Origin of the sequence: Mycolicibacter kumamotonensis (assembly GCF_002086285.1) — a bacterium.
GTDB lineage: Bacteria > Actinomycetota > Actinomycetes > Mycobacteriales > Mycobacteriaceae > Mycobacterium > Mycobacterium kumamotonense.
On the sequence record NZ_MVHU01000012.1, the window covers coordinates 1 to 115,343 of the forward strand.

Consider the following 115,343-nt stretch of genomic DNA (forward strand, 5'->3'; position numbering starts at 1 on the left):
GCCCAGGCCCGCCCCCACCGCCGGTGTCGTGGCCGCCGACAGCACACCGCGTGGTCCCAGCCCCTCAAACGTCAATGCGCCCCCGACGCCGCCGCGGACGTACAGCAGCCGCCCCCAGCCGGCACCGTTGCTCACCACGGTGTACATGCTGGAGTCGAAGCTGATCCCGCTGGCCGCGACGCTGGTGTAGGGCGTCAGCGGGTTGATCAGGTCGGCCAGCGACGCCGGCGCCGTATCCGACGAGCCGGCCGGTGGGAACAGTTGTTGCAGCACCGCCTGTATCGCGGCATTCAGCTGGGTCTGGCCGCCGGTGCCGGCCGCGTGTGACGCCGCAGCGGACTGGGCGCTGAGCCCGGCCGGGTTGGTGGTCTGCGGTGGCTCGTCGAACGGCGGCAGTGTGCTGGCGGGTGCCGCGGTAACTGCGTAGCCGTACATCGCCATGGCGTCTTGCGCCCACATCTCGACGTAGTGCGCTTCGGTTGCGGCGATGGCCGGGGTGTTCTGCCCGAAGAAATTGGTGGCGACCAGTGTCGCGAGCAACGTCCGATTGGCGGCCACCACCGCCGGCGGCACCGTCGCTGCGAACGCGGTCTCATACGCTGCGGCAACCGTTTTGGCCTGGATCGCGGTCTCTTCGGCCTTGGTGCTGCTCTGCTGCAGCCACGCGATGTAGGGCGCCGCGGCCTTGGCCATCGCCGCCGACGCCGGGCCGGACCATTCGTGGCCGATCAGGCTCGAAACCACCTCGGAGTAGCCGACGGCCGCCGTCTCCAGGTCGGCGGCCAGGGCGTCCCAGGCCGCCGCCGCCGCGAGCATCGGTGCTGCCCCCGGGCCGGTGTACATCCTTCCGGAGTTGACCTCGGGAGGAAGTAACGCAAAATCCATGTCGGTTTCGGATCAGCCTGCTGCCGGTGGGCGCGGCACCACCGTGCGACGGTTCGAAGCGGCTCGGGCGGTCGCGGCTCCGAGGCCGCGACCGGCCAGGGTGCCGAGCAGGGTCTCGCCGAATGCCGTGCCCGGCACGCCGCCGGAGACGGCCGGAGCCATCGGCGCGCCGGACGCCGGGGCAGCCAGGCCCGCCGGGGTGACATTGGAGGCCAGGGTGGCCGGCATCGCCCAGCCGTGCGGCACCGACAGTCCACCGATCTTGAGGGCGTTGCCCGCGCTCGCCGACAAGCCGGCGCCGCCCAGACCGGCACTCCCCAGGCCCCCGCCCGGGTTCAGCCCGCCCGGGCCCAGGCCGGCCGGGCCGAGAAACGGCGGGTTGAGGATCTCGCCCAGGCCGCCCGGGTTTTCGGCGTTGAAGGCCGTCAGACCAATGCCGTTGTTGAGGTTGCTGAGGAAGTTCGCCGTGCCGGACCAGCCCGTCATCGTGGCGCTCATCCCCTGCGTCGCCAGCCCGGTGAACGGCGACACCTGACCGATTATCGAGGTCAGCGACGACAGCGCCGTGGTCGTGTTGCCGGCGACCGCGGTGGACCCGGCCTGGGTGACCGCGGCGGACTGCGCGAGCTGGCCGGCCGCGTTCGTGGTCTGCGGCGGTTGACTGAAGGCGGTCAGCGCCGACGCTGCGGCCGAGGAACCGGCGTAGCGGTACATGGCGGCGGCGTCCTGGGCCCACATCTCGGCGTACTGACGCTCGGCCTCACCGATCGCCGGCGAGTTCTGCCCGAAGAAGTTCGTGGCGACCAGCTGCGTGAGCATGGTGCGGTTGGCGGTGATCACCGCCGGGGGGACCACGGCCGCCAGCGCGGTCGCATAGGCTTCCGCGGCGGCCAGCGCCTGCCGGGCGGTCTGTTCGGCCTGGGCGCCGGTACCGCGCAGCCACGTCACGTACGGTTGCGCGGCGGCTGCCATCGCCGTCGCCGCCGGGCCGGTCCAGGGGCCGGTGGCCAATCCGGAAGTCACCGAGTCGTAGGCGGCCGCGGCGGCGTGCACCTCGGCGGCCAGCTTCTCCCACTCGGCGGCGGCGGTCATCATCGATCCGGAGCCGGGGCCGGTGTACAAGCGTCCGGAGTTGATCTCCGGAGGCAGTACCCCGTAGTCCAGGTACACGGCGTCTCCTCGCTCAGCTCCTGTGGTCTTCGGCGGTCTTGCGCGAGGTTCCACGTAACGCGCGCCAGGTGAACCGGAGGTTACGACGAGGTGGTCAACACGGTGGCGTGCCGATGAATTGTTGAGCGCGCGGCCCCTATGTGACGGCACGTCGCGCACCAGACGGATGGTGTTCACCTGGCATTCATTTTGACGCTGCAATCGGTTAATTCGGGGCAGCGATGCTCATTGCATTGTGAAGTACGCACGATGGATGGTGACAGCGGTCGGAGCCGCCGCATTGGTCGGCCTGGCCGCACCCGCACACGCCGAGAACGACCCTGACGCAGTGTTTCTCGCCGCGGTCGATCAGGCGGGCATCGAGTACACCGATCCCCAGGAGGCCGTCGCGGTCGGCAGGCAGGTCTGCGACTATCTGCAGTCCGGGCATGGACCGGACGCCGCCGCGCGTGCCCTGAAGATCTCCAACCGCAGCCTCTCGGTGAAGAACGCCGCCCGGTTCGTGGCGTTTTCGCGAAGCGCGTTCTGCCCCAGCTGAAACCCACGGAGGATGTCATGAAGGTCCGCAAACCCGTGTTGGCCGCAGTCACAGCGGCCGGTCTGCTCGGCCTGGCCGCACCGGCGGCCGCCGAGCCCTCCGACAGCGGGTTCCTCGGCGCACTAGACCAGGTGGGGATCTCCTACCCGAACCCCGTCGACGCGGTGGCCGGCGGCCACACGGTGTGCGAGTATCTCGCCTCCGGCCACAGCACCAACCAGGCCGCCAAAGGCGTGAAGAACGCCAACCCCAGCCTGACCCTGACCAAGGCGCACCAGTTCGTCAGCATCGCCCGTTCGACGTACTGCGCCGAGGCCTGACGACCGCTGTTGCGCCCTACTGCGCGATGGCCATGACCGCGCCGGGGCGCAGCCACTGAATGATCTGCACCAGCTTGGCGTCGTCGATGGCCACGCAGCCCGCGGTCGGGCCGCCGTCGGTGGTGTGAAAGAAGAAGGCCGCGCCGTCGCCCGGGGTGCGGGCGGTGTTGACACCCATCACCACCGCGTGCTTGTACTGCGGGATCTGAAGGTTCTCACTCTCGTTGGTATCGAACGGGCACTGCGCCTTCTTGCAGACCTGCATGGTGTTGAAGGTCGGGCTGTGGTCGTCGCCGTCCCACCAGTGGTCCGGACCCACCTGGACATACTGCAGTCCCCCACCGGGATTCGGTGCGGTACCGAACGCGTACGGCAGCGTGAAGACACCCATCGGCGTCGCCGGATAGCCGCTCTTGGCCTTCGGCGCCATTCCGGCCGAGCCGACATGGGTGGGGATTCCCGCGGCGACCGGCTGCCAGCCCGTCACACCGCGTTGGTAGACGTCCATCTTGGCGTCCGAACCACCCACCCCGACAACGGAAATCACTTGGCTCGCATTGCCGACGGACTGGGCGAACCACGGGTTGACATCGGCCCGGGCGCTCGGCGATGCGACCGGCGTCAAACCGGCTGTGCACAGCGCAGCGCAGAACAGGCTCAGCAGTCGGCGCATTGGCTCATCATCGGTTCCCGCCGGGGGCAGGTCAAACACCGGGCCCGGCGCGCCGGGCTGTTACGGTTCCGCGCGACGCTCGAGATCTTCGACCGGGACCTCTGATTTGAGCAGCCCGCGCGAGGACAGGTAGCCGCGGAAGTACTCCCGGTGTTCGGGGCAGGTCAGCCAGACTTTGCGCCGCTGCGGGGTGTGCAGCTTCGGGTTGTTCCACAGCATGCCGACGGTCGCTTCGGCGCTGCAGCCCTTGCGGGAGCAGACGAGCGCCCCGACCGGGTCGGGCTCACAGCTGGTCATCAAGATCATCTTGCGGTGCGGGCCCCGGCCGGTCAACCCGCCACGGCCTGAGCAGCACCGCCCAGATCACCAGGTACGCCCAGCCCATGGCCCAGCCGGCCAGCACGTCGGACGGATGGTGCACATTGAGCGCCACCCGGGCAACACCGACCGCGGCCACCACCAGCACGCCGGCGCAGACCGCGGCCACCCGGGCCCCGCGCCGCAGCATCGGCAGCGTCAGCGCCAGCAGTGCGCCCACCCCCACCGTCACCCCCAGGGCGTGCCCGGACGGAAACGACGACGACGTTGCCGCGGCCAACGCGGTCACCGGCCGGGGCCGATCGACCGAACCCTTGGCCAGCACGGTGAGCAACCCGCTCATCTCGACCGCCACCAGCAGGAACAGCGCCGAGCGCAACCGGCGCCGCACCACCTCGGCCACGACCGCGGCCATGGCCACCAGCCGGAACACCGCCGGTTCGAAGACCGTGGACACTCCGTCCCAGAACCGCACCCAGACCGGATGCTTGATGCCGATGTCGTGGCTCGCGTCCAGCGCGGCGGAGTCGACGGCGGCGAGCCAGCCCCAGCCCTGCCGGTAGCCCAGCAGCATCAGGACATACACCGCCGCGGCGGCGGCCACCGACACCAGAACCGTCGTGCGCGCCGCCGAACGCGTCATACATCGCCTTCGCGGCGAACGACGGCGGCCCGCAGGTCCGGCCACGGTGGGCGGCGCAGCACCGCCAGTGAGGCGATCACCGCAGACACCAGGCCGGTGAGCACCCCCAGCAGCGCGATTCGGTCCGCGTTGACCGCGGCCACCCACCTGGCCCGGTCACCGCGGATCACCACAACGCCCACCGGCGTGGCGGTCACCGCGGCCCCGTCGGGTCCGGGGGCCTGGATCCGGGTGGCGGTGATGACGGTGGTGCCGTCGGGGGTGTGGTGCGGTTCGCCGTAGACCAGGCTCCCGGCATCGCCGGTGGGCAGCTGGCCGAGCAGTTCCAGACGTTTCATCGCGGGTGTCCCTTCGTGTGGCTCCTACCATGATCGCGTGGCCGATCCTTCCTTCAGCGCACCGGAGCGCCAAGCCGTCTACCGGGTGATCGCCGAACGACGCGACATGCGCCGGTTCATACCCGACAGCACGGTCGATCCGCACGTGCTGGCGCGCCTGCTGGCGGCGGCGCACGCCGCACCGAGTGTGGGGCTCATGCAGCCGTGGCGTTTCGTCCGGATCACCGACGACACCCTGCGGCGTGCCATCCACGCCCTGGTCGACGAGGAGCGCCACCGCACCGCGCGTGCGCTCGGGCAGCGGGAACAGGAATTCCTGGCGCTGAAGGTGGAGGGTATCCGCGACTGCGCCGAGCTGTTGGTGGTGGCGTTGCGCGAGGGCAGGCAGGCCCACATCTTCGGGCGCCGGACGTTGCCGCAGATGGATCTGGCGTCGGTGTCGTGCGCCATCCAGAACCTGTGGCTGGCCGCCCGTGCCGAGGGCCTGGGCATGGGGTGGGTGTCGCTGTTCGAACCGCAGCCGCTCGCGCAGCTGTTGGGCATGCCCGCCGACGCCGAGCCGGTGGCGATCCTGTGTCTGGGCCCGGTCCCGGAGTTCCCCGACCGCCCGGCCCTTGAGCTCGACGACTGGGCGTACCGGAAACCGCTGAACGAGTTCGTCTCCGAGAACAGCTGGGAGCAGTCGTGACACACGACGATGAAGCCACCACGGTGCGACGGATCTGGGGCGGGCTCGGATTGCCCGGGATCATCGATGTGCACACACATTTCATGCCGAAATCGGTGATGGACAAGGTGTGGAACTACTTCGACTCGGCAGGCCCGATGGTGGGCCGCAGCTGGGCCATCACCTACCGCACCGATGAGGCCGCCCGCGTCGAAGCACTGCGGGCGTTCGGGGTGCGCCGATTCACCTCGCTGGTCTATCCGCACAAACCGCAGATGGCCGAATGGCTCAATCAGTGGTCGGCTGAATTCGCCCGTGAGACACCGGATTGTCTTGCCACCGCGACGTTCTATCCGGAGCCGGGCGCGGCCGAGTACGTCGCTTCGGCGATCCGTTCGGGTACCCGCGTGTTCAAGGCACATATCCAGGTCGGCGACTACGACCCGAATGACCCCCTGCTCGACGAGGTTTGGGGCGTGATCGAGGATTCCGGCATTCCGGTCGTCATCCACTGCGGTTCGGGGCCACAGCCCGGACGGTTCACCGGCCCGGAACCGATTCGGCGGCTACTGCGACGCCATCCGCGGCTGACCCTCATCATCGCGCACATGGGCATGCCGGAATACCGTGATTTCCTCGATATCTGCCTGGATTCGGTCGCCGTACACCTGGACACCACGATGGCGTTCACCGCGTTCGTCGACGAACTCATGCCGTTTCCGGCCGGCGAACAGGCGCGGGTCCGCGCCGCGGGCGACCGGATCGTGTTCGGCAGCGATTTCCCGAACATCCCGTACGGCTATCTCGAGGCGCTGACCGCGATCACCGCGGTTCCCGGCATCGACGATGCCTGGCTGCGTGGGGTTCTCCACGACAATGCCGCGCACCTGTTCGGGGTCGCGCTACCATCCGGTTGACGGTGCCCCGCGCCTCCACGGGGGCGACCGCACCCGAGAAAGGCCGGCGACCGTGACCCCTGACGCCACCCCCCTCACTCCGCCCATCCCGATCCCCGACATCGCGGGCGAGGACGCCGGCGCGCACGGTCTGCCGGACCGCAGCGAGTTGTCGTTGCGCGACAAGCTGATCGTCGACGCCTCGGCGGTGTCCGATATCGGGTTGCGCACCGCGGTCGCCTCGATGGTCGCCGCGGCGATGATCCCGTCGATACTGACCACCGCTTTCGGGCGCGAGGAGTCGCGGCGGGAGCGGGACCGGCTGGCGTTCTACGCCGAGTTGGCCGCCGAACACGACCCGGCCCGCTCGTTTGCGGCCCCGGCATCGCTGCCCCGGATCTCGTCTCGACGGGCCAATCCGCTCGCCGAACGGGTGGCGCGCGGGGTGGTGGAGAACGTGGCCTTCCACAGCGGTTTCGAGGCGGTCAACCCGGCCATGCGCGACTCCTGGAGTGCCCTGTCCCAGAACAACCTCGCCCGATTTCAGCATTGGCGCCACGACGACGGGCCACGGCCGACACTGTGCGTCATCCACGGGTTCATGGGGTCGGCGTATTTGTTCAACGGCCTGTTCTTCTCGCTGCCCTGGTTCTACCGATCCGGTTATGACGTCGTGTTGTTCACCCTGCCTTTCCACGGGCGGCGTGCCGAAAAGTACTCCCCCTTCAGCGGATACGGCATCTTCTCGCACGGCATGTCCGGCTTCGCCGAGGCGATGGCCCAAGCCGTTTTCGACTTCCGTTCGGTGGTGGACTATCTCGAATTCACCGGTGTCGACCGCATCGCGTTGACCGGGCTGTCATTGGGCGGCTACACCAGTGCGCTGCTGGCCGCCGTCGAACCTCGACTGCAGGCGGTGATTCCGAATGTGCCGGTGGTCTCGGTCGACTCGGAGATCCGGGACTGGTTTCCGGCCAACATGCTGGTACATGCCGGTCAACGGCTGGGCAGCGTCCCCCACAAGGATTTCACCGCCGCCACCGCCTACCACTCCCCGCTGAACTACTCCCCGTTGGTGGCCAAGGACCGGCGGCTGATCATCACCGGCCTGGGCGACCGGCTCGCGCCACCGGAACAGTCCGAAATGCTGTGGCGGCACTGGGATCACTGCGCACTGCACTGGTTCCCCGGCAACCACATACTGCACGTCAGCCAGCCCGCCTACCTGCGCCGGATGACGGCATTCCTGCGGGGCTACATGTTCTAGCGGGCGGCCACACCGGCTGCCGCGACGGGCCAGCTCAGCCCGGCGAGTTCGCCCTCCGACAGCCCCAGGTGGCCGTCGAGGCGACTCCCGGACAGCGGATGCAGACCCATCAGCGCCGCGCGGTGATTGCCCTGCTCGGGCACCAGACCGGCCAGGGGGGCAGCGCCGTCGGGTGCCGAACCGGTGCGCAGGGCGCACGCCGCGGCGACGGTGAGTTGACCCGCCTCGTCGGCGAATTCCAGCGTGGTCCAGGTTTCCTCGGCGTTCGACGCCCGGATCCGGCTCAGCGTGTCGGTCAGCGCCGCATCGATCGCGACCTGATATGCGGCGACGTGACCGCCGGAGCCGTCGACAACCGACCGCCACGTTTCCCGCGCCCCCGCGCCAATCAGCGAGGGGATTTCGTCGCCGTCGACAAGTGCGGTATCCCAACCGATCTCACGGAGATGGTCGGCCAGCCGCCGGGCCGCGATCTCAGCGGTCCGCTGCAGCGGGATCTTGGGCGAACGGGCCTGCAGCGCCGGCAGATTCGGTGCGGCCGAATAGGTGAGGCCGATCCAGGTGTCCGAGCCGGCCGCGTCGCCCTCCGGCGACGAACCGCGGCTGGCGATGCGTACCGCGTCGGCCCGCAGGCCGTAGCGGTTCAGGTAGCCGGCGATCAGCGAGAGCGGCAGCGTGCCTCCGGCCGCCGAGGCCGTGATCCGCAGCGCCGCGGTGGCCCGTGCGCCGGAGTGTGCGCGCCGGTCGGTGTGCGCGCCGCTGCGGGAGCGCAACATGGCGAGCCGGCGGCGCACGATGGTGGTGAGATGCAGTCCCTGCCACCAGCTCAGCAGGACAAGCGCCACGGCGACACCCACACCGAGCACCCAGCGGTCCCGGGTGGTGGGCCAGGGGTAGGCCAGCACCGCCGGCACGACGGCCAGCAGCACCAGGGTGATTCGCGCCGGCCCGGGCCGGGGAATGGTGGAACGGTGCGGGCTCACAGCTGGTTTTCCTTTCGTCGGCGGGCGGCTGCTGCGGCACCGACGGCGACCGCGGCGACCAGCCCGGCCAGCAGCGCGGTGCCAGCGAAGGCCACGATCCGCGGCGCCGGGTCCTCGGGTTGCGGAGCCGGCGGTGGGGAGAGCTTCTTCGACGGCGAGTCGGCCGGATCGGCAACCGGCGGCAGTTCCCAGGTCAGAGCGGCGACCGCATCGACGGTGCCGGCCCCCACCAAGCCCGAGGGGGCGCGAGCGCCGTTGTGGGCGGTGGAGACGATCCGGTGCACCACCTGCATGGCATTCAGCTCGGGGTAGCGGCTGCGGACCAGCGCGGCCACCCCGGCGACATACCCGGCGGCATACCCGGTGCCGGACAGCGGCACCAGCCTGCCCTGGTTGCCGGGAAGCCCGTTGGCCAGAGAACCGTCGTCGCGGTTGCTCACCGAGACGATGTCCTCGCCCGGGGCGGCGACGCCCACCCAGGGCCCCGCCATGGTGAACGCCGACGGGTGCCCCGCCGGGGACAGCGACGCGACCGACAGCACGTACGGGTGCCACCATGACGGCACCGACAGCGAGGTGACGCCCGTCCAGTTTCGCGGGTCATGCGGCCGGCTGAGGTCGGTGAGCGGGTTGGACTCGCAGGCCTCGCCGCCGCCGCCGACCGATCCGGTCTGCCCACTGTCGCCGGCCGCCGCCACGATCAGCGCGTCCTTCTCCACCGCCGCGTAGCGCAGCGCAGCACCCAGCTCGGTCTGGTCGATGTTGCGGTCGGCCGGCAGGCAGGTCGTGGTGGAGATGGTGATGACCCGTGCGCCGAGGTCGGCGGCGTGCACGATGGCCCGCGACAAGGCGGTGATGTCGACGACGACGCGGGTCGTGCGGGGGTCGTCCCCGGCCAACCTCGGCGAGATGGTCGCCGAGGCGGTTCGCAGCGACAACAGCCGCGCCGCCGGGGCCACGCCGGTGAAACCGTCCTGCCCGTCCGGCGCGGGCTGACCGGCGATGATCCCGGCGACCAGCGTCCCATGCCCGTCGCAGTCGGTCAGGCCGTCGGTAGTGCCGATGTAGTCGCCACCCGGCTCCACCGCCGGGAGCCGCGGGCCCGGCCGCACACCGGTGTCGATGACCGCCACCGTCTGGCCTTCGCCGCGGGTGAACTGCCACGCCGCGGGAAGGTCGAGCATCCGCTGTCCGGCGGGTGCGGTGCTGACGTCGCTGCCGGGCAGCAGGCCCGAACTCGCGCAGTCGGCGCGCTGCTCCATCGCCGCGACGGGGCCGGGTGCCCCACTGGGCGGCGGCACCGTCGGATCGACCTTCGGCGGGGTGATCGCCGACGCCGGCGGACCGGCCAGCAGCAGCGTCAATGCCACTGCCGCGCCGGCCATTCCGGCCTTGGTGGTGGATCTTGTCATCGAGACAGAACCCAGGCGAAGATGCCCACCAGGTAGGCCATGACCGGGATCAGGGTGGCGTCGACACCGGAGGACAAAAAACCCACCAGTCGCCGCACCGGTAGCGAGTAGCTGTCCGGCGATGCGACGGTCGGGCTCAGCGCGACCACCGTCCACACCGCCACCAGGGCGGCCAGTACCAGCACCGCACCGAAGGCGGCCGCATACCGCCCGGTCGCGGCGTAGCAGATCAGCAGCACGACGGCGGTCAGGTGCGGCTGGGCCAGCAGCCATGCCTTGCACCACGCGGAATCCCACACCCGGGCGCGCAGCACCGAGGCCACCGCGATGCCGGCCACCACATACCAGGCCCAGCCCGAAAGTCCTTCGGGCTCAAAGGCGATAGCCACCGAACCGAGTACGGCCAGCAGCACGGCGCCGGCGATGAAGCCGGTCTGGTGGGCCTCGGTGACCCGAACGCGGCGCGGCAGGTCCGCGAGCACGCTCTGCGGCAGCGCCGACGGGGTCGGGTCGCCCGGAGCCGGGATCACCGGCAGCGGCAGTCGCGCCCACAACGCCGAAACCTGCGGAGCGGCAACGGTGAGCAGCAGCGAGGCGGTGATCAGCCCGCAGCCGAGGCTGAGAGGCGGAAGCTCCCAGAAGGATTTCACGGCCGCCGCGCCCAGCACGCCGAGGCCGGCGACCACGGCGGCGGTGAAGAAGGCGATCCCACGTTCACCGCGGCCGTCCAGCGAGCCGGGGTCTGTCGTGCCTGCGGGCGCGATCAGGTAGATCAACGACCACGCGCTGACCGCGGCGGCGCCCAGCACCAGGTGGGCCGGGCCGAACAGGCCCGGTACCGCCAGCGTGCCTGCGGCGGCGACCGGAACCAACGCCGCGATCGACAGCGGCAGCGTAGCTTCCGCCGAACGCGCCCGGGCGGCCAGCGCTGCCAGGACGGTGACCACCGCGATGGCGATCACCGCGAACAGGCCCGCCGGTTCGCCGGTGAGCGCGCGATGGGCGGTGGCCAGCCCGGTGGCCGCGAAGATCAGCCCGGCCCCGGCGGCCAGGGCGGCGCGCTGAATGTGGCTGGCCCCCCAGGGCTTACGCCGGGACGCCGAGAAGATGACGGCGGCGTCGGCGATGTCCTCGACGATGCCGGGCGCAGCCGGGCCGACCGGCACCGGGCGAAGCGCCAGCAGGTCGCCGTCCACCACCCCGACCGTGTCCAGGCTGGCGTCCAGGCTGAACGGTGCGCCGCCGACCGGCGCCAGGCTCAGACGTGCGGTCGCACCGTCGGCGGGTTCGCTGTCATCGGTGTCGGGAGCCACCAGGCGTTGCACCGCGGGCAGGATTTCGCGCAGCGGCAACTCCGCGGGTACGGCCATCTCGGTCAGCCGGCTGTCGGACAGCACCGCGATGCGGACGATCGGCATGACGGCGCTGGTCAGCGCCGGGGCGTCGGTCATTGATGTTCCCTACTCTTTATCTCTGTTTAGGTCAGCTGGGTGGTGAAATCTCGGGACAGTCGCTGACCGGGGAACCACTGCCCGTCGGGCAGCGTGGCGGTCAGTTGTTCGATCGCGATAGCCGTCGCGAAGTCGGTTCCGGGCCGGAAGGTCGACACCCACTCGCCGTCGAAGGCCTGCGAGGGAGTGACCAGGATGCGGCCTTCGTCGGCGTCGACCAGGCTCATGCCCACCTCGGTGGTGGTGTGCCGGCCGTTGTGGGCGCAGCCCGCGACAACCTCTACATAGCTGCGCGGACCGGAGAACACCGATTCCACGACCGGTCGCGCCGAGGCCGGAATGCCCAGGTAGTCAAGGACTTCGGCGAGGGGGGCCCCGGCGCGCAACCGCTCGTCGGCGCGCACACCGACCCGGGCGGGCAAGGTGAACTCGTCGAACTTCGCCGGCGGGCGCTGCCGCAACCCGGCCCCGAGCACCGGTACCAGCAGCCGCGGGTCGTCGATGTCCATCGCGGTGAAGGTGACCAGTTGAGCGTTGCGCAGCGCCACCACCGTCCGGGTGGGCTTACCGCTGCCCTGGTCGCGGCGCGCCACGATGCCGCGCAGCATCTCGGTGGTCCCGCTGGACGGTGAACCCACGTAACGCAGGTCCAGCCACCGGTCCGGGAAGCACACCACCCGGATCCAGTCGGCCACGCTCTTATTGACCGTGCCGTCCGGCGAGACAACTCCCATCCGGGTGAGTTCATCGCGCTGGCGCGCCATGAATGCACCGCGTTCCCTGGCGTCGGTGTAGGGCATGGTGATCGCCAATACCCACGGGAAAGACCCGGCGCCAATGGTTTCCGCGATGTACCAGGCCTGCTCGACGGTCAGTTCAGCGGCGTTGGGCTCAGCACCCCTGTTCATGGGGAGCAGTGTTCCTTCGTCGAGCGGATCACCTGGCTCAGCCCCACTTGGCGGCTTCGGCGGTGTCGCGGGCGTTCATCATCAAGGTGTTGGTCTCATGCGTGGTCGCCATCGCGTGATAGGCCCGCACCAACTCCTCCATCGCCTGATTCCACTGCGCCTGCCACGCCTGATACGTCATCCCCGTATCGCCCTGCCACGCCGCCGACAACGCCGCCTGCTCACTGGCGATATCCGCACCGACGGCCTGCAACGTGCCCGCATACCCATTCATCTCAGCCGCATGGGCCAACATCGCCGGGTAGTTATACATAATCTGCGACATCAGACTGCTCCTCCCTAAACCCCGGTGTAACCCGACGCCGCCGCCGCATCAGCAGCCACATAGGTGCTACCGGCATCCGCCAGATTCGCCTGCGCCATATCCAGCAACGCATTCACCCGCGCCGCCATCGCCACAAACCGCGCATGCGACCCCTGAAACGCCGCCGCCGCCTCACCCACGTGAAACGCCTGCGCCGACAACGCCGCCTGCTCAGCCTGCGCCATCGTCGACCGCATCAACGCCGCCTTGGCCCCAAACGCCGACTCCGACGCCACCAACTGCGGAATATGGGCATCCAACATACTCATCGCCGCACTCCCTTCTCTTCCTTCGATACTTCTACTGGCGATTCCGATTCCGGACCGCCACGATCGTTCTCACTCCAGGTGTCGGGCAACATCGGCACGCTCGGGCCCCCACCGAAGCCATCGTCGGCCAGGGTGGCCAGGCCCGACGCGGTCGAGGTGCTGCGCTTGCCCACCGTTCCGGCGAAGCCCAGCGCCCCGGCCCCGCGATCCGAGCCGGAAGCGGCCGGCTGCTCCACCGGACCGGCCGGACCCGAATCCATGTCCATGTACTCGTCGGCGTGGTCGTGCAGCACCGCACGCCGGCGCCGTCGCGCCCGGGCCTTGTCGCGCGCCGAGGCGGTCACCCCCACCGCGGCCGCCGGCACCCGAGAGGCCGGTGCCTGCGCCTTGTTGCGGTCGGTGAGGGTCGGCCCCAGCCCGGTGCCCGGGTCGGTGCCGCCCATCAGGTACCCGAAACCCAGCACTCCGGTCGCCGGTGGCGGGGGCGCCACCGCCGGCGCGGCCGGTGCCCCGGACACTACGGGCGCGCCCGGCGTGGCGATACCGGAGGCGAAACCGGTCACCACCGCGATCGGCCGCTCAGAGGGGGCGACGGAAACCGGCGTCATCGGCTCGTCCGTGTCGTCCACACCGGGCTCACCCATGGTAGGCAGCTGGCTCAGGGCCGCGCCCAGGATGATCGGCAAGAATGCCGGGGCGGACAGCACCACGCCCCAGAAGGTGAAACCGAACGGGATGAAGAACGCCTCGTAGGCGATGAAGAACAGCAGCGGGAACCACGTCGTCAAGGCGGCGGGGCCGCCGCCCAGGATCTCCCGGATCACCCCGGCCGGATCCTGCAGCAACTGACCGAGCTGGTTGAACAGCTGGGTGAAGAAGTCCGAGCCGACCGGGGTGTCCGCCGCGGGCTGCGCCGAGTCGGCTTTGACCACCGGAGGTGCTTGCACCGGGCGCGGCGCCGACGCCAGCGCGGCACCGGACACCGCCTGGTAGGTGCTCATGGTGGTGGCCGCCTGGATCCACATCCGGACGTAGTCGGCTTCGTTGAGCGCAATCGGGATCGTGTTGATACCGAAGAAATTGGTGGCGACCAACACCCCGTGCGTCATGTGGTTGGCGGCCAGTTCGGCCAGTGTCGGCATCGACGCCAGCGCGGTGGTGTAGGCCGAGGCCGCCACCTCATGCTGGGCGGCCACCCCGGCACTGTCGGCGCTGGCCTTGCCCAGCCACGCCAGGTAGGGCACGTGGGCCGCCAGGTACTGCTCGGCGCTGGGGCCCTGCCAGGCGCCGCCCTGCACCGCACCGAGCAACGCGGTCAATTCGTCTGCGACCGTGGCGTACTCGATGCTCAGGGCATTCCACACCCCGGCAGCGCTCAGCAGCGGACCCGGTCCGGGACCGCTGCTCAGCAATGCTGAATGCACCTCCGGAGGGGAGGCGATCCAGACCGGGGCGGACATCATCAGACGCTGCCGCCGCCATAGGTCGCAGCGGCCGCACCATCACTCACGGCGTAGTTGACGCCGGACTCACCGACACCGATACCGGCGCGGCCGAGTTCGGTGGCGCCCTGAGCGGCCACCGCGGCGTGTTCGCTGCCCTGCGCACTGAATCCGGCGGCGGTCTGCAGCGAGACCGGGTCGGCCGCCGGCGGCACCACCGCGGTGATCAGCGGAGCGGCACTGGCCTGTGCGGCCGCCAGACGAGCGGTCAGGGCCTCCACCGCTGCACTGGCGGCGGCGAGACCTTCCGGAACCACATTGAGCGTCATGACTGTTCCTCCTCCTTCTTTATCGCTATCGCTTCACTTCGCTGCGCATCAGCGCGTCAGACTCTGGGTGAACAACGGGTTGACGAGTTGCAGGTACGTGGGTTCGTCGCTGTCGCCCAGCAGCATCGCCCGGCCCGCGGGTAGCCGGCCGAAGCGTTGGCCGCGGATCTTGCCGCTGTCGGCGGGATTGCCCGAGAGCATCAACGTGGTGGCTTGCAGGTCGTTGAGGCGGCGCAGCAGCGGGTTGGTCATCAGCGCGTGTGCCGAGCCGGTGGCGCGTGCGGTGACAACAACTCGCAGTCCCAGATCGCCTGCTTGAGACAGCAACTCGATCAGGGTGGTCCACGGCCGCTGCCCCGCATACGGTCCGGTGAGGGCCGGGGTGTCGGGGATGGCATCGACATCGTCGATGATCAGGTAGTGGGTGTGGCCTTCATAGCTCCACCCCGCCAGATCCGCTGCCGACAAACCGGCCGGTGGCCGCCGCGAGCCGATCAGCGCCGACAGGCCCAGCATCGCCGGGATCACCCGGTCGATGTTGGCGGTGTACTCGTTGTCGGCGAACAGGGGTTCGTCGACCAGATGCAGGCGCCGATCCAGCACGGTGAACGCCACCTGCTCGGCGGTGCTGTTGTCCCGCACGGTGCGGATGATGTGGCGCAGCAGGGTGGTCTTGCCGGATTTGGCATCGCCGAGCACCAGCACCAGCGGGTTGGCGGTGAAGTCCACCGCCACCGGTGCCAGGTCTTCTTCGCGGACCCCGATCACCACAGTTTCGGCAGCCGGGTAGAGCGTCCCGGCCTCTTCGGGGGCCAGGTTGGTCGGCAGCAGCCGCACCGGCGGGGCCGCCAGGCCGGGGTGGCGGGCATTGATCTCGGCGATCTGGCCCAGATCGGGTTGGGCGATCAGGAAGTGCTCGGCGGCCATGGTCAGGCCGCGGCCGGGCTGATTGGCCGGCACCGCCTCGGCCGGGCGGGTCAAGGCCCCGGCCACCCGCACGTTGGAGTCACGCGGGTCATGCAGTTTCAGTTCCAGGCGCAGCCCGAGCCCGTCGCGCATCGCCAACGGCACCTCGAGCCAGCTCGGGGTGGTGACGACCACGTGGATGCCATAGGCCAGGCCGACGTTGACGAGCTCGGTCACCTTGGCCAGCAACGGGTTCCGGGTGTTGAACTGGTCGGTGTTGTCCCGGCTGAAGGCGTACAGGTTGTCGATGACCAAGAACACTTCACCGTAGCCGTCGTTGAGCGACCCGATACCGCCGTCGCGGAACGCTCCGCGCTGCTGACGGGCGGTCAACAACTGTTCGAGTTCGCCGAAGGTGCGCCGGATCCGTTCGGGTTCCAAACCCGATGCGACACTGCCGACATGGGCCAGGTCCTGCATCGCCCGCAACTGTCCGCCGCCGTAGTCCAGGCAGTAGAAAGTCACCTCGCGCGGGGAGTGCAGCTGCGCCGCCGAGAGCATGAACGTCTGCAACGCCGTCGTCTTACCCGACTTCGGGCCACCGTGGATGAGCAGGTTGCCGCTAGCCGAGCGGGCATCGAAGACCAGCGGGTCACGGCGCATGTCGAACGGTTTGTCGATCTCACCCAACGGCCAGCGCAGCTGCCGCTCGCCGATTCCGGTCCGGGCCAACGTCGTTGCCAGCGGGATCGGCTCATCCAGCGGCGGCAACCACAATGCCGGGGCCTGCGGCCCGTAGTTGGCCAACTGCTCACCGATGGTGGCGATCAGCTTGCGCGGCGGACCCAACGTCTCATCCTCGGCCTCAACGATCGTCGTCTCCTGCCCGGCATCCACCGCACCCGCGGTGAACAGTTTCGGTTCGGGCAGGGCGTGCATCACCACGGCACGTGATTGGCGCGGCGGGTCGTAGATCCCATCGACGTAGGTGGAGCGGAACTTGATCGGCGCCGCCCCGGGTGCGGGCACCAAGAAGCCCTCGCCTTTGTGTTCTTTGCCCGATTCGATGTGGTAGGCATCCTCGACCCCGATGATCTGCCGCGACACGCTCGGCGAGGCCACCTTCAACCCGATCCGGTACGAGGTGTTCTTGTCGATGTCTTTGATCCTGCCGACATCCAAGGTCTGCGACGCGAACAGAATGTGGATCCGGAACGAACGGCCCTTGCGCGCCACGTAATCGAACAACTCGGCGTATTCGGGGTGATCGGCCAGCATCAATGTGAACTCATCGGCGACGACGAACAACGTCGGGATCGGCGCCAGATCATGCCCCGCGGCGATCGCCGCCTCATACTCGGTCACCGAGTTGAAGGCGCTGCCCTGAACACGGCGGCCGGCCTCGCGCAGCAACAACTCGCGGCGCGCCACCTCACCGCGCAACGTGTCGGCGAACCGATCCGCCAGGGACTTCTTCTCGGCCATGTTCGAGATGACGGCCACGACCTGCGGGAAGTGCCGGAAGATGTCCGCGCCGGCCTCCCCCTTGAAGTCGGCGTAGATCACGATCAGCCGATCCGCCGAATGTGTGGTCAACAGCGACAACAGAATCGCCATCAACGTCTGCGACTTACCGGAGCCGGTCATGCCGATCATCAACCCGTGCGGGCCCATGCCGCCCTCGGCCTCGTCCTTGAGGTCGAAGATCAGGGGCTCCCCGGTCGCGGTCACCCCGATCGGCACCCGCAACTCCTCCTCACGGGGCCGCGGCGCCCACAATGCGGGCACATCCAACCGCGAGGCGTCGGCGATACCCAGCAGCGTGGTGAACGTCGCCCCCCGGGTGCCCGCCGAACGCAGCCCGGCATGCGTCGGGTTGGAATCCCACCGCGACAGCCGCCGCGCCACATGCGCCGCCTCTTCGGCGCCGAGACGGTCGGCGTCGTCGACGTAGCGCTGCCAGCCACCGCTCTGCCAGCGGTCGATCGAGGTCCCGCCGACGCTGATCCGCAGGATCGGGCGCTCGGGGTCGGAGTACTGCTCCCGGTTGGGTGCCACCGCACCGCGCTGCACGATGGTGACCCCGGCGCGAGCGGCGCCCAACGACGAGGCCGCCACATCGAAGTCCGGGTCATCGATGATCACCAGCAGATGCCGGCCCGACTCGGCGGGCCCACCGGTGAACGCCGGCCGCTCGGCCAGCACCGGCGCCAACAGCACCGCCAGTTCCTCGGCGCTGCCGGCCAGGTACCGAGCCGGGCCGACACCGTCGACCTGACCCGCGATATCCACATGCGGCAACCACTTCAACCACGACCACGCCGGCGACTCCAACTCCGGCGAAGCCAACGCCACCCCCAACACCGTCGGGTCGTGCCAGGTGACGGCCTGGGCCACCCAGGCCCGCACCGCCGCGCGCACCTCATCCGCGGCGTCCTCGCCCTCCCCGAGCACCGTGATCCGGGAGACCTGCGTCAGATCCACCCCGACCGGCACATCACGCACCGTGCGCTGGGTGTCGAGCAGACTGCGTAATGCGCTGTGCGACACCGGCTCCAGGTCGATCTCGTCGGCCGTGTCGGCTACCCGCACGGCGCTGGCCAGCGGCACCGAATGCCGACCGGTGCGCACCACCAGGAAATCTTCGTCGTGCGGGTCACGCTCCCACTGCCGGCGTGAACCCGGCACCACGGCCAGCTCCGACGGATCCGGGTGCGACCACTCCGCCGCCGCCCGCTGCTTGGCCGCCGAACCCCGAATGTTGTCACGGACCACCGACAAATACCGCAGATAATCGGCGCGCTCGGCGTCGACCTCGACCGTGCGGGCCTTCTTGTCCCCGCCCCGATAGATACCCGCCGCCGCGACCAGCAACGCGAACGGGAAGAACAACATCACCGGTGAGATCAACCGCATACCCGTGGCGACCATCGCGATCACCATGCCGACGATCAAAATCACGATCACCACCGGCAACGCCCGCTGCAAGAACGACGCCGGCACCACCCGCGGCAACTCCGGCGGCGGCTCGATGGTGATGGTGCCCTTGTCGGTCGGCGGCGCCGGCAGCCGACGACGCGCCTCGAAAATCAAACGACTCATCGGGTCTCTCCCCCGTTAGTGGCGCCCAGGTCGGCCGTAGCGCGGCGGACGGGCCGTTGATCCGGCGCCAACCCGTCGTGGGCGAGCAGCGCGTCGGAGCGCGACAAGGTCGGTCCAAGGGCGAACTGCGACAGCACCGACCACGGAATGGGCAGCGCGGGCTGGCTCAACCCGAGCGCAGCCACGGTGTCGCCGCTGGAATTTTCCGGGCCGCCGCCTTCGGTGCTGACCCCGTAGCGCACCCCGGTGTCGGAGATCCAGAACAGTGGCCCCGCAGTGGGTTCGGCGGTCGGGTCGCCGCTGACACTCTGGGTGAAGTAGCCGGTGCCCGGGGTCAGTGCGACCCGCGCGGCGGTGCCGCCGACTCCGGCGCCGACCAGATCCAGGGTGCGCACCCCGTCGCGCAGCGGCAGCGAGGAGCCGGACAGCAGCGTCAGCGCACTGGTGCTGGCGCCGGCGGGTTTACTCCAATGCGCGCACGTGAGTGGTTCCTGCACGGGATCGGTGAGACTGACCGGCTTTTCGGGGAAGCGGGAGGTGTCCAACGCGTGGGAGACCGGCAGCCGCGCGATGTCGTCGGCGCCGAGCAGCGGCGGCTTTTCCAGCCCGTGCGAGTCGGTGTTGCGCAGCACCGCGGCGAGCACTCCGGGGATCGGCTGCAGACCGTCCGGCAGCACCGCGTAGTAGCGCACGGTCGCGTCGGAGCCGCCCTCGAGGGTGTGCGCGGCCACGACCGCGCCGACCGGGGCGGCCGCGGGGAGGTCGAACGACGGCTTGTCACCGGCGCCGGGGATCAGCGGCGCGGTCAGTGCGGGCGCCTCCGGGATCACGTTGAACAGGCCGGTGGAGATCGAACGCGGCGCGGGGACGACCGAGCCGCGCTCGCCGATCCCGAGCGCACCGGTGATGGCGCGGTCGGACAGGTCGATCCGGCTGCGTTTGCCCTCCCACAACAGCCAGGCGCCGGAACCGTTGTCGGCCAGCACCGCGCGCTGGGCATCCAGCGCCCCGGCCCGGGAGCCGCCGTCGCCCAGCGGCCCGGCGATCACCGTCACCCCGGCGTTCGTTCCGGCGACCGAGTCGCACACCGTCCAGTCCGCGTCGCGGCTGGCGTTCTGCACCATCCGCTCCGGGGCGCCCGGTATGCCGATCAGGTTGCCGCGCGGAATCTTGTCCAGCCCAGTGCTTTTCACCGCGGTCGGGTTGACCGGACGCCCGACGATCAGCCGTGCGGAGGTCAGGTTCAGCACCGGGTGCAGCTGGTCGCCGACACGCACGTACAGCGCCGACGTCGACTTGTCCGCCAGCACCGGATCGTTGGCGGCCGCACTGTTGGGCCAGATCAGGGTGAACACGAAGCAGCCGCCCGCGACGGTGGCCAGCACCAGCAGGCCCATCAGAACCGCACGCGCCTGCGAGCGCAGCGGCTCCACGAGCATCCGGGTGTCGTGCAGGGCTACGCCGGATGCGATCCGCCGCATCACGAACCGCCAGCCACTGACCTGGTGCTTGGTGACGAAACCGCGCCGGTACTCGACCCGGTCGGGGTTCTCGTTGACCGGGGTGCGGGAGGCGAACGAACGCCGCTCTCCGTCCATCAAATCGGTCCGGTCTTGCTGAGCGGCGCTCACGCGTTCGCCTCCAGGCCCAGCCCGCGCAGCAACGGCGTCACCGAGTTACGGACGTCTTCGGTCGTGATGGTCATGAGCTCCTCATCGGTGAACACACCGGTCCCGGACTGTTCGGAGTGGTCGAGCCGGAACTCGCGCTCCTCCTCGGAGCGTTCCACGAGGTTCCGGACGAACCGGCCGTTGCCGGCGATGTCGAGGCTGCGCCGGGCGATCCCGTTGGCGTCGGGATGCGACGCCTCGGCCAGCTGGCCGAAGAGCGCCTGCATCTCCTCGAGGGCGGACTGCTCGAAGCGGCTGTCGCGCTGCTCGGCCATCTTGTAGGCGATCTCGACCAGCTCCGGCGGTTGGTACGACGGGAAGTCGATGCTGCGGGTGAACCGCGACCGCAGGCCTTCGTTGGTGTCCAGGAACCGGTCCAGGTCAGCCCGGTAGCCGGCGACGATCACCACCAGCCGGTCGCGGTCGTTCTCCATCCGCGCCAGCAGGGTGTCGATGGCGACCAGGCCGAAGTCGTTCTTGGCGCCGGTGGCCACCAACGCGTAGGCCTCGTCGAGGAACAGCACGCCGTCGAGCGCACTGTCGATGATCGCGTTGGTCTTGGCCTCGGTCTCACCGATGTGCTGACCGATCAGGTCGGCACGGTGCACCTCTTTGATGTTCTCTTTCTTCAACAGCCCGAGGCCGCAGTAGATCTTCGCCACCACGCGGGCGATGGTGGTCTTACCGGTCCCGGGAGGGCCGGCGAACACCAGGTGGTGGGTGCGCTGGCCGATGGCCAGGCCGTGCTGCTTGCGCACCACTTCCATGGCCACCGAGCTCTTGAGCCGCTGCACCTGGTTCTTGACCTCGGACAGCCCGATGAACTCACCGAGTTCGCGCTCGGCCTCGGCCAGCAGTTCGGCCTTGCGTTCGTGGGCGGCCGGGTCGATGAAGTCCTCGGCGCTCGGCTCGGTCTCGGGGTCCCAGGGGTCGGTTCGCGCCTCGATCCGGGCCGCGGTGGTCGTGACGATCCCGAAGCTGTGGTCGAGCAGGGCCTGCTCCACCTGCTCGTTCTCCGGGTTGGCGGCGTAGAGGTCCTGCAGCACCTCCTCGGCCGTCTCGTCGTCACCCTGCGCCCGCAGGATCAGCCCCTTGGCCAGCGCTCCGTCGGTGGCGGCGACCGCGATCGGACCGTCGGGCTCCTCCAGGTAGGACAGCGCCGGGGCGTACATGCCCAGCCGGGCCAGGGCGATGCCCAAGGCGATCTTGGCGGCGTGGGTGAACAGCTCGTCGCGGTCGGGGTCGTTGACGATCGGGGTCAGCAGTTTGACCATGTCCGACCAGCGCCCGGCATGGTGGTTCACCGCGATCGCCAGCCAGCGCGCGTCGTTCCAGTCCGGACGCCGCTGGGTGATCTCGGCGACCACCGCGTTCGCCTCGGCGCACCGGCCGGCCATCGCCAGTTGTGCGGCGTGGGCCAGGTGGAAGTCGTCGGCTTCGGTGGCGCGCAGCTTCAGGTACAGCCCGGTGTCGTAGTGGAAGCCCAAAGCCCCCGCCGGCAGGTCCAGGCGCCGCTGCAGCGCCCCGGCGGTGGCGGCGGTCTGGGAGACGGCGGCCAGCACCCGAGGCGATTGGTCACCGGCGGCGGCCAGGCCGGTCCAGGCGTCGCACTGCTCGTGCGCGATCCGGGTCAGCGCGGCGAATCCGGCGCGGGCGGCGGCCAGGTCGGCCGGCCGTTGCCGCTGGTACACCGGGATGCCCAGGGCACGGCAGCAGGTGGCGAAGCGGCTCAGGGTTTCCTCGTCCACGCGGGGTTGCGGTGTCAATAGAGCCGCGTCACCGTTGTTCATGCGTGGCCCGCCCCTTCACGAGTGTTGCCTAAGCTAACTCGGCTGAAGTTAGCATTGCATAAGCTAACTGTCGAGGTGGGTCCAGACGATCGTCGAGTGGCTTCCATCACCGCGCTTCGCGCTTCGGCGGCAGGTAGACCCGGCACAAACGCGCCGAAATCGTTCCAACCCATTCCTCGCTCCTTATTGAAAATCATTTTCGATTGCAGTGGCACGTTACCGCACCCGGGCCTCGTTGGCGACGGCGGTCGGCATTCCCGGCGGTCGCTACCCTTTGACGGCCCGGACCAGCGAGTTGCGCGCGATCATCAGACCCGCCTCGGTGTCCGGATCCGGAACCGGACGGCCCAGCTCGCGCAGGTAGTCCGCCAGCGGCGTCGCGACCGCGGTCCAGCCCCGTGCGCCGAACCACTCATCGGCGGGGGCGCAGCGCTCGTTGTAGACCAGTCGATGGAAGATGCGGCTGTCGTCGCCAGCCGCGACTTCTGCCTCCACCGCGGCCTGGAACGCCTCCGCCGGCAAGGGGGCGCCGTCCTCGACGGCGACGTGGCTGCCGGGCGCGGCGAGGTTGTCGATGCCGGTGAATAACTGGGCCTGCGCCTCGGCCGGAAGATAGATCAGTAATCCCTCGGCGATCCACGCCGAGGGCTGCTCGGGGTCGAAGCCACTGTCGCGGAGCGCCTGCGGCCAATCTTCACGCAGGTCGACGGCGACCTCCCGGCGCTGCGCCCCCGGCCTGATGCCGCGCTGCGAGAGCACGTAGCTCTTGTACGCGAGCACCTGGGGCTGGTCCAGCTCGAAGATCGTCGTCCCGTCCGGCCAAGACAACCGGTAGGCGCGGGAGTCCAGCCCCGCCGCCAGGATGACCACCTGGCGCACCCCGGCCTCGACGGCGCGGCGGAAGTAGTCGTCGAAGTAGCGCGTGCGCGCGCCCTGGAAATTGACGAAGTGCTCCCCGAAATCACTGGTCAACAATTGATGACCCGGCAGGTTGCCCTCGATCACGGCCGCCCAGTCCCCGCCGGCCGCCCGGCAGAACAACTCGGCATAGGGATCGACCGCCAACGGTTCGGGTTTACGGGCCTCCAGGGCCCTGGCGGTGGCCACGAACAAGGCGGTCGAACCGACGCTGGTGTTGATGTCCCAGCTATCACCTTCACTACGCATTACAGGCATTCCAGTGACCCTACGCCGCCGTAACCAGCGTGGAATCCCCCGAGGAACCGCGCTCCCCGCCCGCTCAGCCCCACTTGGCGGCTTCGGCGGTGTCGCGGGCGTTCATCATCAAGGTGTTGGTCTCATGCGTGGTCGCCATCGCGTGATAGGCCCGCACCAACTCCTCCATCGCCTGATTCCACTGCGCCTGCCACGCCTGATACGTCATCCCCGTATCGCCCTGCCACGCCGCCGACAACGCCGCCTGCTCACTGGCGATATCCGCACCCACCGCCTGCAACGTGCCCGCATACCCATTCATCTCAGCCGCATGGGCCAACATCGCCGGGTAGTTATACATAATCTGCGACATCAGACTGCTCCTCCCTAAACCCCGGTGTAACCCGACGCAGCAGCCGCATCAGCAGCCACATAGGTGCTACCGGCATCCGCCAGATTCGCCTGCGCCATATCCAGCAACGCATTCACCCGCGCCGCCATCGCCACAAACCGCGCATGCGACCCCTGAAACGCCGCCGCCGCCTCACCCACGTGAAACGCCTGCGCCGACAACGCCGCCTGCTCAGCCTGCGCCATCGTCGACCGCATCAACGCCGCCTTGGCCCCAAACGCCGACTCCGACGCCACCAACTGCGGAATATGGGCATCCAACATACTCATCACCGCACTCCCTTCTCTCCTACCGGTTAGTCGTGAACCGTGCCGGTCCGGTTCCCGGGCCGCGACCCGTCGCGGCCGCGTCGTCGCAGCGCCACTGCGGCACTCCACGACGGTACGCCCGGGCAAGGAGGTTCGGTCAATAACAGAGGACGAATTGTCCGGAATGTAACAGGATCTGCGAATAATTCACCGGCGATATACCCGCGATTGCGGATTTGTCAGCCGACGATGCGGTCGGACCGGCTATAGACGTTCATCGAAGCGCCCCGCAGAAACGCCACCAGGGTCAATCCCGATTCGACGGCCAAGTCCACCGCCAGCGACGACGGGGCCGACAGCGCGGCCAGCACCGGAACCCCGGCCATCACCGCCTTCTGGGTCAGCTCGAACGAGGCGCGGCCACTGACCAGCAGCACGCTGCCGGCCAGCGGCACGTGGCCGTGTTCGAGTGCCCACCCGATCACCTTGTCGACGGCGTTGTGCCGGCCGACGTCCTCGCGAACCGCCCGCATGGTGCCGCCGTCGGCGAAGTCAAACAGCGCCGCGGCATGCAGGCCACCGGTGGTGGCGAAGACGTCCTGGGCGGCCCGCAACTGGTCGGGCATCGCCGTCAGTGCCGCCGCGGTAAGGCGAACCGGGTCGTCCCCCGGGGCGTAGCGGCTGGCAAGCCGCACCGCTTCCAATGAGGCTTTGCCGCAGATGCCGCAGGACGAGGTGGTGTAGAAGTTTCGGGTGACGTCGACCGCGGGCGGCGGTACGTTCGGGGCCAGGGTCACGTCCAGCACGTTGTAGGTGTTGGTTCCGTCCGGCTGGGCGCAGTATCGCGCGGTGAGCACGTCATCGCGCCCGGTGATGATGCCCTCGGTGAGCAGAAAACCCTGCGCCAGCTCGATATCCGATCCGGGCGTGCGCATGGTGACCGTCAACGGAACACCGCCCAACCGGATTTCCAGCGGCTCCTCGACCGCCAGCGTCTCGGACCGCTGCGTCGCATCCCCTGCGGCAAGGTGGCTGACCCGCCGACGCTGCGTTATCCGACTCATCGCTCCATCATCGCGGGTCGGGTTCTGCGCCGCGCCCGGTTGCCGCGCAACAGCGCCTCGCATCGGGGCCACGGGACTACGCTGCAGGGATGGTTCAGCGAAAATTCCTGGAGTGGCCGGTAATCCGGCAACTGCGCACCGGCGACGTGTTCGGCCGCGGCCCGGCGGTCACCTCCGACCAGACCCGTGGCATCGCTCCGCGCACCGCGACCGCCGACCGGGTGGTGAGCAGCGTCTGCCCGTATTGCGCGGTCGGCTGCGGCCAGCGCGTCTACGTCAAGGACGAGAAGGTGGTGCAGATCGAGGGCGACCCGGACTCGCCGATCTCCCGCGGACGGCTGTGCCCCAAGGGTGCGGCCAGCGAACAGTTGGTCAACTCACCGGGCCGCCAGATCACCGTGCTCTACCGGGCGCCCCGGGCCACCCGGTGGCAGCCGCTGGAGCTGGATACCGCGATCGACATGGTGGCAGACCGGTTCATCGCGTCACGCCGGAACAAGTGGCAGGACACCGACGACGACGGCCGGCCGCTGCGGCGCACCATGGGGATCGCCTCGCTGGGCGGCGCCACGCTGGACAACGAAGAGAACTACATCATCAAGAAGCTCTTCACCGCTGCCGGCGCGATACAGATCGACAACCAAGCTCGTATTTGACACTCCGCCACGGTTCCCGGTCTGGGAGCCTCCTTCGGTCGCGGTGGCGCGACGCAAACCCTGCAAGACATGGCGAATGCCGACTGCATCGTCATCCAGGGCTCCAACATGGCCGAGTGCCATCCGGTGGGTTTCCAGTGGGTCGAAGAAGCCAGGAGCCTGGGCGCCACCGTGATCCACGTCGATCCGCGGTTCACCCGCACCTCGGCGGTGTGCGACAAGCACATTCCGATCCGGGCCGGCTCCGACGTGGTGCTGCTGGGTGCGCTGATCAACCACGTGCTCACCCACGACCTGTGGTTCCGTGAGTACGTGCTGGCCTACACCAATGCCGCAACGCTGATCAGTGAGGACTTCCGCGACACCGAGGACCTGGGTGGGCTGTTCTCCGGGTTCGATCCGCAGACCGGGCACTACGACCCGTCGAGTTGGGCCTACCAGAGTGCGGACGCCGACGGGGACGACATCGGCTCGCCCGGCGGGGGACACGAACACGGCGTCAGCGCATCGGGGCGCTCAGCCGGTGAGACACTCGGTGCCGCCGGAGCGCCGCTCGAGCACGCCCGGGTGCAGCGCGACGAAACCCTGACCCACCCGCGCACGGTGTTCCAGATCCTCAAACGGCACTACGCGCGCTACACACCGGAGATGGTTCGCGACGTCTGCGGTATCGACACCGCGATGTTCGACTACCTGGCCCGCGCGGTCACCGAGAACTCGGGACGCGAACGCACCACCTGTTTCGCATACGCGGTGGGCTGGACGCAGCACACCCTGGGCGCGCAGTACATCCGCACCGCGGCGATCCTGCAGCTGCTGCTGGGCAATGTGGGCCGGCCCGGCGGCGGCGTCATGGCGCTGCGGGGGCATGCCAGCATTCAGGGCTCCACCGATATCCCGACGCTCTACGACTTGCTGCCCGGCTACCTGCCGATGCCCAAGGCCGGGCGCGACGACACCTTGGAGCAGTACCTGGACCGCGTCGGCTCCAAGAGCCAGAAGGGGTTTTGGGCCAATGCCGACGCGTATCTGGTCAGCCTGCTCAAGGCGTGGTGGGGTGACTCGGCGACCGCCGACAACGACTGGGCTTATCACTACCTGCCGAAGCTGACCGGCCCACACGGCACCTATCAGGCCGTGACCGGAATGCTGGCCGACGAGGTGGAGGGCTATTTCCTGCTCGGCCAGAACCCGGCGGTCGGTTCGGCCAACGGCCGTCAGCAACGGTTGGGCATGTCGCACCTGAAGTGGTTGGTGGTGCGGGACCTGAACCTGATCGAGTCCGCGACCTGGTGGAAGGACGGGCCCGAGATCGCCTCCGGCGAGCTTCGCACCGAAGACATCGAGACCGAGGTGTTCTTCCTGCCCGCGGCCAGCCATGTCGAGAAGGCCGGGACGTTCACCCAGACCCAGCGGCTGCTGCAATGGCGGCATCAGGCCGTCGCCCCACCGGGAGACTGCATCAGCGAACTGCAATTCTTCATCACGCTCGGCAACCGCATCCGCGCCAAGCTCGCCGGCTCCACCGATCCGCGGGACCGCCCGCTGTTGGACCTGGTCTGGGATTACCCGGTCGATGAGCACGGGGACCCCGACCCGGAGTTCGTGCTGGCCGAGATCAACGGCCATCAGCTCACCGGCGACGACGCGGGCGCGCCGCTGTCGTCCTTCACCGAGCTGCGCGCCGACGGATCCACCGCCGGCGGCTGCTGGATCTATTGCGGGGTGTACGCCGACGGCGTCAACCAGGCCGCCCGCCGGGTGCCGCGCGGCGGGCCGAGCCCGAACCAGTCCGAATGGGGCTGGGCCTGGCCGGCCGACAGGCGGATCCTCTACAACCGTGCGTCGGCCGACCCGGACGGAGTGCCGTGGAGCGAACGCAAACGCTACGTCTGGTGGGATGCGCAGGCCGGCCGCTGGACCGGCCATGATGTGCCCGACTTCGTGATCGACCGCGCGCCGGGTGCTCGACCGGATCCGGCCTCGGGAGGTCCGGATGCGTTGGCCGGCGACGACCCGTTCATCATGCAGCCCGACGGCAAGGGCTGGCTGTTCGCCCCGAAAGGGCTGGTGGACGGCCCGCTGCCCACCCACTACGAGCCGCAGGAGTCGCCGATCGCCAACGCGGTCTATCGCCAGCAGCGCAACCCAGCCCGAATCACGTTCCCCCGCAAGGACAATCTTTCGGCTCCGAGCGCCGGGGAGCCGGGCGCCGATGTCTACCCGTACGTGTTCACCACCTACCGGCTCACCGAGCACCACACCGCCGGCGGGATGAGCCGCTGGCTGCCGTATCTGGCCGAGCTGCAACCGGAGATGTTCTGCGAGGTCTCGCCGGCCCTGGCCGCCGAACGGGGTCTGGAGAACTACGGCTGGGCCACCATCATCTCGCCGCGGGCGGCGATCGAGGCGCGGGTGCTGGTGACCGACCGGATGACACCGCTGATCGTGGGCGGGCACACCGTGCACCAGATCGGGTTGCCCTACCACTGGGGAGTCGGCGGCGACGCCGTGGTCAGCGGGGACGCCGCCAACGACCTGCTCGGGGTGACCCTTGACCCCAACGTGCAGATCCAGGAATCCAAGGCCGGGTCATGCGACATCCGGCCCGGCCGGCGCCCGCACGGCGAGGAACTGCTGCGCCTGATCGCCGAGTACCAAAGCCGTTCCGGCACAACACCGGAGACCGGCAACACCGCTATCGACCCGGAAAGGCGGGACTGATGGGCCAACTGTCCGGACCGACCGACCCCACTGCCGACGCCCGGTGGCCGTCGCCACACCCGCGCAAGGGTTTCCTCACCGACACCTCGATCTGCATCGGCTGCAAGGCCTGCGAGGTGGCCTGCAAGGAATGGAATCACAACCCGGCCGACGGCGAGCTGGAGCTGCTCGGGTCGTCCTACGACAACACCGGTGCGCTGGGCGCCAACACCTGGCGACACGTCGCGTTCATCGAGCAGGGCCGCGACGCGATCGAGGAGGCTCGTGAGTCGGGCCGGCAGCTGATCAGCCTGGGCATGCCGAAAATGCCTGGCAGCGAAGAAGATACCGCACCTCCGGACACCGATCAGTTCCGCTGGCTGATGTCCTCGGACGTGTGCAAGCACTGCACGCACGCCGGGTGTCTGGATGTCTGCCCGACGGGCGCGCTTTTTCGCACCGAGTTCGGCACGGTCGTGGTGCAAGACGACGTCTGCAACGGCTGCGGCAACTGCGTGCCGGCGTGCCCGTTCGGGGTGATCGAGCGCCGCACCGACGGCACCGCGGCACCGAAGACCGCCCGCGGCCAAGCCCCCGGGGTGCGCAACTCCGGCATAGCCCAGAAGTGCACCATGTGCTACGACCGGCTGGTCGACGGCGAGATCCCGGCGTGCGCCAAGACCTGCCCGACCGAATCGATCAAGTTCGGCGACCACGACGAGCTCGTCGCCGACGCCCGCCGGCGGGTGGCCCGGCTGCACGCGCAGGGCCGCACCGAAGCCCGGCTCTACGGCGCCAATGAACACGACGGGGTCGGCGGCACCGGGTCGATTTTCCTGCTGCTCGACGAGCCGGAGGTCTACGGCCTGCCACCGGACCCGCGGGTGGGCACCGCGGACCTGCCGACGATGTTCAAGCGGTCGGCGCTGGCCGCGGCCGGAATGCTGGCCGCCGCCGCGCTCGCGTTCTTGGGACGCCCGTGAGCACCGTGCCGGATGGTCCGCGGCGCGGCGGCAGACGCCGGCGCCGCGGCGGTGGGGACGGTGGCCGAGAGATGCCGATGGTGCCCGACGTGCAGTTCACCTCCTACTACGGGCGCCCGGTGGTCAAGCCCGCGCCGTGGTCGCACGAGATCGCCGCGTACCTGTTCCTCGGCGGACTGGCGGGCGGCTCGGGCCTGCTGGCCGCCGGCGCCCAGCTCACCGGCCGGAACGTGTTGCGGCGCAATTCGCGGCTGGCGGCGCTGGTGGCGATCGTGTTGAGCGCGGCGGCCCTGATCAGCGACCTCGGTCGCCCGGAACGCTTCGTCAACATGCTGCGCACCATCAAGCTGACCTCACCGATGAGCCTGGGCTCCTGGATCCTGTCGGGGTTCGGTGCGGGCACCGCGGTGGCCGCCGCGGCGGAGCTGGATCGGATGACCGGCCGGCGGTTACCGCTGGGCCCGCTGCGCGGCGTGCTGCGGGCCGCGGAGGCTCCGGCCGGCTTGGAGGCCGCCGTGTTCGCGGCACCACTGGCCGTCTACACCGCGGTGTTGCTGGGCGACACCGCCACCCCGACCTGGCACGGCGCGCACCGCGACCTGCCGTTCGTGTTCGTCAGTTCGGCGAGCCTGGCCTCCGGGGGGCTGGCGATCCTGACCACGCCGGTGGACGAGGCCGGACCGGCGCGACGGCTGGCGGTGCTCGGGGTGCTCGGCGATGTGATCGCGACCCGCGCCATGGCGCACCGGATGGACCCGATCGCCGCCGAACCGCTGCATCGGGGCCGCGCCGGGGCGATGCTGTGGGCCAGCGAACGGCTGGCTGTGGCCGGCGGAATCGGGACGCTGCTGGGCGGGCGGAACCGGGCGGTGGCGGCCGTGTCGGGGCTGGCGCTGCTGGCAGCGTCCGCGCTGACCCGCTTCGGGGTATTCGAGGCCGGCATCGAGTCGGCGAAGGACCCGCGCTACACGATCGAGCCGCAGAAACGCCGCCTGGCGGCACGACGGGCGGCGGGCATCACCGGCGATTCGATCACCACGGCGGGCTAATCCTTCAGCTTCTCCAGCGCCGACCCCTTGTGCATGGCGATGTGATCGGTCTTGTCGCTTTTGATCTCGTACTGCGGGTCCTCCGGCGTGCAGTGCCGGCGGTGCCCCTTGTAGTCGGTGTCTTTGGTGTGGACCTTGGTGATCCGCCCGCTGACATGTCCGGCTTCGGAATTCCACCGCACGTGGTCGCCGACCTTGAACGGGCTCATCGCACCTCGATTCCGCTGCCCGCCACGGTATGCCCGATCACCGGGTACCCGGGAAGTTCGCCGACTATCAAGAGACCGCCGGAGGTCTGCGCGTCGGCCAGCAGCAGCAGGTCGTCCTCGCTGATCCCGGGCCCGGGACGCAGGCTCGGGCGTACCCAGTCCAGGTTGCGCCGGGTGCCTCCGGAGACGAACCCGTCGCGCAGTGCCTCGGCCGCACCGTCGATCAGCGGCACCGCGCCACGGTCGATCACCGCGCCCACCCCCGAGGCCCGGCACATCTTGTAGAGGTGGCCGAGCAGCCCGAAGCCGGTGACGTCGGTGGCTGCCCGGATCCCGGCCGTCACGGCGGCCTGCGCGGCGGCCCGGTTGAGCCCGATCATCACCGACACCGCCTCGGCGCACACCTCGCCGGTGCGCTTGTGCCGGTTGTTGAGCAGCCCGACGCCGATCGGTTTGGTCAGCGTCAGCGGCAGTCCCGGCGAGGCGGCATCGTTGCGCAGCAGCTTTTTCGGATCGGCCACCCCGGTGACGGCCATGCCGTACTTGGGTTCGGGGTCGTCGATGGAGTGTCCGCCGATCACCGGGCAGCCCGCCTGCTCGGCCACCGCCAGCCCGCCGCGCAGCACCTCGGTCATCAACTCCATGGGAAGGGTCTCCCGCGGCCAGCCGACCAGGTTGATCGCCACCACAGGTGTCCCGCCCATCGCGTAGATGTCCGAGAGCGCGTTGGCGGCGGCGATCCGGCCCCAGTCGTAGGCGTCATCGACGACGGGGGTGAAGAAGTCCGCGGTGGACAGCACCGCGAGGTCGTCGCGCACCAGCACCGCGGCCGCGTCGTCGCCGTCGTCGAGCCCGACCACCACGTTGTCGCGCGCCTGACCGGTCAGGCCGCGCACCGCATCCTCCAGTTCGCCCGGTGGGATCTTGCAGGCGCAGCCGCCGCCACGCGCGTAGCCGGTGAGCCGGACGGTCTCTGGGGTCATCGGTCCAGGCTAATCACACCGCCTCCTCAACGGGCTCGTCCCTCGCCCGCATCGTCGCCGGCTGGTCCCGATCGCCCGCCTCCTCAACGGGCTCGTCCCTCGCCCGCATCGTCGCCGGCTGGTCCCGATCGCCCGCCTCCTCAACGGGCTCGTCCCTCGCCCGCATCGTCGCCGGCTGGTCCCGATCGCCCGCCTCCTCAACGGGCTCGTCCCTCGCCCGCATCGTCGCCGGCTGGTCCCGATCGCCCGCCTCCTCAACGGGCTCGTCCCTCGCCCGCATCGTCGCCGGCTGGTCCCGATCGCCCGCCTCCTCAACGGGCTCGTCCCTCGCCCGCATCGTCGCCGGGCTAGGTTGATCCGCGGAGGCGTTTGGGTCCTGGTGGGCTCCCCGGTCTTCAAAACCGGTGAGGCCGAGCAGCTCGGCCTGGCGGGTTCGATTCCCGTCCGCCTCCGCCATCCGACAGGAGGCGCAGTGAGCCTGACCGATCCGCGGCGCGGCATTCCGCGCACCGACGCCCTGCTGGCACTGCCCGCTGTGCTCGCGGCGCGCACCCGGCTGGGTGATCACGTCGTCCGCGCCCTGGTGCGTGACGCCCAGGACCGGGCGCGGCGCGGTGAGCTGAGCCCTGAGCTGGTGGAATCCACTGTGTTGGAGGGTATCTCGGATGGTTGCGGGACCACGCTGCGGCCGGTGCTCAATGCCACCGGGGTGGTGGTCCACACCAACCTCGGTCGAGCACCCCTGTCGGGTGCGGCGGTCGCGGCGCTGGTGGCGGCCAGCGGTTACGTGGACGTCGAACTGGACCTGGCCACCGGCGCCCGGTCCAAACGTGGTGTCGCCGCCCGGGCGGCACTGCTGGCCGCCTGCCCGGCCGCCGAGGACGCACTGGTGGTCAACAACGGCGCGGCCGCTTTGGTGCTGGCCACCACCGCGCTGGCGGCCGGCCGGGAGGTGGTGGTCAGCCGGGGCGAGCTGATCGAGATCGGTGCCGGCTTCCGGCTGCCGGATCTGATCGCATCCACCGGTGCGACGCTGCGTGAGGTGGGCACCACCAACCGCACCCACCTGCACGACTACGCCGACGCCCTCGGACCGCAGACCGGCTGCATCCTCAAGGTGCATCCCAGCAACTTCGCCGTCCACGGCTTCACCGCCGCCGTCGACTTGGCTGAATTGCGGCCGCTGGCAAGCGAACACGACGTGCCGCTGGTGGCCGATCTGGGCAGTGGCCTGTTGGCTCCCGACCCGCTGCTGCCCGGCGAACCCGATGCCGCCACCGCGCTCGCCGACGGCGCCGACGTGGTCACCGGCAGCGGCGACAAGCTGCTCGGCGGGCCGCAGGCCGGGCTGGCGCTGGGCCGCACCGAGGTCATCACCCGCCTGGCCCGTCACCCGTTGGCCCGCGCCGTACGCGCGGACAAACTGACGCTGGCCGCGCTCGAGGCCACGGTGGCCGGCCCCGCTCCCCCGGTGACACAGGCGCTGCACGCCGACCCCGACCGATTGCGCGCCCGCACCGAACGGTTGGCGGCCGCGGTCGGGGCCGGAGTCATCGCCCACGACGGTCGGGTCGGTGGCGGAGGTGCCCCCGGAGTGCCGCTGGCGGGCTGGGCGGTCCGGCTGCCCGAGGCGGCCGCGGCCCGGTTGCGCGCCGGGGATCCCGCGGTGCTGCCCCGGTTGCACGACGGCGCCTGCCTGCTCGATCTGCGCTGTGTGCCCGAAGCCGACGATGAGCGGTTGCTGGCCGCGGTGCGCGCCGCCCTCGACCGGATCGACTGAGCGTGTTCGTCGTCGCCACCGCCGGCCATGTCGACCACGGCAAGTCCACCCTGGTCCACGCACTCACCGGCATGGAACCCGACCGGTGGGCCGAGGAGCGCCGGCGCGGGCTCACCATCGATTTGGGCTTCGCCTGGACCAGGCTGACATCGGGCCGGCAGGTGGCCTTCGTCGACGTGCCGGGCCACGAACGGTTTCTGCCCAACACGCTGGCCGGACTCGGTCCCGCACCGGTGGTGTGCTTCGTGGTCGCCGCCGACGAAGGCTGGCGGGCGCAATCCGACGATCACCGCGATGCCGTTGCCGCCCTGGGCATCTCCCACGGTCTGGTCGTTGTGACCCGGATCGACCGGGCCGCCGATCGCCGGATCGCCGACGTGTCGGATCAAGCCCGGAGCGAACTGGCCCGGACCGGCCTGCGTGATGCCCCGATCGTCGCCGTGTCCGCGGTCGACGGCACCGGCCTGCCGGAGCTGCGAACCGTCCTCGACGACGTACTGGCCGGCATCCCGTCGCCCCGAGCCGGCGACCGAGTGCGGCTGTGGGTGGACCGGGCGTTCCCGATCAGCGGCGCCGGGACGGTGGTGACCGGCACGCTGACCGCCGGCACGCTGGCGCGCGGCGACCATCTGGACCTGCTCGGCGGGAACCGCCCGGTGCCGGTGGTGATCCGCGGCCTGCAGTGCTGTGGGGAGCCGCTGTCGACGGTGGGGCCGGTGGCCCGGGTCGCGGTAAACCTGCGCGGTGTCGCCGTCGACGAGGTGCATCGCGGTGCCACGCTGACAACGCCGGACAGGTGGCGCAGCACCGGCGTGATCGACGTGCGGCGACGCAGCGGGGCGGCGCTGGGTGCGGTCCCGGAACGGGTCATGGCGCATATCGGGACGGCGGCGATCCCCGTGCGACTGCGGCGATTCGACGACGATCACGCCCGGCTCACGCTGGAGCACCCGCTGCCGCTGGTCACCGGGGACCGGCTGGTGCTGCGCCATCCCGGCAACCGCAGGGTGCTGGGCGGGGTGCTGGTGCTCGACGCCGACCCGCCTGCCCTGCGACGGCGCGGCGACGCGGCCCGGCGAACCGCCGCCCTGGCCGATCTCGATCCCGACGACGACGTCGCCCGGGCGCGCGCCGAGGTGGCGCGCCGCGGTGCGGTGACCCAACAGGGACTGCGCATGCTGGGCTGCGAATGCCCAACGGTGCCCGCCGGGGTCCGGGTGGTCGGCGACTGGTGGGTGCACGCCCCGGCCCACGAGGCCTGGCGGGAACGGCTGCAAGCCGCGCTGCAGGAACTGAAAAGGCGAGATCCGTTGGCCGCCGGGCTATCCCGGGGCGCGGCCGTCGACCTGCTGGAGCTTCCCGATCCCGTCCTGCTCGATGATGTGGTGCGCAGCGCGGGGCTGGAGCAGCACAACGGGCTGATCCAGCTGCCAGGCCGACGCACCGATCTCGGCCCGGCTGAAGCCGCGGTCGCCGAGCTGGAATCGCGCCTGGCCGCCGATCCGTTCCGCGCGCCGGACGCCGACGACCTCGCCGCCCTGCAGCTGCGCACCCGCGAGCTGGCTGCGGCCGAACGAGCCGGGCGGCTGCTGCGTCTGCGTGACGGGCTGGTGCTGTTGCCCAGTGCACCCGCGCTGGCGATGCGCGAGCTGGCCCGACTGGATCAGCCGTTCACGGCCAGCCAGGCCCGCCAGGCGTTGGCCACCACCCGCCGCGTGATGATCCCGCTGCTGGAGTATCTCGACGCCCGCGGCTGGACCCGGCGAATCGATTCCGTCCAGCGAGAAGTGGTGCGGTGAGGCATCCGACCAACACGAAATGCCCCGGCGAACCGGGGCATTCGTGCGTGCTGTTGTGGTCGGTTACGCGTCCGGCGTGGGCAGGCCGAGGTCGAGCGCGCTGTACAGACCGGCGGCTGCCAGGTCGGCGTCGGGCGTGATCACGTCGACGTCGGAGTAGTCGGCCGGCGCGAACCACGACGCCGCCCACGACATATCGAAGTTGCCGAACGGCGTCTTGAGGAAGTCGACGGCGGCAGTGTCGTCACCGGCGGCGTTGTAGTAGAGGTTGGTGAAGCCGAAGCCCAGCTGGTTCTGGGCGTAGACGTCTCCATCGTCGGTGACGAACACGTCGTTGATCCCGGCGCCGAACAGCGACTCCGTGAGGTAGTTGGTGCCCACCAGCGTGTCGCCCTCACTGGGAACGAAGGTGGCATTCAGCTTCCAGGTCTGCGAGAACGGGTCCTGGTCGACGAGCAACTGCGCGTCATCGGCGCCGTACACCGGAGTCCAGGTCAGGTTCTCCGGAAGGTCCTCGCCATACGCCAGGTTCAGCGCGCTGTACAGCCCGGCGCTCTCCAGCGCATTCTCCGGCGAGACCTCGATCAGCGTCGACACGTCGGCAGGGGCGAACAACGACGCCATCGAGGACATGTCGATGTTGCCGAACGGCGTCTTCAGGATGTCGACGACGTCCTTGCCGTCACCGGCGGCGTCGTAATACAGGTTGGTGAATCCCAGACCCAACTGATTCTGGTTGTAGACGTCCTTGGTGGCCTCGTCGATGAACAGGGTGTTGAGCCCACCCGTCGACGGCGTGAGGTACGTGGTTCCTACCAGCGTGGTGTCGGCGTTGACGAAGGTGGACCCGACGGCCCACGTGTTGATGAACGAGTTCGCCTGCTGGAGGACCTCCGCGGTGTCGATCTGGTAGACCGGCGTCCACGTCGGCGCCGGCGTTTCGGCCGTATCGGCGTTGGCAGTCCCGGCCGCCAGGAACGCCGCTGCCGCAGCGCCACCTACCGCCACACCCAGTGCACGGAACTTCATGAAAATTCTCCCTTGTTTGAAACCGTCATTCTTTTTCTATTGACGGTAGCGTAACTGTAGGTCTGCCCCGACCTGGCGTCAAGTTTCCTCACAGGTTCTGTTTGGGAACGAACCGATTCTCTTGATCCCGCCGCTGCGGTCGAGTACGTTGAACGAGTTTGATGGGACCGCACGTCTCGGTAAATCTCGAAGACCTCCAGATAGGGAATCTGCCTTGTCCAACCGCCGCTCCACCTGGATGAACGATGACCTCGACGCGCTGCGCGAGTTGGCCCGCGCCTTCTGCGAGAAGGAAATCGCACCCAACCGAGAAGTTCATCGGCCAGCACCAAGTCGATCGCGACCTGTGGAACAAAGCCGGCGAGCTGGGGTTGCTGTGCCTGTCCATCCCGGAGGAATACGGCGGGGGCGGCGGCAGCTTCGCCCACGAAGCGGTGCTGATCGAGGAGCAGGCGCGTGCCTGCGACACCTCATGGGGCGTGAGCGTGCACAGCACGATCGTCGCCCACTACCTGCTGGCCTACGGCACCGAGGAACAGAAGAAGTCCTGGCTGCCGAGGATGGCCAGCGGCGAGGTCGTCGGCGCCATCGCGATGACCGAGCCGGGCACCGGATCGGACCTGCAGAACGTCAAGGCCCGCGCGATCCGTGACGGCGACGAATACGTGGTCAACGGATCGAAGACCTTCATCACCAATGGCCAGCAGGCGGATCTGATCATCACGGTGGTCAAGACCGATACCAATGAAGGCGCCGGCGGCATCTCCCTGGTGCTGGTCGAGGCCGATCGCCCCGGCTTCCGGCGCGGCAGGTCGCTGGACAAGATCGGGCAGCGCGGCCAGGACACCTCCGAGCTGTTCTTCGACGACGTGCGCGTCCCGGTGTCGAACCTGCTCGGCACCGTCGAAGGCCAGGGGTTCATCCAGCTCATGCAGCAGCTGCCGCAGGAACGACTGATCATCGCGGTCGGTTCGGTGGCCGGCATGGAGACCGCACTCGAGCACACGTTGCGCTACACCAAGGAACGTCAGGCCTTCGGCCGGCCCATCTTCGGTTTCCAGAACACCAAGTTCAAGCTGGCCGAGGTCGCCACCGAGGCCAAGATCGCCCGGGTGTTCATCGACGAGTGCATCGAACAGCACATCCGCGGCGAACTCGACATTCCCACCGTGGCGATGGCCAAGTGGTGGACCACCGACCGGGCGATGGCCGTCGCGGACGAGTGCCTGCAGCTGTTCGGCGGCTACGGATACATGACCGAATACCCGATCTCGCGGATGTGGACCGACCAGCGCGTTCAGAAGATCTACGCCGGCACCAACGAGATCATGAAGGAAATCATCGCGCGCGCCCTGTGAAAAACGCTGTCCCCCAGGAGTTGACGATGACCTCTACCGACTACACCCAAGCCTTGCAGGTCCTCTCCGAGGGATCGGTCCGCCGGCACTTCGACCCGTTCACCGACGTCGGGTGGGACGCCCCGGAGATGGCGATCGATCCGCACGATCCCCGCTGGGTGCTTTCACCCCGGGCCGATTCACTCGGCGCGACCCGGTGGTATCAGGCTCAGCCGCTGGAGCGGCAGATCGAGATCGGCCGCTGGCGCATGGCCAACTCGATCAAGGTGGGCGCGGCCTTCGAAAGCATTCTGATCCGCGGGCTGATGGCCTACATCATGAAGCTGCCCAATGGCTCACCGGAATTCCGCTACCGCCTGCACGAGATGACCGAGGAGTGCAACCACATCCAGATGTTCCAGGAGCTGGTGAACCGGATCGGTGTCGATGTGCCGGGCATGAAGCGCCGATTCCGCCGCTTCTCCCCCTATATCGGGCTGGTCGGCGGCCGCTACCCGATCATCTTCGTCATCGGCATCCTGGCCGGCGAGGAACCGATCGACCACTTCCAGAAGGCGCTGATCCGCGAGGGCGCCGGCCTGCCGCCGGCCGTGCTGCGGACCATGCAGATTCATATCGCGGAAGAGGCACGCCACATCTCGTTCGCCAACGAGTTCCTCAAGGTCCATGTGCCGACGATGACACCCCGGCGACGACGGATCATCAGCGTGCTGTTTCCGCTGGCGATGCGCTGGCTGGCCGGGGAGATCATGGCACCGCCGAAGTCATTCGCCGAGCAGTTCGGGATTCCGCCGGAGGTGATGCGCGCGGCGTTCTGGCGGGGGCCGGCGTCTCGCCGGATCCTGGCCGGCTACTTCGGTGAAATGCGGGCCCTCTCCGACGAATTGGGACTGAACAACCGGGCCAGCCGGCTGGCCTGGCGGTTGCTGCGCATCGACGGCCCGCGCGCCCGCTACCGCGGTGAGCCCGACCGGGCCCACGCCGCCTGAGGGAGCTGCGTCAGGGCCGTCTCAGGGCCTCGACAACCGCCGTGAGCTCCTCGTCCGGATCCAGCACCAGCCCGATCGAGCGAGCCGCGCCGTCGAGGATGTACCAGATGATGTCGGCCAGCGTTTCAGCCATCTGGGAACGGGATCGGGTCGGCGGGGACTCCGATAACCAGCTGGCCAACGTCGCGTCCACCATGGTGACGACCACGAACGGCACGGACTCGAAAACCTCGCCGCCCACCCCGATCGCCTCGGCGACCGAGGAGATGATGTCGGCCCCGCGCAGCGCGATGCGACGCTTGAGTTCCTCGGTGGCGTCCCGTGAGCCCTCCAAAGTCGGTCCACGGCGGGCGAATTCGTTCAGCCGCTGATGGTCGACCATCCAGTCCGCGACCGCCAGCACCGAGCGGTTGAGGATCTCCCTCAGCGAACCGGTGGACACGTCGAGCTTGGCATCGAGTACCGCGGCGAAGTCGTCGACCAGATAGGAGCGGATCCGGCGCTCCAATTCGTCCTTGCCGCTGAACTGCCGGTAGATGACCGACTTGGCGACACCGGCGCGTTTGGCGATGGCCTGCACCGAGATATCGGCGCCGGGCGGACTGTCCTCGATCACCTGCACCGCCGCGCGCAGGATCTGGGTGCGACGTTCGGCGTTGTGCTGCTGCCATCGCGCCTCATAGCCGCTCAGTGCGGCGGGTGTCGTGGCCGATGACATGGCGTTGAGCCTACCGGCGGGCAGTCCGGCGGCCGCCGGATTATCGCCGGGTGAATTGACGCTGGCGGGGCCGGCTGCCAGAGTTGTCGATGACTGACCTGAAAGGGGTTGGGAGTGTTTGTCGATCCGGCGATGCTGCGTTCGGGCGCGACGGATACCCATGGCGCCAGCGCGCATGCTCAGGCCGGGGCGGCGCGGTTGGGCCAGACCTTCGTGGCGGCGGGCATTTTCGGCAGCTTCGGCGCCGCCGATGTCTTCCACGGCGCGTTATCCACGGCCCACGCCGAGCACATCACCGCCCTCACAGACCACCGCCGCACCCTGGCCGAGGTCGGCGACAAGGCGCACCGTGCCGCGCGCGAGTTCACCGGCATGGATCAGCACAACGCGGCCCAGCTTCGTGCGGTGCGGTGCACCTCCAACACATAAACCTGGCGCTGCTGATCGACGCCGCCGGCGGCGACCCGTGGCAGGTCAACAACACCCTGCAAAGCGGCAACCCGGCCGTCGTCGACGAGCTGGCGCGGGCATTCCACGACGCCGGATTATGCACCGCCGAATCCAGTGCGGCCTTCGCCCAAGCCCGCCAACGCTTTCACGCGGCCTGGAACCGGGAGAACGGTGAGCATCCGATCAACGACTCCGCCGAAGTCCAGCGCGCCACCGAGCGATTGCACCTTCAGCAATCCCAACTCACCACCATCGGTACCGATCTGGAAAACATCGCCGCCGCCCTGGCCGAGGCCCAGAAAGCGGCAGCCGCGAAGATCAACGCCCTGCAGATCCAGCTCCAAGACATCGACAACCGCATCGGGATGTACCAGTCCGCGCAGATCGACACCGCCGGGTTGGAGCAGGTCGCCATCGACGACACCGCCGGTATCCTGCATCAGCTCGAAAAGCTCCGCGACGACTACGCAGCGGTCTTGCAAGACGCCACCAGCAAACTGCTCTCCGACGGCTACGACCCGGCGCCCTTGCACGGCTACGACGGCGACGGCCAACCGAACCAAGGCCAGCAGACCGATCACGCCGCCGACGCCTACGGCGTCACCCAGCGTGAACACGACCAAGCGCTGGTGGATCGCCCCGGACAGATGACCCCGGAGAAGGCCGCCGCCGCCGCGCGGCTGCGGGACTACGCCACCGCCACCGATCCGGCCGCCGATCCCGAGGCCCGGCACCTGGCCGGCGAACGCCTCGACGACTACCGCATGGCCACCTTCATCGGACCGCTGCCGATAGACCCGGTGCTGGGCGGTGACGCGCGGAGCAATGCCGCCAACCGGGTGGACCTGCAACGCCGCCTGGAATCCGGATCGCTAATCCCTGACCTTTCGCCAATGACCGCAGACCAGGCCACCCGGGCCCTCGACGACGCCGAAGCGGCCGCCCGCGCGTTCGCGCTCAACGGCTTCGCCGACCGTCTCCGCAGTAGCGGCGTCTCCGCCGCAGGTGTCCAGCAGGCCATCACCGCCATCGAGAACGGGATGCCGCCCAGGGAGTTCTTCAACCAACTGTCCAATGCATCCGGCAGCGTCGGCAAAGGATTGGAGACACACGGCGTGGCGGTCTCCCCCGTGCGTCACAGCGTCGACCCAAACGCCTTCGCTAAAGCGGACGCCGAAGCGCTGACGAAGTTCGGTAAGAGTCTCGGGCGCGCGGCCACCGCGCTCGATGGCGCACTCACCGTGATGGATGTGGTTAGCGGAAAGGTCTCGCTCACGCAGGGCGCAGCGGAGTTCGGCGGCCGTTGGGCAGGCGGTGCGACCGGAGCATGGACCGCCGGATTACTGGTGTCCTTCTTGGTCGCGCCCGAAATTGCCGTACCCTTCGCGGTCGCCGGTGGAATGATCGGCGGCTCAATACTGGGCCAAGGAGCAGTAGATAAGGTGTTGGGGTATTAGCGTGGGTAACGGTTTCGTCATCGGTGTGGTTGCGTGTATCGCTGCCCAAATCGTTGTGGGATTTCTGACGATACCTCTGCCACCGAAGCGTCAGATCTATTGGTCGCTCGCAGTTCTGTCCGCGGTGCTGGCATTCCTAGCTGCCTATCCGAAAATCAAGCTGGGGTTGGGTGTCGCTGCGTTCATGTTAGGCGTAATGGTGTGGTCCGCGTTCTACTACACGCCCTACATCCGGATTCGGGGCAAAATTTACGCGTTTACCTCTTCCGATACGAATGCCGACGTGGACGGGGCGCGGGTTTCGCCAGGGGTCAATCGTCGGCGACTCGGCCTCGAAGACTGGCTCGCGACCGCACGTGGGCTGTGGTGGTTTATTGCCGGACTATGGTTGGTCTTTGACGCTTCCATCACGGGTTCACTGCTCCACGGTCACGCCTTATTGAACGACGGACACGATCGAATAGTTTTCGCATCCATTTTCATACTCCTCGGTTTATTCGGCGTCGCACTGGGATTCATTGAATCGGTAAACGAATACCCTCTAGCGCAACGACAAACCGTGCAGTTCGTCATCGCGACGATCTCCTCAGCCGGCCTGTTCGCCGCTTTCTATCTGATGTCCTACTACCTGACGGCGCTGACCAGGGGCCGAAGCAGCGACGAGTGAACGGCCCTCAGACCAGCGGCCGGCCGGTCCGCATCCGCCACCGCATATCGGCCATCAGGGCATTGAACGGGAAGCGTCGCAGCGGGCCCGGGGTCAGATTGTTGGCCATCCGCAGCAGCGCGATCAGGGAGTCGAACTGGCGTTGCTTGTTGGCATCCCACGGCAGCCGCATCTCGTCGCGGAACCGTTGCGGCAGAAAGCCGGTGGTGATGAACAACATCGGCCCCTCCACCAGCTTGTGCAGCGGGCCCGGCAGCGTCACCCCGCGCATCCGGACCGCGGCGATGCGGTAGAGGTAGTCACGCACCGTGTCGTCGATGTGGATGTTGGTGTCCAGTTGCTCCTGCCAGTACCTGTCGAACGCCGCGCGATCGGCCGGCCACATCTCCTCGTTCATCTGCAACGCGGTACCGAAGATCTTGGCCTCTTGGTAGTGCTGTTCGGCCTCCTCCTCGTCCATCTCGCCGTAGAACATCCGGTAGAGGTCGACCGAGCCCTTGTACAAGCACGCCGCCACCCACAACTGCAGTTGCGGGTCGAAGGCGTTGTACTTGACCGGGCTGCCCGCGGTGGAGCGGACCTGACGATGGGCACTGTCCACCGCCTTCTTGAACGCCTGCCGTTCGGCTTCGGTACCCAGGGCCACCACCGCCAGGTAGCCGATCGTGGTGCGGGCCCGCTTGATCGGGTGCAGATCCGCGCGGCCACTGTCGACCTTGCTCTCCACCACCCCGTAGCCCACGCCCGGGCGCGCCAACTGCATGATCACGTTGGCCGAGCCGGCCATCAACGACAGGCCGAACATGCCGTCGGAGATGTCCAGGCCCTTGTGCTGTTTGGGGGCACGGCGACGATTCGGGTCCGGCGGTGCGCTGACCGGACGCTCCACCTGCTGTAGCAACGCGCTTGCTGTCATAGCCACCCACCCCAATTCTGAGAACGTGTGTTTCCTGATATTGCTCCGGGTTCGGCCTCGGTGTCAAGATGATGGGCATGGTCTCCGCCAACGTCTCGGGTACGCGTCCGTACGGCGGTGTCGACGCCGCCGACCGGCGCGCGTCGCGCCGCGCCCGACTCCTTGAGGCCGGCCTGGATCTACTCGGAGCCGAGGTGCCGCAGGTCCCCGAGTTGACCGTGCGTGGTGTCTGCCGGCAGGCGGGTCTGACCGCCCGCTACTTCTACGAAAGCTTCGCCGACAAGGACGAATTCGTCAGCGCGGTCTTCGACTCCGTCATCGCGGACCTGGCCGCCAAGACCCAGTCCATCGTGAAGTCGGCACCGCCCGACCAACAGACCCGCGCCGGTATGGCCAACATCGTGCGCACGATCGCCGGCGACGCGCGGATCGGGCGGTTGTTGTTCGGCGTGCACCTGAGCAACGCAGTCGTCGTCCGCAAGCGGGTGGAATCCAGTGCGCTGCTCGCGATGTTGTCCGGTCAGCACGCCGGCAGTGTCCTGCGTCTGCCGGAGAACGACCGGATCAAGGCGGCCGGGCACTTCGTTGTCGGCGGGGTGGCCCAGACGATCAGCGCCTGGCTCGCCGGTGAAGTGCGGTTCCAGCCGGAACGGTTGATCGAGCAGTTGGCCGCATTGCTGGACAAGCTCGGGGACCCGGCGCTGTATCGGGATTAGGTTGCTGCCGCAACCCGCCGGTCGGCTTCGGTCTTCGGCGTGACATGTTCCTCGTTGCCGGTGAATTCTTTTGTCCAGCAGGCGAATTCCAAGGTAATCCCGTCCGGGTCAAGGAAGTAGAACGACCGCACGTAGACGCCGGGGTGCAGCGTCGCACTGACCTGGTAGTCGGACATGTCGTGGTTGAGAACGGGGCCGACACGGACACCCTTGTCCTTGAGGCGCTGCCGGTAGGCATCGAACTTGTCGGCGGGCACGTGGAACGCGAGGTGATTCATGGTGCTCACCGCGCTGGTGATCTCACCGACGCCGGGGATGGCGGCCGGCGAGGAGATGCCCGGCACCCGGTCGGGAGCATCGGCGAACCAGAAGAAGGCGACGCAGTCCCCGTTGCCGGCATCGAAGAAGAAGTGCTGCCCCATCCCGCCGGGCAGGTCGAGTGACTTCACCAGCGGCATGCCGAGCACATTGCTGTAGAAGTCGACCGTTCGCGCCATGTCGGCGCAGACCAGCGCGACGTGGTTGATCCCACTGATCTCGAACTCGGTGTTGACACCGTGCGGTTTGATCATGGCGACTCCTCTGGTCAAGTCCCGAATCTGAACCTAACATCAGATTCAGCTCTTATCCAGACCCCGCAGCGACAGGATTCGGTGATTCGGTGGCGACCCTTTCCGAGCAGCCCGCTCCCCGCGCCCCGTTGCCCACCCATCGGGGCCGGCGCACCCAGGCCGCGATCGATTCCGCCGCCCGTGCGGTGATCGCCCGCAAGGGTGTCCTGGCCACCACGATCGCCGACATCGCGGCCGAGGCCGGCCGGTCGGCGGCGTCGTTCTACAACTACTACGACTCGAAAGAGGCCATGGTCCGCGAGTGGGCACTGCGGTTCCGTGACGAGGCCGGCGAGCGGGCATCCAGCGCGGTGCGCCACGGCCTGTCCAACCGAGAGCGCATCGAGCAGGCCGCCGCCGCGCACTGGCACACCTACCGCAACCGGCTTGCCGAGATGGTCGGGGTTTCCCAGCTGGCGATGGTCAACGACGACTTCGCTCGGTATTGGGCGGAGATCTGCGCGGAGCCAACGTCTTTCATCACCGAAATGGTGAAACGTGCCCAAGCCGAAGGCCACTGCACCGACGACGACCCGGAACTGCTCGCGGTGGCGATCGTGTCAATGCTCAACCAGTTCTGCTACGTCCAACTGGCCGCCCCGCGCCCGGCGGGCACCCCGCCCGCCGACCCCGATGACGAGGCCTGCATCCGCACCCTGGCCAACGTGTTCTATCGGGCCATCTACACCGAGGAAGGTTCCTGACCATGCCGGAGATCGCCCGGGAATTCATCGGCCTGCCGTCCCCCACCGCGGAGCGGGCCGGGGCCGGTGGATACCCCTGTCAGGGTCTGTACCACCGTGCCGCAGGCCATAATCCGAAGGTGGCGATGATCGCCACCCACTACCAGATCGATTTCAGCGAGCACTACCTCGCCGATTTCATGGCTGCCCGCGGCATCGGCTTTTTGGGCTGGAACACCCGCTTTCGCGGGTTCGAAAGCAGCTTCCTGCTCGACCACGCATTGGTGGACATTGGGGTCGGCGTCCGGTGGCTGCGCGAGGTCGCCGGCGTGAAGACGGTGGTGCTGCTGGGCAACTCCGGTGGCGGGTCGTTGATGGCGGCCTACCAGTCGCAGGCGCATGAACCCAACGTCACGCCGCTGCCAGGAATGCGACCCGCGGCCGGGCTCACCGACTTGCTGCCCGCCGACGGCTATGTCGCCAGCGCCGCCCACCCGGGGCGTCCCGAAGTGCTGACCGCCTGGATGGACGGCGCCGTCGTCGACGAGAACGACCCCGTGCCCTCCGACCCCGACCTGGACCTGTTCGCTGAGCACAACGGTCCGCCCTACCCACCGGAGTTCATCGCCCGCTACCGGGCCGCGCAGGTCGCCCGCAACCACGCCATCACCGACTGGGCCGAAACCGAACTGAAACGCATTGGCGCCGCAGGGTTCTCCGACCGGCCGTTCAGCGTGATGCGCACCTGGGCCGACCCCCGCATGGTCGATCCCACCCTGGAACCCACCACCCGCCAAGCCAACATGTGCTACGCGGGGGTGCCGGTCAAAGCCAACCGGTCCGCGCGCGGGATCGCCGCGGCAACCACGCTGCGCAACTGGCTCGGGATGTGGAGCCTGCGGACCGCCCAGACCAGCGCCGAACCGCACCTGGCGCGCATCCACGAACCAGGGCTGGTGATCAACGCCCACGCCGACACCGGGGTGTTCCCCTCGGACGCAGAGCTCATCTACTCGTGTCTGGCCGGCACCGACAAGACCCTGCGCAGCATCGACACCGACCACTACTTCACCACCCCGGGCGCCCGTGACGCCCAGGCCGACATCATCGCCGAGTGGATCGGCCAACGGTGGGGCTGAGGGTCCTGGCGCACTTCGTTCCCGGCCCCAAGGTCAGCGATTTCGTTGCGCCCGAGTCAGATTGGCTGGACATCCGGTGGTGCGCCGCCGATGACGACGCCACCTTCCGGCGCGAACTGACTGAGGCCCAGGTGATCTGGCATGTGCTGCGGCCGCTGACCGGGGAAGAGCTGCGCAGCGGCCCCCGACTACGGCTGGTCCACAAGTTCGGCGTCGGGATCAACACCATCGATGTCGACACCGCCACCGACTGCGGTATCGCGGTGGCCAACATGCCCGGCGCCAACGCCGCCTCGGTGGCCGAAGGCACCGTCTTGTTGATGCTGGCGGTACTGCGCCGGCTGCTGCCCCTGGATCGCTCGACCCGCGCCGGGCGCGGCTGGCCCACCGATCCCGACCTGGGCGAGCGCTGCCGCGACATCGGCGGCTGCACCGTCGGCCTGGTCGGCTACGGCAGCATCGCCCAGCGGGTGGCCGCGATGGTGGCCGCCATGGGTGCCGGCGTACTGCACACCAGCACCCGCGACGACGGTCGGCCGGGGTGGCGGCCACTGCCGGAGCTGCTGACCCAAGCCGACGTCGTGTCGCTGCACGTGCCGCTCACCGAGGCGACCGAAGGCCTGATCGACCGCACCGGGCTGCAGCGGATGAAACCGGACGCGGTTCTGATCAACACCTCACGAGGCGGAGTCGTCGACGAGCCCGCCCTGGTCGAGGCGCTGTCGACCGGGCGGCTGGCCGGGGCGGGACTCGACGTGTTCGCCGTCGAACCGGTCGGCGCGGACAATCCCCTGCTCGTTCTGGACAACGTGGTGCTGACGCCGCATGTCAGCTGGTACACCGCCGACACCATGCGGCGCTATCTGACCGCGGCCGTCGACAACTGCCGTCGGCTGCGAGATGGCCAACCCCTGACCCACGTGGTCAACCAACCGACTGGTTGTTAGTTTGACCACTACGTCCCCACCGAAAGGCGCATCATGCCGATAGCGATCACCTCTGAACATCAGGACCTGGCCGATTCCGTGCGGTCCCTGCTGGCCCGGGCGGTGCCGTCCGAGCTGCTGCACGCGGCGATGGACACCCCGATCCAGAATCCACCGCCGTACTGGCGGGCCGCCGCCGAGCAGGGCCTGGCGGGAGTGCACCTGTCCGAGCAGGTCGGCGGGCAGGGTTTCGGCATCCTGGAGCTGGCGGTGGTGCTGGCCGAGTTCGGCTACGGCGCGGTGCCCGGCCCGTTCGTGCCGTCGGCGATCGCCAGCGCCCTGATCGCCGCCCACGACCCGACCGCCGCCGAGCTGGCCGGACTGGCCACCGGCGAGACCATCGCCACCTACACGCTCAGCCCGGGATTGACCGCCACCGCCCACGGCGACGGGTTGGTGATCCGCGGTGAGGCCCGCGCCGTCGCGGCGGCCGCCGAGGCGTCGTTGCTGGTGCTGCCCGTGGCGATCGACAGTGGTGCGGCGTGGGTGGTGCTGGCCGCCGACCAACTCGAGATCGAGCCGGTGACCAGCGTGGACCCGCTGCGTCCGATCGCCCACGTGCGGGCCAACGGCGTCGAGGTCGCCGACACGGCCGTCTTGAGCAACCTCAGCCAGGCGCGGGCACAGGCGTTGATCTCCACACTGCTGTCCGCGGAGGCGGTCGGGGTGGCCCGGTGGGCCACCGACACCGCGGCCGAATACGCCAAGATCCGCGAACAATTCGGCCGGCCGATCGGCCAGTTCCAGGCCATCAAGCACAAATGCGCCGAGATGATCGCCACCACCGAGCGGGCCACTGCCGCGGTGTGGGATGCCGCCCGGGCGATCGACGAGGCCGACAGCAACGGCTGGGACGCCGCGGGGTCGACGGTGCAGTTCGCCACGGCCGTCGCGGCCACCCTGGCTCCGGAGGCCGCGCAGCACTGCACCCAGGACTGCATCCAGGTGCATGGCGGGATCGGCTTCACCTGGGAACACGACGCGGGCGTCTACTATCGCCGAGCGCTGATCCTGGCCGCCTCATTCGGCCGCCGCGCCGAGTACCCGCAACAGGTCCTCGACACCGCCACCGCCGGCGGCATGCGCAAGATCGACATCGACCTCGATCCCGAAACCGAGAAGCTGCGCGCTGAGATCGCCGCCGAGGTGGCCGCGCTCAAGGCCCTGCCGCGCGAGGAGCGCACCGTCGCGATCGCCGAGGGCGGCTGGGTGCTGCCCTACCTGCCCAAGCCGTGGGGGCGGGCCGCCGAACCCATCGAGCAGATCATCATCGAGCAGGAGTTCGCCGCCGGGCGGGTGCGCCGGCAGGCGATGGGCATCGCGGCGTGGCTCATCCCGTCGATCGTGGCGTTCGGCACCGACGAGCAGAAGCAGCGCTTCCTGCCGCCCACGTTCCGCGGGGAAATGGTGTGGTGCCAACTGTTTTCCGAGCCCGGCGCGGGTTCGGACCTGGCCAGCCTGACCACCAAGGCCACCAAGGTCGACGGGGGTTGGCGGATCAGCGGTCAGAAGATCTGGACGTCGGCCGCGCAGTTCTCCGCCTGGGGCGCCCTGCTGGCACGGACCGATTCCTCGGTTCCCAAACACGACGGGATCACCTACTTCCTGCTGGACATGAAAAGCGAAGGGGTGACGGTCAGTCCGCTGCGTGAGTTGACCGGCGGGGCGATGTTCAACACGGTGTTCATCGATGACGTGTTCGTCCCGGACGAGTTGGTGCTCGGCGAGCCGAACCGGGGCTGGGAGGTCAGCCGCAACACGCTGACGGCCGAACGGGTTTCGATCGGCGGCTCCGAGATGCCGTTCCTGGCCAGTCTCGACGGGTTCGTGGAGTTCATGCGCGACGGCCAGTTCGATCAGGGCGAGCACCGCCGGGCCGGCGAGTTGATCGCCGAGGGGCACGCCGCCAAGCTGCTCAATCTGCGCTCGACCCTGCTGACGCTGGCGGGTCGCGACCCGATGCCGGCGGCCGCGGTGTCCAAGCTGTTGTCGATGCGCACCACGCAGGGCTACGCCGAGTTCGCGGTGGGGACGTTCGGCGGGGACGCCGCGATCGGCGATCGCGAGCAGCTGCCGGGCCGGTGGGCCGAGTATCTGCTGATGAGCCGTGCCACAACGATTTACGGCGGCACCTCGGAGGTCCAGCTGAACATCATCGCCGAGCGGCTGTTGGGCCTACCCCGCGATCCGTAGGGGTCGCTTTTTTGCCGCGAGCAGACACAGAATCGCACTCCCGGGAGCTTCCGCGTGCGATTCTGTGTCTGCTCGGCGATGACAGCGTGCTCGGTCAACTCGCCAGCCGGGAGCGGGCCAACTGGCGGTTGATCCGATCAGCCAACCGGGCGGGATGACGCCGGACATCGTCGACGACAATGGGAATCGACGTCCAGCCGACGTCCTGGATGCCGCCGTTGCGGATCTTGTCCCGCAGCATGGCGGGGCCGCCGGCATGCCAGTCGATGCTCTCGTATTCCGCGGCCACCATCACTTCCGGCCAAGCGAAATCGGCTAGCCAGATTTCACCGTTCCGCCCATAGATCGGGTACTGAAGCTCGGGGGTTGGGACGCCGTAATCGATCATCACCAGCCGCGCTTCACTTTCCATTGCCGAGCCAGCGCGCCCGTCGACATAGGGCAGCAGGTCACGCACCGCAACGATGCCTTTCCGGCCGCGCTGCTCAAGTACCGCCAGCTCAAGCTCGCGCGGCGAACACCGGCCCGCATGCACTGCGGCGTCGAGCGTTGCGAGCGCGCGGGGCCGCCGCAATTCGCGCGCCACCTCAACGGCGGTCCACGCCGGAGCCGTGGCAAGCCGACCTGCAATCGGGCGCAATGGGGCTCCGATCCGCTGATGCACCATCAGCCCTCTGGTCGGTCGCATCCGCACCCCGGGATCCAGGACATGAATCGCGGTCGTGTTCTCGGTGTCAAAGCCATAGAGCCGAGCTGCGGTTCCCAGGCAGGCCACCGCGGGCTGCCGCATAAGTAGATCGAGCGCGCGCAGACGCCCAACCAGGTCGGGTTCCGCCGCGGCGTACACGCCGTACCAGACCCGGACCAGTCCGCCCTTGCGCACCTGGACGTCGAGTTGCTGGCGGGTCATCATCGTCAACAGCTGTCGCGTCGTCGCAAACCCGCCGGCTTCGTGAAGTAGGGCCAGGGCCTCCGCATACATCCCCGCAGTCTGCGGAGGCCCCGAAGCAACCGCCACTCACCGCTGTGGATAGCCCGCGAGCAGACGCAGAATCGCATTCGCGGGGCATCCCGCGTGCGATTCTGCGTCTGCTCGCGCCAGAAACCCGCCCTACAGGTCGCGGAGTTCGCGCTTGAGGATCTTGCCGGTGGGGTTGCGCGGCAGCTCGTCGAGGAACACCACCTCGCGCGGAACCTTGTAACGCGCCAGGTGCTCCTTGACGTAGACCTTGATGGCGTCCTCGTCGACGGTGGAGCCTTCCTTTTTCACCACGAAAGCGCGCAGCCGCGCACCCCACTCCTTGTCCTCGACGCCCAACGCAGTCGCCTCGATCACGTCGGGATGCCCGCTGATCAGGTCCTCGACCTCGGCCGGGAAGACGTTCTCGCCGCCGGAGACGATCATCTCGTCGTCGCGGCCGCTGACGTAGAGCAGACCGCGCTCGTCGAAGTAGCCCACGTCGCCCGAGGACAGCAGCCCGTCGATGATCTGCTTGCCACCGCCGCCGGTATAGCCCTCGAACGGGAAGAAGTTGCCGACGAAGATCCGCCCCACCTCGCCCTGCGGCAGATCGTGACCGTTGTCGTCGAGGATTCTGACCTTGACGCCCTTGACCACCCGTCCCACCGTCGCCGGGTTGTATTGCAGGTCGTCCGGATCGGCGATGGTGGCGAACGCGACCTCGGTGGAGCCGTACATGTTGTAGATCACCGGCCCCAGGTCCTTCATCGCCCGGGTCGCCAACTCGGCCCCCAGCTGCGACCCCGAGACGAACACGATCCGCAGGTGCGACAGGTCCGGTTTGGGGCTGGTCTTCTCCAGCTGGTCGAGGATCCGCGACAGCATGACCGGGACGACGACGATCCCCGTCACCTTGTGCTTTTCCAGGTCCTCCAGCACGGTGGCCGGCTTGAAGCGCCGGCGCAGCACCAACGTCGAGCCGAAGAACATCGCCAGGGTTCCGTGCAGGTAGCCCAGCGCATGGAACATCGGCGAGGGCAACGACGTCACCTCACCGGCACGGAACGGGACGTGCGACAGGATTCCGCCGATCGGCGCCAGCGTGGGCGGGGTACTGCGGTTGGCGCCCTTGGGGGTGCCGGTGGTACCCGAGGTCAAGATGATGATCGACGCGTGCTTGGTGACCTTCGGCGCCGGCGCCTTGCTGCTGCGCGCGATCAGCTGGGCCAACGTCTCGTCGGTGCTGCCCGACGGTTCCTCCGAATCCGGGTTGACGCCCAGCGCCCGCAGTTTGCCCAGCGGTGGGTCGGCCTTCGCGACCGCAGCGGTGTACTCGTCGTCGTAGATGATCAGTTTGGCGCCCTCGCGCTCGGAGACGTCCTTGATCTGCGGGCCGGAGAATTCGCTGTTCAGCAGGATCAGCCGGGCCCCGACCCGGGCGCAGCCGTAGTTGGCGATCAGAAACCAGCGGTGGTTGCGGGCCAGGATCGCCACCCCGTCGCCGCCCCGCACGCCCATCGCCAGCAGGCCGTTGGCTACCGCGTTGGCGGCCGCGTCGAGTTCTTTGAAGGTGATGCTGCCGTCGTCGTCGATGACGGCGAGGCCATTGGGGTTACGGCGGGCATTGAGGGCCGGAATCATTCCCAGCTCGCCCCACCGGGCCCCGTCGACGAGTGCGTTCGCAATGATTCGCGGTGACTCGATCTTCAGAGCACCGGATTCGATGACCTTGCGCAGATAGTGCAGCTCGGCGTTGCCGCGTTCGAGGTAGCGGCCGAGCGTGGTTACGGCCTGACCGGGCAGGTCGGTGAGCTTTGCCATGGAGCAACCTTATGTGACTCAGGTCGCTGCCGGGCAGCGGATTCGACCTCATCATTAGCATTGCGATCATGGCCGGCGGGTTGTCGCTGGACGTGGCGGGACACCGGGTGGCGGTTACCCACCCGGACAAGGTGGTGTTCCCGGCCCGTGACGGCACCGCCCCGCACACCAAACTGGACCTGATTCACTACTACCTGTCGGTGGCCGACGCCGCATTGCGCGGAGTGGCCGGGCGGCCGATGATCCTAAAACGCTTCGTCGACGGCATCGACGCCGAAGCCGTCTTCCAGAAGCGGGCACCGGCCAAACGCCCGGACTGGGTGTCGGTCGCCGAACTGCGCTACGCCTCGGGTCGATCGGCCGAGGAGGTCGTGATCGACGATGCGGCCGGGCTGGCTTGGGTGATCAACCTGGGCTGCGTGGATCTCAACCCGCATCCCGTGCTCGCCGCCGACCTGGACCATCCCGATGAGCTGAGGGTCGACCTGGACCCGATGCCCGGCGTCGGCTGGCCGCAGATCGTCGAGGTGGCACTGCTGGCCCGGGAGGTGCTGGCCGATCATGGGCTGACCGCCTGGCCCAAGACGTCCGGTTCGCGGGGCATGCACATCTACGCGCGCCTCGCACCCCGCTGGCAGTTTCCGCAGGTCCGGCTGGCCGCGCAGGCGGTGGCCCGGGAGATCGCGCGGCGCGCGCCAGAGTCGGCGACCAGCCGATGGTGGAAAGAAGAGCGGGGCGCCCGGGTCTTCGTCGACTTCAACCAGAACGCCAAGGACCGCACCGTCGCCTCGGCCTACTCGGTGCGCGCCACCGCCGACGCCCGGGTCTCCACGCCACTGTTCTGGGAGGAGGTTCCCGAGTCCGATCCGGCGGCGTTCACCATTGCCACGGTGCCCGAGCGGGTCGCGGCGATCGGTGACCCGTGGGCCGGCATGGATGACACCGTCGGCGACCTGGAGTCGCTGCTGGAGCTGGCCGAAGCGCAGGGCCCGGCGGAGAAGGCGCCGCGCGGCGCACGAAAGAACGTCGACGGCCGGCGCACCTCACCGCTGCCGTTGATCGAGATCGCCCGCACCAAGACCCGCGACGAGGCGATGGCCGCCCTCGACGTCTGGCGGGAGCGGCACGCCCCGGCGGCCGAACGGCTGGCGCCCGAGGACGTGCTGGTCGACGGCATGCGCGGGCCGAGCTCGATCTGGTACCGGATCCGGATCAACCTGCAGCACGTTCCGGCCGGGCAGCGCCCGCCGCAGGAGGAGCTGATCGCCGACTACAGCCCCTGGGAGGACCGGAAGGGCTAGCAGCGGGGCACGGAGATATAACTCTGCCGCCCGTGGGCCGCGAATTCGGCGTCCAGGGTCTGCTTGTCGTCGTCGGTCATCCGGGCGTAGACCGGCCCACCTCGGCCCACCCAGCGGTACACCGGGTCGTCGGTGTGCCAACGTTGTTCCTGCAGTTCGCGTTTGAGCACCTTGTTCGAACCGGTGACGGGCAGGCCGGTCGAGATCCGCAGGAACCGGGGCGTGCCCTTGCTGCCCAGGTCGGGTTGGTCCGCCAGAAACGCGGCGAACTGCGCAACGTCGAAGCCGCCGGGGTCGGCGACCTCAACGGCACCCATCACCTGGTCACCGGAGCGGGGGTCGGGCACCGCGTACACCCCGGCGGTGATCACCAGCGGATGCCGCCGCAGCACCCGTTCGATGGTCAGCGCCGAGGTGTTCTCACCGTCGACCCGGATCCAGTCGCCGCGCCGGCCCGCGAAGTATAAGAAGCCGGCCTCGTCGCGGTAGCCGAGATCGCCGGTCCAATACCAGCCGCCGCGAACCTTCTCGGCGTCCGCGTCCTCGTTCTTGTAGTAGCCCTCGAAGTCACGGGCTCCGGTCTTGTCGACGATCTCGCCGACCGCGTCGTCGGCGTTGACCACCCGGCCGTGCTCGTCCAGGACGGCCAGTACGCACTCGATACGGGTCTGTGGGTCGACCACGGCGATGCCGGAGTGCGCGGGGCGGCCCAACGCGCCGGGCGGCGCCGCCGGGTCGGGCAGCGCGGCGTTGCCGCCCTCACTGGATCCGTACCCCTCGTGCAGCACGGCGCCGAACCGGCGGAGGAACTCCGCCTGATCCTGCGGTGACGCCTCGGTGCCGAAGCCACGGACCAGGGTGTTGTCCGAGTCGTCGGGGCGTTCCTCGGTGGCCAGCAGATAGCCCAGGGCCTTGCCCACATAAGTGAAGTACGTCGCCCCGAAATAGCGCACGTCGGGCAGGAACTGCGACGCGGAGAACTTCGGCGTCAGGCAGACCGTGGCCCCGTTGGCCAGCGCCGGCGCCCACAGCGCCATGATCGCGTTGCCGTGGAACAGCGGCATGCAGCAATAGTCGACATCCGAGCGCACGTGGCCGAATTTGTTGGTGGCGGTTTCGGCGATCCGGGTCAGCCGGCCCTGGCTGCACTTGACCGCCTTGGAGGCGCCGGTGGTGCCGGAGGTGAACAACAGCAGCATCAGCGTTTCGGGGCCGACGCCGGCCGCCGCGGCGGGCTCCCCCCGGTGCGCGTCGACCAGCGCGGGATAGTCCGGATCGTCGATGACCAGCAAGCGCTCGGGGTCCAGGCCGTGGTCCAGGCCGCGCAGCCGACCGGATCCGCTCGCGTCGGTGACGATCAGCTGGCAGTCGGCGTGGCGGATCTCGGCGGCCATCTCGGCATCCCCGCGGGTCGGGTTGATCCCGACGATGACCGCGCCCGACAGCGCGCCCGCGCCGAGCCAGAACACGAAGTCGGGGGTGTTGTCCAGAAGGACGCCGATGTGGAACGGCCCGTCTCGTCGCAACGCCGATGCCAACGCGGCGCGCGCAGCGGACTCGCGCACCACCTCGTCCCAGGTCCAATCCCGCTGCCGGGTACGCAGTCCCGGATGCTGATCGCCGAGGCGCGCCAGCAGCATGCCGGCGATGTCGTCAGGCATTCGGACCCGGTTCGGAAATGCAGACCCCGTCGACGCCCATCAGCAAAGGCTACCGGGGTCGTCACGACCTCAGTTGATCGTGACCCCGCCGTCGACGACGACGGTCTGCCCGGTGACGTACCCGCCGGCATCCGAGGCCAGCCATACGACCGTGGCCGCGAGTTCGTCGGGATCTCCCATCCGGCCCAGCACGATGCGGTGCGAGACGCTTTCCAGGTAGCCCGGACGGTACTGGTCGGTCATCTCCGATGCGAAGAAGCCGGGGGCGATCGCGTTGACCCGGATTCCCTTGCGGCTCCCCCACTGCTGAGCCAGGTCGCGGGTCAGTCCGATCAGCCCGGCCTTGCTGGCGGCGTACGCCGCTTGCGGCAGCCCCGCCGTGGTCAGCCCCAAGATGCTGGAGATGTTGACGATCGCCGAGCCCGGACCCATCACCCGTCCGCAGGCCTGCGCGGCCCAGTAGGCGCCGTTGAGATTGATGTCGATCACCTCGCGGAACTGCTCCGGTGTTTCCCGGGTGGCGGGGTGCGCGGTTCCGATACCGGCGTTGTTGATCAGCACGTCGACTCGGCCGAAGCGCTCCATCGCGGCCTCGACCATACGGGTGGCCGCCGCCGGGTCGGCGACATCGGTCGCCACCGGCAGGGCCGCACGTCCCGTCGCGGCGACCAACTCGGCTGCGTCGGTGAGCTTTTCCACCCGCCGCGCCGCCAGCACGACATCAGCGCCGGCCTCGGCAAGGGCCCGGGCGAAGTACACGCCGAGACCCGAAGATGCCCCGGTCACCACTGCGACCCGGCCGTCCATCCGGAATTTGTCCAATACGCCCACCCGTCTCACCTTTCTCGATCCATCAGCAGTTCAATTCCTTTCGCGCCGCAGCGATGAACTCCGGTGCGGCTTGCGCGGCCTCATCGGCGTGTAGCACGTTTCCAGCGCCATGCTGGGCCCGGTGGGTGATTCCCTCGGCGATGACCCCGATCTTGAAGTTCGCCAACGCCAGATAGAAGTTCCACTCCCCCAGGTCGCGTCCGGAAAGCTGCGCGTACTGCTCGGCGAGGGTATCGGCGGACGGCAGTCGGCTACTGGTCCAGGCGGCGGGGTGGCCGAAGACGAGGTCGAACGCCGGTGAGCGGTAGACGCACATCAGGGCGATATCGGTGAGCGGATCCCCCAGAGTGGAGAGCTCCCAGTCCACCACCGCCCGGATCGTGCCGGCCTGTTCGGGATCGCAGATGGTGTTATCGATCCGGAAGTCGCCGTGCACGACCGAGGGCTCGGCGCCGCGCGGGATGGCGTCGGCGAGTGCGGTGGCCAGCTTCGCCACATCGCGGCTGACCGGATCGTCGCTCTCGCGGGTCCGGACCAGGTCCCACTGGCGGGCCCACAGCCGCACCTGGCGTTGCAGGTAACCCTCAGGCCTGCCGAATGATTCGAGCCCCACCGCCCGGTAGTCCACCGCGTGCAGGTCGACGAGGATCTGGACCAGCGCCGCGGCGTTGGCGGCCAGTTCGGCATCTGAGAGCACGCCGAGATCATCGGTGTGCCGGAATACCCGGCCGGTCACGAACTCGGTCACGGTTAACGGCGCACCGCACACCGTGCCGTCGGCATCGAACGCGACGGGCCGGGCGATGGGCACGGCGGTGCCGAACAGACCTCGGGTGACAATGTATTCGCGGCCCACATCATGCGCCGACGGCGTCAGGCCGCCGAGCGGAGGCCTGCGGACAACCCAGGCCGACAGCTCGTCGCTGACCTTGAAAGTGAGGTTGGAACGGCCACCGGCGATCAGTTCGACGTCGAGGTCGCCCCGAACCGGGACTCCGCCGTCAATCAGATACTGCCGCAGGGCGCCCGGATCCACGCCTTCGACCGTCACTGCTGGGTCGCCTTGAGCGCCCGCCGGGCCGCGCCGATCCGGCGTTTGGCGATCGCCCAGCGATGCACCTCCGACGGCCCGTCATAGACCCGGAACGGACGGACTTCCCTGGACAGCCGCGCAGGCGGCAGGTCCTCGGTGACACCGCGCGCCCCACACATCTGCACGCTGCGGTCGACGATGCGGAAGATGGCCTCGGCGGCGAAGGTCTTCGCGATCGACGTCGCATCGCTAGCGCTGCCGCCCTGATCCAATTCCCAGCAGGCCCGCACCAGCAGAGCCCGGGTCGCGGCGATGTCGATTTCGTTGTCGGCCACCATGTTCTGGATCATGCCCAGATCGCCGAGCGCCGACCCGAACGCCTGGCGCTGCACGACATGGGCGAGCGCGGTGTCGTGACCGCGGCGTGCCGCGCCCAGCCACCGCATCACGTGCGTCATGCGCGCGGGACCAAGGCGGACCTGGGCGTACTCGAAGCCGCGATCGACCTCGCCGAGCACCGCTTCCTCGGGGACCCGAACATCGTCGAAGTGCACCTCGCAGTGACCGCCCACCATGGCGCGGTCGAGGGTGGGCAGGTGCCGGCCGACCGTCAGGCCGGGGCTGTCGGCGGGGACCAGGAACATGGTGGCGCCACCGCGCTGCCCGGCCTCCCCGGAGGTCCGCGCCATCACGATGAAGAACGCCGCCCCCTCCGCACCGGTGATGTACCACTTGCGGCCGGTGATGTACCAATCACCCGAGCGGCGTTGCGCCGTGGTCGTCAGCGCGGCCGGATCCGACCCCGCGCCCGGCGCCGGCTCGGTCATCGCGAAGGCGGACCGGACTTCCCCGGCCGCCAACGGGGCCAGGTAGCGAGCCTTCTGATCGGCGCTGGCCACCTCCGCCAGCAGATGGACGTTGCCTTCGTCCGGCGCTGCGATATTGACCGCGGCCGGACCGAACAGCGAATATCCGGCGGCCTCGAACACCGGCGCACGATCGGACATGTTCAAACCCAGGCCGCCGTATTCGACGGGGGCGTGCGGCGCGAAAACCCCGGCTTCCCGGGCCGCGGCATGCAACTCCTTGATCACCGTGTCGCCGCCCGCGGCCGTGATGTCCCCGCCGAATCGGTCCTCGACCGGAATCACGACGTCGTCGATGAACGCCCGGGTGCGTTCGACGAGGGCCGTCACCTCTGGCGAGTAGTTCAACTCGATTGCCATGTCACTCCATCCCCGCCGGCAATTCACCGACCGATCACTCGGCCCGAACAGTACGGACTGTGACATAAAGGGCTGTGCCAGTCAAAAGACTGCGTTGGCGGTGGATCTCCGGCCGGATATAGTTCAGAATTCTTGAACATGGGTGGTATGGCCGAACCTGCCGGGTGCGGCAGCGCGATCCGTGCGGCACGTCGGGCCCGGGGCCTGACCCTCCGGGAGCTGGCGCAGCGCCTGGGCGTGAGTGCGGCGACGGTGAGTGCGGTCGAGAACGGCAAGACCGGGATCTCGGTGGCGCGTCTGCAGGAGTGCGCACGGGCGCTGGGGCTGACCCCGGCCCAGATCCTGGAGGGCGCCGTCGCAGCACCGGCACCGCGCCCGGACCAGACGGCAAGCGTGCAGCACCCCGGGTCGGGGGTTGGCGACTGGCGGACGTTCCCGCCGCTGGCACTGGACGGTGTCCTGAGCGCGGCGATCGATGCCTTCGTCGACACCGGCTATCACGGCAGCACGATGCGCGATCTGGCAGCACGCGCGGGCATGAGCGTTCCGGGCATCTACCACCACTACCCCGACAAGCAGACGCTGCTGGTCGCGATCCTGGATCTGACCATGACCGAGCTGCACTGGCGCGTCGAGGCCGCCCGCGCCGGGGCGCCGACGGGCATCGCAGAGGTGCGGCGCATCGTCGAAGCCTTGGCGCTGTTCCACACTCATCGCCAGAAGCTGGCTTTCATCGGAGCCAGCGAGATGCGCAGCCTGACCCCGGCGAATCGGCAGCGCATTGCAGAATCACGAAACAGAGTGCAGCACATACTCGATGCTGCGATCGACCGCGCAGCCGCAGAGGGCGGCGGCGGGCCGGTCACGGTCCTCGGCGACGTCGGGGACCGCCGGATCGCCGGCCGCGCCATCGCGACGATGTGCACTTCGCTACCCCAGTGGTTCAACGCCGCCGGACCCGCGACACCGGAGGAGACCGCGCGCGCCTACGCCGAGTTCGCGGTCGCCCTGCTGGGCCGACCCGGACCGGTGTCCGCGCCCTGGTCCGACGGTGGTTGGGCACAATAGGAGACGTGTCGACGACGTGGCAGTTCTGGATCGACCGGGGCGGCACCTTCACCGATATCGTGGCCCGACGGCCCGATGGGCGACTGGTCACCCACAAGCTGCTCTCGGAGAACCCGGCCCAGTACCGCGACGCCGCGGTCGCCGGAATCCGCGCCCTGCTGCAGATCCCCGACGAGGCGCCCATTCCGGCCGGCATCATCGACGCGGTCCGGATGGGCACGACGGTGGCCACCAATGCCCTGCTGGAACGCGCCGGCGAACGCACGCTGCTGGTCATCACCCGCGGCTTCGGTGACGCGCTGCGGATCGCCTACCAGAACCGGCCCCGCATCTTCGATCGGCACATCGTGCTGCCCGAGCAGCTCTATGAACGCACCGTCGAAGTCGACGAGCGTATCGGCGCCGACGGCAGCGTCCTGCGCGCACCTGACCTGGAGACTTTGGGCGAGGCGTTGCGTGCGGCCCACGACGACGGGATTCGTGCGCTGGCGGTGGTATGCCTGCACAGCTATCGCAACCCCGCGCATGAACGCGCCATCGGCGCCCTGGCCGACCAACTCGGCTTCACCCAGATCTCCCTGTCGTGTGATGTCAGCCCCTTGCCGAAACTGATTCCGCGCGGCGACACCGCGGTCGTCGACGCCTACCTGTCCCCGGTGCTGCGCCGCTACGTCGCGCAGGTGGCCGACCAGTTGCGCGGCGTGCGCCTCGAGTTCATGCAGTCCAACGGCGGCCTGGCCGCCGCGGACCACTTCCGGGGCAAGGACGCGATCCTGTCCGGGCCGGCCGGCGGAATCGTCGGGATGGTGCGGATGTCGGCGCTGGCCGGCTTCGGCTCGGTGATCGGGTTCGACATGGGCGGAACCTCCACCGACGTCTCGCATTACCGGGCCGACTCCGGCGGTTACGAGCGGGTGTTCACCACCGAGGTCGCCGGGGTGCGGCTGCGGGCTCCGATGCTGCACATCCACACCGTCGCCGCCGGCGGTGGATCGATCCTGTACTTCGACGGCAGCCGGTTTCGGGTCGGGCCGCAGTCCGCGGGCGCCGATCCGGGACCCGCCTGCTACCGGCGCGGCGGACCGCTGACGGTCACCGACGCCAACGTGATGCTCGGACGCATCCAGCCGGCCCACTTTCCCGCGGTGTTCGGACCGGCCGGCGATCAGCCGCTGGATACCGCTGCGGTGCGACGGAAATTCTCCGAGCTGGCCGGCGAGATCCTCATCGCCACCGGCGATGACCGCACCCCCGAGCAGGTCGCCGACGGGTTCCTGCGCATCGCGGTGGCGAATATGGCCAACGCGGTCAAGAAGATCTCGGTGCAGAAGGGCCATGACATCACCCGCTACGCCCTGACCACATTCGGTGGCGCCGGCGGACAGCACGCGTGCGCGGTCGCCGACGAACTGGGTATCCGCACGGTGCTGGTACCGCCGATGGCCGGGGTGTTGTCCGCGCTGGGCATCGGGCTGGCCGACACCACCGTGATACGGGAACAATCTGTCGAGGCCCGGCTGGACGCCGCCCTCGACTTGAGCTCGGTCGCCGACGAACTGGAACAGCAGGCTCGCGCCGCCCTTGCCGCGCAGGACATTCCGGCCGACCGGATTCAGGTGATCCGCCGGGTCCACCTGCGCTACCAGGGCACCGACACCTCGATTCCGGTGGAGCTCGGCGACCTGACGCAGATGACGGCGGTATTCGAAGGCGTCCACCGCGGGGTGTACTCGTTTTTGATGGACCGCCCGCTGATCGCCGAAGCCGTGGCGGTCGAGGCGACCGGCCTGACCGAACAACCCGACCTGGTCCTGCAAGCACGTTCCGGCACCGGCCGGCCTACCACCGAAGTCGTCCGGCTCTACACCGCGGGCGACTGGCGCGAGGCACCGCTGTACCGCCGGGAGGCGCTCACCCCGGCCGACGTCGTGACCGGGCCGGCCATCATCGCCGAGGACAACGCCACCACCGTGGTCGACGACGGCTGGCAGGCCGGCCTGAGCCCCGACGGACAACTGATCCTGCGGCGCACCGCCCCGGTAGCACCGGACGATGCCGGAACGGAAGCTGATCCGGTGCTGCTGGAGATCTTCAACAACCTGTTCATGGCGATCGCCGAGCAGATGGGCACCCGGCTGGAGGCCACCGCGCAATCGGTGAACATTCGTGAACGGCTGGACTTTTCGTGTGCGCTGTTCGACGCGCAGGGCAACCTGGTCGCCAACGCACCGCACATTCCGGTGCACCTGGGGTCGATGGGAGCGACCGTCAAGGAGGTGCTCGCCCGGCGGGCCGGACAGATGCGACCCGGACAGGTCTACGCGGTCAACGATCCGTACCACGGCGGAACCCACCTGCCGGACATCACCGTGGTCACCCCGGTCTACGCCGAATCCGCGAAAGCCGGCGACCCGGTGCTGTTCTTCGTGGCCTCCCGCGGTCACCACGCCGAGATCGGCGGTACCACTCCGGGTTCCATGCCCGCCGACAGCCGGACGCTGGAGGAGGAGGGCGTCCTGTTCGACAACTGGCTGCTGGTCGAGGACGGGCACTTCCGCGAGGCACAGACCCGGGCGCTGCTCACCGCGGGTCGATTCCCCTCGCGCAGCCCGGACACCAACCTCGCCGACCTGCGCGCCCAGATCGCGGCCAATCAGAAGGGCATCGACGAGATCCATGCCATGATCGCCCATTTCGGACTGGATGTCGTGCAGGCCTACATGCGCCACGTTCAGGACAACGCCGAGGAGGCGGTGCGCCGGGTCATCGACTCTCTCGACGACGGCCAGTACCGCTACGTGATGGATTCCGGCGCGACCATCGCGGTGCGGGTGAGTGTCGACCGCGTCAATCGCAGCGCCACCATCGATTTCACCGGAACGTCGGCACAGTTGGCCACGAACTTCAACGCGCCGTCGTCGGTGGCCACCGCCGCGGTGCTCTATGTGTTCCGCACCCTGGTGGTCGACGACATCCCGATCAACGACGGCTGCCTGCGTCCGCTGCACATCACGATCCCGGAGGCGACGATGCTGGCGCCCCGATACCCGGCCGCGGTGGTGGCCGGCAACGTCGAGACCTCCCAAGCGATCACGGGAGCACTGCTGGCCGCGCTGGGAGTGCAGGCGGAGGGGTCCGGGACGATGAACAACGTCACGTTCGGCAATGCCGGCCACCAGTATTACGAGACACTCGGTTCCGGTTCCGGTGCCGGCGACGGGTTCGACGGCGCCTGCGTGGTACAGACCCATATGACCAACTCCCGGCTCACCGATCCCGAGGTGCTCGAGATGCGATTCCCGGTGCTGTTGCGCGAGTTCGCCATCCGGCACGGCGGCGGCGGGGCCGGCCGCTGGCGCGGCGGCGACGGCGCGGTGCGGCGGATCGAGTTCCGCGAGCCGATGACCGTCAGCGTGCTGTCCGGACACCGGTCCGTCGCCCCGTACGGGATGGCCGGCGGATCGCCCGGGGCACTCGGGCACAACCGGATCGAGCGCGCCGACGGCGCCGTGACCGAACTGGCCGGCTGTGACTCCACCGACGTGGCGCCCGGCGACACCCTGGTGATCGAAACTCCCGGCGGCGGCGGGTATGGCGAACCCGGCTGAACGGCGTTAATCTCGCGCCATGCGCGATCAGTGGAGCCGGCGCGGCTTCTTCGGCCTCTGCAGTACGGCCGGAGCCGCAACGTTGTTGGCGGCCTGCGCATCCGAACGCCATGATGACCGCGGCGCCCCGGGACCGGTGACCATAACTCACCTCTTCGGCGAGACGACCGTCCCGGAACCGCCCAAGCGGGTGGTCAGCGCCGGCTACACCGGTCAGGACGACCTGCTCGCGCTGGGAGTGGTACCCATCGCGGTCACCGCCTGGTTCGGCGACCAGCCGTTCGCGGTATGGCCCTGGGCGCGACAGCGCCTCGGCGCGGCCAGACCCGTGGTGTTGGACTTGGACAACGGGATTGCGGTCGACCAGATCGCCGACCTCAAGCCGGATCTCATCATCGCGACCAACGCCGGGGTAGACGCCGAGACCTACCAGAAGCTGTCGGCGATCGCGCCGACCGTGCCGCAATCCGGCGGCGAAGCGTTCTTCGAGCCGTGGAAGACCCAGGCCACCGCCATCGGCGCAGCGGTACACCAGCCTCAGCAGATGCGGTCGCTCATCGACGGCGTCGACGCCCAGTTCGCCGAGGTCGCCGCGGCGCATCCCGGCTTCGCCGGCAAGAAGGCCCTGCTGCTGGCGGGCCGTCTCGAGAGCGGCCCCGACAGCGACTCCGGGCACGGATTCGTCACCGCCGGCACGGGTTGGCGCACCGAGTTCCTCGCCCAGATGGGATTGACCGTCGCCGATGCGCCGGCGGTCATCGGCCGCGACCGGGTCGGTGCCACCCTCGGCGGCGCCGACGTGCTGATCTGGACCACCGAGAGCGACGACGAACGCCGGGCGCTGTTGGACGATCCCGACATCGCCGCCTACGAGTCGCGCAGCGTCTTCACCACCAAGGACCAGGCGGGGGCGATCGCCTTCGCCTCCCCGCTGAGCTACCCGCTGGTGGCCCAGCAGTTGCCGGGGCCGATCGCCGAAATCGTCGGGTAGCAATCCCGACTCTGCGCGTTTGGTAAGGCCCCTCTGGCATAGCCCGCAGAACTGTGGCCTAGATCACTTCGCGCGGCTACGGTCGGGGTATGAGCGCGACATTGGCCTCCCGGGCGACCGACACAATCCTCGACTACGGCGACTGCGCACTGCTGTTGCAGTTCGACCGCACCGCCGAGGTACTGGCATGGACCGCGGCCCTGAGCGCCGCGGCGCTGCCCGGGGTGATCGACATCGTGCCGGCGTCACGCACCGTGTTGGTGAAGCTGGACGGCCCCGACTACCAGACCGGTGTCCGACGCCGGCTGGCCAAGCTGAGCGTGGAAGCGGAGGAGATCGCGACCACCCCGGCCGATGCCGCGGTCGACGTGGTGATCGACGTGGTCTACGACGGCCCGGACCTCGCCGAGGTGGCCGAGCGCACCGGATTGACCGTCGCCCAGGTGATCAACGCGCACACCGAGACGCCCTGGCGGGTCGGATTCGGCGGTTCGACCCCGGGTTTCGCCTACCTGATCGGCGGCGACCCGCGACTGCAGGTGCCGCGCCGCGCCGAGTTGCGGGACGCCGTTCCGGCCGGGTCGGTGGCGCTCGCCGGCCAGTTCAGCGGCATCTACCCGCGCCAGTGGCCGGGCGGTTGGCAGTTGATCGGCCGCACCGACGCGGTGCTGTGGGATCTGGCACGGCCCAGCCCGGCGCTGCTCACACCGGGGCGCACGGTGCAGTTCCGGGCCGCGTGACACCGGGAGGATGACATGACCACGTTGGAGGTATTGCGGACCGGACCGCTGGCCTTGGTCGAGGACCTCGGCCGGGCCGGGTTGGGCCATCTGGGCGTCACCCGGTCCGGGGCCGCCGACCGCCGGTCCCACAAGCTGGCCAACCGTTTGCTGGCCAATCCCGACGACCGGGCCACCATCGAGGTGGCGTTCGGCGGCTTTGCGGCTCGGGTCCGCGGCGGCGACATCGACATCGCCGTCACGGGCGCCGATACCGACCCCGAGGTGAGCGGAATCTCGTTCGGCACCAACAGTATCCAGCGCGTCCACGATGGCCAGGTGATCTCACTGGGCACACCGCGGTCGGGTCTCCGGACCTATCTGGCGGTACGCGGGGGCATCGAGGTCACGCCGGTGCTGGGCTCGCGCAGCTACGACGTGATGGCCGCGATCGGGCCGGCGCCGTTGCGCGACGGCGACGTGCTGCAGATCGGCGAACGGGTCGGCGACTATCCCGAGATCGACCAGGCGCCGGTGGCGACGATCCCCGACGACGTCGTCGAACTGCGGGTGACGCCCGGGCCGCGCGACGACTGGTTCGTCGATCCGGACATCATGGTGCGCACCAACTGGCTGGTCAGCAACCACAGCGACCGGGTCGGGATGCGGCTGGTCGGGATGCCGCTGGAATACCGGTGGCCGGAGCGGCAGTTGCCCGCCGAAGGCGCCGACCGCGGCGCGATCCAGATCCTGCCGAACGGGTTCCCGATCATCCTCGGCCCGGACCACCCGGTGACCGGCGCCTATCCCGTGGTCGGGGTGGTGACCGAGGAAGACATCGACATGCTGGCGCAGGTCCGGCCCGGGCAGACCGTACGGATGCACTGGTCGCGACCGCGCCGCCACCCGTCCGACCAGTCGACCTGGTAGGCCGGAGGGTGCTTCGCAAGGTCCGCACCGCCCGCCTCATCCACACCTCCGACCTGGACGACGAGACCCGCCGCGGCGCCCATCAGCTGGTCATCGAGGCCTATGGCGACCGGTACTCCGACGCCGAGTGGCAGCACGCGCTCGGCGGGATGCACGCCCTGATCTGGCACCGCGGAGCCCTGATCGCGCACGGCTCGGTGATCCGGCGCCAGCTGCTCTACCGGGGCCGATCCCTGCGCTGCGGCTACGTCGAGGCCGTCGCCGTCCGGGAGGACCACCGGGGACGGGGGCTGGCCACCGCGGTGCTGGACGCCTGCGAACAGGTGATCCGGGGCGCCTTCGAGCTCGGCTCGCTCAGTTCGGCCGATATCAGCCGCCGGCTTTACACCGCGCGGGGCTGGCTACCGTGGCGCGGGCCGACGTCGGTGCTGTCGCCGACCGGGCCGGTCCGCACCCCCGAGGCAGACGGCACGGTGTTCGTCATGCCGGTTGACCTGGACTTTGACACCTCTGCCGAACTGGCCTGCGACTGGCGCGACGGCAACGTCTGGTAGGCCGGGGGTTTCCCCTGGTCGCCGCGCTCACAGCAAATACGCAACCGAAACAGCAGGCTGTAGGCAGGCAGGCGACGTAGTCTGTCCCGCTGGACATCGACCCGGGAGACCCCCATGCTCTTTGAGTTCTGGCACAACTTCACCCACAACCTCTTCAAGCCACTGCTCCTCTTTTTCTACATGGGTTTCCTGATTCCCCTCCTGAAAGTTCAGTTCGAATTCCCTTATGTGCTGTATCAGGGCTTGACGCTGTATCTGCTGCTGGCGATCGGCTGGCGTGGCGGTGAGGAGCTCGCCAGCATCGACGCATCGAGCATCGGCGGGGTCCTCGGCTTCATCGTGCTGGGGTTCTTCACCAACCTGACCATCGGATTCATCGCCTACGGGATGTTGTCCCGGATGACCGGGATGAGACGTATCGACCGAGCCACCGTGGCCGGTTATTACGGGTCGGATTCCGCCGGCACGTTCGCCACCTGCCTAGGCGTCCTGGCGGCATTGGACATCGCGTTCGACGCCTACATGCCGGTGATGCTGGCCATCATGGAGATCCCGGGTTGCATCGTGGCGCTGCTCCTGGTGGCGCGGTTACGCGAGCGCGGTATGGACCCGCTGGGCAACATGCCCGACGAGCCGGGCTACAACCCCAAGGCGCGCCTGGAGTTGGTCACCGCCGCCCAGCTGAGCGCACAGCATCCCCAGACCCGGCGTCAGGCGGAGATCGAAGATGAGCTGGAGATCTCGCTGGAGAAACTCGAACACCCCGACGCGGCCGCTGCCGAGCCGGTGGTGACGGCGGCGGCGCCGGTCAGCGTGCCGCTGCTGCGCGAAGTGCTGCTCAACCCGGGCCTGTACCTGCTTTTCGGTGGAGTCATCATCGGCTTCGTCGGCCGCCTGCAGGGCGCTTCGGTGATCGAGGACGGGGACCATGTCTTCGTCACGGCGTTCCAGGGCATGCTGTGCCTGTTCCTGCTCGAGATGGGCATGACGGCGTCGCGCAAACTCAAGGACCTGCGGACCGCGGGCCGTGGATTGATCGCATTCGGGTTGTTGGCCCCGAATGTCTTTGCCACAGCTGGGATTTTCATCGTCCACACCTACTCGCAGGTCACCGGGATCCACTTCGAGACGGGCAGCTACGTACTGTTCGCGGTGCTGTGCGGCGCGGCCTCGTATATCGCTGTTCCCGCGGTGCAGCGAATCGCGATCCCGGAGGCCAGTCCCACGGTGCCGCTCGCGTCATCGCTGGGTCTGACGTTCTCCTACAACGTGACCATCGGCATTCCGCTGTATCTCCAGATCACTCACGCCGTCAACAGCTGGCTACCCCTCAGCTGATTGACAGGGGGTTGTGTGAAATAGGCTGCGCGCACATGCAATACGTGACGTTGCCCACATCATGAACGACTCTGCTCCAGGCGCCGTGTACCAGTAGGGCTGCACTCCAACGCATTTACAGGTTCTACACCGAAACCTGCCAGTTCGGATGGGTATGTTCGCTCAGCGGCCCACCGTGACGAGGTAGCACGGCACGGCACGACGGTGGCCCAGAGCACGAGGAGTTTCCATGACGCCCACCCATCTCAGCGAATTCGACCCGGAGGACTGTGCGGCCTGGGAGAGCGGCAACAAAGCCGTCGCGCGACGCAACCTGATCTGGTCAACCGCCACCATGCACGTCGCCTTCTCCATCTGGTCACTGTGGTCGGTGGTCGTCTTGTTCATGCCCGAATCGGTTTACGGCATCAAACCGGGCGACAAGCTGTTGCTCGCGGCGGTCGCCACCCTGGTCGGTGCGGGTGTGCGGATTCCGTACGTGGCGGCCACCGCCAAGTTCGGTGGTCGCGACTGGGCGGTGTCCTCGTCGCTGATTCTGCTGATACCCACAGTCGGCACGCTGTTGTTGCTGGTCAACCCGGGCCAGCCCCTGTGGATGTATCTGGTGTGTGCAGCCCTGACCGGGCTGGGGGGCGGCAACTACGCGGCATCGCTGGCCAACGTCGACGCGTTCTACCCGCAACGACTCAAGGGCGTGGCACTCGGGCTGTGCGGCGGTATCGGCAACCTCGGGGTGGCGGCCATCCAGCTGGTCGGGCTGCTGGTCCTTGCCACCGTCGGCAACACCAAACCCGAGCTGGTCTGCGGTATCTACCTGGTGCTGCTCGCCCTGGTCGGTATCGGCGCCGCGCTGCGCATGGACAACCTCGACCACGGCGCCAAAGAGGTGGGCAGCATCCGGTCGATCCTGTCGGTTCCCGACAGCTGGGTCATCTCGTTGTTGTATTGCGCCGCCTTCGGTTCGTTCATCGGCTTCGCCTTCGCCTTCGCCCAGGTGCTGCACGTCACCTTCGAGGAGACCGGCCACAGCCCCGCCGACGCCTCGCTGTACGCCGCCCGGATCGCCTTCCTGGGGCCGCTGCTGGGCGCGTTGTCGCGCATCTACGGGGGCCGGGTGGCAGACCGGCGCGGGGGTGGACGGGTCACCTTCGTCGTCTTCGTCGGAATGATCCTGGGCGCCGCGATTCTGGCCGTCACCAGCACGATCGACGACCGCACCCCCGGCACGGTGACCTCGACCACGGTCGTGCTCTACATCAGCGGGTTCATCGCGCTGTTCATCCTGGCCGGGATGGGCAACGGCTCGGTACTGAAGATGATCCCGTCCATCTTCGAGGCCCGCAGCCGCTCGCTGGACTGCAGCGAGGCCGAGCGCCGTCACTGGGCGCGTTCGCATTCCGGTGCGTTGATCGGATTCGCCACCGCAGTCGGCGCGCTCGGCGGGGTCGCCATCAACCTGACGCTGCGGCAGGCCTACGCCAGCACCGGAACCGAGACGCCCGCCTTCTGGATCTTCCTCGCAACGTATTGCGCCGCAGCGGTATTGACCTGGGTGATGTACGTGCGCCGGCCCCCGCGGATGCCGGCCCGCACTGCCCCGCGGGCGACGCAGGACACCGAGACGGTGCCGGTGTGATCCCAATCGCTGCCGCCCTGGGCAACGGACTGGAAATCACTCGGTAACACAGTGGAAATCGACTGCCGTTAAACCTTGTACATGAGCACCGTGCAAGCGGCCGGTCACCTCATCACGATTGAGGACGGCCGGGTCTTCGTGGACGGGATGATCAGGCCGGTTTCTCCCGCCGGCCTGGCCACCCTGCGGGCGCTCGCACACCGACCGGGCACCGTCGTGCCGCGGGACACCTTGCTGCGCGCACTGCCGGGTCGAGGCAACAGCGGGCACGCGGTGGACACTGCGGTGCTTCGGCTGCGAACCGCGTTGGGCGACAGCCAGATCGTCGCCACCGTGGTCAAGAGGGGTTACCGACTCGCGGTCGACGACCAACCGGGGGCCGCATGATCCCCATCCTGGTCGCACACGGCACCCGCCGGCCCGAGGGCATCGTCATGATCGGTGAACTCGCCGAACGGGTCGGTGCGCTGCTGGGCCAGCCGGTGCGGGTGGCCTTCGTCGACGTACTGGGCCCCACCCCGACCGAGGTCCTTGCCGCGGAGGCCGACTCCGGTCGTCCGGCGGTCGTGGTGCCGGCTTTTCTGGCCCGCGGCTATCACGTCGGGGTGGACGTGCCCACGCACGTCCTGGCCAGCGGGCACCCGGACGTCACGATGACCCCGGCACTGGGACCGGATCGGCGGGTGGCCGCTGTGGTGGCCGCGCGACTGGCCGAAGCGGGCTGGCTTCCCGGGGACTCGGTGGTTCTCGCGGCGGCCGGTTCGTCAGACCCGACGGCGCGCGCCGACCTGGACCAGGCCGCGCAGATGCTGTCGGGGTTTCTCGGCACGCACGTCGAGGCGGCGTTCGCCGCCACCGGCAGGCCCACGGTCGCCGACGCGGTGGCAGCCTTGCGCAGTCACGGCGCGACCAGGGTGGTGGTGGCGTCATATCTGCTGGCCGACGGACTCTTTCAGCGGCGACTACACGAGGCGGGGGCGGATCTGGTGACCCGGCCACTGGGCACCCACCCCGGCCTCGCCCGGATCGTCGCCGATCGCTTCATCACCGCGCAGACCCGGCTGCCGTTGCGGTCAGGGCTTTTTGGCGACGGTCAGTAGCAGCGTCGAATCCTCCAGCGCACTGACCGCGTGCACCGCCGGCGGTATCACCAACAGGTCGCCGCTTCGGCCGATCCAGGAGTCGGTGCCGGCCGTCAGCTTGATCCGGCCGCTGAGCACATGCAGCGTCGCGTCGTCGGCCGAGTTGTCGTGGTCGTCGAGTGTCTGCCCCTGGCGCAGCGCGATCACGGTCTGCCGCAACACACATTCGTGACCGCCGACCACCGTGGTGGCGCTGCGGCCGCTGGATTCGGCACCGGCTCGGTCGAGTTGATCGCGGGCCAGGGCTGTGAGTGAGAACTTCTTCATCTGCCGACTCCGTCGTGGGGGTTTTCGGACCGACTGTGAGCCTACCGCCGCCCACCGGGCGAGCAGTCGTGGAATCACTCAAATACGGCTGTTGACGAGGGGATTCTCCCGGGAGCACGGGCGTTGTCCGGTCGAGTCTCACGCCCACCCCGGGCAACCGTGAGCAGAAGTTCACGGGGGGGACATCAGGTGCAGCTTTGCGGTAACGAAAGATTTCTACCGTGTTCCTATGCCTCGTTCACACGTCATCACTGATTGGGATCCCGAAGACACCGTGGCCTGGGCGGCCGGTAACGACAAGATCGCCCGGCGCAACCTGATCTGGTCGACCATCGCCGAACACGTCGGCTTCTCGATCTGGTCAATCTGGTCGGTGATGGTGCTGTTCATGCCCGAATCGGTGTACGGCTTCACCAGCGGGGACAAATTCCTGCTCGCGGCCACCGCTACCCTGGCCGGCGGCGGGTTGCGCATCCCGTATTCGATGGCCACCGCGAAGTTCGGCGGCCGGAACTGGACCATCTTCTCCGCGCTGGTCCTGTTGATCCCGACGGTGTCGATGATGGTTCTGTTGGCCCACCCGGGCCTACCGCTGTGGCCGTATCTGGCGTGCGCGGTGCTGACCGGTCTCGGGGGCGGGAATTTTGCGGCGTCGATGACCAACGTGAACGCCTTCTACCCCAACCGGCTCAAGGGCTCGGCGCTGGCGGTCAACGCCGGTGGTGGCAACCTCGGGGTGCCGCTGATTCAGCTGGTCGGCTTGGCGGTGCTGGCAACCGCGGGCAATCGCCAACCGCACTGGGTGTGCGCGATCTACTTGGTGTTCCTCGCGGTCACCGGGATCGGCGCGGCACTGTTCATGGATAACCTCGCCAATCACAAGGTCGACCTGACCGCGATGCGCTCGATCCTGCCTGCGGCCGACACGTGGATCATCGCGCTGCTCTACATCGGTACCTTCGGATCGTTCATCGGGTACTCGTTCGCTTTCGGCCAGGTGCTTCAGATCAGCTTCGTCGGCAGCGGCCAGAGTGCCGCGCAGGCCTCGCTGCACGCCGCTCAGATCGCCTTTCTCGGACCGCTGTTGGGGTCGGTGGCGCGCATCATCGGCGGGCGGGTCGCCGACCGCATCGGCGGTGGCCGGGTCACCCTGGCCGCCTTCGGCGGTATGTTCGCCGCCGCCGGGCTGCTCGCCGGTGTCAGCTTCCTCAACGATCACCGCAGCGGTCCCACGAGCAGCGCCACCATGGTCGGCTTTGTCATCGGCTTCGTAGCGTTGTTCATCGTCTCGGGGATCGGCAATGGTTCGGTGTACAAGATGATCCCGTCGGTCTTCGAGGCCCGCAGTCACGCACTGGGTCTCAACGAGAGCGAGCGCCAGCAGTGGTCCCGGGCCATGTCGGGTGCTCTGATCGGATTCGCCGGTGCCATCGGCGCGTTCGGCGGGGTCGGTATCAATCTGGCTCTGCGCCAGTCGTATCTGTCCAGCGGGTCGGCAACGGCGGCATTCTGGATCTTCCTGGCCGGCTATATCGTCGCCGCGGGCGTGACCTGGCTGAGGTACGTGCGCAGCCCGATCCTCACCGTGCAACCTGCCCGGGCTGCTCTGGCTCCGGCATAAAAGGTGGCCACCACCGCAGCGGGGATGCCCATGAGCCGGCTGAATCAGACGCCGCTGAGCGGCTACCGGGTGGCGGTGACCTCGTCGCGCCGTGCTGACGAGCTCTGCGCCATGCTGCGCCGGCACGGCGCGACGGTCTGCGCCGCGCCGGCGATCGCGATGATCGATTTGACCGATGATGACGAGCTACACCGTCGCACTGAGGAATTGATCGCAGAGCCACCTGACATTCTGGTCGTCACAACCGCAATCGGTTTCCGCGGCTGGATCGCCGCCGCCGAGGGATGGGGGCTCGTCGATGAGCTGATCGAGGCATTGCGATCAGCCCGCATCGTGGCACGTGGGCCGAAGGCCGTCGGCGCCTTGCGCGCGGCCGGGCTGCCCGAGGAGTGGTCCCCCCAATCCGAGTCGTCGTCGGCGATGCTCGGCTACCTGATGCAGGAAAACATCACCGGCTGCCGGATCGCGGTCCAGCTGCACGGTTCCACCAGCGGCTGTGATCCGATTCCGGAGCTGCTCGACCAACTCCGGTATGCGGGCGCCGATGTGGTGCCCATCAGGGTCTACCGGTGGCAGGCCGCCCGCCCGGGTGGAGAGTTCGACCAGTTGACCGCCGAGATCGCCCAGCGGCAGTTCGACGCCGTCAGCTTCACATCGGCCGCAGCCGTTCTGGCAACCCTGATGCGTGCCACCGAACTCGGCCTCTCCGATGAGTTGCTCGAGGCGCTGCGATCGGATGTGCACGCCATGTGCGTGGGTCCGGTGACTGCCCGGCCGCTGGCGGTACTGGGGGTACCCACCTCGTCCCCGCGGCGAATGCGCCTGGGTGCGCTGGCGCGCCATATCGTCGATCAGCTGCCCCGGTTGCGCACCCACACCGTGTATGCGGCCGGACACCGAATCGAGATCCGCAGCAGTTGCGTGATGGTCGACGGGGTGGCCAAGTCGTTGTCGCCCGCCGGAATGGCCACCCTGCGGGTGCTGGCCCACCACCCCGGCAGGGTGGTGTCACGCGATGATCTGCTGGATGCGTTGCCGGGCAACGGAAGTAACACTCACGCGGTGGAAACTGCGGTGCTGCGACTCCGAACCTCCCTGGGCGACAAGAACATCGTCGCCACCGTGGTCAAGCGCGGTTACCGGCTGGCAGTAGACTCGGCCGGCTGAGCCACCGCCCGGGCGGTGGCGCTCCGGTCGCGCTACGCGACGGCCCGTACGGTGGCGTCGGTCGAGCTGGAATGCCCGGGGGCGTCGGCGGTCCGGCCGATCTGCACGTAGCCGTCCACGATGCGGGTCGGGTACACCCGGACCGAGACGCGCGGGTCATCCAGGCAGCTTCCGTCGTCGAATGCGAAGGCCTGCTTCTTCAGCGGCGAGATGACCGACAGCCGGCCGCCGCGGTCACCGACGATCCCGCGCGACAACACCGCAGCATGGAAGAACGGGTCGACATTGCACAACGCGTGCACCGAGCCGTCGTCGAGCCGGAACAGCGCCGCCTGCTTGCCGTTGTCGAGCAGCACGCCCACGCCGAGGCCGGGAATCAGCTGGTCGTACCGGCAGGCGGTGGTCCATGCCTCAATGTTGTTGACGGTGATCATGATTCCTCCTCAACGCGCAGAACCGGGATGGGTAACGGGATCTTTCGGCCGTCGCGCTCGGTGAACGCGACGGTGGGGTCTTCAGCGTCGGGGGCGTTGACGAACGACACGAAGCGCGACAGCTTCTCCGGGTCGTCGAGCACCCCCTTCCATTCGTCGGTGTAGTTGTCGACGTGGCGGGCCATCGCCGCCTCGAACTCCTCGGCCAGGCCGAGTGAGTCCTCGCAGACGACCTGCCGGACGTGGTCGAGGCCGCCTTCGATCGACTCGATCCACGGGGCGGTGCGCTGCAGCCGATCGGCGGTGCGGATGTAGAACATCAGGAACCGGTCGATGTAGCGGAACACCGTCTCGGTGTCGAGGTCGCTGGCCAGCAACTGGGCGTGCTTGGGGCTCATCCCGCCGTTGCCGCCGACGTAGAGATTCCAGCCGACCTCGGTGGCGATGACGCCGACGTCCTTGGCGCGCGCCTCGGCGCACTCCCGGGCACAGCCGGAGACCCCCATCTTGATCTTGTGCGGCGCGCGCAGCCCGCGGTAGCGCAGCTCCAGGTCGACGGCCATCTTCACCGAGTCCTGCTGCCCGTACCGGCACCAGTCGCTTCCCACACAGCTCTTCACCGTGCGCAACGACTTGCCATACGCCTGGCCGGATTCCATGCCGGCGTCGACCAGCTTGCGCCAGATGGCCGGCAACTGATCCACCCGGGCGCCGAACATGTCGATGCGCTGTCCACCGGTGATCTTGGTGTAGAGACCGAACTCCTGGGCGATCTGGCCGATCAGGATCAGGTGCTCGGGCTTGATCTCGCCGCCGGGCACCCGCGGAACCACCGAGTAGCTGCCATTGCGCTGGATGTTGGCCAGGAAGTGGTCGTTGGAGTCCTGCAGCGCGGCCTGCTCGCGTTCCAGAATGTGCTCGGATCCGGTCGAGGCCAGGATGGACGCGACGGTCGGCTTGCAGATGTCGCAGCCGTATCCGCTGCCGAAGCGCTCCAGCAGTTCGGAGAAGGTGCGAATCCCGGTGACCTGAATGATCTGGAAGAGCTCGGCCCGCGATTGAGTGAAGTGCTCGCAGAGCGCCTTGGACTGCTCCACACCCTCGGCGATCAGCAGGTCCTTGAGCAGCGGGATGCAGGAGCCGCACGAGGTTCCGGCCTTGGTGCAGTTCTTGAGGGCCTGTACGTCATGGCAGCCGTTCCCGATCGCCTCGACGATGTCGCCCTTGCTGACGTTGTTGCAGGAGCAGATCTGCGCCGACGCGGGCAACGCGGTGATCCCCAGTGAGGTCTTGCCGCCGTCGCCGGAGCCGGCAGGGGCGATCAGATCCAGCGGGTCGCCGGGCAGCTCGACGCCGACCATCGGGCGCAGCACGCCGTAGGAGGAGGCGTCACCGACCAGAATGCCGCCGAGCAGCGTCTTGGCGTCGTCGGAGAGCACCAGCTTGGCGTAGGTGCGCTTCACCGGGTCGTTGATCACCACCGACAGCGAGTTCTCGGTGGCCCCCATCGCGTCGCCGAAGCTGGCCACGTCGACCCCGAGCAGCTTCAGCTTGGTGGACATGTCGGCCTCGCCGAACTCGGCAGCGCCCTCAAGCAGTCGGTCGGCGACCACTTCGGCACTGGTGTAGCCGGGTCCGACCAGGCCGTAGCAACAGCCCTCGATGGCAGCCACCTCACCGATCGCGTAGACGTCGGGATCGCTGGTCCGGCAGGACAAATCGGTCAGCACGCCGCCGCGCTCGGCGATCGTCAGGCCGGCCTCGCGGGCCAGTTCGTCACGCGGGCGCACCCCGGCCGCGAAGATCACCAGCCCGGTCTCGATCTCGTTGCCGTCCGAGAGTCGCACCCGCAGGGTGGGCGAGCCGTATTGGTGAGTCAGTTGCTCGATCGACTCGGTACCCACACCGACGTGCACCGCGATGCCCAGGTCGGAGATCATGCGGCTCAGCAGCATGCCACCGGCGTCGTCAAGTTGCTGCGGCATCAAGCGGGGGGCCATCTCGACGATGTGCGGCTGGATCCCGGAGCTTCGGAGCGCATTGGCGGCTTCCAGCCCGAGCAGTCCACCGCCGATCACGACGCCGGTGCGGGTGTGTCCGGCTTCGAGCATGCACTCGATGTCGGCGCGAATGCCGTCCAGGTCGTCCAGAGTGCGGTAGACGTGGCAACCGGGCAGGTCGTGGCCCGGAACCGGCGGAACGAACGCGCGAGACCCGGTCGCCAGCACCAGCGTGTCATAGCCGTAACGCTGCCCGTCGGCGGCGAGCACCGACTTGCCGGCCAAGTCGATCTCGGTGACTCGGGAACGCAACATCAGTCGCACGTGCTCGTCGCCGGCGTAGTCGTTGCCGGGCAGGGCCAGCCTGGATCGATCCCAGCCGTCGGTGTAGGAGGTCAGGCCAACCCGGTCGTACGCCGGTTCGGACTCCTCGGCGAGCACGGTGATCCGCCAGCTTCCACTGTCCGACCGGCTGCGCAGCGCCTCCACGAATCGGTGACCCACCATTCCGTGACCGACCACGACCAGGTCCCGGACCGCGCGAGGGGTTTCGATCGGGCTCATGTCGATGAGATTAGGAAGCCGATATTGCAGCAGTATCGCCATGCGTTACAAGCATGTGACGGTGTGCTCACGCGGCTATGAGGTGGGCCGCCAGGCCGTGCAGCTGTGGGGTCGTTCACTGTCGGCGAACACGGAACTTTAGCGTGGTCGACTCAAGTTCTACGCAGTGACGGGTCGGCATCCGACCGGCACCGCAGCAATCAACCGAGGAGACACCGATGAGCACCCTGACCCTGTGGCAACGTCCGTTCAACCGCCCCTTCAGCCCCGCTTTCGACACCGACCGGTGGGTCCGCGACTTCTTCGGCCCCGCCACGGCGAGCGACTGGCGGACTCCCTCGAACGGCTTCCACCCCGCCGCGGAGATCACCAAGGACGGTGACGACGCGGTGATCCGCCTGGAACTGCCCGGCATCGACGTGGACAAGGACGTCACCGTCGAGCTCGCCGACGGACGCGTGGTCGTCCACGGCGAACGTCGCGATGAGTACGCCGGCACCGACCCCGCCGACGCCAACCGCACGCTGCGGGAGGTGCGCTACGGCTCCTTCCGCCGCTCGTTCGCGGTCCCGGCGCATGTCACCGGCGACGCCGTCACGGCGTCTTACGACGCCGGCGTGCTGACCGTCCGGGTGGCCGGCGTCTACGCCGGCAGCGAGCCGCGACGGATCGCCATCACGAAGTAGGCGGTCAGCGGCGAGACCGCCCGGAAAACCCCCGCACACAGCGTGTGTGGGGGTTTTTCGTGCGCCGAACACGTCGCCCCGCCAACGTGATCTGTCTCACGTTCCGTTCTGGATGTGACTAGCATCGGGTGAACGTACTGTGATCCGTAACACCTGAGGAGGCACCGGTGTCTGGCACTAGCGAACTCGCCGAACTGCACAACCTGATTGGCGACCTGCGGCGCTGCGTGCTGGGTTTGAAGACCCGGTTCGGCGACATTCCCGGGATGCGCCGCATCGAAATGGACGCCGAGCGCATCCTCACCGACGTCCAACTCCTCGAATCCGACGCCGGCGAGCTCGACCTGCAGCGCTGGGCCGCCGAACGGGCCACGGAGAAGATCACCATCCCCGACACCGAATACGACAGCGAATTCTGGCGTGACGTCGACGACGAGGGCGTCGGCGGCCAGGGCAGGTACTGACACCCACCGGGTGCTGCTTGCAAAGGGGCGCCCTCCGACGAACTCCAGCCGAAGGGAATCCCAGATGAGCGCACCCGCCGTGAACCGTCCTGGCACCGGCGTCTTCTCGGCGACTCGCGCACGGATCGCGGATCGCACACTACGCACCGACCGCTGGTGGTTGTCGCCGCTTCGGGTGAACCTCGGGCTGAACCTGTTCATCCTCTACGCGACCGTCCGGTCCTTCTGGGGCAGCGCCTACTGGGTTGACCAGTACCACTACCTGACGCCGTTCTACTCGCCGTGCATCAGCGCCTCCTGCGTGCCCGGCTCCAGCCACCTCGGCGTCTGGTTGCCGGAGTTCCCACGCTGGATTCCGTTGGGGGCATTGGTATTGCCGTTCCTGCTGTGCTTCCGCCTCACCTGTTACTACTACCGCAAGGCCTATTACCGGGCCTACTGGCAGTCCCCGACAGCATGCGCGGTCCCCGAGCCCCGCGCGCACTACACCGGGGAGACCCGATTCCCGCTGATCATGCAGAACAGCCACCGCTACTTCTTCTACGCCGCCTTCGCCCTGGCCGCACTGAACACCTACGACGCGATCGTGGCGTTGCACTCCGACACCGGGCCGGGCGGATTCGGATTCGGGGTGGGCAATATCTTCCTGCTGGTCAACGTGGCGATGCTGTGGGCCTACACCGGCGGCTGCCATTCCTGCCGGCACGTGTTCGGCGGGCGCCTCAATCACTTCTCCAAACATCCGGTCCGCTACTGGTTCTGGACGAAGATCAGCTGGTTCAACGGCCGGCACATGCAATTCGCCTGGATCACCCTGGCCACGCTGGCCTTCACCGACCTCTACATCGCACTGGTGGCCAGCGGCACCATCACTGATTTCAGGTTCATCGGCTGAATCCCAGGGCCGACAACCGTATTCACACGAAGGGTAAGCGAGAATTCATGGTTGAAGTCGAACGGCACTCCTACGACGTGGTCGTGATCGGTGCCGGCGGCGCAGGCCTGCGCGCGGTGATCGAAGCCCGCCAGCAGGGTCTGAGCGTGGCGGTGGTGTGCAAGTCGCTGTTCGGCAAGGCGCACACCGTGATGGCCGAAGGCGGCTGCGCAGCGTCGATGGGCAATGTCAACGAACGGGACAACTGGCAGGTGCACTTCCGCGACACCATGCGCGGCGGAAAGTTCCTCAACAACTGGCGGATGGCCGAGCTGCACGCCAGGGAGGCGCCTGAGCGGGTCTGGGAGCTGGAGACGTACGGCGCGCTGTTCGACCGCACCCCCGACGGAAAGATCAACCAGCGCAACTTCGGCGGCCACACCTACCCGCGGTTGGCCCACGTCGGTGACCGCACCGGCCTGGAGCTCATCCGCACCATGCAGCAGAAGGTGGTCTCGCTGCAGCAGGACGATCACGCGGAGTTCGGTGACTACGAGGCCAAGATCAAGATCTTCCACGAGTGCACCATCACCGAATTGCTCAAAGACGAGTCCACCGGAGCTATTTCGGGCGCATTCGGATACTGGCGCGAAAGCGGCAAGTTCGTCGTGTTCGAGGCGCCCGCGGTGGTGCTGGCCACCGGAGGCATCGGCAAGTCGTTCAAGGTGACCTCAAACTCCTGGGAGTACACCGGTGACGGGCACGCCCTGGCGCTGCGGGCCGGCGCCTCGCTGATCAACATGGAGTTCGTCCAGTTCCATCCGACCGGGATGGTATGGCCGCCCAGCGTGAAGGGGATCCTGGTCACCGAGGGCGTGCGCGGCGACGGCGGGGTGCTCAAGAACTCCGACGGGACCCGGTTCATGTTCGACTACATCCCGCCGGTGTTCAAGGGCCAGTACGCCGAGACCGAGCAAGAAGCCGATCAGTGGCTCAAGGACAACGACTCGGCCCGCCGTACACCCGACCTGCTGCCCCGTGACGAGGTGGCCCGCGCCATCAACTCCGAGGTCAAGGCCGGACGCGGTTCGCCGCACGGCGGGGTGTTCCTCGACATCGCCTCACGGCTGACGCCGGAGGAGATCAAGCGCCGGCTGCCCTCGATGTACCACCAGTTCATGCAGCTGGCCGAGGTCGACATCACCAAGGACGCAATGGAAGTCGGCCCCACCTGCCACTACGTGATGGGCGGCATCGAAGTCGATCCGGACACCGGTGCCGCGGCGGTGCCCGGCCTGTTCGCCGCCGGCGAATGCTCCGGCGGGATGCACGGCTCCAACCGGCTGGGCGGCAACTCCCTGTCGGACCTGCTGGTGTTCGGCCGTCGCGCCGGTTTGGGCGCGGCGCAGTACGTGCAGGGTCTGGGCACTCGGCCGGCGGTGGCTCCGGCGGCGCTGGAGGCCGCCGCCGAGTTGGCACTGGCGCCGTTCAACGGGCCGGCCGGTGGCGGTACACCGGAGAACCCGTACACCTTGCACTCCGAGCTGCAACAGTCCATGAACGACCTGGTGGGCATCATCCGCAACGCCGGCGAGCTGGAGCAGGCCCTGGTCCGCCTTGAGGAGTTCAAGGCCCGGTTCGCGGCCGTCACCGTCGACGGCGGACGCCACTACAACCCGGGCTGGCATCTGGCCGTCGACTTGCGCAACATGCTGCTGGTCAGCGAGTGCGTGGCCAAAGCCGCGCTCCAACGCACCGAGAGTCGCGGCGGGCACACCCGCGATGACCACCCGGGGATGGACGCCAACTGGCGCAAGACCCTGCTGGCCTGCCGGGTGGCGGACCGCAGCGCCGTCCCCGACATCACCATCACCCCCGAGCCCCAGCCCGGGATGCGCGAGGACTTGCTGGAACTGTTCGAGATCTCCGAGCTGGAGAAGTACTACACCGACGAAGAACTGGCCCAACATCCGGGACGGAGAGCGTAATGACACACAACGCCCACCTGCGAGTCTGGCGAGGTGACGTTGACGGCGGTGGACTTCAGGATTTCGAGGTCGAGGTCAACGAGGGCGAGGTGGTGCTCGACGTCATCCACCGCCTGCAGGCCACCCAGACCCCGGACCTGGCGGTGCGCTGGAACTGCAAGGCCGGCAAGTGCGGATCGTGTTCGGCGGAGATCAACGGCTTCCCCCGGCTGATGTGTATGACGCGGATGTCGATGTTCGACCCGGCGGAAACGGTCACGGTGACCCCGGTGCGAACCTTCCCGGTGGTTCGCGACCTGGTCACCGACGTCTCGTTCAACTACGAGAAGGCCCGCGAGATGCCGGCGTTCAAACCCCCGGCGGATCTCAAACCCGGCGAGTATCGGATGCAGCAGGTCGATGTGGAGCGCTCCCAGGAGTTCCGCAAGTGCATCGAATGCTTCCTGTGCCAGAACGTCTGCCACGTCATCCGCGACCACGAGGAGAACAAGCCCCGGTTCGCCGGGCCACGGATGTTCATCCGGCTGGCGGAGTTGGACATGCACCCGCTGGACACCGCCGACCGCCGCGACTTCGCCCAGGACGACGCCGGCCTGGGGTTGTGCAACATCACCAAGTGCTGCACCGAGGTGTGCCCGGAGGGCATCAAGATCACCGACAACGCCATCATCCCCATGAAGGAGCGGGTGGTAGGTCACCGCTACGACCCGATCGCCTGGGCCGGCCGAAAGATCTTCCGCCGCAAGCCCGACTGAGCCCGGGACTACGCCGGGATCGGCGCCAGAGCACCCTCGCGCTGCAGCAGCGTGAGCAGTTCCTCGGCGATGCCAGGCGCCGCCGCGACGATCACACTCCCGTCGACCGGGCCGGGCAGCAGGACCCGCGCCCCCGCCTCGGCGGCGATCAGCGATCCGGCCGCGTGGTCCCACGTCTTGATGCCGTGTTCGTAGTATGCGTCCAGCCGGCCCGCGGCCACCATGCATAAATCCAGCGCCGCCGACCCGATCCTGCGCACATCGCGCACGGTCGGCAGCAGCCGCGCCAGCAACTCCGCCTGCGCCGCCCGTCGTCGGGGTGAATAGCCGAACCCGGTTCCGAGCAGTGCCACGGACACCTCGGCGACGTCGGTGCAGCGCAGCGCGGCGGTGCCGGCCCGGTCTTTCACCCGGGCTCCCAGCCCGCTGCCGGCCGAATAGATCCGGTCGCCGACCACGTCCGCCACGGCGCCGGCCACCGACGCGCCGCCGATCTGTGCGGCCACCGACACCGCGTAGGCCGGCACGTCATACATGAAGTTGACGGTGCCGTCGATGGGGTCGACCACCCAGGTGACCGCATCGGGATCCCGCCCGGATACGTCGCCGGAGCCGCCGCCTTCCTCGCCCAGCACCGCATCACCCGGGCGCAGCTGCGTCAGCCGCTCGCGAATGAAGTGCTCGGTCTCGGTGTCGACCACCGTCACCGGATCGGTCGGACTGCTTTTGGTCTGGATCAGGTCGTGGGCCGAGTCGACTCCCGCTGGACCGAACACCTCGGCGCGGCGGCGCCGCACGAATTCCGCCGCCTCGGCCACCAGCGTCTCGGCCGTGGACCGCAACTGCCCGGGGTCGCTACTGAGAGTCGCCATCCGCCCATCGCAACACATCCGCGGCGGCCATCGCATCCCCGCCGGCGCCGCATCGCAGCGCGGCTACTCGCCGAGCCGGCGAAAACCGCTGCGGTGAAACACGATCGGCGCGACCTCGGGATCCACCGTGACGTCGCAGACCCGCAGCACCACGATGGTGTGGTCACCGGCGGGAACCAGCTGTTCAACAGCGCTGGCCAGCCACACTCCGGTGCCCTTGATGAACACCGCGCCTTCGTTGGTCACCGTCTCCAGTCCGGCGAACCGGTCGCCGGTCTTGGCGGCCAGGGTCCGTGCCGCGATGTCATGGGCCTCGCCGAGCACGCTGATGCCCAGCCGGGGCGAGTCCTTGAGCTTCGGCCACGTCGTCGAGGTGTTCTGCACGCAGAACGACACCAGCGGCGGCTCCAGCGAGACCGGCACGAAGGTGCTGGCCGCGAGCCCCACCCGCACCCCGTCGACCTCGGCCGCGACCGCCACCACCCCGGACGGGAAATGGCCGAACGCCTCCCGTAACGACGATGGGCTCAGATTGCTCGCGGAACTCACGTGGGCATTCACCGGAACTCGTTCACCTCGTCGGATCTGGTCGCTGAAGAACCCTACCCGCCGCGCGGTGGCCTCGGCGGATCGACCGTAAACCGCCTCCTACCAGGTGAGACCAACCGGTTGGTTAATTAGGCAATGACATGTAGCTCACACTCGCTTGCACTGTGGGTTTCAACCGGTATATTTCAGGGCACGTTACTGGTGGGTAACTTAAGCCTGAGTACCCAACCGCAGGTGGCATTCCATGAGGAGGAAGTAGTGAGCCACTACAAGAGCAATGTGCGTGACCAGGTCTTCAACCTGTTCGAGGTATTCGGGCTGGACCAGGTCTTCGGCCAGGGCGAGTACGCCGACCTGGACGTCGACACCGCCTCGGAGATGCTCGGAGAGATGGTCCGGCTGGCCGAGGGTCCGATTGCTGACTCATTCGTCGAGGGCGACCGCAACCCGCCGGTGTTCGACCCCGCCACGCACACCGTGAAGCTGCCGGAGGCGTTCAAGAAGTCGGTGCGCGCCACGCTGGAGGCCGGCTGGGACAAGGTCGGTATCGCCGAGGAACTGGGCGGCATGGCGATGCCCAAGGCACTGATGTGGGCGCTGCACGAGCACATCCTCGGCGCCAACCCGGCGGTGTGGATGTACGCCGGCGGCGCCGGCTTCGCCAACATCTTCTTCCACGTGGCCACCGAAGAGCAGAAGAAGTGGGCCGTCATCGCCGCCGAGCGCGGCTGGGGCTCGACCATGGTGCTCACCGAGCCGGACGCCGGTTCGGATGTCGGCGCCGGGCGCACCAAGGCCGTCCAGCAGGACGACGGCTCGTGGCACATCGACGGCGTCAAGCGGTTCATCACCTCCGCTGACTCCGACGACCTGTTCGAGAACATCTTCCACCTGGTGCTGGCGCGTCCCGAGGGCGCCAAGCCGGGCACCAAGGGCCTGTCGCTGTTCTTCGTGCCGAAGTTCCTGTTCGACTTCGAGACCGGCGAGCTCGGTGAGCGCAACGGGGTGTTCGTCACCAACGTCGAGCACAAGATGGGCCTGAAGGTCTCGGCCACCTGTGAGCTCACCTTCGGCCAGCACGGCGTACCGGCCAAGGGCTGGCTGGTCGGCGAGGTGCACAACGGCATTGCGCAGATGTTCGACGTGATCGAGCAGGCGCGCATGATGGTCGGCACCAAGGCCATCGCCACCCTGTCCACCGGCTACCTCAACGCGCTGGAGTACGCCAAGGAGCGGGTGCAGGGCGCCGACCTGACTCAGATGACCGACAAGACCGCGCCGCGGGTGACCATCACCCACCACCCGGACGTCCGCCGATCGCTGATGACCCAGAAGGCCTACGCCGAGGGGTTGCGGGCGCTCTACCTCTACACCGCCACCTACCAGGACGCCGCGGTCGCCGAGGCGCTGCACGGGGTGGATGCCGAGCTGGCCGTCAAGGTCAACGACCTGATGCTGCCGATCGTCAAGGGGGTGGGCTCCGAGCAGGCCTACGCCAAGCTCACCGAGAGCCTGCAGACCCTGGGTGGTTCGGGCTTCCTGCAGGACTACCCGATCGAGCAGTACATCCGTGACGCCAAGATCGACTCGCTCTATGAGGGCACCACGGCGATTCAGGCGCAGGACTTCTTCTTCCGCAAGATCATCCGGGACAAGGGCGCCGCGCTGGCCCACGTCGCGGGCGAGATCGAGGCGTTCATCGCCAACGAGTCCGGCAACGGCCGGCTGAAGGCGGAGCGGGAGTTGCTGGCCACCGCGCTGGCCGACGTGCAGGGCATGGCGGCGACGCTGACCGGTTACCTGATGGCCGCGCAGGAGGACATCTCCAGCATCTACAAGGTGGGGCTGGGTTCGGTGCGGTTCCTGATGAGCGTCGGCGACCTGGTGATCGGCTGGCTGCTGACCCGCCACGCCGCGGTGGCCGTGGAGAAGCTCGACGCCGGTGTCGAGGGCGCCGACCGGGCCTTCTACGAGGGCAAGATCGCGGTGGCATCGTTCTTCACCAAGAACTTCCTGCCGCTGCTGACCAGCACGCGTTCGGTGATCGAGGCCATCGACAACGAGATCATGGAGCTCGACGAAGCGGCCTTCTAAGCCGTCACCACAGCACAGACCGCGCAGGCCTCCGGGGCGATCCCCTGGGGGCCTGTTGCCATGGCGGGCTGGGCGCCACCCGGGTGCCACCTGCCCCCCGGCGAGCAGACGCAGAATCGCACGATCCCGCGCCGGATAGTGCGATTCTGCGTCTGCTCGCGCAAAGAAAGCGTGTCCTGATTTGTGGGATACATGGCGTAGACGCCACGGTGCCGGGCAGCCGACACTGATGACGTGACACGCAAGGTCGTCATCCTCGGCTATCCGGGCATCCAATCGCTGGACGTCTTCGGGCCCTCGGAGGTGTTCGCCGGGGCATCGCTGGCACTGGCCGGCCAGGGCCGCGGAAAAGACGGCTACGAGATCACCGTGGCGAGCCCCGGCGGCCGGCCGATCGCCACCAGCAGCGGCCCGACCCTGGCGACCACCGCGCTGCCCGACCCCACCGAAGCCGTCGACGCGGTGGTGCTGCCCGGCGGCATCGGGGTCGACGCGGCCCGCGCCGACCCCGAGACCCTGGCGTGGATCCGCACCGCCGCGACCCACGCCAGACGGGTGATCAGCGTGTGCACCGGGGCCTTCCTGGCCGCATCGGCCGGCCTGCTCGACGACTGCCGCGCCACCACCCACTGGGCGTTCGCCGACGCACTGGCCGACGAATTCCCGGCGATCGACGTCGACCCGGAACCGATCTTTCTCCGCAGTTCGGAATCGGTGTGGACCGCCGCGGGTGTCACCGCCGGTATCGATCTGGCCCTGGCGTTGGTCGAAGAGGACCACGGCACCGAGCTGGCCCAGACGGTGGCCCGCTGGCTGGTGTTGTATCTGCGCCGGCCCGGCGGGCAGTCCCAGTTCGCGGCACCGGTCTGGCTGCCGCGGGCGCGGCGCGCGCCGATCCGCGCCGTACAGGAACTGATCGAGTCCGAACCGGCCGGCCCGCACCGTATTCCCGAGCTGGCTGCCCATGCCGCGATGAGCCCGCGGCACTTCACCCGGGTCTTCACCGACGAAGTCGGGCTCGCGCCCGGCGCCTACGTGGAGCGGGTGCGTACCGAGGCCGCGCGCCGGCAGCTCGAGGAGACCGATGACACCGTCGTCGCGATCGCCGGCCGCTGCGGCTTCGGCACTGCAGAAACCCTGCGCCGTACCTTCATCCGCCGGCTCGGGATCTCCCCCGACCACTACCGCAAAACATTCGCCTGACACCGGAAGGACAACGTATGCAGATCGCGATCGTGCTGTACCCAGGCTTCACCGCCCTGGACTTCATCGGCCCCTACGAGGTGCTGCGCTGGCTGCCGGACGCGCAGGTGCGGTTCGTCTGGCACGAGCCCGGACCGGTCACCGCCGATTCGGGAGTACTCGTCGTCGGAGCCACCCATTCGTTCGACGAAACACCGTCCCCCGACGTCATTGTGGTGCCCGGCGGCATGACGTCCATCGAGCACGCCCGCGACGAGAGGCTGCTGGACTGGGTGCGGCGAGCCCACTCGACGGCGACCTGGACGACATCGGTGTGCTCGGGGTCGATCATCCTGGCCGCCTCCGGGGTGCTGGCCGGCAAGCGGGCGACCTCACATTGGCTGGCGCTTCCGGCGCTGAAGACGTTCGGCGTCACCCCGGTCGGTGACGAACGCATCGTGCACTGCGGCGACGTCGTCACCTGCGCCGGCGTCTCGGCCGGCATCGACCTCGGGCTGTGGCTGGCCGGGCGGATCGGCGGCGAGGACCGCGCGAAGGTCATCCAATTGTCGTTGGAATACGATCCGCAGCCGCCGTTCGACTCCGGACACATGTCCAAGGCGTCGGCGAAGACCAAGGCTTCGGCTACCGCGCTGATGGCCAGGGATCTGGCCACCCCGACGCAGTTGAAGGCCTCCGCATTGCTGCTGTGGGACCGGGCCATCGGCGCCGCCCGCACCCGGCGGGGTCGGTCGCGCTCAGCCGTATAGAAGTTGGGCCGCCGCTGGATCCCCTCAGTCCAGCGGCGGGCCAAGCCCGGATTGCTCCGCGACGCCGCTGGGGGAAGACGGCCCCGCGGAGCAAACCGTGCTCACGACTACCCGGCCCTGGCGCGCCACAAACGTGGTCTTGCACACAGACCCGCCGCTACCCCTCCAGGATGGAGGCGACGCCTTGACCCCCGGCGGCGCAGATCGAGATCAGCGCACGCACCGGCTTGTTCTTGTTGGCGCCCTTCTTGGCCGCCTTGGCCTCGGCGATCTGCTTGGCCGCCTGCGCCACGATCCGGCCACCGGTGGCCGCGAACGGGTGTCCGGCGGCCAGCGACGAGCCGTTGACGTTGAGCTTGGAGCGGTCGATCGCGCCCAGCGCGGCGTCGAGCCCCAGGCGCTCCTTGCAGTACTCCTCGGACTCCCACGCCGCCAGGTGGCACAGCACCGTCGAGGCGAACGCCTCGTGGATCTCGTAGAAGTCGAAGTCCTGCAGGGTCAGCCCGTTGCGGGCCAGCAGCCGCGGCACCGCGTAGGTCGGGGCCATCAGCAGCCCGTCGGGGCCGTTGACGTAGTCGACGGCGGCCGTCTCGGAGTCGACGAAGTAGGCCAGCGGGGTCAGATCGTGCGCGGCCGCCCACTCCTCGCCGGCCAGCAGCGCCACCGACGCGCCATCGGTCAGCGGCGTCGAGTTGCCCGCGGTCATGGTGGCGTCGCCGGCCTTCGCGCCGAACACCGGCTTGAGCGTGGCCAGCTTCTCCGGGCTCGACTCGGGCCGCAGGTTGTTGTCGCGGTAGAGCCCCTGGAACGGGGTGACCAGGTCATCGAAGAAACCGCGGTCGTAGGCGGCGGCCATGTTGCGGTGGCTGGCCGCGGCCAACGCGTCCTGATCGACCCGCTTGATCCCCATCTGCTTGGTGGTGATGGCCTGGTGCTCGCCCATCGAGAGGCCGGTGCGGGCTTCCTTGTTGGCCGGGATCTCCACGCCCAGGGCGGCGGGAAGTTTGCCGACCAGCTTCAGGCGCTGCATGTTCGACTTGGACCTGCGCAGCGCCAGCAGCGTGCGGCGCAGTTCGTTGCCGACTTCCAGGGGCGCGTCGGAGGTGGTGTCCACCCCGCCGGCGGCCGCGACCTCGTAGCGGCCGGCCGCTATGCCGTCGGCTGCGCAGATCGCCGCCTGCAGACCGGTGCCGCAGGCCTGCTGCAGGTCGAAGGCGGGGGTGTAGGGCGACAGCGCCGAGCCGAGCACGCACTCGCGAATCAGGTTGAAGTCACGGCTGTGCTTGAGCACCGCGCCGCCGATCACCGCGTCCAGCTTCTCGCCCGCCAGGCCGAACCGGTCGACCAGGCCGCCGAGTGCCGCGGTGAACATGTCCTGGTTGGACGCACTGGCGTAGGCGCCGTCGGAGCGTGCGAACGGAATGCGGTTGCCACCGAGGACGGCGACGCGACGTCGCGCGCCGGTGTCGGCGGGTGTGGGTTTAGCAGCTGATCCAGATGCCACGATCTCTCCGTCTATTGGGGCGCCCCGCATCGCCGGGGCGGTTGGGGCGATACTACCCAGTATTCTTACTCTGGAGTAAGTTCGTTGTCGACACCGTCGCCTGCACCAGGCACACGTCCCCACACGGAAGGCAGCTCAAGTGGCCCCCAAGCTTCCCTCGGACCTGTTGTCCCAGATCATGAACTCCGGCCCCGGTTCGTTCCTGGCCAAGCAACTCGGCGTTCCGCAGGCCGAGACGCTGCGCCGCTACCGGGTCGGCGAGCCGCCGCTGGCCGGCCCGCTGCTGATCGGCGGCGAGGGCCGGGTGGCCGAGCCGCTGCGCGCCGCGCTCGCCGGCGACTACGAGGTGGTCGGCGACAACCTCGGCGGCCGGTGGGCCGACTCGTTCGGCGGGCTGGTCTTCGACGCCACCGGCATCACCTCGCCGGCCGGGCTGACCGCGCTGCACGAGTTCTTCACGCCCCTGCTGCGCAACGTGGGCCGCTGCGGCCGGCTCGTGGTGGTCGGCACCACCCCGGATCAGACCGGCAGCGTCGACGAGCGGGTCGCTCAACGCGCGCTGGAGGGCTTCACCCGCTCGCTGGGCAAGGAGCTGCAGCGCGGCGCCACCGTGCAGCTGGTGTACCTGTCGCCGGACGCCAAGCCCGGCGCCACCGGTCTGGAGTCGACGATGCGGTTCATCCTGTCGGCCCGCTCTGCCTACGTCGACGGGCAGGTGTTCTACGTGGGCGCCGATGACGCCACCGCACCCGCCGACTGGGACCGCCCGCTGGAGGGCAAGGTGGCGATCATCACCGGCGCCGCACGCGGCATCGGGGCCACCATCGCCGAGGTGTTCGCCCGCGACGGCGCCAAGGTGGTGGCCGTCGACGTGCCGCAGGCGGTCGAAGCGCTGGAGAAGACGGCCGCCCGGGTGGGCGGCACCGCGCTGGCCTTGGACGTCACCGCCGACGATGCGGTTGATCAGATCACCGCGCACCTCAAGGAGCACTACGGAGGTAAGGCCGACGTGCTGGTCAACAACGCCGGCATCACCCGCGACAAGTTGCTGGCCAACATGGACGACGCCCGGTGGAACGCCGTGCTGGCCGTGAACCTGCTTGCGCCGCAACGCCTGACCGAGGGCCTGGTGGCCAACGGCAGCATTGGCGAGGGCGGCCGGGTGATCGGCCTGTCGTCGATGGCCGGAATCGCCGGCAACCGCGGCCAGACCAACTACGCCGCCACCAAGGCCGGCATGATCGGGTTGACCGACGCGCTGGCCCCGGTGCTGGCGGCCAAGGGCATCACGATCAACGCGGTCGCCCCTGGTTTCATCGAAACCGACATGACTGCGGCGATCCCGTTGGCCACCCGCGAGGTCGGCCGCCGGCTCAACTCGCTGTTCCAGGGCGGCCAGCCCGTCGATGTCGCCGAGCTGATCGGCTACTTCGCCAGCCCGGCGTCCAACGCGGTGACCGGCAACGCGATCCGGGTCTGCGGCCAGGCCATGCCGGGGGCATGACATGACTCAACCCAGTGGCACCAAGAACATGTTGCGCGCGGTCGCCGGGGCACTGCCGTTCGTTCGGCGCGCCGGCACCCTGCCCGACCGCACGCTGCGGGTCGACGAACTGGCGATCGACCCCGGCCATGTCGCTGAGTACGCCGCGGTCACCGGGCTGCGCTACGGCGATCACGTTCCGCTGACCTACCCGTTCGCGCTGACCTTCCCGACGGTGATGTCGCTGGTGACCGGCTTCGATTTCCCCTTCGCCGCAATGGGTTCGGTGCACACCGAGAACCGCATCGTCCAGTATCGGCCGATCGCGGTGACCGACACCGTCGGAGTCAAGGTGCACGCGGAGAACCTGCGGGAGCACCGTAAGGGCCTGCTGGTCGACATCATCACCGACATCAACATCGGCAACGATCCGGCCTGGCATCAGGTGACGACGTTCCTGCATCAGCAACGCACCAGCCTGTCCGACGAGCCCAAGCCGCCACCGGCCAAGCAGCCCAAGCTGGGGCCGCCGAACGCCGTGCTGCGGGTCACCCCCGGCCAGATCCGGCGCTACGCCTCGGCCGGCGGGGACCACAACCCGATCCACACCAGCGGACTCGGCGCCAAGCTGTTCGGGTTCCCGACCGTGATCGCCCACGGGATGTTTTCCGCGGCAGCGGTTCTGGCGAACATCGAGGGGGCGTTACCCGACGCGGTGGACTACTCGGTGCGGTTCGGCAAGCCGATGCTGCTGCCGGCCAGCCCGGGTCTGTATGTCGACCGGGTCGACGGCGGCTGGGACCTGGCGTTGCGCAACGTGGCCAAGGGATACCCCTACCTGACCGCCGCCGTGCGGGCGCTGTAACGGTTCGCCGGCCACGCCCGATCCAGCGGTCAGTCGGGGACCGAGACGCCGGCCGCCCTGAGCAGGTTGGCCTTGCTGACCTCCCAATGGGCACCGATGAAATCCAGGCCCCACACCGGGATTGATATCACCAGCCCGCGGATCAGCACCACCACGGTATCCATGTAGGCCGCCGGGTCGAAGTCCGGGGCGGGAGCGGGCAGTGTCTCGGCGGCGGTGACGGCCAGGCGAAAGATGTGTTGCTCCAACGACTTCACCGTCTCGGCGACCTGCGGGTCAGTCCAGCACGCAGCCCACAGGTGGGCTACCGAAAGCGCTTGCGGAGTGGTGAATTCACGCCAGAGCAGATCGAGGAAACCACACAGGTCCAGCGTGGCGGCTGCGGCGGTCTCCTCGAAGTGGATGCGGGCCTGATCCGCCAACTCGAAAGCGAGCTGGGCAACCGCCGCGGTCACCAGCTCGTCGCGGCTCGGGAAGTGGTACATCACCGTGCTCTGTGAGACCTTCGCGGCGCCGGCCACCCGGCGCGTCGTGACCGCGGCGACCCCTTCGGTCCGCAGTTGCTCGACCGCCGCCGCCACCAGTGCTCGGCGCGTGGCGGCGCGCTGCTCGGCCCGCGTGGCGTTTTTCATTTGGGATTCCCCTATTGCGCTGACAGCTCCGTCACAGTTAATCTAACTGTTCAGGTGAACAGTCAACTCGGGTTCGGTCGACATTCCCGCTGCTCAGGCATGAGGACCTTGCCTTGATGACAATTGTAAGGACACGCCGATGACCTTCACGTTTCGTCTCGACACCACTCGAACGCTGCGGGCTCTCGGCGCACCGCTGGCGATCACCTCGGCCGTCGCGATGGGCGTCGCGCCGGCGCTGAACCTTGACCTGACGGCTGCGACCAAATCGGTTCTGGCTCAAACGAAATTGCTGGACACCGAGTCGTGGATCATGGGTGGCAGCGGCCTGCCGATACCTCCCCAGAGCTACATCGACGCGCTCAGCGCCCGCTACATCAACCCCAGCACCCCGTTCTTCGACGGCCAGCCGCGCTTCCCGGTCGATGCGACCAACGGCCTGTTCACCCCGGAGGGCCTCTACCCCAACAGCGGCGTCAAGAGCCTGGAACTGGATCCGTCCCTGGCCCAGGGCGTCACCATCCTGCACGACACGATCAACCAGCAGATCGCTGCGGGGAACAACCTCGTCGTACTGGGCTACTCGCAGAGCAGCACCATCTCCACCATGGTCATGCGCGATCTGCTGGCGCTGCCCGCCGACCAACAGCCGACCGCCGACCAGCTGTCCTTCGTGCTGCTGGGCGCCCCCAACAACCCCAACGGCGGCCTGTTCGAACGTATGGATGTCTTGACCGACGGCAGCTACCCGACCATCCCCAGCCTGGGCATCACGTTCAACGGAGCGATCCCCGACGATGCCCCGTGGGCCACCGCCGTCTACACCCTGGAATACGACGGCTACGCCGACTTCCCGAAGTACCCCATCAATTTCCTCGCCGACCTCAACGCCGTCCTGGGCATCATCTACGAGCACACGATCTATCCGGATCTGACCGCCGAGCAGCTGGCGACGGCCATCGAATTGCCGCTGAGCGAGGACTACACCGGAAATGCCCAATACTTCATGATTCCCAGCGAGATACTGCCGCTGTTGATGCCGTTGCAGTCGATCCCGGTGATCGGCCAGCCGCTCTACGACCTCCTGGAACCGGCCATGCGGGTCCTGGTGAACCTCGGCTACGGCAGTATCACCGACGGCTGGGCGTCCGGCCCGGCCGACGTGGCCACCCCGTTCGAGCTGTTCCCGACGGACCTGGACTGGGGGGAGGTGCTCACCGCGCTGGGCAACGGCGCCCAGGACGGCTGGAACGCGTTCATCGACGATCTGTCGCACCTGTCGCTACCCAGCGCGGCGGACCTGTTCACCGACACCGGGCCGGCCGTCATGAGTACGCTGCCCAGCTTAGTCGATATCGTCAACGCGCTCAGCAGCATCGCCTCTACTGCTTATGCGACGCTGCTCCCGACCGCCGACATAATCAACGCCTTGCTCACCACCGCACCGGCATATGCCGCCAGCGTGTTCGCGCAGGAAATCGGCCAGGGCGACCTCGTCAACGCGATCGGCCTGCCGGTCGCCGGACTCGTCGGATTAGGCACGCTGGCGGCCGGTTTCGAATTCCTGGCCCTCAACGGCGCGGTCAGAGATATCACCGCGACCATTCAGGACCTCTTCACCGCCTGAGCCGGTACCGATCACCCGACGGCGACGCTGCCCGCCTCGTCCCGGCCGCCGGGCGCGTCCTTGAGGCCGCGCCAGAACAGGTCGATCATCAACTGCCCCGCCTCGTCGACGTCGGTGTCGCCGGTGCTGACCCGGCTGGCGATCGCCTCGCCGGCACCCACCAGCGCCACCGCCATCAGCTCGAAGTCGACACCGGGTTCGGGATTGCGGGTCCCTGCGCGCAGCAGCCGCCCGACCAACTCCACGATCCGCTCGCGGCCCTCACGCACGGTGTGGGCGAACGCCTGGGAACTGGTGGCCTGGGCGTACATCACGATCCACGACGCCCGGTTGGCGTCGATGTAGTGCAGGAATGACCGGATCGTGTTGCGCAGCAATTCTTTCGGTGGCTGCTGGAAATCGATGGCGGTGCGCACGGCCTCGACGAAGCGCTGCAGCTCCCGGTCCAGGCACGCCCCGAACAGCTCCTCCTTGGAGCCGTAGTACAGATACAGCATCGGCTTGGAGATCTGCGCGGCCGCCGCGATCGAGTCCATCGAGGTCTCGTGGTAGCCGTTGATCGAGAACATCTGCACGGCGGCGTCGAGCATCTGCTGCTCACGTACGGCCCGCGGTAACCGCTTGCTGCCAGCTGCCATCGACTCGGGGTCCTTCCGCGTTCTGCCTGACCGACGATCTTACCGGAGAGTAACTTGTGTGATCGCCGCAGCGGCAAGATCACCAGTGGCAGTGGGTCCCGGGCTTTTTGACCGCGGCCACCCGTGCCAGCGAGGCATCGATCCCGTCCTGCTTCAGTTCACCGGCGGCCACCGCCTGCTCCAGCCGGTCGAGCACCGCCGGCACCTCGTCGGTGGTGACCCACAGTGCGACGTCGACGCCGGCCGCCAGGCTGCGCAGCACCGCCTCGGCGACCCCGTAGTGCTCGGTGATGGCGGCCATCGACGACAGGTCGTCACTGAACACCAGCCCGTCGAACGCCGGACCGCGATAGCCGGTGCCGGTGCGCAGCAGGCTGACCGCGGCCGGGCTCAGGCTGGCGGGATCCTCGGTGAGGCCGGGCACCTCCAGATGGCCCATCATCACCGCCACCGGCCCCTCGGTGACCAGGGTGCGGTAGGGCACCAGGTCGTTGTCCTGCAGCTGCGCCAACGGCGGCGTGACCACCACCCCGGCGGTGTGCGAGTCACCGGAGCCGTGACCGTGGCCCGGGAAATGCTTGAGCACCGGCAACAGCCCGGCATCACGTAGCCCCTGGGCATAGGCCCCGGCGTACTCGGTGACCTTGGCCGGATCCGACCCGAACGAGCGGTCCCCGATCACCGTCTCGTCGTCGGTGCCGGCGTCCACCACGTCGACGACGGGCGCGAAGTCCACGGTGATCCCCAGGTCGGCCATCTTGCGTCCCCGCTCGGCCGCCAGCTCGCGTACCTGCGCGGCGCTGCGCGTGGCGGCCAGCTCCTTCGCCGACGGCGAGGACCCGATCAGCTTGGACAGCCGCGACACCCGGCCGCCCTCCTCGTCGACGCTGACGGCCAGCGGCAGCAGCGTGTCAGTTCCGGCGATCTCCTCGAGGGAACCGTCGGTCAGCATGGACAGCTCGGTCCAGCTGCCGATGAAGATCCCGCCGACATGGTGGTCGTTGACCACCGCCCGCGCGTCCGCCGCATCGCGGACCCCGACCATCACCAACTGCGCCAGCTTGTCGCGCAGTGGCAGCGCCGCCAGCTGCTCGCAGACCGCATCCGCCGATACGGCGGCGGTCGTCGTGGCACCGGGCGCCTCCGCCTCCGGCGCCGGTGTCGGGGTGCGGTGCGAGCAGGAGGTCACCAGCGCCGGCAGCAGAGAGGCCGCGAGTAGCAGACCGGGCAGTTGTCGAGTCAGCGGTCCAGGCATCGCACCATGCTGTCACGGCCGGAGGAGCGGGCCCACGCGGCGGTCCCAGCGTCACCTCTCCTTCGTCGAGCCTCGCTGAACCGCCGGGCCGCAAGGCCCACATGCTAGTTTGGCGGTCGGGGTCCTGAAGGGCAGTGTCGATGGCGCCCCGAGGTCACGTCGCGGGATTGCGGAAGGAGCCAGACCATGCCTCGGTTCGTGGTGCCGGCAGCCATCAGCATCGTCGTCGGGGTGTTGCTCGGTGCGGCGGCGGTCTTCGGGGTCACCCTGATGGTGCAACAGGACACCAAGCCGCAGATCGCCGGGGGCGACCCGGCGTCCTCGGTGCTGAACAGGGTGGAATACGGCAACCGCGGCTGACCTCCGGACGCCGCCCGCTTCCGATCGTCCGCAGGTGGAGTCGCAAGGTGTAGGACGGTTGTCGCGGCGTTGGCTGTGGTTGGTCGGTGCGCTCGCACTGGCCTGCAGTTTCATTCAGGCGCCCGGCCGGATCTCCCCCGACACCAAACTCGACCTGACCGCTGATCCGTTGCGGTTCTTGGCCCGCGCCGTCAACCTGTGGAGCAGCGAACTGCCGTTCGGCCAGGTGCAGAACCAGGCGTACGGCTACCTGTTCCCGCACGGCGCCTTCTTCGTGGTCGGCGACCTGGTGGGGCTGCCCGGCTGGGTCGTCCAACGACTGTGGTGGGCCCTGCTGCTCACGGTGGGGTTCTGGGGCCTGCTGCGGGTGGCCGAGACGTTGCGGATCGGGACGCCGACCGCGCGGCTGATCGGCGCCGCGGCCTTCGCGCTCTCCCCGCGGGTGTTGACCACCCTGGGTTCGATCTCGTCGGAGACCCTGCCGATGATGCTGGCCCCGTGGGTGCTGCTGCCGGTCATCCGCGCGTTGGGCGTACCGGGCACCGAGACCCCCGGACGGCCGCTGCGAATGCTGGCCGGCCAGGCGGGGGTGGCGGTTGCCCTGATGGGCGCCGTCAACGCCGTCGCGACGCTGGCGGGGTGCCTGCCGGCGATCATCTGGTGGCTGTGTCATCGCCCCAACCGGCGCTGGTGGTCCTTCACCGGCTGGTGGCTGCTGGCGTTGGCGCTGGCCGTGGCCTGGTGGCTGGTGGCGCTGGTGTTGCTGGGCCGGGTCAGTCCGCCGTTCCTGGACTTCATCGAATCGGCCGGCGTGACCACGCGGTGGACATCGCTGACCGAGATGTTGCGCGGCACCCACAGTTGGACACCGTTCGTCGCGCCCAACGCCACCGCCGGGGCGCCGCTGGTCACCCGCCCGGTGCTGATCCTGGGCACCTGCCTGGTGGCGGCCGCCGGGCTGGCCGGGCTCACCGGCCTGCTGCGCCGGCGGCTTCCCGGCGCCGGGCGGCTGGTGACGATGCTGCTGATCGGCGTGACCCTGCTGGCGCTGGGTTATGCGGGCGGGCTGGGTTCGCCGCTGGCCCAGCCGGTGCAGGCGTTCCTCGACGGTGCCGGCGCCCCGCTGCGCAACGTGCACAAGCTGGAGTCGGTGATCCGGATCCCGCTGGTGCTGGGGCTGACCCACCTGTTGTCCCGGATCCCGCTGCCGGGCAGCGCGCCGGCGCCGGTGTGGCGGCGTGCCTACGTTCACCCCGAGCATCACAAGGCGGCCGCGGTCGGCCTGGTGATCCTGACGGCGCTGATGGTCAGCACATCGCTGGCCTGGACCGGCAGGCTCACCCCGCCGGGAACGTTTTCCGCGCTGCCCCAGTATTGGCGCGACGCCGCCGACTGGCTCCGTGAACACAACACCGGCGGCCCGACCCCGGGGCGGGTGCTGGTGGCTCCTGGGGCCCCGTTCGCCACCCAGACCTGGGGCAACAGTCACGACGAACCCCTGCAGGTGCTCGACGTCGGTCCCTGGGGGGTGCGGGACTCGATTCCGCTGACCCCGCCGCAGACCATCCGGGCGCTGGACTCGGTGCAACGCCTGTTCGCCGCCGGCCGTCCCTCGGCCGGACTGGCCGACACCCTGGCCCGCCAAGGCATCTCCTATCTGGTGGTCCGCAACGACCTGGACCCCGACACCTCACGGTCGGCCCGGCCGCTGCTGGTGCACCGCGCCGTCGACGGCTCACCCGGACTGCACCGGGTGGCACAGTTCGGCGAGCCGGTGGGATCGGGCACGGTGCCCGGATTCGTCTCCGACAGCGGCCTGCGCCCGGCCTATCCGGCGATCGAGATCTACCGGGTCGGCGACGCGGGCGCCGAGAGAAATCCGGGCGCGCCGTATCTGGCCGAGCTCGACCGGATGCCGCGGGTCGCCGGGGGCCCGGAGGTGCTGCTACGGCTCGACGAACACCGCCGGCTGCGCGGCGATCCGGTGTTGGGTCCGGTGCTGATGACCGCCGACGCTCGGCGCGCCGACCTGGGCGTCCCCCACCACGTCGGGGTCACCGTCACCGACACACCGCTGGCCCGCGAGACCGACTACGGCCGGGTCGACGACCACTCGTCGACCATTCGGGCCGCCGGCGACGCCCGCCACACCCACAGCCGGGTGCCGGACTATCCGACACCCGGTGCCGCGACCGTCTTCGGCGGCTGGATAGGCGGGCGGCTCACCGCGTCGAGCTCGTCCTCCGACGCCACCACGCTGCCCGACGTCGCGCCGTCGACGTCGCCGGCCTCCGCCATCGACGGCGACCCGGGCACCGCCTGGGTGTCCAACGCGCTGCAGTCGGCGGTCGGCCAATGGCTGCAGGTGGACTTCGACCACCCGCTGACCAACGGCACCATCACCGTGACGCCCAGCGCCACAGCCGTCGGCGCGCAGGTGCGGCGGATCCAGATCTCCACCGTCAACGGCACCACCACACTGCGGTTCGACCACGCCGGGGAGCCGCTGACCGCCGCGCTGCCCTACGGCGAGACACCCTGGGTGCGGATCACGGCGTCGGGAACCGACGACGGCTCGGCGGGAGTGCAGTTCGGTATCACCGACCTGGCGGTCACCCAGTACGACGCCTCCGGTTTCGCGCATCCGGTCGACCTGCGCCACACCGCGCTGGTCCCGGCTCCCCCGGCCGGTGCGCCGGTCTCGCGGTGGGACCTGGGGGCCGGCCTGCCGGGCCGGGCCGGGTGTGCGGCGACCCCCGACGCGGTGCGCTGCGCGGCCTCGATGATGCTGGAGCCCGAGGAGCCCGCCACCTTCAGCCGCACCCTGAATGTGCCGCGGCCCATGTCGGTGACCCCGACCGTCTGGGTGCGGCCACGCCAGGGCCCCAACCTGGTCGACCTGATCGCCGAGCCGGGCGCCATGCGGGCCCGCGGCGACGCCGACGTGCTCGATGTGCTCGGATCGGCCTACGCCGCGGCGGATGGCGATCCGGGCACCTCCTGGACGGCGTCGCAACGGGTGGTCGCTCATCGGTCGCCGCCGACGCTGACCCTCACGCTGCCGCGGCCGGTCGAGGTGACCGGATTGCGGTTCACCGCCAGCAGGTCCCCGCTGCCGGCGCGGCCCACGCTGGTGGCCGTCGATCTCGGCTCCGGTCCGCAGGTGCGAGAGCTGGACGACTCCGACGAACAGCGGGTGCGCTTGCAGCCGCGGGTCACCGACACCGTCACGATCAGCCTGCTGGGCTGGGAGGACGTGATCGACCGCACGGCGATCGGCTTCGACCAGCTCAAGCCGCCGGGGCTGGCCGAGGTCAGCGTGCTCGGCGCCGGCGGCCGTCCGGTCGCCCCCGCCGACCCCTTCCGCAACCGGGCGCGCCGGGTCAGCGTCGGCTGCGGCCACGGCCCGGTCATCGCGATCGCCGGCCGGTTCGTACACACCTCGATCACGACCACCGTGGGGGCCCTGCTCGACGACGAACCGGTGCCGGCGCAGCCCTGCGATACCCAGCCGATCGCATTGCCGCCCGGCGAGCAGGAACTGCTGATCAGTCCGGGGTCGGCATTCGTCGTCGACGGCGCGACGCTGTCCGCGCCTTCGGCCGCGCGCGACGTCGCGGGTTCGGCGACCACTCCCGCTGCCCTCGGCGCCTGGGGAGCGGCCCGACGGGAGGTGACGGTGCCCGACGCGGTGACCCCGCGGGTGCTGGTCGTTCCGGAAAGCATCAACGGCGGTTGGGTGGCGCGCGCATCGGACGGCACCCGCCTGGTCCCGGTCGCGGTCAACGGATGGCAGCAGGGCTGGGTGGTGCCCGCGGGTACCGGCGGCACGATCACCTGTGTGTTCGAGCCCAACCGGATGTACCGCCTGGGGATGGCCGGTGGTCTGGCCCTGTTGCCGCTGCTGGCCCTGCTGGCCTGGTGGCCGGCGCGCCGCACCCGCGACCCCGGTCCGCCGGCGCAGCCTTGGCGGCTCGGTGGCCGGGCGGCGGTGATCGGCGCTCTGACGGCCGGCGCCCTGATCGCCGGCGGCGCCGGGGTCGTCGTGTTCGGGGCGGCGCTGCTGGTGTTGTTCGCGCTGCGGAACCGCCGGCGCGCAGGTGATGCGGCCCGACTGGGGTTGAGCGCCGGCGGCCTGATCCTGGCCGGTGCGGTGTTGTGCCGCCACCCGTGGCGGTCGGTGGACGGCTATGCCGGCCATTCCGCGGGAGTGCAGCTGTTGGCCCTGGTGTCGGTTGCGGCGGTGGCCGCGACGGCGGTGCTCGCACGCTCGACGAACCCCCGCTGAGTGGGAGGCCGTCGGGCCAGGCCCGTTACGGCGCGGCCTCGAGCTTCTCGATCTGTGTGTTGAACAGTTTCACCAGCGCCTCGGCGTTCGCGGCCTCCTCGGACTCGTCCTGCTCGGTTCGCAGCCCGATGTCATTGCTGGTGGCGACGACGAGCACACCGCGGTAGTAACCGGAGATCGTGGACGCGGTGATCGCGATCGGCAGCCGGATGGCGGACTTGCTGGCGCTCGTGATCACCGTCGCGACCGCCCAGGGCGGCACCCCCTCGGCGTCCAGGGGGCTGAGCTGGATATCGGTGGTCACGCTGCGGCCCCCGGCCTCGAAGGTCTGCTTGAACGATTGGCATTTGTCCAACACGGCCTTGAGATTCGGGTGGTCCGGCGTCAGGGCCAGGCGCACCCGCATCGAGTGCAGACCACCGGGTTGCAGCTTGGCCAACGTGGCCGTCGCGGTCTGGGTGGCCGACTTGGGGCTCGAGTAGAAGTCGGCGCATTCCGGTGGGTCGACGGTCAGATTCGGCATCTCCGAGGGTGCGTCGCCGGCGCTGTTCACCCCGCTGATCCATTTACCGCCCGCGGAGTCCGGGAAGGATGCCCGGTCGACCAGCATGTCCGAGGTCAGCTCGGTGATGTCGGGTTTGCGGGAGGGCCTCTCCTCGGCCGTGAGGCGACCACCGAAGCTCAACACCAGCCCGACCACCACCACGACCGCTACCGCGGCGGCGGCCAGCGAAAGCCACAGCACCTTGCGCGACCGGTGCCCGGGCCCCAGCATCGGCCACGGCTCCCCGTAGGGCGGGTAAGGCACCGGGGCCGCTGCGTCCTGACCGAAGTCGTCGACCCACAGTTGCCAGCCGGGAGGCGGGGGCGGCCACGTCGGATCCGGCGCCCAGTTGGCATCCGGCGCCCAGCCGGGCGGCGCAGGCGGCCAGTTGGGCGGGGGGTTGAAACGCATCCGTTGACTCCCGTGTCGATGTCTGACGCTGGTCGGACGCGAGCCTACGCGGTTCGATGGTGGCAGGCTGGACCTGCACACGTCATACCGCAGCGCCCGAAGGAGACCCGCGTGCCCGCAATCGCCACCACCAACCCGGCTACCGGGGAGACGGTCAAGACGTTCACCGCCGCCACCGAGTCACAGATCGACGCCGCGATCGCCCGCGCCGCAGCCCGCTTCACCGACTACCGTCACACCGATTTCGCGCAGCGTGCGCGGTGGACGCACGCGGCCGCGGACCTGCTGGAGGCCGAAGCCGACGACGTAGCCGCGATGATGACGCTGGAGATGGGCAAGACCTTGACCTCGGCCAAGGCCGAAGCGCTCAAGTGCGTCAAAGGCTTCCGGTACTACGCCAACCACAGTGCGGCGCTGTTGGCCGACGAGCCCGCCGACGCCTCGACGGTGAACGCGTCGAGGGCCTACGCGCGCTACCAGCCGCTCGGGGTGGTGCTGGCCGTGATGCCGTGGAACTTCCCGCTCTGGCAGGCGGTGCGGTTTGCCGCGCCTGCCCTGATGGCCGGTAACGTCGGCCTGCTCAAGCACGCCTCCAATGTGCCGCAGACCGCGCTGTACCTCTCAGAGCTGTTGTCCCGCGCCGGTTTTCCCGATGGCTGCTTCCAGACCCTGCTGATCGGATCGGGCGCCGTCGAGCGCGTGCTGCGCGACCCGCGGGTGGCCGCGGCGACCCTGACCGGCAGTGAGCCGGCCGGGCGGTCGGTGGCGGCCATCGCCGGCGACGAGGTCAAGCACACCGTGCTCGAACTGGGCGGCAGCGACCCGTTCATCGTGATGCCGTCGGCCGACCTGGACGCCGCGGTGCGCACCGCGGTCACCGCCCGGGTACAGAACAACGGCCAATCCTGTATCGCGGCGAAGCGGTTCATCGTCCATGCCGATATCTACGACGACTTCGTCACCAAGTTCACCGAGCAGATGTCGGCGCTGCGGGTCGGCGACCCCACCGACCCGGACACCGACATCGGACCGCTGGCCACCGAGCAGGGCCGCGACGAGGTGGAACAGCAGGTCGACAACGCGGCCGCGGCCGGCGCGGTGATCCGGTGCGGGGGGAAGCGCCTCGATCGCCCGGGCTGGTTCTACCCGCCCACCGTAGTCACCGACATCACCCGCGACATGGCGCTGTTCACCGAGGAGGTGTTCGGCCCGGTGGCGTCGGTCTACCGCGCCGCCGACATCGACGAGGCGATCGAGATCGCCAACGCCACCCCCTTCGGCCTGGGATCGAACGCCTGGACCCGCGACGACGCCGAGATCAGCCGGTTCGCCGACGAGATCGAGGCCGGCCAGGTCTTCATCAACGGGATGACGGTGTCGTACCCGGAGTTGCCGTTCGGCGGGATCAAGCGCTCCGGCTACGGCCGGGAACTGTCCGGCCACGGCATCCGCGAGTTCTGCAACCTCAAGACCGTGTGGGTGGCCTGAGGCCCGGCGCCGGGTTCAGGCCGAGGCGGTGGCCAGCAGCTTGCTGTCCTCGTCGGCGAACGTGTCCTCCAGTTGCACCGGGCTGTAGTCCACGTCGATCTCGCTGACCGGCCGGCCGCGGGCGCTGCTGATCGTGCCGAACCGCCGCATCCCCTTGTCCATGGCGTAGTTGAACACCACGTCGGGGGACAGGCCGAATGGGGTGTCGCCACCGTAGATCGCGTCTCCCTCGGCGGTGTAGCTGCCCAGTAGCGGCATGAGTTCGTTCATCCGGCCTTCGAACACCGCCCAGTTGGCGTCGTCCGCGGCGACGTGACGCCGGCAGGTGAAGGTGCCCCAGGCCATGTGGCGTCGCTCGTCGTCGGCGATGTGCCCGACCAGTGCCTGCATGCCGGGCAGGATGCCGCGCTGCACGCAGATCTTGTGCCAGGCGTAGTAGCCGGTCAGCGCCAACGTGCCCTCGACGAAGTGGTTGTAGGTCACCGCCGCCCGGACCTGCGCAGCCGGTGACGGATCGGCCGATAAGGTGCCGAGCGATTCCGGCAGCTCCTCGTTGAATATCCGCCGATAGGTCGGCAGCGGCTCGAGGAAGCTGTCCAGCTCCTCGGTGATGCCGACGGCATCGAGCCACATCCGGAACACCTGGGTGTGCTTGGCCTCCTCGAAAGCGAACTGGGTCAAATACATCTCGTCACCGAGCCGGCCCTCGGCACGCATCGCCGCCATGAACGGCTGAATGTCCTGGGTCACCGACTCCTCACCGGCGATGAACTGTGCGCACAGCCGGGTGGCGTAGTCGCGTTCCCGGTCGGTCAGCGCCTCCCAGTCCGCCCGGTCACGGGAGAAGTCGATGTCGGCGGGATTCCAGAACTTCGCGTTACCACCGGCGAAGAGCTTGAGCGGCAAACTATCCCAGTTCAGTCCGCCTGCGGCCAAGGAGTCGAAGTGGGTACGGGTCATGGAACTGCCTCCTCCGATGGATGCCGATGGCGAGTCGTCTCGCCGCCGAATGCCGTGGCCAGCACGGCGACCAGCCGGCGCACCGCCAGGGCCGGTTGTTCCGGGGTGGGCTCATCGAGTCCGAGGATGGGATCGATGCCGCGCAGGTAGGGGGCCAGCGCCAGATGCGGAAAGATCAGCAGCAGCAGCGACAGCAGCGCCTCGGTGTCGGCGTCGGCGCGCAGGTCACCGCGGTCGCGGGCGTCACGAACCAGCGGGCGCAGCACGTCCAGATAGTGACGGTGGATGACGGTCCGCACGCTGATCCGGGCGTCGGAGTCGACTTCCAGGCTGGCCGCCGCATGCAGGGCGCGGTCTCGCGGATGGTCGGCGAAGTAGGCGACCCAGACGTCGAGCAAGTCGGTGAGGAACTCGAAAAACGACCGGCTGGAGTCGAGTTCGACGATCTGTCGCTCCATGTAGGACCGCACCCGCTGGCCGGCGGTGTCGGCCACGAACGCATACAGGTCGGCCTTGTCGGCGAAGTACTGGAACAGGCTGCCCTTGGCGACCTTGGCGCGCCGGGCGATGACGTTGAGGCTGCCGTGCGAAAAGCCGCGGGCGCTGAATTCCGCCTCGGCGGCCTCCAGGACGGCGGCCCGGCGCACCGGATCGACACGTCCCCACGTCACCGTCGGCATCGCACCACCTCACTGGAATGACCAGTGGTCATTTTAGTGTGAGTCCGGTCACGTTGCAATACCCGGCGACGCCCGACCCGGCCGCCGCCGGTCGTTACCCGGCGAGCTTGGCGGCGACCCCCACCACCCGGGTCGCCAGGTGATCAAGTGCCGCCAGCGTGGCCTCGTTCGGCTCGTTCTGGTTGTCCGGGCCGGTGACGTGCCCGACGCCGTAGGGGTTGCCGTCGGCGAACTTGATCGGGTCGGTGTAGCCCGGCGGCACCAGAATCCCGCCGAAGTGCATCAGGGAGATATAGAGATTCAGCAGCGTGGACTCCTGCCCACCGTGGACCGTCTGGCTGGAGGTGAAGCCGGCATAGACCTTGTCGGCGAGTTCACCGTTGGCCCACAGCCCGCCCAGCCCGTCGATGTAGGCACGGAATTGTGCTGAGGGAGAACCGAATCGGGTGGGCGACCCGAAGATGACGGCGTCGGCCCAGACGATGTCGTCACCGGTGGCCGCCGGCAGGTCCTTGGTCGCTTCGTAGTTGGCGGTCCACGCCGGGTTCTGAGCGAAAGTGGCCGGGTCCCGCGTCTCCTCGATGTGACGCAGGCGCACCTCGGCGCCCGCGGCCTCACCGGCCCGGGCCACCCGTTGCGCCATCGCGGTGCCGTGCCCGGTGGCCGAGTAGTAGATAACCGCCAACTTCGTCATTTCACTTCTCCTTCTGTTAGGCGCCTGCAAGCAGGCGGTTCATCTCATCGAGTTCTGCGCTGATCGGGTCGCCACGACCGGGTCCGCACAGGGGTAAAAGCCGGCTGAAGTCGTTGGCCGCCTTGGTGATCCGCTCCGAGGTCCGCGGCGCGCCGAAGTCCGCGGTGGCGGCGTACACGCCGGTCGGCGAGACCAGCGCGTGCAGATAGGCGAACATCGGACGCAGGGCGTGGTCGAGCACCAGCGAGTGCCGCTCGGTCCCGCCGGTCGCCGCGATCAGCACCGGCGCGCCGGCCAGCGCCTGCTCGGGCAGCACATCGAAGAACGACTTGAACAACCCGCTGAAGGTCGCATTGAACGTCGGCGTCACCGCGATCAATCCGTCACAGCCGGCGACGTCGTCGAACGCCTGCTCCAGCTCCGGTGAGGCGAACCCGGTGACCATGGCGTCGGTGATCGCCCGGGCCAGAGGGCGCAACTCGATGACCTCCATGTCGACGTCGATACCGGCCCGGTCGAGTTGAGCGTGGACCGCCGCGCCGAGCCGGTCGGCCAACAGCCGGGTGGACGACGGCTCACGCAGGCCGCCACTGACCACGATCAGCTTCATGACGCCTCCTGAATCTCGGATTGCCGCGCAGCCTCGACCAGGGACTCGTGCGTCGGCGCGCCGGGAACATGCGCGGGGCGTCCGATGGCGAACTCCTTGCGCAGCACCGGGATGACGCGCTCACCCAGCAGGTCGAGCTGTTCCAGCACCGTCTTCAACGGCAGACCCGCGTGGTCGACCAGGAACAGCTGGCGCTGGTAGTCGCCGACGTAATCCCGGAAGCCCAGGGTCTTGTCGATCACCTGCTGCGGCGAGCCGACCGTCAGCGGGGTCTGGGCGCTGAACTCCTCCAGGCTCGGGCCGTGCCCGTAGACCGGGGCGTTGTCGAAATACGGCCGGAACTCGTTGACCGCGTCTTGACTGTTGAGCCTGATGAACACCTGCCCGCCCAGGCCCACGATCGCCTGGTCGGCACCACCGTGGCCGTAGTGCTCGAAGCGCTGGCGGTAGAGCTGCACCATCCGCTTGGTGTGCGACGCCGGCCAGAAGATGTGGTTGGCGAAGAAGCCGTCGCCGTAGTGCGCCGCCAGTTCGGCGATTTCGGGGCTGCGGATCGAGCCGTGCCAGACGAATGGGGCAACCCCGTCCAACGGACGCGGCGCCAGGGTGAACCCGTGCAACGGAGTGCGGTATTCGCCGCTGAAGTCGACGACCTCCTCACGCCACAACCGGCGCAGCAACTGGTAGTTCTCCACCGTCAGCGCCAAGGCTGCCCTGATGTCCTTGCCGAACCACGGGTACACCGGGCCGGTGTTGCCCCGACCCAGCATCAGGTCCACCCGTCCGTCGGCGAGGTGCTGCAGCACGCTGTAGTCCTCGGCGAGCTTCACCGGATCGTTGGTGGTGATCAGCGTGGTGGCGGTGGTCAGTTGGATCCGTTCGGTCTGCGCCGCGATGTAGCCCAACAGGGTGGTCGGCGACGAGGGGACGAACGGCGGGTTGTGGTGCTCGCCGGTGGCGAAGACGTCCAGGCCCACTTCTTCGGCCTTCTTGGCGATCGCCACGGTCGCCTTGATGCGCTCGGCCTCGGTCGGCTTGCGGCCGGTGGTCGGGTCGACGGTGACATCGCCGACGGTGAAGATGCCGAACTGCATACCGGTGCTCATCACGCCGGGCCCTCCTCGGTTCGTTGTTCGCTACTCTAGCTGATAGTTGCAAACGCAACTAGTTAGAGATCCATTCCTCGTAATATCTATTGGCATATCTGCAGATCGAGGTGGCAGATTGTGATCGAGTCAACTATATTGAGGGCATGGAGACGCGGTGGCTCAGCGACGAGGAACAGCAGATGTGGCGGGGCTACCTCGACAGCATGCGCTTGCTGCTGCGCAGCCTGGAGGGGCAACTGACCGCCGACGCGAACATCAGCCTGTCTGACTTCGAGATCCTGGCGCTGTTGTCCGATGCACCGCAGCGCCGGTTGCGGATGAACGAGTTGGCCGACATCACCGTAACGACCCGCAGCGGAGTCACCCGAGCGGTCAAACGAATGATCGACGCCGGCTGGGTGCGACAGGTCAAATGCGAGGAAGACCGGCGCGGCCAGTTCGCCGAACTCACCGAGTCGGGCATGGCGAAGTTGCGGGAGGCCGCGCCCGGCCATGTCGCAGCGGTGCGGGCCGGACTGTTCGACTCACTGAGTCCGCGCGAGGTGGAACTGTTCAGCCAGGCCTACGCCCGGATCCGGGACAATCTGCTCGAGCAGGCGTGAGCATTCTCGGCGAAGCCGGCCGGCTGCCGCGTCAATCTCCATACGATCGAGCCATGTCGCAACTCCATACCGCTCGCGGACCGATCGACACCTCCGACCTCGGCGCCACCCTGATGCACGAACACGTGTTCATCATGACCACCGAGATCGCCCAGAACTACCCCGAAGCCTGGGGCGACGAGGACGCCCGGGTGGCCGACGCGATCACCCGGCTGGACGCTTTGAAGGCGGTCGGGGTCGACACCATCGTCGATCTGACCGTGATCGGGCTGGGCCGCTACATCCCGCGCATCGCCCGCGTCGCCGCGGGCACCGAATTGAACATCGTGGTGGCCACCGGCGTCTACACCTACAACGACGTGCCGTTCTATTTCCACTACCGGGGTCCCGGGACCATGCTGGACGGCCCGGAGATCATGGCCGACATGTTCGTCCGCGACATCGAGTCCGGCATCGCCGACACCGGGATCAAGGCCGCAATCCTCAAGTGCGCCACCGACGAACCCGGCGTCACGCCCGGGGTGGAGCGGGTGCTGCGCGCTGTCGCGCAGGCCCACCGGCGTACCGGAGCACCGATCTCCACCCACACCCACGCCGGCACCCGCCGCGGCCTGGAACAGCAACGCATCTTCGCCGAAGAGGGCGTCGACCTGTCCCGGGTGGTGATCGGGCACTCCGGGGACAGCACCGACCTGGGCTACCTGGAGGAGCTGATCGCGGCGGGCTCCTATCTGGGCATGGACCGGTTCGGCATCGACCTGATCCTGCCGTTCGAGGACCGGGTCAACACGGTGGCGCAGCTGTGCGAGCGCGGCCACGCCGACAAGATGGTGCTCTCCCACGACGCCAACTGCTACTTCGACGCGCTGCCCGGCGAACTGAGCTCGGTGGCGGCGCCCAACTGGCATTACCTGCACATCCACAACGACGTGATCCCGGCGCTGCGGCAGCGCGGTGTCACCGACGACCAGCTGCGCACCATGCTGGTCGACAACCCACGCAAGATCTTCGAGCACTCCGGGGCCTACTGAGGCGCTCCCTGCGGCCGGGATCGGCTCCCGGCGTTGAGCTCCAGCGCCCGAAGCAGCGCTTGCAGCCGCTCAGGCGTCGCCTGTTCGGGATCGCTGAGCCGCAGCTGGAGCAGCTCGCGGCCGACGGCGTACACGATGCGGGCGGTGTAGTCCGGGTCGGGCAGATCCGGAAGCGTGCGCAGCAGTTCGCGGGTCAAGAAGCCGCGGACGGCGGCCTCGGCGCGGGCGAGGCGCTCGTGCAGCTCCGGGGGCGCCCCCTGGGGCGGAAACAGGAACAACCGCCAGGTTGGCGCGTGGCCGTCGGCGGCGCGCAGCACCCCGTCGAACACCCGGGCCAGGAAACCCTCGGCTTCGGGGTTCTCGGTTCCGGTGATCGCATTGGCGAACTGGGCTGCGGCCCGGCCCGCCTCCCGGTCGATGAGCGCGACGAAAAGCCCGGCGGGACTGCCGAATTGCTGATAGATCAGCGACCGGTTGACACCGGCCGCCACCGCGACCCGGTTCGGTGTGGCCGCGTGGAAGCCCTCGGCGTCGACGATCGCATGGGTGACATCGAGGATCTGCTCACGCCGCGCCTCGCCGGTCATCCGCCGACGGCTGCTCGGGATCACGCTTGACAGCATAACTAACGGTCTGTTACTTGTAACTAACGATATGTTAGTTAATCGGAGGTCCTCTGTGCCCACGCTGCCCACGTACTACCCCGAGCTGCATGAGCGGGTCCGCCGCCAGGCCGAGCTGCTGCCGGAGCTCTACGGTGACCTGGACTTCGACACACAGCCCTACCGCACCACCACCGATCCCGATGACGTGTCGGCGCTGCGCGGCAAACCCTCCACCCGAGCCAAGCTGCTGGCCGACGACGCCGCCGTGGAACTGATCTCGACGGCGACCTGGCTGGGCGATGTGGTCGCCGACTCCTACGCCTCGCTGATGGGCCAGTACAGCGTCAGCACCTTGATCAACATGCTCAAGCTGGCCTGCCGCAAAGGCATCGACGCGGTGCCCGACGCACCGCCCGAGCTGGTCGCCTTCATCGCCGACATGGAGACCGTGCCGGACTGGCTGGACATGGATCTGGTTCGCGAGGGCGCCGAGCACTCCCGCATCCCGATGGCGCTGTTGGCACCGTTCGTGGTCCGCGGTGCCTTCATCGCGACCTTCCTCAACACCTATGCGGCACTGCCGATGGCCTTGACCGGCGCACTGTCGGGTAAGCGGGCCGCCGGACGCGTCAACGACACCACCAGTTTCTTCGCCGTCACCACCCTGCCCGGCGCACTGGAGCGGTACGGGCCGGGCTTCGAGGCGGCGGCCATGGTGCGGCTGATGCACTCGATGGTCCGCTTCAACGCGCTCAAGCGCTCCCCGAAGTGGGACGTCGGCATCTACGGGCTGCCGATTCCGCAGATCGATCAGATGCCGGCCGGCATGATCGACCTCTACGTCATCGCGATGGACGCCCGCCGCCAGGGGCGCACGGAGTTCACCCCGAGCGAGCGCGCCGTCGTCGAGTTCACCCGTTACCGCTGCGTCCTGCTCGGCCTGCCCGAGGAGCTGCTACCGACCACGCCCAGCGAGATCATCCGGGTGCTCAGTGCCCGCGCGGCACTGCTGCGCGACGACTTCGACGACGCCACCTGCGGCGAGTTGGTCCGCTCGACCATGACCGCTTACCTGCGGCAGGAGGACACCCTGCGCGAGCGCATCGCCGACGCGGTCGAGAAGAGCTACAGCAAGCTCTTTTTCGTACGGATGTTCACCGGCGGCAAGCGAGCCGAGGCCGCGAAGATGGGGGTCACGCTCACGGCGGCCGACTACCTGCGGATCGCCCTCACCACTCCGTTCGTGCTGGGCCGCCTGCGGATCGTCGAGCGGGCCGCGCGAACCCCGGGATTGCGCCGGATCACCCGCGCCTACGTGATTCGGCTACTCAAGCGGCGACTGGAGACCTACGGCAAGCCGGAGTACACCAGCGACGTCGCCGAGTACACGCCGTCCGGTAAGGCGGCCTGAACGCCTCAGTGCGCGCCGACGGGCTCCGGTTCAGATCCGTCGGGCACCGTCTTTTCGGCGGCCACTGATTCGACTGTCTGCGGCGGGCGGCGGGTCTCCCAGCCGCGCAGCATCTCCCGGCACGGCTGCTCCACCAGGGCGTAGCTGACCGCGGCGATCGCGACGGTGAACACCATGGTCAGCACCAGCACCACCGCCATGTCCCCGGTGAACGCGAATCGACCGATCACCGGGAACACCATGTCCAGCGCGGCCAGATGCCAGATGAAGATCCCGTAAGACCAGCGGCCCAGCGTGACCATCGGCGCGCTGGCCAGGAATCGGTGCGGCGTGTCGGGCCGGTCCAGCACCAACGGCGCCAGCAGCGCCCAGGCCAGCACGCCGCCCATCGCGGTCCGCACGATGAACTGGCCAACGGTGGCCGAGGTCAATCCCTCCGGGCCGGCCAGCGGCGAGGCCGCCACCACGAACGCCACCAGGGTCAGCAGCACCATCGGCAGCCGCCGGCGGGCCAACCGGTGCACCCGGGTGACCGGGCTGAACGCCCACTCGGCCAGCAGCATGCCCGCCCCGAACCAGCAGCCGTAGGCCGGCGCCCAGTTCAGCGGGTTCACCCCGTAGGGGGTGTGGATCGGCAGAAATCCCCAGCCGAGGCTGAGCAGCGACACCGCGGCGATCACCGGCACCCGGGCGCGCACCGGCAGTCGCTTCGCCCCCAGCGCCAGGAGTGGCAGGGCGATGTAGAAGCTGACCTCCACCGCCAGGCTCCACATCTGGGTCAGCCCCGGTGTCAGGGTGAGCGGCACGTAGATCTGGGTCATCGTCAGGTTGGCCAGCCACACCGTCAGGCTGGCGCCCGCGGCGTCGGGCAGCAGGGCCAGGATCACCACCACCGACACCAGGTAGGCCGGCATGATCCGCACGACGCGCGACCGCAGGTAGTGCCCGGTGGGCGGCGCCGGGCGCAGCCCGCGCGCGGCCGCGGCGTGTCCACGCCACAGCAGGAACCCGCTCAAGGCGAAGAACACCGCCACCGCCATGTCGAAACGGCCCCACAGCCGGCCGGTGATCCCCGAGGAGTGCCCGGTCTGAAAGGCGACGTGCGTGATGACCACCCCGATGGCGGCGCAGGCGCGCATCCCCTCGACGGCGGGCAGGAAGCTGCGCACGCCACCAACCTGCTGGTTCATCTGATCGCGGTCCAAAGCATCAATGGACACACAGTAGCTGTTTGAACTTCTGCTGTTAGGGTCAGACAGATTTAGGTGTGGGTTGGCAAGGGAGGATACGGCGACGTGAACCGAGCAATCATGATGCGTATCGCGGCATGCGCAGTCATGGGCCTCGGCGCCGCCCTGCTGATCGCGGCTCTGTTGCTGTCCACCTACACCGCGGGCAAGATCGCCAAGATTCCGCTCGACCTCGACGTCACCCTGATCAGCAACGGCACCGGCGCCGCACTGGACCCGGAGTCCCTCGGCAGTGAGCACGCCGTCGTCGATCAGGACGTGCCGCTGGTGGCCCAGCAACAGATCGGGGTGGAGGCCCCGGCCAACGCCGACGTGGTGACCCTGCAGGCCGGCTCGTCGCTGCGGCGTGCGGACCGGCAGAAAGACACCGGCCTGCTGCTGGCCATAGTCGACACCGTGACGTTGAATCGCACGTCCGCAGAAGCGGTTTCGGATGACACCCACCCCGGCGGCTCGGTGCAGCGGCCGCGCAATTACGACGACGACAGCCCACCCACCAACATCGCGCTGCCGCACGAGGGACTGTCCTACCGGTTCCCCTTCGACACCCAGAAGCAGTCCTACCAGTACTTCGATCCGATCGCGCAGAAGGCCTACGAGGCCAACTACGAGGGCGAGGACGACGTCAACGGCCTGACCACCTACCGGTTCGTGCAGAACGTCGGCTACGACCCGGACGGCAGCCTGTCCGAGCCGGTGCGCTACCCGTCGCTCTACGGCCACGACGAGGACGGGGAGATCACCGCTCCCGCCCGGATGTGGAACATCGAGGGCGGCGACCCCGACGAGGACATCACCATGACGCGGTACTACGCCGCGCAGAAGACGATGTGGGTGGATCCGGTCTCCGGCACCATCGTCAAGACCAAGGTGCACGCCAACCACTACTACGCCCGCGACCCGCTGAAGCCGGAGGTGGCACTGGCCGACTACACGGTCACCAGCTCCGAAGAGACCATCGAGGCGCAGGTCGACGCCGCCCGCAACGAGCGGGACCGGGTCGCGCTGTGGTCGCGGGTCCTGCCGATCACCTTCACCGCTGCGGGGCTGATCTGTCTGATCGGCGGCGTCCTGGTCGGCTGGTTCAGCCTGCCCGCCGAAGCCGCCCTGGGGCGGCCGGGCGGCGGCTCCGACGGTGGGTTCTTCGGCGGCTTCGCGCCCAGGTCGCCGGCGACCGAGCACGCGTCAGGAGCCGAGGCCGAGACGGAGAAGCTGCCGACGCAGCGTCCCGCGCTGGACCACCCGGCGCCGCCACCGGAACCCGGCGGGCCACCGGACCGCGGAAATCCGGATCCCGCACCCGATCACCCCTAATCCCGCGGTGGTGCGGGCCGGGCGCTGGATCGCGCCATGCTATGCACTGGGGCTGACGCTGCTCATTCTGGCGCCGCTGCTGCGGCCGGGCTACCTCTTGTTGCGCGATGCGGTGTCGACACCGCGGTCGTATCTGACGTCGACCGCCCTCGGTCTGTCTGAGGCGGCACCGCGAGCGGTACCGCAGGATGTCGCGGTGGCGCTGGCCTCGCGACTGGTCGACGGCGGCATCGTGGTCAAAGCGCTGCTGTTCGCGGGGGTGTGGCTGGCCGGCTGCGGGGCGGCGCGGCTGGTGGCCACGGTGCTCACCGATTCCGGGATGCCCGCCCGGCTGGTGGCGGTCACCATCGCGATCTGGAATCCCTATGTGGCCGAACGCTTGTTGCAGGGACATTGGAGCCTACTGGTCGGCTACGGGTGCCTGCCGTGGGTTGCGGTGGCGATGCTGAAGCTGAGATCCGGTAGCGCCGGGCTGTTCGGGCTGGTGTTCTTCGTGGCGCTGGCGGGGCTGACCCCGACCGGACTGCTGCTGGCGGCGGTGGTGGCGCTGGTGTGCGTCGCGGCGCCGGGCTCGGGGCCGCCGAGGTGGTGGTGCGCGACCAGTGCGGTGGCGATCGCGGCCACCGCCGCGCTGCCCTGGCTGATGGCCCTGGCGGTGGGTTCGGGATCTGCCCGCGGCGAGTCGGCCGGGGTAGCGGCGTTCGCGGCCCGTGCCGAACCGGGGCTGGGCATGTTAGGCAGCCTCGCCGGGCTCGGCGGGATCTGGAACGCCGACGCGGTACCGGGCTCGCGGACAACGGTTTTCGCGCTGCTGGCGACGGGGGTGCTGCTCGGTGTGGTGGCGCTGGGGCTGCCGGCGGTCCGAGACCTCCCCGCCGCACGGCCGATGCTGGTGCTGGCCGCCGCCACGGTGCTGATGTTGACGCTGCTGGCTACCGGTCCGGGGCTGGCCCTACTGCGCTGGGCGGTCGATGTCGTGCCCGGCGTCGGGGTGGTGCGCGACGGTCAGAAGTGGGTGGCGCTGGCGATGCCCGGGTACGCGCTGGCCGGCGCCGGCGCGGTGACGGGTCTGCGGGACCGGCTGCCGGCGCCTCGGGCGGCGCTGGTGTGCTGTCTCGCACTGATCGTCGCGCTTCCCGACCTGGTCTGGGGCGTCGCCGGGCGGGTTCAACCGGTGCACTACCCGCCGGGCTGGGCGGCGGTGGCGGCCAAGATCAACGCCGATCCGCGGCCGGTGGCCGTGCTGCCGGCCGACACGATGCGGCACTTCTCCTGGGCCGGCCCGGCGCCGGTGCTCGACCCGTTGGGCCGTTGGGTGCGCGCGGAGGTACTGGCCACCGGCGATCTGAGTGTCGGCGGGCAGACCGTACCCGGTGAGGGCAGCCACGCCCGGGCGGTGCAGCAGGCGCTGATGTCGGGCGCCGAACCGGCCGTCCTGGGCGTGTACGGAGTGGGCTGGGTGGTCACCGAATCCGGCACCGACGGCGACATGGGCGCTGCGGCAAAGACTCTGATACGGCTGCCGATCGCTTACCGTGATTCCGACTTCACCGTCTACCGGGTCGGCAGCCGCGCGCCCAAGGCTCCCGCAGGCCCGCGCCGAGCCGTGCTGGCGGCGCATCTGATCTGGCTGGCGATGCTGGTGGTGGGTGCAGCCGGTCTGGCCGCACCGCTGGTTCGGCGAGGCTATCCGACGGCGAAATAGCAGCCGAACAGCAGCCCGAACAGCGCCAGCAGCCAGCCGTTCGTCGTCACCTGGAGCCACCTCGGAGCCCGCCGGACCTCCATGAAGTGCCATATCACCAGCTGCGACTTGACCGCGGCGATCGACAGGACGACGACGGTGACGGTCGCGTTGAGGTGGTGCGCCTCTCCGCCGTCCCGCGCGGTCTGCCACGACGCGACGGTCACCAGCGTCAGCAGGGCCCACACCAAGATCAACGGGTTACGCAGGTAGGCGGTCATCGGCGATCACCTCATCAGGTACAGCAGTGCGAACAGGATCAGCCACAAGATGTCGACCATGTGCCAGTAGGTTGCGCCGGTCTCCACCAACGAGATTCGCGGTTCGGACGGCCCGCGTAGGTTGCGGATGACGAAGCAGAGGATCACCAATCCGAGCAGCACGTGGCACAGGTGCATTCCCGTCATCACGAAGTAGTACATGAAGAACAGGTTCGTTCCCGGTGTCATCCCAGCGATGATCTCCAGGAGGTATTCGCAGATCTTGAGGAGCGGGAAGGCGGCACCGCAGACCAGGGCGGCGCAGAACAGCCGGTACGCATCCGCGGCCTTGCCGGCGCGGGCCGCTGAGGTGCCCAGCGCGACGAACAGCGAACTGGTCAGCAGCACCACGGTGTTGACGATGCCGATGTTGAGGTTCACGTTCGCCTGGCCAGCCAGGAACACGGCCTGGTCTTGACCGCGGAAGTACATGTAGGACACGAAGTAAGCGCCGAAGATCAGCAGGTCGCCGATGACGAAGAACCACATGCTGGCCTCACCGGGCAGGTGGCCGCGCGCCCGGCGGTCCAGGGTCGCGTCGGCACCGATGCTGGGCTCCGCTGCGACCTTGGTCATGTGGCGGCTCTCTGATGAGACCCGGTAACAGCAGCGGGTTCGTCGGCAAGCCAAGCATTTTCGAGTTCGGCCTTAGGCTGGTTCTTGATCGACCGGTAGATGCACGCGTAGACGATGAACTGCCAGGACACGTAGAGCGTCATGGCGAGCCAGAACGTCATCAGACCGTTCCAGGCGAAGGGCCCCGACTTGGCGATCCACACCGGCGCGGCCATCAGCTCTGTCACGTATTGCCAGACGGTGTAGTAGCCCAGCCATTTCGGCAAGATGTTGTTCTCGTCGAGAATGATCGCCAGCCCGAAGGCCATCCACATGATGCAGAAGCATCCCAGCGAGCCGATGAACGCCAGATAGCCGAAGTCGTAGAGCATCGCCAGGATCGCCGGATCGTAGCCGGGCCGGAATGCGCCGAGCCCGAAGCAGAACATGCCGAACAGCATGCCGACGATGGTGCCGGTCATCGCGCCCATCATGACGGTGTACCGGAAGACGGGGCTGACCGACATCCGCTTGATCTGGATGAGGTAGCACGCGTTCGACACCGGCGCCAGGCCGAACGCCAGTGTCAGCACGGTGCAGGCGATCAGCAGATTGTGCGACTGCATGAAGTCGAGGATCTGGGGCTGCGAGGCGCTCGGCGAGCGGGGCGGCATCATCCAGCTCAACGGGACGAAGACCAGCCCAAACAGGGTGAAAAAGACCGGGACCGACCAGAACGCGATCCACTGATCCCGTTTCGCGGCCTTGGTCATGCCAGCGCCTCGCGCTCGTCGCCCTGGCGATCCACGACGTCGCGGAGAACCGCGAACATGACCACGAGATAGACGGCGAAAACACTGAGCCGCAGGGTGAACGACAGCGCCCCGTCCCAGGCGAGGGGCCCGGTCTTGTATAGCAGCGAGAACGCGCTCGGAACCAGCAGCGCGGCTACCGCGATGTTGAAGTGCGCTACCCAGCGGGGAAAGACCGGATCGGGCCGGGCGTCCAGGTAGATGCTGACG

At 68.6% G+C, this 115,343-nt stretch carries 105 protein-coding genes, 1 tRNA gene and 2 pseudogenes (1 of these 108 running past the window's edge); 53 read left to right on the plus strand and 55 right to left on the minus strand.

What is annotated here, in order from left to right; all coding sequences use genetic code 11:
• Together BST28_RS10015 and BST28_RS10020 are read right to left on the minus strand one after the other, a co-directional pair.
• A partial coding sequence (locus BST28_RS10015; protein WP_109560679.1) for a PPE family protein occupies window positions 1–885 on the minus strand: 885 nt, incomplete at its 3' end.
• Between the two features lie 12 nt (window positions 886–897).
• Entirely contained in the window at window positions 898–2,055 is a 1,158-nt protein-coding gene (locus BST28_RS10020) for a PPE family protein (RefSeq protein ID WP_234808246.1), read from the minus strand.
• Window positions 2,056–2,308: 253 nt separating this feature from the next.
• On the opposite strand from BST28_RS10020, the gene BST28_RS10025 reads away from it, so the two are divergent.
• Both BST28_RS10025 and BST28_RS10030 read left to right on the plus strand, forming a co-directional pair.
• The gene (locus BST28_RS10025) at window positions 2,309–2,593 is read left to right on the plus strand and encodes a DUF732 domain-containing protein (RefSeq protein ID WP_065287959.1); all 285 of its coding nucleotides are present in this window, start codon (window positions 2,309–2,311) and stop codon (window positions 2,591–2,593) included.
• Window positions 2,594–2,610: 17 nt separating this feature from the next.
• Window positions 2,611–2,913: a DUF732 domain-containing protein gene (locus BST28_RS10030; protein WP_065287891.1), complete on the plus strand. Its 303-nt coding sequence runs from the start codon at window positions 2,611–2,613 to the stop codon at window positions 2,911–2,913.
• A gap of 16 nt (window positions 2,914–2,929) precedes the next feature.
• Here the strand turns inward: BST28_RS10030 and BST28_RS10035 are convergent, their stop codons facing one another.
• Genes BST28_RS10035 through BST28_RS10050 form a run of 4 tightly spaced genes read right to left on the minus strand, consistent with a single transcriptional unit; the run spans window position 2,930 to window position 4,885 of the window.
• Window positions 2,930–3,586 (minus strand): L,D-transpeptidase family protein, encoded by a 657-nt coding sequence (locus BST28_RS10035; protein WP_019737379.1) that lies wholly within the window; start codon window positions 3,584–3,586, stop codon window positions 2,930–2,932.
• A gap of 60 nt (window positions 3,587–3,646) precedes the next feature.
• A complete protein-coding gene (locus BST28_RS10040) occupies window positions 3,647–3,883 on the minus strand; it encodes a hypothetical protein (RefSeq protein WP_065287892.1) in 237 nt (78 codons plus the stop codon).
• Complete coding sequence (locus BST28_RS10045; RefSeq protein ID WP_019737381.1) at window positions 3,870–4,547, minus strand: phosphatase PAP2 family protein; 678 nt, start codon at window positions 4,545–4,547, stop codon at window positions 3,870–3,872. The genes BST28_RS10040 and BST28_RS10045 overlap by 14 nt, the downstream gene beginning before the upstream one ends.
• Window positions 4,544–4,885, minus strand: a complete 342-nt coding sequence (locus BST28_RS10050) for a hypothetical protein (RefSeq protein WP_083080871.1) — start codon at window positions 4,883–4,885, stop codon at window positions 4,544–4,546. Before BST28_RS10050 ends, BST28_RS10045 begins: the two co-directional genes overlap by 4 nt.
• A gap of 37 nt (window positions 4,886–4,922) precedes the next feature.
• Between BST28_RS10050 and bluB the strand changes: the two genes are divergently transcribed.
• Genes bluB through BST28_RS10065 form a run of 3 tightly spaced genes read left to right on the plus strand, consistent with a single transcriptional unit; the run spans window position 4,923 to window position 7,715 of the window.
• Complete coding sequence (gene bluB, locus BST28_RS10055) at window positions 4,923–5,573, plus strand: 5,6-dimethylbenzimidazole synthase (RefSeq protein ID WP_019737383.1); 651 nt, start codon at window positions 4,923–4,925, stop codon at window positions 5,571–5,573.
• A complete protein-coding gene (locus BST28_RS10060; protein WP_019737384.1) occupies window positions 5,570–6,469 on the plus strand; it encodes an amidohydrolase family protein in 900 nt (299 codons plus the stop codon). The genes bluB and BST28_RS10060 overlap by 4 nt, the downstream gene beginning before the upstream one ends.
• Before the next feature lie 52 nt (window positions 6,470–6,521).
• On the plus strand, window positions 6,522–7,715 hold the full coding sequence (locus tag BST28_RS10065; RefSeq protein ID WP_083080935.1) for an alpha/beta hydrolase family protein: 1,194 nt from the start codon (window positions 6,522–6,524) through the stop codon (window positions 7,713–7,715).
• On the opposite strand, the gene eccE is transcribed toward BST28_RS10065, so the two are convergent.
• From eccE to fdhD, 15 genes are all read right to left on the minus strand, one after another.
• Window positions 7,712–8,698, minus strand: coding sequence for a type VII secretion protein EccE (eccE, locus tag BST28_RS10070; protein WP_019737386.1), 987 nt, complete (start codon window positions 8,696–8,698; stop codon window positions 7,712–7,714). The two genes, BST28_RS10065 and eccE, sit on opposite strands and share 4 nt — an antisense overlap.
• Complete coding sequence (gene mycP / locus BST28_RS10075) at window positions 8,695–10,110, minus strand: type VII secretion-associated serine protease mycosin (protein WP_083080872.1); 1,416 nt, start codon at window positions 10,108–10,110, stop codon at window positions 8,695–8,697. Before mycP ends, eccE begins: the two co-directional genes overlap by 4 nt.
• A complete protein-coding gene (eccD, locus tag BST28_RS10080; protein ID WP_065287961.1) occupies window positions 10,107–11,543 on the minus strand; it encodes a type VII secretion integral membrane protein EccD in 1,437 nt (478 codons plus the stop codon). The genes mycP and eccD overlap by 4 nt, the downstream gene beginning before the upstream one ends.
• A 44-nt stretch (window positions 11,544–11,587) precedes the next feature.
• Window positions 11,588–12,469 (minus strand): ESX secretion-associated protein EspG, encoded by an 882-nt coding sequence (locus BST28_RS10085; RefSeq protein ID WP_019737341.1) that lies wholly within the window; start codon window positions 12,467–12,469, stop codon window positions 11,588–11,590.
• Between the two features lie 37 nt (window positions 12,470–12,506).
• The gene (locus tag BST28_RS10090) at window positions 12,507–12,794 is read right to left on the minus strand and encodes a WXG100 family type VII secretion target (protein WP_019738935.1); all 288 of its coding nucleotides are present in this window, start codon (window positions 12,792–12,794) and stop codon (window positions 12,507–12,509) included.
• A 14-nt stretch (window positions 12,795–12,808) separates the two neighbouring features.
• The gene (locus BST28_RS10095; protein WP_019738936.1) at window positions 12,809–13,102 is read right to left on the minus strand and encodes a hypothetical protein; all 294 of its coding nucleotides are present in this window, start codon (window positions 13,100–13,102) and stop codon (window positions 12,809–12,811) included.
• Window positions 13,099–14,562, minus strand: coding sequence for a PPE family protein (locus BST28_RS10100; protein WP_083080873.1), 1,464 nt, complete (start codon window positions 14,560–14,562; stop codon window positions 13,099–13,101). The genes BST28_RS10095 and BST28_RS10100 overlap by 4 nt, the downstream gene beginning before the upstream one ends.
• 2 nt (window positions 14,563–14,564) lie before the next feature.
• Entirely contained in the window at window positions 14,565–14,873 is a 309-nt protein-coding gene (locus tag BST28_RS10105; protein ID WP_019737497.1) for a PE family protein, read from the minus strand.
• A 48-nt stretch (window positions 14,874–14,921) separates the two neighbouring features.
• On the minus strand, window positions 14,922–18,881 hold the full coding sequence (gene eccCa / locus BST28_RS10110; RefSeq protein ID WP_083080874.1) for a type VII secretion protein EccCa: 3,960 nt from the start codon (window positions 18,879–18,881) through the stop codon (window positions 14,922–14,924).
• Window positions 18,878–20,479 (minus strand): type VII secretion protein EccB, encoded by a 1,602-nt coding sequence (gene eccB, locus BST28_RS10115; protein WP_083080875.1) that lies wholly within the window; start codon window positions 20,477–20,479, stop codon window positions 18,878–18,880. The genes eccCa and eccB overlap by 4 nt, the downstream gene beginning before the upstream one ends.
• A 29-nt stretch (window positions 20,480–20,508) precedes the next feature.
• Window positions 20,509–22,341: a type VII secretion AAA-ATPase EccA gene (eccA, locus tag BST28_RS10120; protein ID WP_083080877.1), complete on the minus strand. Its 1,833-nt coding sequence runs from the start codon at window positions 22,339–22,341 to the stop codon at window positions 20,509–20,511.
• Window positions 22,342–22,608: 267 nt separating this feature from the next.
• Window positions 22,609–23,508, minus strand: coding sequence for a class I SAM-dependent methyltransferase (locus BST28_RS10125; protein ID WP_083080878.1), 900 nt, complete (start codon window positions 23,506–23,508; stop codon window positions 22,609–22,611).
• A 73-nt stretch (window positions 23,509–23,581) separates the two neighbouring features.
• Window positions 23,582–23,869: a WXG100 family type VII secretion target gene (locus tag BST28_RS10130; RefSeq protein ID WP_019738935.1), complete on the minus strand. Its 288-nt coding sequence runs from the start codon at window positions 23,867–23,869 to the stop codon at window positions 23,582–23,584.
• A gap of 14 nt (window positions 23,870–23,883) precedes the next feature.
• Window positions 23,884–24,177, minus strand: coding sequence for a hypothetical protein (locus BST28_RS10135; protein ID WP_019738936.1), 294 nt, complete (start codon window positions 24,175–24,177; stop codon window positions 23,884–23,886).
• A gap of 218 nt (window positions 24,178–24,395) precedes the next feature.
• Window positions 24,396–25,220, minus strand: a complete 825-nt coding sequence (fdhD, locus tag BST28_RS10140) for a formate dehydrogenase accessory sulfurtransferase FdhD (RefSeq protein ID WP_065287902.1) — start codon at window positions 25,218–25,220, stop codon at window positions 24,396–24,398.
• 89 nt (window positions 25,221–25,309) lie between these two features.
• On the opposite strand from fdhD, the gene fdh reads away from it, so the two are divergent.
• From fdh to nrfD, 3 genes are read left to right on the plus strand one after another with little or no spacing between them, the layout of a single operon-like run.
• On the plus strand, window positions 25,310–28,600 hold the full coding sequence (fdh, locus tag BST28_RS10150) for a formate dehydrogenase (RefSeq protein WP_234808247.1): 3,291 nt from the start codon (window positions 25,310–25,312) through the stop codon (window positions 28,598–28,600).
• Complete coding sequence (locus tag BST28_RS10155) at window positions 28,600–29,562, plus strand: 4Fe-4S dicluster domain-containing protein (RefSeq protein WP_083080880.1); 963 nt, start codon at window positions 28,600–28,602, stop codon at window positions 29,560–29,562. Before fdh ends, BST28_RS10155 begins: the two co-directional genes overlap by 1 nt.
• Window positions 29,559–30,611: an NrfD/PsrC family molybdoenzyme membrane anchor subunit gene (nrfD, locus tag BST28_RS10160; RefSeq protein ID WP_083080881.1), complete on the plus strand. Its 1,053-nt coding sequence runs from the start codon at window positions 29,559–29,561 to the stop codon at window positions 30,609–30,611. The genes BST28_RS10155 and nrfD overlap by 4 nt, the downstream gene beginning before the upstream one ends.
• Here the strand turns inward: nrfD and BST28_RS10165 are convergent.
• From BST28_RS10165 to BST28_RS10175, 3 genes are read right to left on the minus strand one after another with little or no spacing between them, the layout of a single operon-like run.
• On the minus strand, window positions 30,608–30,820 hold the full coding sequence (locus BST28_RS10165; RefSeq protein ID WP_083080882.1) for a hypervirulence associated TUDOR domain-containing protein: 213 nt from the start codon (window positions 30,818–30,820) through the stop codon (window positions 30,608–30,610). The genes nrfD and BST28_RS10165 overlap by 4 nt on opposite strands.
• A complete protein-coding gene (gene selD / locus BST28_RS10170) occupies window positions 30,817–31,803 on the minus strand; it encodes a selenide, water dikinase SelD (protein WP_083080884.1) in 987 nt (328 codons plus the stop codon). The genes BST28_RS10165 and selD overlap by 4 nt, the downstream gene beginning before the upstream one ends.
• Window positions 31,804–31,816: 13 nt before the next feature.
• Window positions 31,817–32,140, minus strand: a complete 324-nt coding sequence (locus tag BST28_RS10175) for a hypothetical protein (protein ID WP_083080887.1) — start codon at window positions 32,138–32,140, stop codon at window positions 31,817–31,819.
• A gap of 24 nt (window positions 32,141–32,164) precedes the next feature.
• Here BST28_RS10175 and BST28_RS10180 point away from each other — a divergent pair.
• The 3 genes from BST28_RS10180 to selB all read left to right on the plus strand — a co-directional run bounded on the left by BST28_RS10180 (window position 32,165) and on the right by selB (window position 35,382).
• Window positions 32,165–32,259: transfer RNA gene (locus BST28_RS10180), tRNA-Sec, on the plus strand.
• A gap of 16 nt (window positions 32,260–32,275) precedes the next feature.
• Entirely contained in the window at window positions 32,276–33,583 is a 1,308-nt protein-coding gene (selA, locus tag BST28_RS10185) for an L-seryl-tRNA(Sec) selenium transferase (RefSeq protein WP_083080890.1), read from the plus strand.
• Between the two features lie 2 nt (window positions 33,584–33,585).
• Window positions 33,586–35,382 carry a selenocysteine-specific translation elongation factor gene (gene selB / locus BST28_RS10190; RefSeq protein WP_083080892.1) on the plus strand — a complete coding sequence of 599 codons (1,797 nt, stop codon included), beginning with the start codon at window positions 33,586–33,588 and terminating at the stop codon, window positions 35,380–35,382.
• Window positions 35,383–35,445: 63 nt separating this feature from the next.
• Here the strand turns inward: selB and BST28_RS10195 are convergent, their stop codons facing one another.
• Window positions 35,446–36,411: a hypothetical protein gene (locus tag BST28_RS10195; RefSeq protein ID WP_083080895.1), complete on the minus strand. Its 966-nt coding sequence runs from the start codon at window positions 36,409–36,411 to the stop codon at window positions 35,446–35,448.
• A gap of 238 nt (window positions 36,412–36,649) precedes the next feature.
• On the opposite strand from BST28_RS10195, the pseudogene BST28_RS10200 reads away from it, so the two are divergent.
• Window positions 36,650–37,769 (plus strand): annotated as a pseudogene (locus tag BST28_RS10200) (acyl-CoA dehydrogenase family protein).
• A 26-nt stretch (window positions 37,770–37,795) separates the two neighbouring features.
• On the plus strand, window positions 37,796–38,758 hold the full coding sequence (locus tag BST28_RS10205) for an AurF N-oxygenase family protein (RefSeq protein ID WP_083080898.1): 963 nt from the start codon (window positions 37,796–37,798) through the stop codon (window positions 38,756–38,758).
• 10 nt (window positions 38,759–38,768) lie between these two features.
• Here BST28_RS10205 and BST28_RS10210 read toward each other — a convergent pair whose 3' ends face one another.
• Complete coding sequence (locus BST28_RS10210; RefSeq protein ID WP_019738913.1) at window positions 38,769–39,476, minus strand: TetR/AcrR family transcriptional regulator; 708 nt, start codon at window positions 39,474–39,476, stop codon at window positions 38,769–38,771.
• Window positions 39,477–39,590: 114 nt separating this feature from the next.
• Between BST28_RS10210 and BST28_RS10215 the strand changes: the two genes are divergently transcribed.
• The 3 genes from BST28_RS10215 to BST28_RS10225 are packed head-to-tail and all read left to right on the plus strand — an operon-like array spanning window position 39,591 to window position 42,050.
• On the plus strand, window positions 39,591–39,905 hold the full coding sequence (locus BST28_RS10215; protein WP_065287912.1) for a DUF2563 family protein: 315 nt from the start codon (window positions 39,591–39,593) through the stop codon (window positions 39,903–39,905).
• A complete protein-coding gene (locus BST28_RS10220; protein WP_065287913.1) occupies window positions 39,887–41,383 on the plus strand; it encodes a putative alpha/beta hydrolase in 1,497 nt (498 codons plus the stop codon). The genes BST28_RS10215 and BST28_RS10220 overlap by 19 nt, the downstream gene beginning before the upstream one ends.
• A 1-nt stretch (window position 41,384) precedes the next feature.
• A complete protein-coding gene (locus BST28_RS10225) occupies window positions 41,385–42,050 on the plus strand; it encodes a hypothetical protein (protein ID WP_133054291.1) in 666 nt (221 codons plus the stop codon).
• A gap of 7 nt (window positions 42,051–42,057) precedes the next feature.
• Here the strand turns inward: BST28_RS10225 and BST28_RS10230 are convergent, their stop codons facing one another.
• The gene (locus BST28_RS10230; protein WP_029248747.1) at window positions 42,058–42,966 is read right to left on the minus strand and encodes an oxygenase MpaB family protein; all 909 of its coding nucleotides are present in this window, start codon (window positions 42,964–42,966) and stop codon (window positions 42,058–42,060) included.
• A gap of 68 nt (window positions 42,967–43,034) precedes the next feature.
• On the opposite strand from BST28_RS10230, the gene BST28_RS10235 reads away from it, so the two are divergent.
• Window positions 43,035–43,682: a TetR/AcrR family transcriptional regulator gene (locus tag BST28_RS10235; protein ID WP_019734871.1), complete on the plus strand. Its 648-nt coding sequence runs from the start codon at window positions 43,035–43,037 to the stop codon at window positions 43,680–43,682.
• Here BST28_RS10235 and BST28_RS10240 read toward each other — a convergent pair.
• On the minus strand, window positions 43,679–44,254 hold the full coding sequence (locus BST28_RS10240) for a VOC family protein (RefSeq protein ID WP_019734872.1): 576 nt from the start codon (window positions 44,252–44,254) through the stop codon (window positions 43,679–43,681). The two genes, BST28_RS10235 and BST28_RS10240, sit on opposite strands and share 4 nt — an antisense overlap.
• 89 nt (window positions 44,255–44,343) lie before the next feature.
• On the opposite strand from BST28_RS10240, the gene BST28_RS10245 reads away from it, so the two are divergent.
• The 4 genes from BST28_RS10245 to BST28_RS10260 are packed head-to-tail and all read left to right on the plus strand — an operon-like array spanning window position 44,344 to window position 49,294.
• A complete protein-coding gene (locus tag BST28_RS10245) occupies window positions 44,344–44,997 on the plus strand; it encodes a TetR/AcrR family transcriptional regulator (RefSeq protein ID WP_019734873.1) in 654 nt (217 codons plus the stop codon).
• 2 nt (window positions 44,998–44,999) lie between these two features.
• The gene (locus BST28_RS10250; RefSeq protein ID WP_019734874.1) at window positions 45,000–46,115 is read left to right on the plus strand and encodes an alpha/beta hydrolase family protein; all 1,116 of its coding nucleotides are present in this window, start codon (window positions 45,000–45,002) and stop codon (window positions 46,113–46,115) included.
• Complete coding sequence (locus BST28_RS10255; RefSeq protein ID WP_420093436.1) at window positions 46,106–47,062, plus strand: 2-hydroxyacid dehydrogenase; 957 nt, start codon at window positions 46,106–46,108, stop codon at window positions 47,060–47,062. Before BST28_RS10250 ends, BST28_RS10255 begins: the two co-directional genes overlap by 10 nt.
• A gap of 33 nt (window positions 47,063–47,095) precedes the next feature.
• Entirely contained in the window at window positions 47,096–49,294 is a 2,199-nt protein-coding gene (locus BST28_RS10260) for an acyl-CoA dehydrogenase family protein (RefSeq protein WP_083080903.1), read from the plus strand.
• A gap of 94 nt (window positions 49,295–49,388) precedes the next feature.
• Here BST28_RS10260 and BST28_RS10265 read toward each other — a convergent pair whose 3' ends face one another.
• Window positions 49,389–50,276 carry a type IV toxin-antitoxin system AbiEi family antitoxin gene (locus BST28_RS10265; protein WP_083080905.1) on the minus strand — a complete coding sequence of 296 codons (888 nt, stop codon included), beginning with the start codon at window positions 50,274–50,276 and terminating at the stop codon, window positions 49,389–49,391.
• Between the two features lie 129 nt (window positions 50,277–50,405).
• Window positions 50,406–52,076 carry a long-chain-fatty-acid--CoA ligase FadD2 gene (gene fadD2 / locus BST28_RS10270; RefSeq protein ID WP_083080906.1) on the minus strand — a complete coding sequence of 557 codons (1,671 nt, stop codon included), beginning with the start codon at window positions 52,074–52,076 and terminating at the stop codon, window positions 50,406–50,408.
• A 68-nt stretch (window positions 52,077–52,144) separates the two neighbouring features.
• Between fadD2 and ligD the strand changes: the two genes are divergently transcribed.
• Window positions 52,145–53,377: a non-homologous end-joining DNA ligase gene (gene ligD / locus BST28_RS10275; protein ID WP_083080907.1), complete on the plus strand. Its 1,233-nt coding sequence runs from the start codon at window positions 52,145–52,147 to the stop codon at window positions 53,375–53,377.
• Here the strand turns inward: ligD and casI are convergent.
• From casI to BST28_RS10295, 4 genes are all read right to left on the minus strand, one after another.
• Window positions 53,374–55,038 carry a steroid-22-oyl-CoA synthetase gene (gene casI / locus BST28_RS10280; RefSeq protein WP_019734880.1) on the minus strand — a complete coding sequence of 555 codons (1,665 nt, stop codon included), beginning with the start codon at window positions 55,036–55,038 and terminating at the stop codon, window positions 53,374–53,376. The genes ligD and casI overlap by 4 nt on opposite strands.
• Before the next feature lie 69 nt (window positions 55,039–55,107).
• Window positions 55,108–55,869, minus strand: a complete 762-nt coding sequence (locus BST28_RS10285) for an SDR family NAD(P)-dependent oxidoreductase (RefSeq protein ID WP_083080908.1) — start codon at window positions 55,867–55,869, stop codon at window positions 55,108–55,110.
• Between the two features lie 22 nt (window positions 55,870–55,891).
• Window positions 55,892–56,920, minus strand: coding sequence for a phosphotransferase family protein (locus BST28_RS10290; protein ID WP_083080909.1), 1,029 nt, complete (start codon window positions 56,918–56,920; stop codon window positions 55,892–55,894).
• Complete coding sequence (locus BST28_RS10295) at window positions 56,917–58,128, minus strand: acyl-CoA dehydrogenase family protein (RefSeq protein ID WP_083080910.1); 1,212 nt, start codon at window positions 58,126–58,128, stop codon at window positions 56,917–56,919. The genes BST28_RS10290 and BST28_RS10295 overlap by 4 nt, the downstream gene beginning before the upstream one ends.
• Before the next feature lie 147 nt (window positions 58,129–58,275).
• Between BST28_RS10295 and relB the strand changes: the two genes are divergently transcribed.
• The 10 genes and pseudogenes from relB to BST28_RS10345 all read left to right on the plus strand — a co-directional run bounded on the left by relB (window position 58,276) and on the right by BST28_RS10345 (window position 70,072).
• Window positions 58,276–59,196 carry a type II toxin-antitoxin system RelB family anti-toxin gene (gene relB / locus BST28_RS10300; RefSeq protein WP_083080911.1) on the plus strand — a complete coding sequence of 307 codons (921 nt, stop codon included), beginning with the start codon at window positions 58,276–58,278 and terminating at the stop codon, window positions 59,194–59,196.
• Window positions 59,197–59,201: 5 nt separating this feature from the next.
• Window positions 59,202–62,804, plus strand: a complete 3,603-nt coding sequence (locus tag BST28_RS10305) for a hydantoinase B/oxoprolinase family protein (RefSeq protein ID WP_109560678.1) — start codon at window positions 59,202–59,204, stop codon at window positions 62,802–62,804.
• Between the two features lie 19 nt (window positions 62,805–62,823).
• Window positions 62,824–63,795, plus strand: coding sequence for an ABC transporter substrate-binding protein (locus BST28_RS10310; RefSeq protein WP_065287926.1), 972 nt, complete (start codon window positions 62,824–62,826; stop codon window positions 63,793–63,795).
• Window positions 63,796–63,884: 89 nt separating this feature from the next.
• Window positions 63,885–64,535, plus strand: a complete 651-nt coding sequence (locus tag BST28_RS10315; protein ID WP_065287927.1) for a 5-oxoprolinase subunit B family protein — start codon at window positions 63,885–63,887, stop codon at window positions 64,533–64,535.
• Between the two features lie 15 nt (window positions 64,536–64,550).
• Window positions 64,551–65,444 (plus strand): 5-oxoprolinase/urea amidolyase family protein, encoded by an 894-nt coding sequence (locus BST28_RS10320; protein ID WP_065287928.1) that lies wholly within the window; start codon window positions 64,551–64,553, stop codon window positions 65,442–65,444.
• A gap of 8 nt (window positions 65,445–65,452) precedes the next feature.
• Entirely contained in the window at window positions 65,453–65,998 is a 546-nt protein-coding gene (locus BST28_RS10325) for a GNAT family N-acetyltransferase (protein WP_065287929.1), read from the plus strand.
• A 114-nt stretch (window positions 65,999–66,112) separates the two neighbouring features.
• On the plus strand, window positions 66,113–67,336 hold the full coding sequence (locus tag BST28_RS10330) for a sodium-dependent bicarbonate transport family permease (protein WP_065287930.1): 1,224 nt from the start codon (window positions 66,113–66,115) through the stop codon (window positions 67,334–67,336).
• A 229-nt stretch (window positions 67,337–67,565) separates the two neighbouring features.
• On the plus strand, window positions 67,566–68,972 hold the full coding sequence (locus tag BST28_RS10335; RefSeq protein ID WP_065287931.1) for an MFS transporter: 1,407 nt from the start codon (window positions 67,566–67,568) through the stop codon (window positions 68,970–68,972).
• An 87-nt stretch (window positions 68,973–69,059) separates the two neighbouring features.
• Window positions 69,060–69,359, plus strand: a pseudogene (locus BST28_RS10340) (winged helix-turn-helix domain-containing protein); the annotation flags it as partial.
• A complete protein-coding gene (locus tag BST28_RS10345; RefSeq protein WP_065287932.1) occupies window positions 69,356–70,072 on the plus strand; it encodes a sirohydrochlorin chelatase in 717 nt (238 codons plus the stop codon). The pseudogene BST28_RS10340 and the gene BST28_RS10345, both read left to right, overlap by 4 nt.
• On the opposite strand, the gene BST28_RS10350 is transcribed toward BST28_RS10345, so the two are convergent.
• The gene (locus tag BST28_RS10350; protein ID WP_019734894.1) at window positions 70,046–70,381 is read right to left on the minus strand and encodes a cupin domain-containing protein; all 336 of its coding nucleotides are present in this window, start codon (window positions 70,379–70,381) and stop codon (window positions 70,046–70,048) included. The genes BST28_RS10345 and BST28_RS10350 overlap by 27 nt on opposite strands.
• 229 nt (window positions 70,382–70,610) lie before the next feature.
• Here BST28_RS10350 and BST28_RS10355 point away from each other — a divergent pair, with 229 nt between their 5' ends.
• Window positions 70,611–72,002, plus strand: a complete 1,392-nt coding sequence (locus BST28_RS10355) for a nitrate/nitrite transporter (protein ID WP_019734895.1) — start codon at window positions 70,611–70,613, stop codon at window positions 72,000–72,002.
• Between the two features lie 30 nt (window positions 72,003–72,032).
• Window positions 72,033–73,169 (plus strand): uroporphyrinogen-III synthase, encoded by a 1,137-nt coding sequence (locus BST28_RS10360; RefSeq protein WP_019734896.1) that lies wholly within the window; start codon window positions 72,033–72,035, stop codon window positions 73,167–73,169.
• A 32-nt stretch (window positions 73,170–73,201) separates the two neighbouring features.
• On the opposite strand, the gene nirD is transcribed toward BST28_RS10360, so the two are convergent.
• Complete coding sequence (gene nirD, locus BST28_RS10365) at window positions 73,202–73,603, minus strand: nitrite reductase small subunit NirD (RefSeq protein ID WP_019734897.1); 402 nt, start codon at window positions 73,601–73,603, stop codon at window positions 73,202–73,204.
• A complete protein-coding gene (gene nirB, locus BST28_RS10370) occupies window positions 73,600–76,167 on the minus strand; it encodes a nitrite reductase large subunit NirB (protein WP_019734898.1) in 2,568 nt (855 codons plus the stop codon). Before nirB ends, nirD begins: the two co-directional genes overlap by 4 nt.
• Before the next feature lie 218 nt (window positions 76,168–76,385).
• On the opposite strand from nirB, the gene BST28_RS10375 reads away from it, so the two are divergent.
• From BST28_RS10375 to BST28_RS10395, 5 genes are all read left to right on the plus strand, one after another.
• Window positions 76,386–76,853, plus strand: coding sequence for an Hsp20/alpha crystallin family protein (locus BST28_RS10375; protein WP_019734899.1), 468 nt, complete (start codon window positions 76,386–76,388; stop codon window positions 76,851–76,853).
• Between the two features lie 167 nt (window positions 76,854–77,020).
• Window positions 77,021–77,317, plus strand: coding sequence for an Rv0250c family protein (locus BST28_RS10380; protein ID WP_019734900.1), 297 nt, complete (start codon window positions 77,021–77,023; stop codon window positions 77,315–77,317).
• Between the two features lie 64 nt (window positions 77,318–77,381).
• The gene (sdhC, locus tag BST28_RS10385; protein ID WP_019734901.1) at window positions 77,382–78,212 is read left to right on the plus strand and encodes a succinate dehydrogenase subunit SdhC; all 831 of its coding nucleotides are present in this window, start codon (window positions 77,382–77,384) and stop codon (window positions 78,210–78,212) included.
• 47 nt (window positions 78,213–78,259) lie between these two features.
• Window positions 78,260–80,179, plus strand: coding sequence for a fumarate reductase/succinate dehydrogenase flavoprotein subunit (locus tag BST28_RS10390; RefSeq protein ID WP_065287934.1), 1,920 nt, complete (start codon window positions 78,260–78,262; stop codon window positions 80,177–80,179).
• Entirely contained in the window at window positions 80,179–80,934 is a 756-nt protein-coding gene (locus BST28_RS10395; protein ID WP_019738337.1) for a succinate dehydrogenase/fumarate reductase iron-sulfur subunit, read from the plus strand. The genes BST28_RS10390 and BST28_RS10395 overlap by 1 nt, the downstream gene beginning before the upstream one ends.
• A gap of 8 nt (window positions 80,935–80,942) precedes the next feature.
• On the opposite strand, the gene BST28_RS10400 is transcribed toward BST28_RS10395, so the two are convergent.
• The gene (locus BST28_RS10400) at window positions 80,943–81,806 is read right to left on the minus strand and encodes an inositol monophosphatase family protein (protein ID WP_019738338.1); all 864 of its coding nucleotides are present in this window, start codon (window positions 81,804–81,806) and stop codon (window positions 80,943–80,945) included.
• Window positions 81,807–81,869: 63 nt separating this feature from the next.
• The gene (locus BST28_RS10405; RefSeq protein WP_019738339.1) at window positions 81,870–82,355 is read right to left on the minus strand and encodes a flavin reductase family protein; all 486 of its coding nucleotides are present in this window, start codon (window positions 82,353–82,355) and stop codon (window positions 81,870–81,872) included.
• A 258-nt stretch (window positions 82,356–82,613) separates the two neighbouring features.
• Between BST28_RS10405 and BST28_RS10410 the strand changes: the two genes are divergently transcribed.
• From BST28_RS10410 to BST28_RS10420, 3 genes are all read left to right on the plus strand, one after another.
• Window positions 82,614–84,449 carry an acyl-CoA dehydrogenase gene (locus BST28_RS10410; protein WP_019738340.1) on the plus strand — a complete coding sequence of 612 codons (1,836 nt, stop codon included), beginning with the start codon at window positions 82,614–82,616 and terminating at the stop codon, window positions 84,447–84,449.
• Between the two features lie 234 nt (window positions 84,450–84,683).
• Window positions 84,684–85,652, plus strand: a complete 969-nt coding sequence (locus BST28_RS10415) for a GlxA family transcriptional regulator (protein ID WP_083080914.1) — start codon at window positions 84,684–84,686, stop codon at window positions 85,650–85,652.
• Window positions 85,653–85,669: 17 nt separating this feature from the next.
• A complete protein-coding gene (locus BST28_RS10420) occupies window positions 85,670–86,401 on the plus strand; it encodes a DJ-1/PfpI family protein (RefSeq protein WP_083080917.1) in 732 nt (243 codons plus the stop codon).
• A gap of 157 nt (window positions 86,402–86,558) precedes the next feature.
• Here the strand turns inward: BST28_RS10420 and BST28_RS10425 are convergent, their stop codons facing one another.
• Window positions 86,559–87,905: an acetyl-CoA C-acetyltransferase gene (locus BST28_RS10425; protein ID WP_083080944.1), complete on the minus strand. Its 1,347-nt coding sequence runs from the start codon at window positions 87,903–87,905 to the stop codon at window positions 86,559–86,561.
• A gap of 139 nt (window positions 87,906–88,044) precedes the next feature.
• On the opposite strand from BST28_RS10425, the gene BST28_RS10430 reads away from it, so the two are divergent.
• Window positions 88,045–89,409, plus strand: a complete 1,365-nt coding sequence (locus BST28_RS10430; RefSeq protein ID WP_083080919.1) for a 3-oxoacyl-ACP reductase — start codon at window positions 88,045–88,047, stop codon at window positions 89,407–89,409.
• A 1-nt stretch (window position 89,410) separates the two neighbouring features.
• A complete protein-coding gene (locus BST28_RS10435) occupies window positions 89,411–90,253 on the plus strand; it encodes a MaoC/PaaZ C-terminal domain-containing protein (RefSeq protein WP_083080920.1) in 843 nt (280 codons plus the stop codon).
• A 29-nt stretch (window positions 90,254–90,282) separates the two neighbouring features.
• On the opposite strand, the gene BST28_RS10440 is transcribed toward BST28_RS10435, so the two are convergent.
• The gene (locus BST28_RS10440) at window positions 90,283–90,885 is read right to left on the minus strand and encodes a TetR/AcrR family transcriptional regulator (protein WP_065287941.1); all 603 of its coding nucleotides are present in this window, start codon (window positions 90,883–90,885) and stop codon (window positions 90,283–90,285) included.
• Window positions 90,886–91,024: 139 nt separating this feature from the next.
• On the opposite strand from BST28_RS10440, the gene BST28_RS10445 reads away from it, so the two are divergent.
• Window positions 91,025–92,512: a PE-PPE domain-containing protein gene (locus BST28_RS10445; protein WP_083080921.1), complete on the plus strand. Its 1,488-nt coding sequence runs from the start codon at window positions 91,025–91,027 to the stop codon at window positions 92,510–92,512.
• An 11-nt stretch (window positions 92,513–92,523) separates the two neighbouring features.
• Here the strand turns inward: BST28_RS10445 and BST28_RS10450 are convergent, their stop codons facing one another.
• Both BST28_RS10450 and BST28_RS10455 read right to left on the minus strand, forming a co-directional pair.
• Window positions 92,524–93,150 carry a TetR/AcrR family transcriptional regulator gene (locus BST28_RS10450; RefSeq protein WP_019736554.1) on the minus strand — a complete coding sequence of 209 codons (627 nt, stop codon included), beginning with the start codon at window positions 93,148–93,150 and terminating at the stop codon, window positions 92,524–92,526.
• 79 nt (window positions 93,151–93,229) lie between these two features.
• Window positions 93,230–94,405, minus strand: a complete 1,176-nt coding sequence (locus BST28_RS10455; RefSeq protein ID WP_083080922.1) for a glycoside hydrolase family 3 N-terminal domain-containing protein — start codon at window positions 94,403–94,405, stop codon at window positions 93,230–93,232.
• A 186-nt stretch (window positions 94,406–94,591) separates the two neighbouring features.
• Between BST28_RS10455 and BST28_RS10460 the strand changes: the two genes are divergently transcribed.
• A complete protein-coding gene (locus BST28_RS10460) occupies window positions 94,592–94,765 on the plus strand; it encodes a DUF2613 domain-containing protein (RefSeq protein WP_019738802.1) in 174 nt (57 codons plus the stop codon).
• Between the two features lie 58 nt (window positions 94,766–94,823).
• Window positions 94,824–99,053 carry an alpha-(1->3)-arabinofuranosyltransferase gene (locus BST28_RS10465; protein ID WP_083080923.1) on the plus strand — a complete coding sequence of 1,410 codons (4,230 nt, stop codon included), beginning with the start codon at window positions 94,824–94,826 and terminating at the stop codon, window positions 99,051–99,053.
• A 25-nt stretch (window positions 99,054–99,078) separates the two neighbouring features.
• Here BST28_RS10465 and BST28_RS10470 read toward each other — a convergent pair whose 3' ends face one another.
• Window positions 99,079–100,008, minus strand: coding sequence for a hypothetical protein (locus BST28_RS10470; RefSeq protein ID WP_019735065.1), 930 nt, complete (start codon window positions 100,006–100,008; stop codon window positions 99,079–99,081).
• A gap of 111 nt (window positions 100,009–100,119) precedes the next feature.
• On the opposite strand from BST28_RS10470, the gene BST28_RS10475 reads away from it, so the two are divergent.
• On the plus strand, window positions 100,120–101,496 hold the full coding sequence (locus BST28_RS10475; RefSeq protein ID WP_019735064.1) for an NADP-dependent succinic semialdehyde dehydrogenase: 1,377 nt from the start codon (window positions 100,120–100,122) through the stop codon (window positions 101,494–101,496).
• Window positions 101,497–101,511: 15 nt separating this feature from the next.
• Here the strand turns inward: BST28_RS10475 and BST28_RS10480 are convergent, their stop codons facing one another.
• From BST28_RS10480 to BST28_RS10500, 5 genes are all read right to left on the minus strand, one after another.
• Complete coding sequence (locus tag BST28_RS10480) at window positions 101,512–102,456, minus strand: R2-like ligand-binding oxidase (RefSeq protein ID WP_019735063.1); 945 nt, start codon at window positions 102,454–102,456, stop codon at window positions 101,512–101,514.
• Complete coding sequence (locus BST28_RS10485) at window positions 102,453–103,136, minus strand: TetR/AcrR family transcriptional regulator (RefSeq protein WP_019735062.1); 684 nt, start codon at window positions 103,134–103,136, stop codon at window positions 102,453–102,455. Before BST28_RS10485 ends, BST28_RS10480 begins: the two co-directional genes overlap by 4 nt.
• A gap of 94 nt (window positions 103,137–103,230) precedes the next feature.
• Window positions 103,231–103,830, minus strand: coding sequence for an NAD(P)H:quinone oxidoreductase (wrbA, locus tag BST28_RS10490; protein WP_019735061.1), 600 nt, complete (start codon window positions 103,828–103,830; stop codon window positions 103,231–103,233).
• 16 nt (window positions 103,831–103,846) lie between these two features.
• Window positions 103,847–104,440 carry a CE1759 family FMN reductase gene (locus tag BST28_RS10495; protein WP_019735060.1) on the minus strand — a complete coding sequence of 198 codons (594 nt, stop codon included), beginning with the start codon at window positions 104,438–104,440 and terminating at the stop codon, window positions 103,847–103,849.
• On the minus strand, window positions 104,437–105,534 hold the full coding sequence (locus BST28_RS10500; protein WP_029248780.1) for an LLM class flavin-dependent oxidoreductase: 1,098 nt from the start codon (window positions 105,532–105,534) through the stop codon (window positions 104,437–104,439). The genes BST28_RS10495 and BST28_RS10500 overlap by 4 nt, the downstream gene beginning before the upstream one ends.
• A 158-nt stretch (window positions 105,535–105,692) precedes the next feature.
• Between BST28_RS10500 and BST28_RS10505 the strand changes: the two genes are divergently transcribed.
• On the plus strand, window positions 105,693–106,151 hold the full coding sequence (locus BST28_RS10505) for a MarR family winged helix-turn-helix transcriptional regulator (protein WP_019735058.1): 459 nt from the start codon (window positions 105,693–105,695) through the stop codon (window positions 106,149–106,151).
• 53 nt (window positions 106,152–106,204) lie between these two features.
• Window positions 106,205–107,182, plus strand: coding sequence for a phosphotriesterase family protein (locus BST28_RS10510; RefSeq protein ID WP_019735057.1), 978 nt, complete (start codon window positions 106,205–106,207; stop codon window positions 107,180–107,182).
• Here BST28_RS10510 and BST28_RS10515 read toward each other — a convergent pair.
• Window positions 107,176–107,769, minus strand: a complete 594-nt coding sequence (locus BST28_RS10515; RefSeq protein ID WP_019735056.1) for a TetR/AcrR family transcriptional regulator — start codon at window positions 107,767–107,769, stop codon at window positions 107,176–107,178. The two genes, BST28_RS10510 and BST28_RS10515, sit on opposite strands and share 7 nt — an antisense overlap.
• Window positions 107,770–107,869: 100 nt before the next feature.
• Between BST28_RS10515 and BST28_RS10520 the strand changes: the two genes are divergently transcribed.
• The gene (locus BST28_RS10520) at window positions 107,870–109,198 is read left to right on the plus strand and encodes an oxygenase MpaB family protein (RefSeq protein ID WP_043334798.1); all 1,329 of its coding nucleotides are present in this window, start codon (window positions 107,870–107,872) and stop codon (window positions 109,196–109,198) included.
• A 5-nt stretch (window positions 109,199–109,203) separates the two neighbouring features.
• Here the strand turns inward: BST28_RS10520 and BST28_RS10525 are convergent, their stop codons facing one another.
• Complete coding sequence (locus BST28_RS10525) at window positions 109,204–110,388, minus strand: acyltransferase family protein (RefSeq protein ID WP_043334794.1); 1,185 nt, start codon at window positions 110,386–110,388, stop codon at window positions 109,204–109,206.
• Window positions 110,389–110,493: 105 nt separating this feature from the next.
• Between BST28_RS10525 and pgfA the strand changes: the two genes are divergently transcribed.
• Both pgfA and BST28_RS10535 read left to right on the plus strand, forming a co-directional pair.
• Complete coding sequence (gene pgfA, locus BST28_RS10530; protein ID WP_165758068.1) at window positions 110,494–111,762, plus strand: cell envelope lipid trafficking protein PgfA; 1,269 nt, start codon at window positions 110,494–110,496, stop codon at window positions 111,760–111,762.
• Window positions 111,763–111,769: 7 nt separating this feature from the next.
• Window positions 111,770–113,467 (plus strand): MmpA family trehalose lipid delivery protein, encoded by a 1,698-nt coding sequence (locus BST28_RS10535; protein ID WP_083080925.1) that lies wholly within the window; start codon window positions 111,770–111,772, stop codon window positions 113,465–113,467.
• Here BST28_RS10535 and BST28_RS10540 read toward each other — a convergent pair.
• The 4 genes in view from BST28_RS10540 to BST28_RS10555 are tightly spaced (at most 6 nt apart) and all read right to left on the minus strand, a layout consistent with a single transcriptional unit that may run on beyond the window.
• Window positions 113,449–113,727: a cytochrome C oxidase subunit IV family protein gene (locus BST28_RS10540; protein ID WP_065287952.1), complete on the minus strand. Its 279-nt coding sequence runs from the start codon at window positions 113,725–113,727 to the stop codon at window positions 113,449–113,451. The two genes, BST28_RS10535 and BST28_RS10540, sit on opposite strands and share 19 nt — an antisense overlap.
• 6 nt (window positions 113,728–113,733) lie before the next feature.
• On the minus strand, window positions 113,734–114,342 hold the full coding sequence (locus BST28_RS10545) for a cytochrome c oxidase subunit 3 (RefSeq protein ID WP_083080927.1): 609 nt from the start codon (window positions 114,340–114,342) through the stop codon (window positions 113,734–113,736).
• The gene (locus BST28_RS10550) at window positions 114,339–115,094 is read right to left on the minus strand and encodes a hypothetical protein (RefSeq protein WP_083080930.1); all 756 of its coding nucleotides are present in this window, start codon (window positions 115,092–115,094) and stop codon (window positions 114,339–114,341) included. Before BST28_RS10550 ends, BST28_RS10545 begins: the two co-directional genes overlap by 4 nt.
• On the minus strand, window positions 115,091–115,343 hold the 3' end of the coding sequence (locus BST28_RS10555) for a hypothetical protein (RefSeq protein ID WP_065287955.1). Its footprint extends 482 nt past the window's final position; 253 of the gene's 735 nt are visible here — the last part of the coding sequence; its start codon lies off the right edge, out of view; it ends in the stop codon at window positions 115,091–115,093. Before BST28_RS10555 ends, BST28_RS10550 begins: the two co-directional genes overlap by 4 nt.

Coding starts and splice junctions, on each gene's coding strand:
- BST28_RS10260 (WP_083080903.1), top strand. CDS start 47,096: ATGCCGATAGCGATCACCTCTGAACATCAGGACCTGGCCGATTCCGTG.
- casI (WP_019734880.1), bottom strand. CDS start 55,038: ATGCCTGACGACATCGCCGGCATGCTGCTGGCGCGCCTCGGCGATCAG.
- BST28_RS10085 (WP_019737341.1), bottom strand. CDS start 12,469: ATGAACAGGGGTGCTGAGCCCAACGCCGCTGAACTGACCGTCGAGCAG.
- BST28_RS10525 (WP_043334794.1), bottom strand. CDS start 110,388: ATGAACCAGCAGGTTGGTGGCGTGCGCAGCTTCCTGCCCGCCGTCGAG.
- BST28_RS10345 (WP_065287932.1), top strand. CDS start 69,356: ATGATCCCCATCCTGGTCGCACACGGCACCCGCCGGCCCGAGGGCATC.
- BST28_RS10355 (WP_019734895.1), top strand. CDS start 70,611: ATGCCTCGTTCACACGTCATCACTGATTGGGATCCCGAAGACACCGTG.
- BST28_RS10485 (WP_019735062.1), bottom strand. CDS start 103,136: ATGCCGACGGTGACGTGGGGACGTGTCGATCCGGTGCGCCGGGCCGCC.
- BST28_RS10175 (WP_083080887.1), bottom strand. CDS start 32,140: ATGCGGGCGAGGGACGAGCCCGTTGAGGAGGCGGGCGATCGGGACCAG.
- BST28_RS10375 (WP_019734899.1), top strand. CDS start 76,386: ATGAGCACCCTGACCCTGTGGCAACGTCCGTTCAACCGCCCCTTCAGC.
- fdhD (WP_065287902.1), bottom strand. CDS start 25,220: ATGAGTCGGATAACGCAGCGTCGGCGGGTCAGCCACCTTGCCGCAGGG.
- BST28_RS10540 (WP_065287952.1), bottom strand. CDS start 113,727: ATGACCGCCTACCTGCGTAACCCGTTGATCTTGGTGTGGGCCCTGCTG.
- relB (WP_083080911.1), top strand. CDS start 58,276: ATGGCCGAACCTGCCGGGTGCGGCAGCGCGATCCGTGCGGCACGTCGG.
- BST28_RS10470 (WP_019735065.1), bottom strand. CDS start 100,008: ATGCGTTTCAACCCCCCGCCCAACTGGCCGCCTGCGCCGCCCGGCTGG.
- BST28_RS10095 (WP_019738936.1), bottom strand. CDS start 13,102: ATGAGTATGTTGGATGCCCATATTCCGCAGTTGGTGGCGTCGGAGTCG.
- nirD (WP_019734897.1), bottom strand. CDS start 73,603: ATGATCACCGTCAACAACATTGAGGCATGGACCACCGCCTGCCGGTAC.
- BST28_RS10130 (WP_019738935.1), bottom strand. CDS start 23,869: ATGTCGCAGATTATGTATAACTACCCGGCGATGTTGGCCCATGCGGCT.
- BST28_RS10500 (WP_029248780.1), bottom strand. CDS start 105,534: ATGCAGTTCGGCATCTTCACCGTCGGCGATGTCACCGTCGACCCGACC.
- BST28_RS10515 (WP_019735056.1), bottom strand. CDS start 107,769: ATGACCGGCGAGGCGCGGCGTGAGCAGATCCTCGATGTCACCCATGCG.
- ligD (WP_083080907.1), top strand. CDS start 52,145: ATGGCCGGCGGGTTGTCGCTGGACGTGGCGGGACACCGGGTGGCGGTT.
- fadD2 (WP_083080906.1), bottom strand. CDS start 52,076: ATGGCAAAGCTCACCGACCTGCCCGGTCAGGCCGTAACCACGCTCGGC.
- BST28_RS10165 (WP_083080882.1), bottom strand. CDS start 30,820: ATGAGCCCGTTCAAGGTCGGCGACCACGTGCGGTGGAATTCCGAAGCC.
- BST28_RS10100 (WP_083080873.1), bottom strand. CDS start 14,562: ATGTCCGCCCCGGTCTGGATCGCCTCCCCTCCGGAGGTGCATTCAGCA.
- BST28_RS10510 (WP_019735057.1), top strand. CDS start 106,205: ATGTCGCAACTCCATACCGCTCGCGGACCGATCGACACCTCCGACCTC.
- BST28_RS10420 (WP_083080917.1), top strand. CDS start 85,670: ATGCAGATCGCGATCGTGCTGTACCCAGGCTTCACCGCCCTGGACTTC.
- BST28_RS10105 (WP_019737497.1), bottom strand. CDS start 14,873: ATGACGCTCAATGTGGTTCCGGAAGGTCTCGCCGCCGCCAGTGCAGCG.
- BST28_RS10155 (WP_083080880.1), top strand. CDS start 28,600: ATGGGCCAACTGTCCGGACCGACCGACCCCACTGCCGACGCCCGGTGG.
- BST28_RS10025 (WP_065287959.1), top strand. CDS start 2,309: ATGGTGACAGCGGTCGGAGCCGCCGCATTGGTCGGCCTGGCCGCACCC.
- BST28_RS10135 (WP_019738936.1), bottom strand. CDS start 24,177: ATGAGTATGTTGGATGCCCATATTCCGCAGTTGGTGGCGTCGGAGTCG.
- BST28_RS10265 (WP_083080905.1), bottom strand. CDS start 50,276: ATGTATGCGGAGGCCCTGGCCCTACTTCACGAAGCCGGCGGGTTTGCG.
- BST28_RS10310 (WP_065287926.1), top strand. CDS start 62,824: ATGCGCGATCAGTGGAGCCGGCGCGGCTTCTTCGGCCTCTGCAGTACG.
- wrbA (WP_019735061.1), bottom strand. CDS start 103,830: ATGACGAAGTTGGCGGTTATCTACTACTCGGCCACCGGGCACGGCACC.
- BST28_RS10495 (WP_019735060.1), bottom strand. CDS start 104,440: ATGAAGCTGATCGTGGTCAGTGGCGGCCTGCGTGAGCCGTCGTCCACC.
- eccCa (WP_083080874.1), bottom strand. CDS start 18,881: ATGAGTCGTTTGATTTTCGAGGCGCGTCGTCGGCTGCCGGCGCCGCCG.
- BST28_RS10315 (WP_065287927.1), top strand. CDS start 63,885: ATGAGCGCGACATTGGCCTCCCGGGCGACCGACACAATCCTCGACTAC.
- BST28_RS10210 (WP_019738913.1), bottom strand. CDS start 39,476: ATGTCATCGGCCACGACACCCGCCGCACTGAGCGGCTATGAGGCGCGA.
- BST28_RS10435 (WP_083080920.1), top strand. CDS start 89,411: ATGACTCAACCCAGTGGCACCAAGAACATGTTGCGCGCGGTCGCCGGG.
- mycP (WP_083080872.1), bottom strand. CDS start 10,110: ATGACAAGATCCACCACCAAGGCCGGAATGGCCGGCGCGGCAGTGGCA.
- BST28_RS10455 (WP_083080922.1), bottom strand. CDS start 94,405: ATGCCTGGACCGCTGACTCGACAACTGCCCGGTCTGCTACTCGCGGCC.
- BST28_RS10330 (WP_065287930.1), top strand. CDS start 66,113: ATGCTCTTTGAGTTCTGGCACAACTTCACCCACAACCTCTTCAAGCCA.
- BST28_RS10250 (WP_019734874.1), top strand. CDS start 45,000: ATGCCGGAGATCGCCCGGGAATTCATCGGCCTGCCGTCCCCCACCGCG.
- BST28_RS10395 (WP_019738337.1), top strand. CDS start 80,179: ATGACACACAACGCCCACCTGCGAGTCTGGCGAGGTGACGTTGACGGC.
- BST28_RS10230 (WP_029248747.1), bottom strand. CDS start 42,966: ATGACAGCAAGCGCGTTGCTACAGCAGGTGGAGCGTCCGGTCAGCGCA.
- selD (WP_083080884.1), bottom strand. CDS start 31,803: ATGACCCCAGAGACCGTCCGGCTCACCGGCTACGCGCGTGGCGGCGGC.
- BST28_RS10125 (WP_083080878.1), bottom strand. CDS start 23,508: ATGCGTAGTGAAGGTGATAGCTGGGACATCAACACCAGCGTCGGTTCG.
- BST28_RS10505 (WP_019735058.1), top strand. CDS start 105,693: ATGGAGACGCGGTGGCTCAGCGACGAGGAACAGCAGATGTGGCGGGGC.
- BST28_RS10440 (WP_065287941.1), bottom strand. CDS start 90,885: ATGAAAAACGCCACGCGGGCCGAGCAGCGCGCCGCCACGCGCCGAGCA.
- BST28_RS10350 (WP_019734894.1), bottom strand. CDS start 70,381: ATGAAGAAGTTCTCACTCACAGCCCTGGCCCGCGATCAACTCGACCGA.
- BST28_RS10360 (WP_019734896.1), top strand. CDS start 72,033: ATGAGCCGGCTGAATCAGACGCCGCTGAGCGGCTACCGGGTGGCGGTG.
- BST28_RS10235 (WP_019734871.1), top strand. CDS start 43,035: ATGATGGGCATGGTCTCCGCCAACGTCTCGGGTACGCGTCCGTACGGC.
- sdhC (WP_019734901.1), top strand. CDS start 77,382: ATGAGCGCACCCGCCGTGAACCGTCCTGGCACCGGCGTCTTCTCGGCG.
- BST28_RS10480 (WP_019735063.1), bottom strand. CDS start 102,456: ATGACCCGTACCCACTTCGACTCCTTGGCCGCAGGCGGACTGAACTGG.
- BST28_RS10445 (WP_083080921.1), top strand. CDS start 91,025: ATGACCTTCACGTTTCGTCTCGACACCACTCGAACGCTGCGGGCTCTC.
- BST28_RS10550 (WP_083080930.1), bottom strand. CDS start 115,094: ATGACCAAGGCCGCGAAACGGGATCAGTGGATCGCGTTCTGGTCGGTC.
- BST28_RS10335 (WP_065287931.1), top strand. CDS start 67,566: ATGACGCCCACCCATCTCAGCGAATTCGACCCGGAGGACTGTGCGGCC.
- BST28_RS10205 (WP_083080898.1), top strand. CDS start 37,796: ATGACCTCTACCGACTACACCCAAGCCTTGCAGGTCCTCTCCGAGGGA.
- BST28_RS10320 (WP_065287928.1), top strand. CDS start 64,551: ATGACCACGTTGGAGGTATTGCGGACCGGACCGCTGGCCTTGGTCGAG.
- BST28_RS10050 (WP_083080871.1), bottom strand. CDS start 4,885: ATGAAACGTCTGGAACTGCTCGGCCAGCTGCCCACCGGCGATGCCGGG.
- BST28_RS10090 (WP_019738935.1), bottom strand. CDS start 12,794: ATGTCGCAGATTATGTATAACTACCCGGCGATGTTGGCCCATGCGGCT.
- BST28_RS10240 (WP_019734872.1), bottom strand. CDS start 44,254: ATGATCAAACCGCACGGTGTCAACACCGAGTTCGAGATCAGTGGGATC.
- BST28_RS10035 (WP_019737379.1), bottom strand. CDS start 3,586: ATGCGCCGACTGCTGAGCCTGTTCTGCGCTGCGCTGTGCACAGCCGGT.
- eccA (WP_083080877.1), bottom strand. CDS start 22,341: ATGAACAACGGTGACGCGGCTCTATTGACACCGCAACCCCGCGTGGAC.
- BST28_RS10295 (WP_083080910.1), bottom strand. CDS start 58,128: ATGGCAATCGAGTTGAACTACTCGCCAGAGGTGACGGCCCTCGTCGAA.
- BST28_RS10450 (WP_019736554.1), bottom strand. CDS start 93,150: ATGGCAGCTGGCAGCAAGCGGTTACCGCGGGCCGTACGTGAGCAGCAG.
- eccB (WP_083080875.1), bottom strand. CDS start 20,479: ATGGACGGAGAGCGGCGTTCGTTCGCCTCCCGCACCCCGGTCAACGAG.
- BST28_RS10040 (WP_065287892.1), bottom strand. CDS start 3,883: ATGACCAGCTGTGAGCCCGACCCGGTCGGGGCGCTCGTCTGCTCCCGC.
- BST28_RS10045 (WP_019737381.1), bottom strand. CDS start 4,547: ATGACGCGTTCGGCGGCGCGCACGACGGTTCTGGTGTCGGTGGCCGCC.
- BST28_RS10545 (WP_083080927.1), bottom strand. CDS start 114,342: ATGACCAAGGTCGCAGCGGAGCCCAGCATCGGTGCCGACGCGACCCTG.
- BST28_RS10400 (WP_019738338.1), bottom strand. CDS start 81,806: ATGGCGACTCTCAGTAGCGACCCCGGGCAGTTGCGGTCCACGGCCGAG.
- BST28_RS10195 (WP_083080895.1), bottom strand. CDS start 36,411: ATGAAGTTCCGTGCACTGGGTGTGGCGGTAGGTGGCGCTGCGGCAGCG.
- BST28_RS10390 (WP_065287934.1), top strand. CDS start 78,260: ATGGTTGAAGTCGAACGGCACTCCTACGACGTGGTCGTGATCGGTGCC.
- BST28_RS10030 (WP_065287891.1), top strand. CDS start 2,611: ATGAAGGTCCGCAAACCCGTGTTGGCCGCAGTCACAGCGGCCGGTCTG.
- nirB (WP_019734898.1), bottom strand. CDS start 76,167: ATGAGCCCGATCGAAACCCCTCGCGCGGTCCGGGACCTGGTCGTGGTC.
- BST28_RS10460 (WP_019738802.1), top strand. CDS start 94,592: ATGCCTCGGTTCGTGGTGCCGGCAGCCATCAGCATCGTCGTCGGGGTG.